106 protein-coding genes and 1 tRNA gene (2 of these 107 cut by a window edge) are annotated in these 112,109 nt (G+C 60.5%); 57 read left to right on the top strand and 50 right to left on the bottom strand.

The features are described 5' to 3' along the window. Both AC0J1C_RS14685 and AC0J1C_RS14680 read left to right on the top strand, forming a co-directional pair. A protein-coding gene (locus AC0J1C_RS14685; protein ID WP_473044516.1) for an efflux RND transporter periplasmic adaptor subunit crosses the window boundary here: on the top strand, nt 1-262 show its 3' end. The gene continues 893 nt to the left of window position 1, outside the view; 262 of the gene's 1,155 nt are visible here — the last part of the coding sequence; its start codon lies beyond the left edge, outside the window; the stop codon is at nt 260-262. Next, on the top strand, nt 262-3,288 hold the full coding sequence (locus AC0J1C_RS14680; protein ID WP_473044515.1) for an efflux RND transporter permease subunit: 3,027 nt from the start codon (nt 262-264) through the stop codon (nt 3,286-3,288). Before AC0J1C_RS14685 ends, AC0J1C_RS14680 begins: the two co-directional genes overlap by 1 nt. Nucleotides 3,289-3,305: 17 nt before the next feature. On the opposite strand, the gene astE is transcribed toward AC0J1C_RS14680, so the two are convergent. The 6 genes from astE to AC0J1C_RS14650 all read right to left on the bottom strand — a co-directional run bounded on the left by astE (nt 3,306) and on the right by AC0J1C_RS14650 (nt 8,636). Further along, complete coding sequence (astE, locus tag AC0J1C_RS14675; RefSeq protein WP_473044514.1) at nt 3,306-4,361, bottom strand: succinylglutamate desuccinylase; 1,056 nt, start codon at nt 4,359-4,361, stop codon at nt 3,306-3,308. A 242-nt stretch (nt 4,362-4,603) separates the two neighbouring features. After that, nucleotides 4,604-5,326, bottom strand: coding sequence for an ABC transporter permease (locus AC0J1C_RS14670; protein WP_091990895.1), 723 nt, complete (start codon nt 5,324-5,326; stop codon nt 4,604-4,606). 15 nt (nt 5,327-5,341) lie between these two features. Next, a complete protein-coding gene (locus tag AC0J1C_RS14665) occupies nt 5,342-6,046 on the bottom strand; it encodes an ABC transporter permease (protein WP_473044513.1) in 705 nt (234 codons plus the stop codon). A 52-nt stretch (nt 6,047-6,098) separates the two neighbouring features. Continuing rightward, the gene (locus AC0J1C_RS14660) at nt 6,099-6,851 is read right to left on the bottom strand and encodes an ABC transporter substrate-binding protein (RefSeq protein ID WP_473044512.1); all 753 of its coding nucleotides are present in this window, start codon (nt 6,849-6,851) and stop codon (nt 6,099-6,101) included. A 101-nt stretch (nt 6,852-6,952) separates the two neighbouring features. Then, complete coding sequence (locus AC0J1C_RS14655; protein ID WP_473044511.1) at nt 6,953-7,723, bottom strand: ABC transporter ATP-binding protein; 771 nt, start codon at nt 7,721-7,723, stop codon at nt 6,953-6,955. 154 nt (nt 7,724-7,877) lie between these two features. After that, nucleotides 7,878-8,636, bottom strand: a complete 759-nt coding sequence (locus tag AC0J1C_RS14650) for an FCD domain-containing protein (protein WP_473044510.1) — start codon at nt 8,634-8,636, stop codon at nt 7,878-7,880. A gap of 373 nt (nt 8,637-9,009) precedes the next feature. Between AC0J1C_RS14650 and dctP the strand changes: the two genes are divergently transcribed. The 8 genes from dctP (at nt 9,010) to AC0J1C_RS14610 (ending at nt 17,231) form a co-directional block, all read left to right on the top strand. Then, a complete protein-coding gene (gene dctP, locus AC0J1C_RS14645) occupies nt 9,010-10,035 on the top strand; it encodes a TRAP transporter substrate-binding protein DctP (RefSeq protein WP_473046562.1) in 1,026 nt (341 codons plus the stop codon). Nucleotides 10,036-10,136: 101 nt separating this feature from the next. Next, entirely contained in the window at nt 10,137-10,847 is a 711-nt protein-coding gene (locus AC0J1C_RS14640) for a TRAP transporter small permease subunit (protein WP_473044509.1), read from the top strand. Next, nucleotides 10,844-12,379 carry a TRAP transporter large permease gene (locus AC0J1C_RS14635; RefSeq protein ID WP_473044508.1) on the top strand — a complete coding sequence of 512 codons (1,536 nt, stop codon included), beginning with the start codon at nt 10,844-10,846 and terminating at the stop codon, nt 12,377-12,379. The genes AC0J1C_RS14640 and AC0J1C_RS14635 overlap by 4 nt, the downstream gene beginning before the upstream one ends. An 18-nt stretch (nt 12,380-12,397) precedes the next feature. After that, complete coding sequence (locus AC0J1C_RS14630) at nt 12,398-12,823, top strand: heme-binding protein (protein WP_375193174.1); 426 nt, start codon at nt 12,398-12,400, stop codon at nt 12,821-12,823. A gap of 107 nt (nt 12,824-12,930) precedes the next feature. Then, nucleotides 12,931-14,403: an FAD-linked oxidase C-terminal domain-containing protein gene (locus AC0J1C_RS14625; protein WP_473044507.1), complete on the top strand. Its 1,473-nt coding sequence runs from the start codon at nt 12,931-12,933 to the stop codon at nt 14,401-14,403. Continuing rightward, nucleotides 14,396-15,463, top strand: a complete 1,068-nt coding sequence (glcE, locus tag AC0J1C_RS14620; RefSeq protein WP_473044506.1) for a glycolate oxidase subunit GlcE — start codon at nt 14,396-14,398, stop codon at nt 15,461-15,463. The genes AC0J1C_RS14625 and glcE overlap by 8 nt, the downstream gene beginning before the upstream one ends. Before the next feature lie 2 nt (nt 15,464-15,465). Continuing rightward, a complete protein-coding gene (glcF, locus tag AC0J1C_RS14615; protein ID WP_473044505.1) occupies nt 15,466-16,674 on the top strand; it encodes a glycolate oxidase subunit GlcF in 1,209 nt (402 codons plus the stop codon). A gap of 143 nt (nt 16,675-16,817) precedes the next feature. Then, the gene (locus tag AC0J1C_RS14610) at nt 16,818-17,231 is read left to right on the top strand and encodes a DUF4124 domain-containing protein (protein ID WP_473044504.1); all 414 of its coding nucleotides are present in this window, start codon (nt 16,818-16,820) and stop codon (nt 17,229-17,231) included. A 21-nt stretch (nt 17,232-17,252) separates the two neighbouring features. On the opposite strand, the gene rhtB is transcribed toward AC0J1C_RS14610, so the two are convergent. The 6 genes from rhtB to AC0J1C_RS14580 form a co-directional block, all read right to left on the bottom strand. Continuing rightward, nucleotides 17,253-17,873, bottom strand: a complete 621-nt coding sequence (gene rhtB / locus AC0J1C_RS14605) for a homoserine/homoserine lactone efflux protein (RefSeq protein WP_473044503.1) — start codon at nt 17,871-17,873, stop codon at nt 17,253-17,255. 3 nt (nt 17,874-17,876) lie between these two features. Next, nucleotides 17,877-18,839 (bottom strand): calcium/sodium antiporter, encoded by a 963-nt coding sequence (locus tag AC0J1C_RS14600; protein ID WP_473044502.1) that lies wholly within the window; start codon nt 18,837-18,839, stop codon nt 17,877-17,879. A gap of 489 nt (nt 18,840-19,328) precedes the next feature. After that, nucleotides 19,329-19,404: transfer RNA gene (locus AC0J1C_RS14595), tRNA-Phe, on the bottom strand. A 131-nt stretch (nt 19,405-19,535) separates the two neighbouring features. Continuing rightward, entirely contained in the window at nt 19,536-19,808 is a 273-nt protein-coding gene (locus tag AC0J1C_RS14590) for an oxidative damage protection protein (RefSeq protein WP_473044500.1), read from the bottom strand. Between the two features lie 72 nt (nt 19,809-19,880). Next, entirely contained in the window at nt 19,881-20,948 is a 1,068-nt protein-coding gene (gene mutY, locus AC0J1C_RS14585; protein WP_473044499.1) for an A/G-specific adenine glycosylase, read from the bottom strand. Next, a complete protein-coding gene (locus AC0J1C_RS14580) occupies nt 20,948-23,131 on the bottom strand; it encodes an AsmA family protein (protein ID WP_473044498.1) in 2,184 nt (727 codons plus the stop codon). The genes mutY and AC0J1C_RS14580 overlap by 1 nt, the downstream gene beginning before the upstream one ends. A 205-nt stretch (nt 23,132-23,336) precedes the next feature. Between AC0J1C_RS14580 and AC0J1C_RS14575 the strand changes: the two genes are divergently transcribed. The 5 genes from AC0J1C_RS14575 to hisF all read left to right on the top strand — a co-directional run bounded on the left by AC0J1C_RS14575 (nt 23,337) and on the right by hisF (nt 26,742). Beyond that, complete coding sequence (locus tag AC0J1C_RS14575; protein ID WP_091987771.1) at nt 23,337-23,798, top strand: SRPBCC family protein; 462 nt, start codon at nt 23,337-23,339, stop codon at nt 23,796-23,798. 125 nt (nt 23,799-23,923) lie between these two features. Continuing rightward, a complete protein-coding gene (hisB, locus tag AC0J1C_RS14570; RefSeq protein WP_091987769.1) occupies nt 23,924-24,517 on the top strand; it encodes an imidazoleglycerol-phosphate dehydratase HisB in 594 nt (197 codons plus the stop codon). Nucleotides 24,518-24,588: 71 nt separating this feature from the next. Beyond that, nucleotides 24,589-25,230, top strand: coding sequence for an imidazole glycerol phosphate synthase subunit HisH (gene hisH, locus AC0J1C_RS14565; RefSeq protein WP_473044496.1), 642 nt, complete (start codon nt 24,589-24,591; stop codon nt 25,228-25,230). Further along, entirely contained in the window at nt 25,224-25,961 is a 738-nt protein-coding gene (gene hisA, locus AC0J1C_RS14560) for a 1-(5-phosphoribosyl)-5-[(5-phosphoribosylamino)methylideneamino]imidazole-4-carboxamide isomerase (RefSeq protein WP_375193185.1), read from the top strand. Before hisH ends, hisA begins: the two co-directional genes overlap by 7 nt. A 7-nt stretch (nt 25,962-25,968) precedes the next feature. Further along, nucleotides 25,969-26,742 (top strand): imidazole glycerol phosphate synthase subunit HisF, encoded by a 774-nt coding sequence (hisF, locus tag AC0J1C_RS14555; protein WP_473044495.1) that lies wholly within the window; start codon nt 25,969-25,971, stop codon nt 26,740-26,742. 2 nt (nt 26,743-26,744) lie between these two features. Here hisF and AC0J1C_RS14550 read toward each other — a convergent pair whose 3' ends face one another. The 4 genes from AC0J1C_RS14550 to gpmM form a co-directional block, all read right to left on the bottom strand. Beyond that, nucleotides 26,745-27,524, bottom strand: a complete 780-nt coding sequence (locus tag AC0J1C_RS14550) for a divergent polysaccharide deacetylase family protein (RefSeq protein WP_375193215.1) — start codon at nt 27,522-27,524, stop codon at nt 26,745-26,747. Nucleotides 27,525-27,556: 32 nt separating this feature from the next. Continuing rightward, on the bottom strand, nt 27,557-28,969 hold the full coding sequence (locus AC0J1C_RS14545; protein ID WP_473044494.1) for a S41 family peptidase: 1,413 nt from the start codon (nt 28,967-28,969) through the stop codon (nt 27,557-27,559). 96 nt (nt 28,970-29,065) lie between these two features. Beyond that, on the bottom strand, nt 29,066-30,199 hold the full coding sequence (locus AC0J1C_RS14540; RefSeq protein WP_473044492.1) for a murein hydrolase activator EnvC family protein: 1,134 nt from the start codon (nt 30,197-30,199) through the stop codon (nt 29,066-29,068). A gap of 20 nt (nt 30,200-30,219) precedes the next feature. Next, nucleotides 30,220-31,767: a 2,3-bisphosphoglycerate-independent phosphoglycerate mutase gene (gene gpmM, locus AC0J1C_RS14535; protein ID WP_473046560.1), complete on the bottom strand. Its 1,548-nt coding sequence runs from the start codon at nt 31,765-31,767 to the stop codon at nt 30,220-30,222. Between the two features lie 148 nt (nt 31,768-31,915). Here gpmM and AC0J1C_RS14530 point away from each other — a divergent pair, with 148 nt between their 5' ends. Next, nucleotides 31,916-32,332, top strand: a complete 417-nt coding sequence (locus tag AC0J1C_RS14530; RefSeq protein ID WP_091987752.1) for a rhodanese-like domain-containing protein — start codon at nt 31,916-31,918, stop codon at nt 32,330-32,332. Between the two features lie 146 nt (nt 32,333-32,478). Next, nucleotides 32,479-32,982 carry a protein-export chaperone SecB gene (secB, locus tag AC0J1C_RS14525; RefSeq protein ID WP_375193189.1) on the top strand — a complete coding sequence of 168 codons (504 nt, stop codon included), beginning with the start codon at nt 32,479-32,481 and terminating at the stop codon, nt 32,980-32,982. A 66-nt stretch (nt 32,983-33,048) separates the two neighbouring features. Here the strand turns inward: secB and trmL are convergent, their stop codons facing one another. The 5 genes from trmL to AC0J1C_RS14500 form a co-directional block, all read right to left on the bottom strand. Next, entirely contained in the window at nt 33,049-33,513 is a 465-nt protein-coding gene (gene trmL / locus AC0J1C_RS14520; RefSeq protein WP_473044491.1) for a tRNA (uridine(34)/cytosine(34)/5-carboxymethylaminomethyluridine(34)-2'-O)-methyltransferase TrmL, read from the bottom strand. 5 nt (nt 33,514-33,518) lie between these two features. Beyond that, entirely contained in the window at nt 33,519-34,697 is a 1,179-nt protein-coding gene (locus AC0J1C_RS14515) for an acetyl-CoA C-acetyltransferase (RefSeq protein WP_375193191.1), read from the bottom strand. Nucleotides 34,698-34,804: 107 nt separating this feature from the next. Continuing rightward, on the bottom strand, nt 34,805-35,551 hold the full coding sequence (locus AC0J1C_RS14510; RefSeq protein WP_473044490.1) for a pteridine reductase: 747 nt from the start codon (nt 35,549-35,551) through the stop codon (nt 34,805-34,807). 9 nt (nt 35,552-35,560) lie between these two features. Then, a complete protein-coding gene (locus tag AC0J1C_RS14505; RefSeq protein WP_473044489.1) occupies nt 35,561-36,682 on the bottom strand; it encodes a tRNA nucleotidyltransferase/poly(A) polymerase-related protein in 1,122 nt (373 codons plus the stop codon). A gap of 82 nt (nt 36,683-36,764) precedes the next feature. Beyond that, entirely contained in the window at nt 36,765-38,024 is a 1,260-nt protein-coding gene (locus AC0J1C_RS14500) for a conjugal transfer protein TraF (RefSeq protein ID WP_473044488.1), read from the bottom strand. A 267-nt stretch (nt 38,025-38,291) separates the two neighbouring features. Here AC0J1C_RS14500 and AC0J1C_RS14495 point away from each other — a divergent pair, with 267 nt between their 5' ends. Together AC0J1C_RS14495 and AC0J1C_RS14490 are read left to right on the top strand one after the other, a co-directional pair. Then, a complete protein-coding gene (locus AC0J1C_RS14495; protein WP_375193195.1) occupies nt 38,292-38,837 on the top strand; it encodes an LPP20 family lipoprotein in 546 nt (181 codons plus the stop codon). A gap of 6 nt (nt 38,838-38,843) precedes the next feature. Then, entirely contained in the window at nt 38,844-40,058 is a 1,215-nt protein-coding gene (locus tag AC0J1C_RS14490; RefSeq protein WP_473044487.1) for a flagellar assembly protein T N-terminal domain-containing protein, read from the top strand. 59 nt (nt 40,059-40,117) lie between these two features. Here the strand turns inward: AC0J1C_RS14490 and AC0J1C_RS14485 are convergent, their stop codons facing one another. The 8 genes from AC0J1C_RS14485 to trhP form a co-directional block, all read right to left on the bottom strand. After that, nucleotides 40,118-40,582: a SufE family protein gene (locus tag AC0J1C_RS14485; RefSeq protein ID WP_473044486.1), complete on the bottom strand. Its 465-nt coding sequence runs from the start codon at nt 40,580-40,582 to the stop codon at nt 40,118-40,120. Then, a complete protein-coding gene (sufT, locus tag AC0J1C_RS14480) occupies nt 40,583-41,125 on the bottom strand; it encodes a putative Fe-S cluster assembly protein SufT (protein ID WP_473044485.1) in 543 nt (180 codons plus the stop codon). Nucleotides 41,126-41,205: 80 nt separating this feature from the next. Further along, a complete protein-coding gene (locus AC0J1C_RS14475; RefSeq protein ID WP_375193199.1) occupies nt 41,206-41,559 on the bottom strand; it encodes a HesB/IscA family protein in 354 nt (117 codons plus the stop codon). Between the two features lie 13 nt (nt 41,560-41,572). Then, nucleotides 41,573-42,826 (bottom strand): aminotransferase class V-fold PLP-dependent enzyme, encoded by a 1,254-nt coding sequence (locus AC0J1C_RS14470; RefSeq protein ID WP_473044484.1) that lies wholly within the window; start codon nt 42,824-42,826, stop codon nt 41,573-41,575. A 6-nt stretch (nt 42,827-42,832) separates the two neighbouring features. Further along, entirely contained in the window at nt 42,833-44,119 is a 1,287-nt protein-coding gene (gene sufD, locus AC0J1C_RS14465) for a Fe-S cluster assembly protein SufD (RefSeq protein ID WP_375193201.1), read from the bottom strand. A gap of 13 nt (nt 44,120-44,132) precedes the next feature. Beyond that, entirely contained in the window at nt 44,133-44,906 is a 774-nt protein-coding gene (sufC, locus tag AC0J1C_RS14460; protein ID WP_375193202.1) for a Fe-S cluster assembly ATPase SufC, read from the bottom strand. A 209-nt stretch (nt 44,907-45,115) separates the two neighbouring features. Further along, nucleotides 45,116-46,564, bottom strand: a complete 1,449-nt coding sequence (gene sufB / locus AC0J1C_RS14455) for a Fe-S cluster assembly protein SufB (RefSeq protein ID WP_375193203.1) — start codon at nt 46,562-46,564, stop codon at nt 45,116-45,118. 492 nt (nt 46,565-47,056) lie between these two features. Next, nucleotides 47,057-48,388 carry a prephenate-dependent tRNA uridine(34) hydroxylase TrhP gene (gene trhP, locus AC0J1C_RS14450; RefSeq protein ID WP_473044482.1) on the bottom strand — a complete coding sequence of 444 codons (1,332 nt, stop codon included), beginning with the start codon at nt 48,386-48,388 and terminating at the stop codon, nt 47,057-47,059. A 184-nt stretch (nt 48,389-48,572) separates the two neighbouring features. On the opposite strand from trhP, the gene AC0J1C_RS14445 reads away from it, so the two are divergent. Then, a complete protein-coding gene (locus tag AC0J1C_RS14445; RefSeq protein ID WP_091987714.1) occupies nt 48,573-48,929 on the top strand; it encodes a helix-turn-helix transcriptional regulator in 357 nt (118 codons plus the stop codon). Between the two features lie 24 nt (nt 48,930-48,953). Here the strand turns inward: AC0J1C_RS14445 and fabB are convergent, their stop codons facing one another. Further along, a complete protein-coding gene (gene fabB, locus AC0J1C_RS14440) occupies nt 48,954-50,165 on the bottom strand; it encodes a beta-ketoacyl-ACP synthase I (protein WP_473044481.1) in 1,212 nt (403 codons plus the stop codon). 11 nt (nt 50,166-50,176) lie between these two features. After that, the gene (fabA, locus tag AC0J1C_RS14435; protein ID WP_473044480.1) at nt 50,177-50,686 is read right to left on the bottom strand and encodes a bifunctional 3-hydroxydecanoyl-ACP dehydratase/trans-2-decenoyl-ACP isomerase; all 510 of its coding nucleotides are present in this window, start codon (nt 50,684-50,686) and stop codon (nt 50,177-50,179) included. Nucleotides 50,687-50,904: 218 nt separating this feature from the next. Between fabA and AC0J1C_RS14430 the strand changes: the two genes are divergently transcribed. Next, nucleotides 50,905-51,420, top strand: coding sequence for an SRPBCC family protein (locus tag AC0J1C_RS14430; RefSeq protein WP_473044479.1), 516 nt, complete (start codon nt 50,905-50,907; stop codon nt 51,418-51,420). A 20-nt stretch (nt 51,421-51,440) separates the two neighbouring features. Here AC0J1C_RS14430 and AC0J1C_RS14425 read toward each other — a convergent pair whose 3' ends face one another. Further along, nucleotides 51,441-52,625: an NnrS family protein gene (locus tag AC0J1C_RS14425; RefSeq protein ID WP_473046559.1), complete on the bottom strand. Its 1,185-nt coding sequence runs from the start codon at nt 52,623-52,625 to the stop codon at nt 51,441-51,443. Between the two features lie 125 nt (nt 52,626-52,750). Here AC0J1C_RS14425 and AC0J1C_RS14420 point away from each other — a divergent pair, with 125 nt between their 5' ends. Continuing rightward, the gene (locus AC0J1C_RS14420; RefSeq protein WP_091987703.1) at nt 52,751-53,128 is read left to right on the top strand and encodes a SirB2 family protein; all 378 of its coding nucleotides are present in this window, start codon (nt 52,751-52,753) and stop codon (nt 53,126-53,128) included. A 57-nt stretch (nt 53,129-53,185) separates the two neighbouring features. On the opposite strand, the gene AC0J1C_RS14415 is transcribed toward AC0J1C_RS14420, so the two are convergent. From AC0J1C_RS14415 to AC0J1C_RS14405, 3 genes are all read right to left on the bottom strand, one after another. Continuing rightward, entirely contained in the window at nt 53,186-54,013 is an 828-nt protein-coding gene (locus tag AC0J1C_RS14415; protein ID WP_473044478.1) for an ion transporter, read from the bottom strand. 54 nt (nt 54,014-54,067) lie between these two features. Continuing rightward, nucleotides 54,068-54,580 carry an EVE domain-containing protein gene (locus AC0J1C_RS14410; RefSeq protein ID WP_473044476.1) on the bottom strand — a complete coding sequence of 171 codons (513 nt, stop codon included), beginning with the start codon at nt 54,578-54,580 and terminating at the stop codon, nt 54,068-54,070. 107 nt (nt 54,581-54,687) lie between these two features. Further along, the gene (locus AC0J1C_RS14405) at nt 54,688-56,046 is read right to left on the bottom strand and encodes an MFS transporter (RefSeq protein ID WP_473044474.1); all 1,359 of its coding nucleotides are present in this window, start codon (nt 56,044-56,046) and stop codon (nt 54,688-54,690) included. A 286-nt stretch (nt 56,047-56,332) separates the two neighbouring features. Here AC0J1C_RS14405 and AC0J1C_RS14400 point away from each other — a divergent pair, with 286 nt between their 5' ends. From AC0J1C_RS14400 to AC0J1C_RS14390, 3 genes are all read left to right on the top strand, one after another. Continuing rightward, nucleotides 56,333-56,794, top strand: coding sequence for a universal stress protein (locus tag AC0J1C_RS14400; RefSeq protein ID WP_473044473.1), 462 nt, complete (start codon nt 56,333-56,335; stop codon nt 56,792-56,794). Nucleotides 56,795-56,841: 47 nt separating this feature from the next. Further along, on the top strand, nt 56,842-58,344 hold the full coding sequence (locus tag AC0J1C_RS14395) for an MFS transporter (RefSeq protein WP_375193213.1): 1,503 nt from the start codon (nt 56,842-56,844) through the stop codon (nt 58,342-58,344). Nucleotides 58,345-58,462: 118 nt separating this feature from the next. Further along, the gene (locus tag AC0J1C_RS14390) at nt 58,463-59,551 is read left to right on the top strand and encodes a hypothetical protein (RefSeq protein ID WP_473044472.1); all 1,089 of its coding nucleotides are present in this window, start codon (nt 58,463-58,465) and stop codon (nt 59,549-59,551) included. Nucleotides 59,552-59,602: 51 nt separating this feature from the next. Here AC0J1C_RS14390 and AC0J1C_RS14385 read toward each other — a convergent pair whose 3' ends face one another. Further along, a complete protein-coding gene (locus AC0J1C_RS14385; RefSeq protein WP_473044471.1) occupies nt 59,603-61,234 on the bottom strand; it encodes an MFS transporter in 1,632 nt (543 codons plus the stop codon). 400 nt (nt 61,235-61,634) lie between these two features. Here AC0J1C_RS14385 and AC0J1C_RS14380 point away from each other — a divergent pair, with 400 nt between their 5' ends. After that, nucleotides 61,635-62,192, top strand: coding sequence for a Yip1 family protein (locus AC0J1C_RS14380; protein ID WP_473044470.1), 558 nt, complete (start codon nt 61,635-61,637; stop codon nt 62,190-62,192). Nucleotides 62,193-62,206: 14 nt separating this feature from the next. Here the strand turns inward: AC0J1C_RS14380 and trhA are convergent, their stop codons facing one another. After that, complete coding sequence (trhA, locus tag AC0J1C_RS14375) at nt 62,207-62,872, bottom strand: PAQR family membrane homeostasis protein TrhA (RefSeq protein ID WP_473044469.1); 666 nt, start codon at nt 62,870-62,872, stop codon at nt 62,207-62,209. Between the two features lie 188 nt (nt 62,873-63,060). On the opposite strand from trhA, the gene wrbA reads away from it, so the two are divergent. Further along, complete coding sequence (wrbA, locus tag AC0J1C_RS14370) at nt 63,061-63,660, top strand: NAD(P)H:quinone oxidoreductase (protein WP_473044468.1); 600 nt, start codon at nt 63,061-63,063, stop codon at nt 63,658-63,660. A gap of 81 nt (nt 63,661-63,741) precedes the next feature. Here wrbA and AC0J1C_RS14365 read toward each other — a convergent pair whose 3' ends face one another. After that, on the bottom strand, nt 63,742-64,455 hold the full coding sequence (locus AC0J1C_RS14365) for a Crp/Fnr family transcriptional regulator (protein ID WP_473044467.1): 714 nt from the start codon (nt 64,453-64,455) through the stop codon (nt 63,742-63,744). Nucleotides 64,456-64,551: 96 nt separating this feature from the next. Here AC0J1C_RS14365 and AC0J1C_RS14360 point away from each other — a divergent pair, with 96 nt between their 5' ends. Beyond that, a complete protein-coding gene (locus AC0J1C_RS14360) occupies nt 64,552-65,469 on the top strand; it encodes an AEC family transporter (protein ID WP_473044466.1) in 918 nt (305 codons plus the stop codon). On the opposite strand, the gene AC0J1C_RS14355 is transcribed toward AC0J1C_RS14360, so the two are convergent. The 4 genes from AC0J1C_RS14355 to AC0J1C_RS14340 form a co-directional block, all read right to left on the bottom strand. Continuing rightward, nucleotides 65,466-66,131 carry a cation efflux transmembrane domain-containing protein gene (locus AC0J1C_RS14355; protein ID WP_473044465.1) on the bottom strand — a complete coding sequence of 222 codons (666 nt, stop codon included), beginning with the start codon at nt 66,129-66,131 and terminating at the stop codon, nt 65,466-65,468. The genes AC0J1C_RS14360 and AC0J1C_RS14355 overlap by 4 nt on opposite strands. 86 nt (nt 66,132-66,217) lie before the next feature. Then, nucleotides 66,218-66,676, bottom strand: a complete 459-nt coding sequence (cadR, locus tag AC0J1C_RS14350) for a Cd(II)/Pb(II)-responsive transcriptional regulator (RefSeq protein ID WP_473044464.1) — start codon at nt 66,674-66,676, stop codon at nt 66,218-66,220. Between the two features lie 6 nt (nt 66,677-66,682). Continuing rightward, on the bottom strand, nt 66,683-68,029 hold the full coding sequence (locus tag AC0J1C_RS14345) for an ATP-binding protein (RefSeq protein WP_473044463.1): 1,347 nt from the start codon (nt 68,027-68,029) through the stop codon (nt 66,683-66,685). Next, nucleotides 68,016-68,681 (bottom strand): response regulator transcription factor, encoded by a 666-nt coding sequence (locus tag AC0J1C_RS14340; RefSeq protein ID WP_473044461.1) that lies wholly within the window; start codon nt 68,679-68,681, stop codon nt 68,016-68,018. The genes AC0J1C_RS14345 and AC0J1C_RS14340 overlap by 14 nt, the downstream gene beginning before the upstream one ends. Before the next feature lie 201 nt (nt 68,682-68,882). Here AC0J1C_RS14340 and AC0J1C_RS14335 point away from each other — a divergent pair, with 201 nt between their 5' ends. From AC0J1C_RS14335 to AC0J1C_RS14305, 7 genes are all read left to right on the top strand, one after another. Then, a complete protein-coding gene (locus AC0J1C_RS14335; RefSeq protein ID WP_473044460.1) occupies nt 68,883-69,431 on the top strand; it encodes a cupredoxin domain-containing protein in 549 nt (182 codons plus the stop codon). Between the two features lie 77 nt (nt 69,432-69,508). Beyond that, a complete protein-coding gene (locus tag AC0J1C_RS14330; protein WP_473044459.1) occupies nt 69,509-71,332 on the top strand; it encodes a copper resistance system multicopper oxidase in 1,824 nt (607 codons plus the stop codon). After that, nucleotides 71,329-72,075: a copper resistance protein B gene (locus AC0J1C_RS14325; RefSeq protein WP_473044458.1), complete on the top strand. Its 747-nt coding sequence runs from the start codon at nt 71,329-71,331 to the stop codon at nt 72,073-72,075. Before AC0J1C_RS14330 ends, AC0J1C_RS14325 begins: the two co-directional genes overlap by 4 nt. 157 nt (nt 72,076-72,232) lie before the next feature. After that, nucleotides 72,233-72,589, top strand: a complete 357-nt coding sequence (locus AC0J1C_RS14320; protein WP_473044457.1) for a hypothetical protein — start codon at nt 72,233-72,235, stop codon at nt 72,587-72,589. Between the two features lie 11 nt (nt 72,590-72,600). Beyond that, the gene (locus AC0J1C_RS14315; protein ID WP_473044456.1) at nt 72,601-73,953 is read left to right on the top strand and encodes an APC family permease; all 1,353 of its coding nucleotides are present in this window, start codon (nt 72,601-72,603) and stop codon (nt 73,951-73,953) included. 27 nt (nt 73,954-73,980) lie between these two features. Next, nucleotides 73,981-74,208 (top strand): hypothetical protein, encoded by a 228-nt coding sequence (locus AC0J1C_RS14310; protein WP_473044455.1) that lies wholly within the window; start codon nt 73,981-73,983, stop codon nt 74,206-74,208. Further along, entirely contained in the window at nt 74,201-76,588 is a 2,388-nt protein-coding gene (locus AC0J1C_RS14305) for a heavy metal translocating P-type ATPase (protein WP_473044454.1), read from the top strand. The genes AC0J1C_RS14310 and AC0J1C_RS14305 overlap by 8 nt, the downstream gene beginning before the upstream one ends. Nucleotides 76,589-76,635: 47 nt before the next feature. Here the strand turns inward: AC0J1C_RS14305 and AC0J1C_RS14300 are convergent, their stop codons facing one another. Then, a complete protein-coding gene (locus tag AC0J1C_RS14300; protein ID WP_473044453.1) occupies nt 76,636-77,712 on the bottom strand; it encodes an ATP-grasp domain-containing protein in 1,077 nt (358 codons plus the stop codon). Between the two features lie 382 nt (nt 77,713-78,094). Here AC0J1C_RS14300 and AC0J1C_RS14295 point away from each other — a divergent pair, with 382 nt between their 5' ends. The 5 genes from AC0J1C_RS14295 (at nt 78,095) to AC0J1C_RS14275 (ending at nt 83,422) form a co-directional block, all read left to right on the top strand. After that, complete coding sequence (locus AC0J1C_RS14295; protein WP_473044452.1) at nt 78,095-78,307, top strand: DUF2933 domain-containing protein; 213 nt, start codon at nt 78,095-78,097, stop codon at nt 78,305-78,307. A gap of 135 nt (nt 78,308-78,442) precedes the next feature. Beyond that, nucleotides 78,443-79,099: an outer membrane lipoprotein-sorting protein gene (locus AC0J1C_RS14290; protein ID WP_473044451.1), complete on the top strand. Its 657-nt coding sequence runs from the start codon at nt 78,443-78,445 to the stop codon at nt 79,097-79,099. Between the two features lie 9 nt (nt 79,100-79,108). Next, nucleotides 79,109-79,795: an ABC transporter ATP-binding protein gene (locus AC0J1C_RS14285; RefSeq protein ID WP_473044450.1), complete on the top strand. Its 687-nt coding sequence runs from the start codon at nt 79,109-79,111 to the stop codon at nt 79,793-79,795. Beyond that, a complete protein-coding gene (locus tag AC0J1C_RS14280; protein ID WP_473044449.1) occupies nt 79,792-82,299 on the top strand; it encodes an ABC transporter permease in 2,508 nt (835 codons plus the stop codon). The genes AC0J1C_RS14285 and AC0J1C_RS14280 overlap by 4 nt, the downstream gene beginning before the upstream one ends. Before the next feature lie 13 nt (nt 82,300-82,312). After that, nucleotides 82,313-83,422 (top strand): hypothetical protein, encoded by a 1,110-nt coding sequence (locus tag AC0J1C_RS14275; protein ID WP_473044448.1) that lies wholly within the window; start codon nt 82,313-82,315, stop codon nt 83,420-83,422. A gap of 157 nt (nt 83,423-83,579) precedes the next feature. Here AC0J1C_RS14275 and AC0J1C_RS14270 read toward each other — a convergent pair whose 3' ends face one another. Next, the gene (locus tag AC0J1C_RS14270; RefSeq protein WP_473044446.1) at nt 83,580-83,804 is read right to left on the bottom strand and encodes a hypothetical protein; all 225 of its coding nucleotides are present in this window, start codon (nt 83,802-83,804) and stop codon (nt 83,580-83,582) included. 146 nt (nt 83,805-83,950) lie between these two features. Further along, complete coding sequence (locus AC0J1C_RS14265) at nt 83,951-84,235, bottom strand: hypothetical protein (RefSeq protein WP_473044445.1); 285 nt, start codon at nt 84,233-84,235, stop codon at nt 83,951-83,953. A gap of 426 nt (nt 84,236-84,661) precedes the next feature. Between AC0J1C_RS14265 and AC0J1C_RS14260 the strand changes: the two genes are divergently transcribed. The 5 genes from AC0J1C_RS14260 (at nt 84,662) to AC0J1C_RS14240 (ending at nt 91,374) form a co-directional block, all read left to right on the top strand. Then, nucleotides 84,662-85,774 (top strand): TolC family protein, encoded by a 1,113-nt coding sequence (locus AC0J1C_RS14260; RefSeq protein ID WP_473044444.1) that lies wholly within the window; start codon nt 84,662-84,664, stop codon nt 85,772-85,774. A gap of 5 nt (nt 85,775-85,779) precedes the next feature. Then, nucleotides 85,780-87,132: an efflux RND transporter periplasmic adaptor subunit gene (locus AC0J1C_RS14255; RefSeq protein WP_473044443.1), complete on the top strand. Its 1,353-nt coding sequence runs from the start codon at nt 85,780-85,782 to the stop codon at nt 87,130-87,132. Next, the gene (locus tag AC0J1C_RS14250) at nt 87,132-90,257 is read left to right on the top strand and encodes an efflux RND transporter permease subunit (RefSeq protein WP_473044441.1); all 3,126 of its coding nucleotides are present in this window, start codon (nt 87,132-87,134) and stop codon (nt 90,255-90,257) included. Before AC0J1C_RS14255 ends, AC0J1C_RS14250 begins: the two co-directional genes overlap by 1 nt. A 76-nt stretch (nt 90,258-90,333) precedes the next feature. Then, nucleotides 90,334-90,684, top strand: a complete 351-nt coding sequence (locus AC0J1C_RS14245; RefSeq protein WP_473044440.1) for a DUF3147 family protein — start codon at nt 90,334-90,336, stop codon at nt 90,682-90,684. Nucleotides 90,685-90,822: 138 nt separating this feature from the next. Next, the gene (locus AC0J1C_RS14240; RefSeq protein ID WP_473044439.1) at nt 90,823-91,374 is read left to right on the top strand and encodes a hypothetical protein; all 552 of its coding nucleotides are present in this window, start codon (nt 90,823-90,825) and stop codon (nt 91,372-91,374) included. 34 nt (nt 91,375-91,408) lie between these two features. On the opposite strand, the gene AC0J1C_RS14235 is transcribed toward AC0J1C_RS14240, so the two are convergent. Together AC0J1C_RS14235 and AC0J1C_RS14230 are read right to left on the bottom strand one after the other, a co-directional pair. Then, complete coding sequence (locus AC0J1C_RS14235; RefSeq protein ID WP_473044438.1) at nt 91,409-92,941, bottom strand: FAD-binding domain-containing protein; 1,533 nt, start codon at nt 92,939-92,941, stop codon at nt 91,409-91,411. Continuing rightward, a complete protein-coding gene (locus tag AC0J1C_RS14230) occupies nt 92,938-93,081 on the bottom strand; it encodes a DUF2256 domain-containing protein (RefSeq protein ID WP_473044437.1) in 144 nt (47 codons plus the stop codon). The genes AC0J1C_RS14235 and AC0J1C_RS14230 overlap by 4 nt, the downstream gene beginning before the upstream one ends. 75 nt (nt 93,082-93,156) lie before the next feature. Between AC0J1C_RS14230 and AC0J1C_RS14225 the strand changes: the two genes are divergently transcribed. Beyond that, nucleotides 93,157-94,845 (top strand): HAD family hydrolase, encoded by a 1,689-nt coding sequence (locus tag AC0J1C_RS14225; protein WP_473044436.1) that lies wholly within the window; start codon nt 93,157-93,159, stop codon nt 94,843-94,845. 22 nt (nt 94,846-94,867) lie between these two features. Here AC0J1C_RS14225 and AC0J1C_RS14220 read toward each other — a convergent pair whose 3' ends face one another. After that, nucleotides 94,868-96,112 (bottom strand): substrate-binding periplasmic protein, encoded by a 1,245-nt coding sequence (locus tag AC0J1C_RS14220; RefSeq protein WP_473044435.1) that lies wholly within the window; start codon nt 96,110-96,112, stop codon nt 94,868-94,870. A gap of 120 nt (nt 96,113-96,232) precedes the next feature. Between AC0J1C_RS14220 and AC0J1C_RS14215 the strand changes: the two genes are divergently transcribed. The 7 genes from AC0J1C_RS14215 to AC0J1C_RS14185 all read left to right on the top strand — a co-directional run bounded on the left by AC0J1C_RS14215 (nt 96,233) and on the right by AC0J1C_RS14185 (nt 104,238). Further along, nucleotides 96,233-96,949 (top strand): response regulator, encoded by a 717-nt coding sequence (locus AC0J1C_RS14215; protein WP_473044434.1) that lies wholly within the window; start codon nt 96,233-96,235, stop codon nt 96,947-96,949. Further along, complete coding sequence (locus AC0J1C_RS14210) at nt 96,936-98,402, top strand: ATP-binding protein (RefSeq protein WP_473044433.1); 1,467 nt, start codon at nt 96,936-96,938, stop codon at nt 98,400-98,402. Before AC0J1C_RS14215 ends, AC0J1C_RS14210 begins: the two co-directional genes overlap by 14 nt. A 119-nt stretch (nt 98,403-98,521) precedes the next feature. Then, entirely contained in the window at nt 98,522-99,964 is a 1,443-nt protein-coding gene (locus AC0J1C_RS14205; protein WP_473044432.1) for a carbohydrate porin, read from the top strand. Between the two features lie 35 nt (nt 99,965-99,999). After that, nucleotides 100,000-101,259, top strand: coding sequence for an ABC transporter substrate-binding protein (locus AC0J1C_RS14200; protein WP_473044431.1), 1,260 nt, complete (start codon nt 100,000-100,002; stop codon nt 101,257-101,259). A gap of 53 nt (nt 101,260-101,312) precedes the next feature. Then, the gene (locus tag AC0J1C_RS14195; protein WP_473044430.1) at nt 101,313-102,239 is read left to right on the top strand and encodes a carbohydrate ABC transporter permease; all 927 of its coding nucleotides are present in this window, start codon (nt 101,313-101,315) and stop codon (nt 102,237-102,239) included. After that, nucleotides 102,232-103,101, top strand: coding sequence for a carbohydrate ABC transporter permease (locus AC0J1C_RS14190; protein WP_375193365.1), 870 nt, complete (start codon nt 102,232-102,234; stop codon nt 103,099-103,101). The genes AC0J1C_RS14195 and AC0J1C_RS14190 overlap by 8 nt, the downstream gene beginning before the upstream one ends. 18 nt (nt 103,102-103,119) lie before the next feature. Beyond that, nucleotides 103,120-104,238, top strand: coding sequence for an ABC transporter ATP-binding protein (locus AC0J1C_RS14185; protein ID WP_473044429.1), 1,119 nt, complete (start codon nt 103,120-103,122; stop codon nt 104,236-104,238). A gap of 24 nt (nt 104,239-104,262) precedes the next feature. Here the strand turns inward: AC0J1C_RS14185 and AC0J1C_RS14180 are convergent, their stop codons facing one another. After that, the gene (locus tag AC0J1C_RS14180) at nt 104,263-105,795 is read right to left on the bottom strand and encodes a cryptochrome/photolyase family protein (RefSeq protein WP_473044428.1); all 1,533 of its coding nucleotides are present in this window, start codon (nt 105,793-105,795) and stop codon (nt 104,263-104,265) included. Between the two features lie 349 nt (nt 105,796-106,144). Between AC0J1C_RS14180 and hemN the strand changes: the two genes are divergently transcribed. After that, nucleotides 106,145-107,563 carry an oxygen-independent coproporphyrinogen III oxidase gene (hemN, locus tag AC0J1C_RS14175; protein ID WP_473044427.1) on the top strand — a complete coding sequence of 473 codons (1,419 nt, stop codon included), beginning with the start codon at nt 106,145-106,147 and terminating at the stop codon, nt 107,561-107,563. Between the two features lie 114 nt (nt 107,564-107,677). Here hemN and AC0J1C_RS14170 read toward each other — a convergent pair whose 3' ends face one another. Next, nucleotides 107,678-109,705 carry a methyl-accepting chemotaxis protein gene (locus AC0J1C_RS14170; protein WP_473044426.1) on the bottom strand — a complete coding sequence of 676 codons (2,028 nt, stop codon included), beginning with the start codon at nt 109,703-109,705 and terminating at the stop codon, nt 107,678-107,680. Nucleotides 109,706-109,990: 285 nt separating this feature from the next. Between AC0J1C_RS14170 and ubiU the strand changes: the two genes are divergently transcribed. The 3 genes from ubiU to AC0J1C_RS14155 form a co-directional block, all read left to right on the top strand. Then, nucleotides 109,991-110,986, top strand: a complete 996-nt coding sequence (gene ubiU / locus AC0J1C_RS14165) for a ubiquinone anaerobic biosynthesis protein UbiU (protein ID WP_473044425.1) — start codon at nt 109,991-109,993, stop codon at nt 110,984-110,986. A gap of 13 nt (nt 110,987-110,999) precedes the next feature. Continuing rightward, nucleotides 111,000-111,893: a U32 family peptidase gene (locus tag AC0J1C_RS14160; protein WP_473044424.1), complete on the top strand. Its 894-nt coding sequence runs from the start codon at nt 111,000-111,002 to the stop codon at nt 111,891-111,893. A gap of 71 nt (nt 111,894-111,964) precedes the next feature. Then, nucleotides 111,965-112,109: the start of a sodium:calcium antiporter gene (locus tag AC0J1C_RS14155; protein ID WP_473044422.1), read on the top strand. Its footprint extends 896 nt past the window's final position; 145 of the gene's 1,041 nt are visible here — the first part of the coding sequence; it begins with the start codon at nt 111,965-111,967; the stop codon falls past the right edge of the window.

Genomic DNA, 112,109 nt, shown 5'->3' with positions numbered 1-112,109 from the left:
GCCCGGCGAGCCCGTTGAGGTGGGCATAACCCCGGTGCGGCCGTCGGGCCTCACGGTACCGCTGTTGTCGGTGGTGCGCCATGCCGATGGCGTCAGTGTCTACCGGGTGCGTGATAATCAGGCCCGGCGGGTGGCTGTTGAGGTGGACCGGGTGGTTGGCGAGCGGGTGGTGATTCGCTCCGGCGAGCTGAGCCCGGGGGATCAGGTGGTCTATGCCGGTATGACGCGTCTCGCGGACGGTGATGCCGTGGAGGTGCGCTGATGACCCGCCGGCTGCTGAACTGCCAGCGCCTTCTGGGCATGGTGGTGACCATGCTCTGCATCCTCGGGGTGGCCGCGTACAGCACCATGCCACGCCAGGAGGACCCGTCCTTTCCCTACCGGGCCGGCCTGATCAGCGTCAATTACCCCGGTGCCAGCGCCGATGCAGTGGAAAGACTGGTGTTGCGCCCCCTGGTGGACGAGCTCCGGCAGGTGGAAGAGGTGGACTTCACCCAGTCCACGGCCCGGACCGGCGTGGCGCTGGTGCGGCTGCGCCTGAACGACGACATCTACGATACCGATCCAGCCTGGGACCGCGTGCGCCAGGCCATGGAGAGGGCCCGGCAGGACTTCCCTGACGACGTCGGGCAGATGGCGCTTGATGACCGCCTGATCGATATTCCAGCCATTGTTCTGGCCGTGGGTGGCTCACCCTCGGTGACCGAGCTGTCCAATGTGGCTGAACGGCTGAAGCAGAATCTCTCGGATTTGCCAGGGGTCTCCCGCATTGAGTTGGAGGGCGACGCCGACGAGCAGATCACCCTGGCCCTGGACGATGCCGCCCTGTACCGGCTGGGCATTTCTCCGGCCCGGGTGCTCGACACCCTGGCCCGCCGCAACCAGACCATTCCCGGGGGCTTTGTGGTGGTGGATGGCCGCCGCCTGTCTGTGCTGCCGAACAGTGAGTTCGCCGACATTGACGCCATTCGCGCCACGCCCATCGAGCTGCCCGATGGCTCCCAGGTGCCGCTGGCTGCAGCGGCCGAGGTCTGGCGTGGCCCGGCGGAACCGCGCCAACCGGAAACCTGGTACAACGGTGAGCGGGTGGTGCTGGTGTCGATCATCATGGAAGAGGGCAATACCGATGCCATCCGGTTCGGGCAACGGGTACGGGAGCGCATGGCGCAGATCCGCCCGGACTTTGCCCCCTACGAGATCCGGGAAATGTTCTTCCAGCCGGACAAGGTCGAGGAGCGCCTGGACAACCTGGCCTGGAGCCTGGTGTTGTCGGTGCTGATTATCGTGGCCGTGGTGTTCACGGGCATGGGCATTCGCATGGGCCTGCTGGTGGCCTCGATCCTGCCCATGGTGGCGCTGATCAGCGTGGGACTGTACGACCTGGGTGGCGGCGTACTGCACCAGATTGCCGTGATCGGCATGGTCATCTCCCTGGGCATCCTGATCGATAACGCCATCGTGATAGTCGAGAACATACAGGGCCATCTTGACGAAGGCGTGCGGCGCCTGGATGCCCTGAAAAAGGCAGTGGGAGAGCTGGCCGGACCGCTTGGCGCCTCCACCGGTACCACGCTGGCAGCCTTCGCTCCCCTGCTGCTGGCCAAGGGCGGGGCGGCTGACTTCACCCGGGGCGTGCCGGTGATGATCATGCTGACCCTCTCCGTCAGTTACCTTCTGGCGATCTCCGCCGTACCTCTGCTCGCTGCCCGATTCCTGAAACCGCGCCGAAAGGCCGGCAGCGACTGGCTGCTCGGGCTGGCCAGGTTTCTAGGGCGACTGGTGTCCCAATACCCTGGCCGCCTGATAGCTGCCGGTGCCTTACTGGTAATCGTCAGCCTGGCCATGACGCCCTTCATGGCCCAGCAGTTTTTCCCCAACGCCGACCGACCCCGGGTCATCGTGGAAGTGTACCTGCCGGAGGGCACGGACCAGGCGCGTACCGCCGAGGCGGCGGAACAGCTGGAGAGAATGATCCGCTCACAGCCGGATGCACTTGAGGTGCACCGGTTCGTTGGCTTCACCGGGCCGTCGTTCTATTACAACCTCCAGCGCGCGCCCCAGGCTCCGAACAGGGCGCGGCTGGTGGTCACCACCCCGACACTGGAAGACACCACCGGCATGATTCGCTGGATCCGGGCCCATGTGAAGGACGAAATGCCCGAGCTGGACGTGACCGTTGGCATACTCGGCCAGGGACCACCCAGGGCAGCACCGGTGGAAGTTCGCGTTTACCACGCAAGCGATGACACCCGCGTTGCGGCGGTGGAACAGATTTACCGCATACTGCGGGATGTCGAGGGTACCGTGGACGTGCGCCACGACCTGGACATCGGAGTGCCCAGTATCGCCATCAACGTGGACGATGCCACCGCCGCCCGCTACGGCCTGACCCGGGCAGACGTTGCCCAGAGCCTCTACGGCCAGAGCTTTGGGGTGGTCGCCGAGCGCTACCGGCAGGAGGACGACCCCATCCCGCTGGTGCTCCGATCCCGGGAAGGTACGTCCCTGTCACTGTCCCGCCTGTTGTCGGTCAACATCTACAACGACCGCGGCGATGCCGTACCGCTCTCGGCGGTGGCCACCGTGGACACCAGCTGGGAGCCGGCGGCCCGTTACCTGCGCGATGGCGTTCGGATGAATACGGTGACCGCCAACCTGGAAACCGGCTACAGCTTCAGCCAGGCCCTGGACGGCCTGTACGCGGGTCTTGAGGAAAACCCCCTGCCGCCGGGCACCCGCCTGGCCATGGGCGGTGACGCCGAAGGCTCCGGCGACGCCAACTCGGCGCTGCTAACTGCTGCACCCATCGGCATGCTGTTGCTGCTGTTCTTCCTGCTGCTTCAGTTCAACTCGTTCCGGCGGGTGGGCATTATCCTGCTGACCGTGCCGCTGGCGACGGTGGGTATCTTCCCGGGCCTGGTGCTGTCGGGGTCGCCGTTCGGGTTCCAGTCGCTGCTGGGCGTGATTGCCCTGGTGGGTATTGTGGTGAACAACGCCATCGTACTGCTGGATGTCATGGATCGGGAACTGGAGGGCGGCAAGGACATCCGGGAGGCAGTGCGCGCGGCCGTGGAACAGCGCACCCGGCCGATTCTGCTGACGACCGCCACCACCGTGGCCGGGCTGCTGCCGCTGGCCTTCTCCAGCTCCACCCTCTGGCCGCCCATGGCCTGGGCCATCATCTCCGGCCTGCTGGCGTCCACCGTACTGACCCTGCTGGTGATTCCGGCGGTCTGCACCCGCCTCATTAAAGTGAGCGTCCCTGAGCCGGAGAACGCTCCGGCCTGAGCGCTCGAATCCCGGGGTCAGATGACGGTGTCATCTGACCCTGTGCTTGCCCGGATCATCAAGCCAACCCTGTGGCCGACGGGCACCTGCGGATTGGGAAACACAATGGCCTCCGGTGAATCACCGATCCGGTACTCGGTAGCGTCATCCTCCCAGATCACCGTGCCGGGTGCGTATTCGGTAAAATTGGCGACATCGTCGGGCACGTGGAAACGGAAGTTCCTGCCGGTGTTCAGAATCTCATGCACCACCTTGAACACCGTCAACTGATCGAACGGGGGCTGAGGCGAGGGCGCCGCCTGCCCCCGCAACCGTCGGCGAAGTGCATCCCGAATGCCTGAAAATCGCTGCAGATCGTTCTGGCCGAATGGCCGCACCTTACCCAGCTCCACGGTAAAACTCTCGGCATTCAGCTGCGACGACGAGAACGACGAAAACGTCGTACCCGCCTTGTGCTGCAGCAGCAGAGTTTCCACCTCCGCCTCCAGCAGAAAATCGCACTGGTCGGCTGGCACAGTACGCCCCTCAACAAACGGATACAGCGCAAACCGCTCCCGATGGGACGGACGAATCGCCGTGTGCAGATCGTAGTGGTACAACGCCTGCCGATTGGCCCCGGCAAACTGTTGGCAAATTTCCTCAAGACACTCCGCACGGGCCGCTTCCATAAGACCTGCATACTCGGTGCGCCGGTGGGCGCCATCGAACAGCCGGTTCAGATTCACCTCCAGAAAGCGCTCCCCGGCCACCATCGACTGCGGATTGCCCAGGATCAGCAGAACCGGGCAGGCCAGCGCCCAGGCTCCGTCAATCAGCTCGGAAACCAGTCCGTTCAACACCTCAATGGGTGCAGTTTCATTGCCATGAACACCGGCGGAGACGATGAGTGCCTCGGAGTTCGGGTTCGCTCGGCCAGTGGGGGGCGTGATGTCCAGAACACCAACGGCCTTGCGGATGATGAGGGTGCCATCGGGGAGATAGGTTTTGGTTTCCGGAAGTCCGGCTACGGCGTTGTTGAGAGTGTGTGAGAGCCAGTCAGAGTGCGTTCCGAAAAGGTCCTGTTTTACCGACATAGAATCCCCGAACCAGGTCTGGGGGCGGGCAGGGTATTGCCTCCCGGGAATGTCTGAAGCCATGGATGGCTTCAGTCAAGCGCACATGGGTGAGGCCGAGCGTTTATGAAGCAAAGCTTCATGCGACAGCCGAACGGCAGCAATCTGTGATTGCTGACTGGACCCGCGTGCGGGTGCTCGTAGCGTTTCCCGGGAGGCAATACCCTGCCTGCCCGGGCACAAGGAAAAGGCTCGTTACAGACTCAGCTGGTAACCGGCCGCTGATGCCGCAACAGGTGGTTTTCCAGCTTGCGGAACGCGAACACCAGAATAAAGGTGAGCGCCATGTAGCAAAGCGCCACGAAGATAAACGCATCAAACGGCGCATAGAACCGCGAATAAATGTTCCGGGCCGCCCCGGTGAGATCCACAATGGTCACCACGCTGGCAATGGCGCTGGCGTGCAGCATGAAGATCACCTCATTGGAATAGGCCTGCACCGCCCGCCGTGCGGCGCTGGGCAGAATGATGCGCCGCATGCGCATCGCCCAGTTCATGCCATAGGCCTTGGCCGCTTCAATTTCACCGTGGGGCGTCGACACGATGGCGCCCCGGATAATCTCGGTAGTGTAGGCGCAGGTATTCAGGGCAAAGGCCAGCAGGGCAGGGTAGAACGGCTCCCGGAAAATCTCCCACCAGAAGGTCTCCTGGATACCGGGAATCTGCGCAATGCCGTAATAGATGATGTACAGCTGGATCAGCAGCGGTGTGCCGCGGAACAGATAGGTGTAAAGCCACACCGGCCCCGAAACCAGCGGATTCTTCACCGTCCGCAGGATCGCCAGCGGAACGGCAAACAACAGCCCGATCACCAGCGACAGGAAAACCAGTTGAACCGTATTCACCAGGCCCTTCCAGTATTCCATGATGGTCATGGCCGTGAAAATTTCGTTCTGGTTCAGCCACTGCACGATAAAATCAGGGATGAATTCCGGCATAACTTATCCTCCCTGAACCACGCCGACGTTGGCCCGCTTATCGAGCCACTTGATAAACAGTTCAGACCCGGCTGTGAGGGCCAGGTAAACAAACGCCACCGGGATGAAGAAATGGAACGGCATGCGCTCGGCCTTGGCCGCTTCCTCGGCCACCCGCACCATGTCTGTCAGGCCGATAATGGAAACCAGAGCGGTGGTTTTCAGCAGAACCTGCCAGTTGTTACCCAGGCCCGGCAGGGCGTGGCGCAGCATCTGGGGCAGCATGATGCGGCGGAACGTATGCAGGCGGGTGAAGCCATAGGCCCGCGCCGCCTCGATCTGTCCGGATTCCACCGCCAGGAAGGCGCCCCGGAAGGTTTCCGTCATGTAGGCGCCGAAAATCAGGCCGATGGTAACCACACCGGAGATGAACGGATCGAACTGGAAAAAGAAATCGATGTCGTAGGTGGCCCACAGGTAATCCGAGAGCATGTTCACAGCCACCTGGCCGCCGTAATAGAACAGCAGCATCATGACCAGATCCGGAACGCCCCGGATCAGGGTGGTGTAAGTGGTTGCAATCCCCTTCGCGACCCGGCTCTGGGACAGTTTGGCAGAAGCGCCGACGAGCCCGAGGGTGACCGACAGGGCAAGCGAGAGAAAAGCCAGTTCAATGGTGACTACCGCGCCGTCCAGCAGGGCCGGGCCATAGCCTTTGAGATCGAGCATGGAAACGTCCGGTCAGAGAGGGCGACCCGCGCCGGGCCGCCCTGACTCAGATTTACATCTTGATGTCGTAATTGAAGTACTTCTTCATGATGGCGTCGTAGGTGCCGTCTTGCTTCAACGTGGCAAGGGCAGCATTCACTTCTTCTGCCAGCTCGGTGTCGCGCTTGCGCATGGCAACGCCAACGCCTTCACCCAGCTTGACTGGCTCGCCCACTTCCTTGAAGCCTTCCTTGGTGAGGATGGTCTGCTCACCCACTGGGTAGTCGACAAAGACCACGTCCAGACGTTCGCCTTCGAGATCCAGCACCATGTCATCGGCGGTGGTGTAGCGCTTGATGGTGACGATGCCGCCCATGTTCTCGGTAACGTAGGTATCCATGGTGGTGCCGCGCTGAACGCCGACAGTCTTACCCTTCATGGCGTCCATGTCGGTGACGTCGGTGCTGAAACCCTCGCGGGCGAACCAGCCGCCGGGGGTGTTGTAGTACGGCTCGGAGAACAGCACCCGCTCGGCGCGCTCCGGGGTGATCGACATGGAGGACATGATCAGATCAAACTTGCGCGCCAGCAGGCCCGGGATCATGCCGTCCCACGCCTGGATGACAAATTCGCAGTTGGCGTTCATTTCCTCACACATGGCTTCGGCCAGCTCCACTTCGAAGCCGATCAGCTCGCCATTTTCATTCTTGTATTCAAACGGCTCGTAAGGCACGTCGAAGGCGATGCGCAGATCGCGCTCCTGGGCCTGGGTCGCGCCTGTCACCAGGGCGAGGGCACAGCTTGCTGCAATAATCAGTTTCTTCATGTGTCACTTCTCCAGTGGTTTGCCTTTTGGGCTTTATTTTCGATGGACACTTTTGGTTCCATCCTTTTTATTTCTTCACCGGTTCAAGATAGCACCGAGTGTCAGAACTTTGGAGCCAGGAACTGTTTCATCCGTTCCGAATCCGGATTTTCGAACACTTTCTGGGGTGTACCCTGTTCCTCGATCACGCCCTGATGCAAAAACAGGACCTGAGTTGACACATCCCTGGCAAATGCCATCTCGTGGGTGACCACGATCATGGTTCGGCCTTCCTCGGCCAGACTCTGCATGACTTTCAGCACCTCGCCCACCAGCTCGGGGTCGAGCGCCGAGGTGGGTTCATCAAACAGCATCACCTCCGGCTCCATAGCCAGGGCGCGGGCAATGGCGGCCCGTTGCTGCTGGCCCCCGGACATCTGCGCCGGGTAGTAGTCCTTGCGCTCGTAAATACCGACCTTGTTCAGGTAGGCCTCTGCGCGCTCAATGGCTTCTTTCTTTGGCACCTTGAGGACGTGAACCGGGGCTTCGATGATGTTTTCCAGGACTGTCATGTGTGACCAGAGGTTAAAACTCTGGAACACCATGGACAGCTTCGCCCTGATCAGTTCCACCTGCCTGTTGTCGGCGGGAATGCGCTGGCCCCTGCGGTTGGTGGTGAACCGTATTGGGTCGCCGTGCACGATAATGTCGCCGGAGGTGGGCGTTTCCAGGAGGTTGATGCAGCGCAGGAAGGTGCTCTTGCCCGAACCCGAGCTGCCGATCAGGGACACGACGTCGCCTTTGCGGGTTTCCAGCGAAATACCTTTGAGTACTTCAAGCTGATCAAAGGTTTTGTGAATATCCCTGCAGATCAACGGCGCTTGGTCCGCCATGGGTGGCTCCTGAGGCTGTCATTCAAAGGCGCATGTTTTACGGACTGTGGCGGCGGAAATCAATACCCCGTGCACGGGGCTCGCCTTCCACCACACCCGTTCGCTGGCTGTCATTGTGTTGCAACAGGTGATCAATGCAAGCAATTTGCCGTTCTCAACTGCCGGCACGGGCCAGCCGGGCGGAGGATTCGTCGGACAGTGGCAGCCGGATCAGCGTACTGCCCTGCTTTTCCATGTCCCTCATGGCCTCGCTGACAAACCGCACGTGGGCCATGGCCACTTTCTGGGCAGCGGCAGGCTTGGCAGAGATCACTGCCTCATAAAGCTGCCGGTGCTGGCGCACGATCTTCTTGCGCATCTCCTCCCGCGGGTTCAGGTTGGCCACGGATGCCTGGACCGTCAGCAGCATCATATTCTTCAGGCTGTTCAGAACATGCACCAGTACCGGGTTGTGGGAGGCCTCGACAATGGCCAGGTGGAAGCCATGGTCCGGTTTGGCGTTGCTCAGCGGGTCGGTCTCCTCGAGGGCCTGGAAGGCCTTGGTGATGCGGTGCCGGTCCATGCGCGTTGCCCGTTGGGCAGCCAGGTAGGCGGCCTGACCCTCCAGCTGTTCGCGAACTTCCAGCAGATCGAACAGGGTGCGCGGGTGGCCTTCGAAAAGATGCATCAAGGGACTTTGTTCGCCAAGCTCGCTGGAGCCCGGAACGATACTCGCCACGAAGGAACCCTTGCCATGGCGGGTCTCGATGACCCCGCGCCCCTGGAGTTCATGCAGGGCTTCTCGAATTACCGCCCGGGACACGCCCAATCGGGTCGCCAACTGGCGTTCCGAAGGGATTTTTTGCTCGGGAGCCAGCCCGCCGTCGAGGATAAGACGCTCAAGCCGATATGAAATTTCCTGGGAAATCGCCATTTGGATGCCTGTCTGTGCTTTGTGGTCTGACCAGTGGGTGGTGTGCTTTCTTGTTGATCCGATTGCCTACAGATTTGCGTCCGAGCCCGTTAAATATGGCCGATTCGGCGGATTTCGTCCATTTTTAATACTTGAAAAACTGGTCAGACCAGTGGCTCCCGAACTGGACTAAAACCGGATTGGCTACGAATATCTGTCTAATGCCGGCTTTGGTCGGCGTTGCTATGTAGCTCATAACAACAAAGCCAACGGAGACGTTTCGATGAATTCGAAGAATAATATCCGGAATAACTGTGACACCGGCGAGACCCCACCTCGCAGGAATTTCCTCAAGACAGCAGCGGTAGGCGCGGCGTTTGCCGGTGCGATGCTGATGGGCGCGGGCCAGGCCCAGGCCGCCACCACCTGGAAGATCCAGTCCGTGTGGGATGCCGGCACCGTCGGCTACGACCTGTTCGAGGAGTGGTGCAACAGCATTGAAGAGAAGTCCAACGGCGAGCTGATCTTCAAGCCGTACCCGGCCAAGGCGGTAGCAGCGGACAACAACGCCCTGTTCGATGCCGTGCGTAACGGCGTACTGCAGGGTATGAACCCGTTCACCCTGTACTGGTCCGGCAAGATCCCGGCCTCCGTGTTCCTGTCTTCCTACCCTGCCGGTCCTGACCAGCCCCACCAGTGGGACACCATGTTCTACTCCATGGGTATGCTGGAAAAGACCCGCGAAATCTACGAAAAGTACGGCCTGTTCTACGTTGGCCCAATCCAGCACGACGCCAACATCATCCACTCCAAGAAGCCGGTAAACAGCCTTGAAGATCTCAAGGGCATGAAGATCCGTGTTCCGGGTGGCATGGTTGCGGAAGTGTTCCAGCAGTTCGGCGTATCCACCGTGAGCCTGCCTGGCTCGGATATTTTCCCGGCGCTGGAAAAGGGCACCATTGACGCAGCCGACTACGTTGGCCCGGCTGTGAACTACGAGCTCGGCTTCTCCCAGGTGACCGACTACATCATCTTCGGACCTCCCGGCGTAATGTCCATCTACCAGCCGGTTGACCTGATGGACCTGACCGTGAACCTGCGGGCCTGGAAAGCTCTGGATCCGAAACTGCAGCAGCTGGTTGAGGACGAAGTGCGCAACTATTCCCAGAAGCACTACCTGACCATCCAGAAGCGCAACATCGAAGCCATGGAGAAGTTCAAGGCCGATGGCGACCAGGTTACCCGCCTGAGCCAGGCTGATCTGGAGGAGTTCCGTCGGGCTGCGATTCCCATCTGGTACAACTGGGCTAACAAGAACGAAGACGCGAAAGCCATCTTCGACATGCAGCTCGAGTACATGATGAACGAAACCGTAGGCTACGTGGACGAGGAAGACCTCAAGGCCGCTGGCGTCAAATAACAGAATTCATCCAACAACAACTCAACAGCGGGGAAGGGCAGGGAGCGCCTTGGGCAAGGCGCTTTCTCCCTTCCCCGCGCTGTGACTGAGGTGAAGACACTATGTCTGATCTGAGCAATTTCGGCTTCGTGCTGCCGCACTGGTTCTACTGGGGCTGGCTGGCCATCATGCCGCTTCTGATGATGGCCTGGGACCGGTGGTCCAGCGGGCGTGGCGTGCAGGCTGTCGACAAGAACGCCGAGGCCAACGAAAAGCTTCAGCAGATTGAAGCTGAGATGTCCAAGAAGATCGAGTCCGACTACGAGAACTGGTTTACCCGCGTCGTCGACTGGATCAGCGAAAAATCCGGGGTGTTCATTTCCTTCTGGACGGTGAATGCCGTGGTGTTCTATTTCTTCGAAGTGGTCATGCGTTACCTCTTCAACATGCCCACCATCTGGGTACATGAGGCCAGCTTCCTGCTGTTTGGCATGCAGTACCTCCTGGCGGGCGCATTCGCCTTCCTGCACGGTGCCCACGTGCGGGTGGATGTGGTCTATAACCTGCTGCCGGTCCGTGGCCGCGTGGGTATGGATATTTTCACATCCATGTTCTTTTTCATCTTCTCGGTGGCGCTGATGATCACCTCCTGGACGTTCTTCCAGAACTCCTACTCCATGGATGAGCGCACCGTGGAAACCTGGGGCATCCAGTACTGGCCGGTTAAGGCCATGATGCTGCTGGGCGCCGTTCTGATCACCCTGGCGGGTCTGTCCAAACTGATCAAGGACATTGCCCTGTTCGTCAGGCTCGGCCGGGAGCAACACGCATGAGTACTACCGTGACCAGTCAAAACTCCTCTAACCTCAAGGGCAAGCTTGGCACCTGGCTGATGATCATCGCCACGGTGGCGCTGGCCTTTGTAATGTGTGTTGAGTTCATCAACATCCTGTTCTACGACCCGTTCAGCGACGAAAAATTCCTGTTCAAGCTGGCGGGTAGTCTGTCTGATGTGAAAATCGGACCGCTGACCTACCTGATGTTCGGATCGCTGCTCATCGCTCTGATGATGGGCTTGCCGCTGGCATTCGTGACCGGTGGCCTCGGGGTCATGTTCATCTATCTCGTGGGTGATTCGCTGATGCTGAACATCATCCCGAGCCGGATCTTCCCGATGATGACCAACTCGGATCTGGCAGCGATTCCGTTGTTCATTTTCATGGCCGCCATGCTCGAACGGGCAGGGCTGATCGAGGAAATGTTCAACGTAGTCTACAAGTGGATGGGTGGTGTTGGCGGTGGCCTGGCCATTGCAACCATCGTCGCCTCCACACTGCTGGCCGCCATGGTCGGCGTTATCGGTGCCGCCGTGGTTACCATGGGTATCATCGCACTGCCGGCGATGCTCAAGCGCAATTACGACCACAAGATTGCCCTCGGCTCAATCATGGCCGGCGGTACCCTGGGTATTCTGATACCGCCCTCGATCCTGGCGATCCTGTACGCGGTTGTGGCCCAGCAGTCGGTGGGTGAGCTCTATCTCGGGTCGGTTATCCCGGGCATCCTGCTGTCGAGCCTGTACGTGTTCTATGTGTGGATGCGCGCGAAGATCAATCCGGATCTGGGACCACCCATTCCCCAGGAAGAGCGTATCGGACTCAAGGACAAGCTCCTGTTGCTCAAGGACCTGATTGCACCGCTGGTACTGGTGTTCCTGGTGCTCGGTCTGCTGTTTGGTGGTATCGCGACGCCGGTTGAGGCTGCAGGCATTGGCTCCTTCGGCGCCATCCTGGTGGCCATGAAACACAAGGTGTTTTCCATCGCCACCCTCCGGGATGCATCCATCACCACCGCCAAGGCGTCGGCCATGGTGCTCTGGATCATGTTCGGGGCGTCGGTATTCGTGGGCTTCTACATCCTTCAGGGTGGTCAGGACTTCATTACCGAATCCATCCTCGGCACTGGCCTGAGTGCCTACGGCATTCTGCTCCTGCTGATGATCCTGCTGGTGGTGCTCGGTATGTTCCTCGACTGGGTCGGTATCCTGCTATTGGCAGTACCCATCTTCATTCCTATTGTCGAGGCGCTGGAATTCCCGGGTCTGTTCGGCCTGCCCGGCGTGGAGGGCGACGATGTGGTGCTCTGGTTCGGGGTGCTGTATCTGGTGAACATGCAGATGTCGTTCCTGAGCCCGCCCTTCGGTTACGCGCTGTTCTACATCCGCGGCGTGTGCCCGCCGGAGATCACCATGGGCACGATCTTCAAGTCGTCCCTGGTATTCCTTGCGATCCAGGCTCTCGGGGTATTCCTCTGCATCCTGTTCCCGGCCATCACCACGTGGCTGCCAAATCTCGCTTACGGTTAATTTTCAGGAGGAAACGCAATGTTGACAATCAATCGGTTGGACCTGGCGGATGCCCGCATCCTTATTGAAGGCGCCGCCGAAAAAGCCCGCGACATCGGTGTGCCCATGTGCATCGCCGTGGTGGACGAATCCGGCAACCTGATCGCCTTCGAACGCATGGATGGTGGCAAGATCACCAGCGTGACCATCGCGCAGGACAAGGCGTTCACGGCGGCGGCCGCGAAGAAGGCCACCCACGACTACAACAAGGTGAACGTGCCTGGCAGCCTGGCGTTCGGTATCCATACCGAAGTGGGCGGGCGCATCAGCTCTGTGGGCGGTGGTCTGCCGGTGATTGTCAACGGCGAGGTTGTAGGTGGTATCGGTATCAGTTCCGGCACGCCGCAGCAGGATATGGACTGCGCGCAGGCCGGACTGGACCACTTTGAAACCAAACGCGGTTAATGGCTGTCACATAGAAGTCATCCAAATCCAGCGTCATTCAGGCCCGAAGCCCGGTCTCCGGGCCTGAACTTCAGCCTGGGCCCCGAGCTCAAAGGTTAGTGAGTGTCATGAATACCAAGCCGAAAGTCAGCAAAGGCGAGCTGGCTGAGCAGTTCCGGGCGTTTATCGACCCGGCCTTTGTCATCACCGATGACGAAACCATGAAGCCCTACGAATGCGATGGCATGTCGATGTACTGCGAGATGCCCTTGCTGGTGGTGCTGCCAGAGACCGTCGAGCAGGTGCAGCGGGTCATGCGCATCTGTAATGAGCACGGGATTCCGGTGGTGGCCCGGGGCGCGGGAACCGGTCTCAGCGCCGGCGCCATGCCCAACAAGGAGGGCGTGGTACTGTCGCTGGCCAAGTTCAATCGCATTGTTGAAATCGACCCGCTGGCCCGCACGGCGCGGCTGCAGCCGGGCGTTCGCAACCTTGCCATCAGCGAGGAGGCGGCCCAGTACGGGCTGTACTACGGGCCAGATCCATCGTCCCAGATCGCCTGCACCATCGGCGGCAACGTGGCGGAAAACTCCGGCGGCGTGCACTGCCTCAAGTACGGCCTGACGGTTCACAACATCCTCAGCGTGGAAATGGTGACTGCCGAGGGTGATGTGGTGACTGTGGGCAGCGATGGCCTGGATAGCTGCGGCATGGATCTTCTGGCTTTGATGACCGGCTCGGAAGGCTTACTGGGCGTGGTCACAGAAGTGAAGGTAAAACTGCTGCCCAAACCGGAAGTGGCCAGGGTGGTCATGGCCGGTTTTGATGATGTCCAGAAAGGCGGTGACGCCGTTGGCGGGATTATCGCCCATGGCATCATTCCGGGTGGTCTGGAGATGATGGACGGCCACGCAATTGTGGCGGCGGATGATTTCGCCCAGGCCGGTTACCCCCGCGATGCCAAGGCCCTGCTGTTGTGCGAGGTGGATGGCACCGAAGAAGAGGTGGATGAGCACATCGCCCAGGCGGAGGAAGTGTTCCGCAAGCTTGGAGCCACCTCGGTACGCACGTCCCGCAGCGAGGAAGAGCGCGCCCTGCTCTGGAAAGGCCGCAAGTCCGCCTTCCCCGCGGTGGGCCGGATCTCTCCCGATTATTACTGCATGGACGGCACCATTCCCCGCCGTGAGATTGCCCATGTGCTCACCGAAATGGAAAAGATGTCGGACGAGTTTGGTCTGCGCGTGGCCAACGTGTTCCATGCCGGCGACGGTAACCTGCACCCGCTGATCCTGTTTGACGCCAACTTACCCGGCGAATTCGAGCGCACCGAAGCGTTCGGGTCCCGGATTCTTGAATTGTGTGTGGAGGTGGGCGGCTGCATCACCGGCGAACACGGTGTGGGCGTGGAGAAGATCCGCCAGATGGCCGTGCAGTTCAACGACGAGGAGCTGCAGCAGTTCCACGACGTGAAAGCGGCGTTTGATCCCGCCGGTATCCTGAACCCCGGCAAGGGCGTACCTGCCCTGCGGTTCTGTCAGGAATACCGTTCCCTTGAGCACAAACAACACACGCACGAGCATACGGAAGCCGCCCATGGCTGATATTTCCCAACAACTCAAGGAGCAGGTGCTCCAGGCCCGGGACAGCGGGCACAAACTGAACATCGTTGGCGGCGGTACCAAGGCCTTCATGGGCCGGGAAGCCGATCCTGATGCCGGAACCCTCAGCGTGGGCGAGCACACCGGCATCGTTGATTATCACCCGGTGGAGCTGGTGCTGACCGTGCGCGCCGGAACGCCACTGAGCGAAATAGAGGCCACCCTGGCGGAAGAAGGCCAGTGCCTGCATTTTGAACCCCCGCATTTTGGTGCGGCTTCCACCATCGGTGGCACCCTGGCCTGTAACCTTTCCGGCCCGGGACGCCCCTGGGCAGGCTCGGTTCGCGACCAGGTGCTGGGCATTCGCCTGCTGAACGGCAAGGGCGAACACCTGCGGTTCGGTGGTCAGGTGATGAAGAACGTGGCCGGTTACGACGTTTCCCGGCTTCAGGCGGGAGCCCTGGGCACCCTTGGTGTCATCACCGAAATCAGTATGAAGGTGATGCCCAGGCCGGCGGCCTCCGTCACCCTGGTCCAGGAGATGGCCATGGATGAGGTGGTTCACTACATGAACAGCCGGGCCGCCGAGCCCAAGCCGATCACTGCGGCCTGCTGGGTGGACGGCAAGGTATACCTGCGGCTTTCCGGTGCAAAGTCAGCGGTGGAGGCCACTGCGGACAAATGGTCCGGCGAAGTAATGGAGAATGGCGACCAGTTCTGGCGTCAGGTTCAGGACCTGCAACACGACTTTTTTGCCGGTAACGACGTGCCCCTCTGGCGTTTCTCGGTGGGCTCAACCGCCCGGACCCCGGACCTCGAGGGCCACTGGTTTATCGACTGGGCCGGCTCACAACGCTGGTTCCGGGGTGCCGGCGAGCTGAAGGACCTGGAGCCCGCGGCGCGGGCGGCGGGCGGCCAGGTGAGCCTGTTCCGGGGCGGAGACCGCTCGGGCGAGGTGATGCACCACCAGCCGGAGGCCCTGAAAGGTATTCAGCGTCGCATCAAGAACGCGTTTGATCCGGACAATATTTTCAATCCCGGACGTTTATACAGCTGGTTGTAATTATGCAAACGAATCTGGTTCAACAATTTGCCAATACCAAGGAAGGGCAGGAGGCCGAGTCGATACTGCGCGCCTGTGTGCACTGCGGTTTCTGCACCGCCACCTGCCCCACCTATCAGGAACTGAACGACGAGCGGGACGGCCCCCGGGGCCGGATCTACCTGATGAAGATGTTCCTGGAAGGCGCCGAAGTGACCGAGAAAACCCGGGAACATCTCGATCGGTGTCTTACCTGCCGCAGCTGTGAGACCACCTGCCCGTCCGGCGTGCAGTACGGCCGGCTGGTGGACATCAGCCGTGGCCTGATCGAGAAAGAACTGCCGCGCAAGCCGAAGGACAAGTGGCTGCGCTGGGGGCTGGCCCGGGTTGTGCCCAACCGTCAGTTGTTTGGCTTCCTGCTGCGCCTCGGCCAGATCTTCCGCCCGGTGCTGCCGGAGAAACTGCGCACAAAGGTGCCGCCCAGAAAGCAGGCCAGCCCCTGGCCTGCCGCCAGTCACAGCCGCGTGGTTCTGGCTCTGGCTGGCTGTGTGCAGCCCTCGGCCACGCCCAACACCAACGCGGCGGCCGCACGGGTTCTGGACCGGCTCGGAATTACCATGGTAGAGGCCCCCGAGGCTGGCTGCTGCGGCGCAGTGAATTATCACCTGTCCGAGCATGAGAAGGGCCTGGAGCGGATGCGCCAGAACATCGATGCCTGGTGGCCGGCGATCGAATCCGGCGCCGAGGCCATCATCATGACGGCCTCCGGCTGTGGTGCCATGGTTCAGGATTACGGGCACCTGCTCAAGGATGACCCGGTGTACGCCGCCAAGGCGCAAAAGGTCAGCGAGCTGTGCATCGACCTGGGCGCCTTCCTGCTCCAGCAGGACCTGGAATCGCTCAAGGTGCGCCAGGATCCGGGCAAGGTGGCGTTCCACTGTCCCTGCACGCTGCAACACGCCATGAAGCAGAATGGCGTGGTGGAGCAGGTGCTGACCCGCGCAGGCGTGAACCTCGCGGCCACAAAGGACAAGCACCTCTGCTGTGGCTCAGCGGGTACCTACTCGGTTACCCAGCCGGAGATGAGCCAGAAACTGCTGAGCAACAAGCTCAAAGCTCTGACCGTCGACAATCCGGACCGCATCGTGACCGCCAATATCGGCTGCCAGATGCACCTGGAGACCAAATCTCCGGTGCCGGTGCAGCACTGGATCGAGCTGCTGGATCAGTAAGGCTCGAACCCGCGGTTTGATAGCGGTTTGATAAAGGGTCAGATGAGTCCATCATCTGACCCTTTTTTTCGTTATACTGCCCGACCCGATAACGCAACCACAGGGAGTGGAACCGTATGCCAAGGATGATGGCGGGTGTTGTTTTGTCTTTTTTACTGGTGCCAGTGGCCTCGGCCGACGTTTACACCTGGATTGACAGCCAGGGCGTGGCGCATTTTTCCGATTACCCGCCGGGTGAGATTCCCCACCGACAGATCCGCGTGAAGCCGCCCACGACGGTACCCATGGCAGAGAACCTGGAGCAGGGCGAACGGATTTCCGATATTCGCAGGGAAGTGGATGGTCTGCTGGCTTCAGGTCGGCCAGACGGTCCAGCCACCGGCGCCCGGGAACGGGCGGAGTCGGAACTCGAGAAAACCTGCGCCGGCTACCGGCGCAAGCTGGAAAGGATTCAGTCAAAGCTCCGGGCCGGCTATAGCAACGACCGGGGCAATACCCTCAGACAGCAGCGCCGCACCTTGAGCCAGAAACTCAGTCGGGAATGCATCCTGCGCTGAGAGGGCCGGGAGGAACCCGGATCAGGCCCGCTTGAAGCTGGCCAGGGCCACGGCGGCAGTCACGAACAGACCACCAAAAACCCGGTTCATCTGGCGCTGGCGTCGTGCCGTGGTCATGAACCGGAACAGCTGGCTGGCGAGCATGGCATAACCCAGCATTACCAGGCAGTCCACCAGGATCAGGGTAACGCCCATGGTCAGCAGCTGTGGCCCGTGCGGGGCGCCCGCCACCAGGAACTGGGGGAACAGGGCGACCAGGAACACGGTGGCCTTGGGGTTGGTCAGATTCACGAATACCGCGTTCCAGAACCGCTTGTGGCCACTCACCGGCTGGCGGTCGTCGTCCATGGATTCCATCACCGGTTCCCGCCACTTGGAGATGCCAAGCCAGACCAGATAGGCGACGCCCAGCCACTTGATGATCGACAGGGCGAGGTTGGAGGAGGCGATGATCGCGCCCAGCCCGGCGCCCACCAGCAGGATCTGGAGGCCAAAGCCTAGCTGCAGGCCCATGATGGCGGGCAGGGAGCGGCGCACGCCATAACGCATGCCGTTACTCATGGTATTGATGGCCCCGGCGCCGGGGGAAACGCTGATCAGCACGGCAGCAACCAAAAACGTGAGCCAGGCGGCAAGGGACATGATTTACGCTCCTGAAAATGCCAAGAGATACACCGTGTAGGCCACGAAGGCAAGCAGCAGGGCGCCGCCCTCAAACCGACTGATCCGGCCCGGACCACGGAAACCGTAGCCCAGTACAAACAGCGCCAGGGTTAAAGCGGCCATGACCGGCAGGTCCCGGGTGAGGACTTCCGGTGCTACTGTCATGGGCGCAATCATTCCGGCAATACCCACCACCGCCAGGGTATTGAACAGGTTGGAGCCGAGAATATTGCCCAGCGCCAGATCGTGTTCGCCTTTACGGGCGGCAATGATTGATGACGCCAGCTCCGGCAGCGACGTGCCCACGGCCACAATCGTCAGCCCGATCACCAGATCGCTGATGCCGAAGGCCGTTGCCAGATCGACGGCACCCCAGACCAGTATCCGGGAACTGACGATCAGCAGTAACAGGCCGAGCCCGAGCCACAGCAGGGCTTTTTTCAGGGGCATGGCGTGGATTTCACCGGCCATGTCTTCAGCCAGGGCATCCCGGGGCTGGCGCATACCCTGATAGATACTCCAGCCAAGCAGGCCGGCGAAAACCACCATCAGGCCAATGGCGTCCATACGGCTCAGGGCACCATCCCACAGCTGCCAGCCGGCAAAGGCCGTCACCAGCATGAGGATGGGGAGCTCCTTGCGCATGACCTGCGAGTGCACCGCCACCGGGGCCATCAGAGCAGTAATACCGAGGATCAGGGCGATGTTGGTAATGTTCGAGCCATAGGCGTTACCCAGGGCCAGTCCGGGGTTACCCTGGGTCGCGGCCAGCGCCGACACCGCCATTTCCGGCGCTGAGGTGCCAAAACCGACTACCACCATGCCAATCAGCAGGGGTGGCATGCCAAAATGATTGGCCGTTGTCGCCGACCCTTCCACAAACTTGTCCGCGCTCCACACCAGTAGAACCAGACCCGCAATGATCGCCCCGATGGCCATCAGCATGTCAGACACTCCTCAAGTCAGTTGCCGTTCCGGCGGGAAAGAATCCACGGTGCCACAGGATGCCACAATAGGTACAAGTGCATCAGCCCGTTTCAGGCTCAATTGCTTGAAGAGCCCGTTTTTTCTCGTTCACCAATGCAGCCACTTTCTGCCATTTTTCATGCATCAAGTCATCAGGATGTCTGCTTCGGCGAGGCTTATTCTGAGGGGGTCAAATCAAGCAGGGGAGATGGCTTATGAAGACGGAAGAGATGATTGATAAGTGGCTCGACAAATGCGATGAGGCAAGGCTCGCCCAACAGCGGTACGAGGATAATCCGAGTCCCACGAATTACTCGGCACTCAGACAGGCGCTACGTGCGCGCCGGCTGATGGAGGAGCGCCTGGACCCAAGGAACAGACTGGCGCAGAGCTTGCCAGCTTGACGCCAGTGAGCGTGCTCCAGAAATAACAAAGCCCGCACAGGGCGGGCTTTGTCTGGAATCTTGATGGTGCCCGGAGGCGGAATCGAACCACCGACACGGGGATTTTCAATCCCCTGCTCTACCAACTGAGCTATCCGGGCTTTGCTTTACACCTTGCAAGGTGTGTCGGCAACGGGGCGCTATTAAACCGGTTTCGATGTATTGAGTCAAGGCTACGCCGGAAAAATTTCGCAATCTTTTCAGGGTTGCTCAGGCTTTGATCAGCGCGGTTTCACTGCTCCGGGGGAACATAGCCTTCGGCCTTGTCGAAGGGCTCGTTGTTGAAGAAATGTTCCATCTGCGCCTGCAGGTATTTACGGGTGTTCGGGTCCATCAGGCTCAGGTGTTTCTCGTTGATCAGCATGGTCTGCTGGGCCTGCCATTCCTCCCAGGCCAGTTTGGACACATTCTCGAAAATGTCCTGGCCTTTGGCGCCGGGCATGGGCGGGAAGTCCAGGCCTTCCATTTCTTTCTGGTATTTGCGGCAGAACACGGTGCGGCTCATGGTGGCTCCTGTAGGCAAATGTTTTGGCGCAGATGATAACAGATCGGAGAGCTGATAGGTGGTGGCCCTGGCTCAGAGCAGGGCCGCCTGCTCGGGCTCGGTCAGTAGTGTGCGGATCGGCGCTGGCAGTCCCAGGCCCAGGGCTTCGTGCCGGTGCAGCCATTTCAGGTTATCCCGGTCGGCCACCGTGTTCCTGCCTCCAGCAACCGTCAGCCGGGCCGGTTGGATGTGCAGATGGTAGTGGGAGAAGGTGTGCCGGAAACCGCTGATCAGCTCCGGCTCGCTGCAATCCAGCCCTAGATGCCGTTCGCAGGCTTCCTGCAGTTCATCCGCTCCGAAGGCCGGGTCCAGCTCCGGAAGGCTCCACAGCCCGCCCCAGATGCCGCTGGGCGGGCGCCGCTCGAGCAGGATTCTGCCGTCGTGGTCTTCGAGGATAACCATCCAGGTGCTTTTTTCCGGTTTCGCCTTTTTCGGTTTGGAGCCCGGATAAAGCGCGGTTTCACCTGCTGCGTAAGCGGTGCAGTCTTGCCGCAGAGGGCAGCTGTCGCAGGCAGGGCGGCTGCGGGTGCAGACCATGGCGCCCAGATCCATAATGGCCTGGGTGTAGTCGCGCACCCTCTGTTCGGGGGTGTGTTCCTCCGCGCGCTCCCAGAGCTGGTGCAGCACCCGGGTCTGGCCTGGCCACCCGGGGATGGCGTGGTATCGTGCCAGCACCCGCTTCACGTTACCGTCCAGAATGGCCGCGCGAATGCCGTAGGCCTGGGCCAGAATGGCCGCAGCGGTGGAGCGGCCGATGCCGGTGAGGGACTCCAGCAGTTCCTGGCTTTGTGGAAACTCGCCACCAAACTCTTCAACCACCGTTTGCGCGGCTTTTTGCAGGTTGCGGGCCCGGGCGTAATAGCCAAGGCCGGACCAGTGGCTGAGCACGTCATCCACCGGCGCCTTGGCGAGCGCCTCAACATCTGGAAAGCGCGCCATGAAGGCTTCGAAATAGGGAATGACCGTGGTTACCTGGGTCTGCTGGAGCATGATCTCCGACACCCAGACCCGATAGGCGTTCCTGTTATGGTGCCACGGCAGGTCGTGCCTGCCGTGACGGTCGTACCAGTGCAACAGCCGGTCGGCAAAGCTGTCCGCCATCAGTTGAACAGCCCCTTGAGCTTGTCGCCCACCTTCTCCTGAATCTTTTCCTGCACCTTCTCTTCTGCCTTGGCCTTGGCCTTGTCGACCTCTTCCTTGACCTTGGCTTTGGCGGCGTTTTCGGCAATGGTTTTCAGGGTATCCCGGAAGCGGGAGCCATCAAACGAGCAGAGTCCGCCCGGGTTTTCGGAGAAGTTACCTCGGCATTCCACGGGGATCACCGCGTTCTTCACATACTCGGTTACCCGGCAGGCGTTGTCCCGGTGGATTTCACCAACCACGCGCAGCCCCAGCTCGTAATCGAGCATGGACTGGGCCATGTCCACGGTGCCGTTACCCTCAAGGCGCATGCCGGCGAGGGCGGCAACCAGGTTGGTGTTGTTGAGGGTGTTGCCATTGATCTCCAGGGTGCCGCTCATGTCGTTGAACGGCGTGGTGGTACCCCAGTCGGACGTGGTCAACTGGTCCTGATTGGCCAGGGCGATGCCCTGGCAGGCCATACGGGTCAGGTTCATCTGACGGAATTCACCCTTGGCCAGGTTGAAGGCGATCTGACCGTCGGCGTTGCTGCGCAGGGCCGAGATCCGGTTGCCCGTGGTGGTGGCATTCACTTTCAGGTTGGCGCCACCGCTGAGCATCTCAAGCTCGGCCAGATCGGTGAGCAGCGGCAGGGTCTGCACGTTGCTCACGTCCGATTTCACTGCCCACTTCGGGTTGTCGCTGCGGGCGTCCAGGGTAACATTCGCGCCGAAGCTGCCTTCGTAAAGCTTGCCGCTGAATTCATCCACCTTCAGCAGTCCGTCCTTGGCCGTTGTGCTGGCCTTGATCTCGTTGATGGTCAGGTTACTGACAATCAGCTGGCCAAGACCGAAATCAACATCCAGCAGCAGGCTGCGCAGGGTCTCAAGGGGCAGCAGGTCGCTCTCGGGGCTGCTGCCGGTAGCCTGCGCGGTACCGGAGGATGCGGTTTCGTTGCCACCGCTGGCGGCTTCTGCTTCAGCCTCCGGGGGCAGGTAACGGTCGGCGTTGAGTTTGTCGCCCTGCAGGTTGAACACGATGCCGCTGTTGGCGAGGCTGTAGCTCCCGGAACCCTTGAAGGTAGTTTCATCCAGGCGGATGTTCAGGTCGCTCAGCTCCACCTTGCCGTCGGGGCCGCCGATGCCTGTTGAAAAGGCAATGGCCTTGAGTACGTCGGGGTCGCGGGTCTCCACCGGTGGCTGGCCGAGATTGTCCAGCAGCTTCTTCAGGGAGAACTCGGCGATTGAAACCTTGCCGTTCAGGGCGGGGGAGTCGCCAAACCCTTTAACGTCCAGATCGGTGTTCAGGGTAAGGTTGGCCAGGGAGGCGGAGAAGCCGCTCAGGCTGGCGGTCTCGTTTTCCAGGTTCGCGCTGGCGGAGCCGCCGAGCTCTGCGGTAACGCTTTTGCCGCCAAACGGCTCACCGGTCATGTCGAACACCGCCTTCAGGCCTGAGACCGCAAACTGGTTCAGCGCCTCGTTGGCGGCCAGGCGGGCACTGATGCTGCCGTCCACCTCAAGGGCTGGTTTCGCGGTGGCTACCCGAAAGCCGATCTCCAGCGGAAATTCGGAGCCGAGGGTAATGCTGCTGGCGTTTAAGGTGAAGTTTTCGAGAGTGACGGACTGGCCGGTGCTCTGGTCCGTGTAGCGCACCTGTGCATTGCCGATCTGGACATTCTCGACGTTGAAATTAAGGGGCTCACCACCGGCCTGTTGATCGTCCTGGGCCTGCTCATCCTGTGTGCCTGCGGTCTGTTCCGAGGCAGTGCCCTCAGCCTTCTCCGGCATGATGCGGGTCCAGTTGCCCTCGCCCTGCTCATTAACAACCAGTCGCGCGTCGAGGCCGTTGAGCACGAAGGTGTTCACCCTCGGCGACATGGCAATGAGTGACCAGAAGTCCACCTGGGCAACCAGTTGCTCCAGGGCCACGAAACGCTCGCCATCCAGATTGGCCTCAACCGCGTTAAGCTCCAGGCCAAGGGGGATGAAAGACCAGCCAATATCGCCTTCCAGAACCAGATCCAGGTTGGTGGCGTCTTCAACGGCCTTCTCAATCTGTGGCTTGTAGTCGTTCGGGTTGATAACGGCCATGGCAATGGCAACCGCAGCCACGGCAAGAACGATCAGCGCAACGATGGCGATCAGCACATAACGGACGGCTTTCATGATTCGGGCTTCCTTCCTCATGTTGGGAGCGTGTAGAGGTTCCGGGAGAACTCTGTTGGTAATAACCCAAAGGATAACGCAGGGTTAACAAATTAACAGCGCAGGAGTATGACAATGCGGTAGTGTTGGGCCAAAATACACGTCCTTAATTTCCGGCTACAGTTGTAGCAGTAAGAGCACCAACAAACATAAAAAGGAGTAGACCGTGGCAATTACCGTTTCGATTGAGCTGAACCGGGAACTCGAAATACCGGGAAGCTACGATGAGGTTTTCGAGCTGCTGGCGGATGTGCCACGCTCTGCCAGCCATTTTCCGAAAGTTCACAAGCTCACTGATCTGGGCGACAACGCTTACCGCTGGGAAATGGAGAAGGTGGGCGTGGACAAGCACGCAATCCAGTCTGTGTACGCCTGCAAGTACCACGCAGACAAAGACGCCGGCAAGATCACCTGGGAGCCGGTAAAAGGCGAGGGCAACGGCGTGGTGCGCGGCTCCTGGACCCTGAAGGCCAAGGGCGACAAGGCCACAGCAGTAAAATTCCAGACCAGCGCCGAGCTGACCGTCCCCCTGCCGAGCCTGCTCAAGCTGGCGATCAGTCCGGTGATCAAGCACGAGTTCAACAGCCTCGTGGATACCTACATGAACAACCTCAAGAAGGCGTTCTGAGCGAGCGCGACTATCGGCGCAATTGAACCGTTTGCGGGACTCCGGCCAACAGAAAAGGTATAATCGTCCGGTAAAATACTTCCGGCGCACTGACGCCCTTTTTTATGGATCGTTACGGAGTCCCCATGGCCGAACGCAAGGCTCGGGTAGAACGAAATACCCTTGAAACCCAGATCACCGTAGAGATTGATCTCGACGGTACCGGCAAGTCCAGTTTCGACACCGGCGTGCCGTTCCTGGAGCACATGATGGACCAGATCGCCCGCCACGGGCTGGTCGACCTGAACATTGTGGCCAAGGGCGACCTGCATATTGACGACCACCACACCGTGGAAGACATCGGCATTACCCTCGGTCAGGCCTTCAAGCAGGCCGTTGGCGACAAGAAGGGCATCCGCCGCTACGGTCACGCCTACGTGCCGCTGGACGAAGCCCTTTCCCGCGTGGTGATCGACCTCTCCGGCCGTCCTGGCCTGATGATGGATGTACCCTACACCCGTGGAGCCGTTGGCGGCTTCGATGTGGATCTGTTCGAGGAGTTCTTCCACGGCTTTGTGAACCACTCCATGGTGACCCTGCACATCGATAACCTGAAGGGCAAGAACACCCATCACCAGATCGAGACCGTGTTCAAGGCCTTCGGCCGTGCATTGCGCATGGCCATTGAAATGGACGAGCGCATGGCGGGCATCACCCCGTCCACCAAGGGTTCACTGTAACCCGCTCGTTCCGGAAAGACTCGCTGTTGCCGGCCATTCCTGGCCGGTCAATCAAGGACACCGCAACAACCATGAAAACCGTTGCCATCATCGACTACGGCATGGGCAACCTTCACTCTGCCAAAAAGGCGGTGGAGCACGTTGCTCCGGATACCACCGTACTGGTCACCGACAACGCCCGGAAAATCCGCGAAGCTGACCGCGTTATCCTCCCGGGCGTGGGCGCCATCCGCGATTGCATGGCCGAAATGCAGCGCCTGGGTGTTGTCGAGCTGGTTCGCGAAGTCTCGCAGGATCGTCCGTTCCTGGGCATCTGCGTTGGCATGCAGGCCCTGATGTCCCGCAGCGAGGAAAACCGGGGCGTTGACTGCATCGGCCTGTTTCCCTCGCAAGTACGCTACTTCGGCGACCACCTGACCGAGAACGGCGAACGACTGAAAGTGCCGCACATGGGCTGGAACCAGGTTTACCAGTCGGTTGATCACCCCCTTTGGCACAACATCCCGGATGGCGACCGCTTCTACTTCGTGCACAGCTATTACGCCGAGGCCGAGGGCAATGCCGACATGGCAGGCCGAACCCATTACGGCGTGGACCTGGCTGCCGCGGTTGCCAGGGACAATATCTTTGCCGTGCAATTCCACCCGGAGAAAAGTGCCCGGGCGGGTTTGCAGCTTCTGAAAAATTTCACAGACTGGACTGGAAAATGCTGATAATTCCCGCGATCGACCTCAAAGACGGCAAATGCGTTCGCTTGCGTCAGGGCCGTATGGACGACTCCACGGTATTTGGCGACGACCCGGTCGACATGGCCACCCGGTGGGTGGAAGCCGGCGCCCGTCGTTTGCACCTGGTTGATCTGAACGGCGCCTTCGCCGGTGAGCCGGTAAACGGCGAGATTGTCCAGGCCATCGCCCGCAAATACCCGGACCTGCCCATCCAGATTGGCGGCGGTATCCGCTCGGCAGAAACCATCGAAGCCTACCTCAAGGCTGGCGTACAGTGGGTCATCATCGGCACCAAAGCCGTGAAGGAGCCCGAGTTCGTGACGGAAATGTGCAGGAAATTCCCGGGCCACATCATTGTTGGTCTCGACGCCAAAGACGGACGCGTTGCCACCGACGGCTGGGCCGAAGTCTCCGAAGTGATGGCCACCGATCTGGCCAAACGCTTTGCCAATGACGGCGTTGAGTCCATCGTCTACACCGACATCAGCCGTGACGGCATGATGCAGGGCGTGAACGTGGAAGCCACAGCGGCACTGGCCGAAGAAGGCGGTATCCCGGTGATTGCCTCCGGTGGGGTGACCAACATGGACGACCTCAAGCGCCTGGCCACCGTCGCCGACAAAGGCATTCTCGGCGCCATCACCGGTCGGGCCATCTACGAGGGCACCCTCGATGTGGCCGAAGCCCAGGCCTTCTGTGACAGCCTGAAGGGGTAAGCAAACCATGGCACTGGCGAAACGCATCATTCCCTGCCTTGATGTCGACAAGGGACGAGTGGTCAAAGGCGTGAATTTCGTGGATATCCGCGATGCCGGCGATCCGGTGGAAGTGGCCCGTCGCTACAACGAGCAGGGCGCCGATGAAATCACCTTCCTGGATATCACCGCCAGCCACGAAAGTCGCGATACCACCTATGAGACCGTCGAACGGATGGCGGCGGAAGTGTTTATCCCGTTGACCGTGGGTGGCGGCGTGCGCACCGTGGACGACATTCGCAAACTGCTGAATGCCGGTGCCGACAAGGTCTCCATCAACACCGCTGCCGTGTTCAACCCGGAGTTCGTGCGGGAAGCGGCAGAGCGTTTCGGGAGCCAGTGCATTGTGGTGGCCATTGATGCCAAGCGGGTCAGTGCCGAGAATGAATCGCCCCGCTGGGAGATTTTCACTCACGGTGGCCGCAAGCCAACCGGCCTGGATGCCGTCGAGTGGGCCCGCAAGATGGTGGACATGGGCGCCGGCGAGTTGCTGCTTACCAGCATGGACCGGGACGGCACCAAGATCGGCTTTGATCTTGGCCTGACCAGGGCCGTGAGCGACGCGGTGATCGTACCGGTGATTGCTTCGGGGGGCGTGGGCGAACTGCAACACCTGGCCGACGGTGTTACCCAGGGAGGGGCCGACGCGGTGCTGGCGGCCTCCATTTTCCATTTCGGCCAGCACACCATTCCGGAAGCCAAGGCCTTCATGAAGGCCCAGGGCATCGAAGTCCGGGACTGATCCTACTTCTTCTGCGCAAGGGCAGGTCGGATGGCCTGCTTTTCGCCCTCTGCAAACATCTCGCGATTGCCATTGCGCATGGCCCACAGCCCGCTGACCGTAGCAATGGCGATGCCCTGGCGGTCCAGTTCTGGCAGGTGCTTTTCCAGATAATCCACGGTGACCTTGTGAGGATGGCCAATGCCAATGGCACTGCCGTTCTCGCGGGCGCGCTTGATCAGCAGCTTGAACTGGCGATCAATGAACTCTTCGGTCTGCTCGTGATCAAGGAAGACATCCCGTGCCAGGGTCGGAATCCGGTAGGCTTCGGCCACATCGCCAGCAACCGTGGAAGCGATGGTGCGGCTGTCGACGAAGTACACCGGGTAACGGAACAGCTCTTTCATGATCCAGTCCATGGGCTGCAGCTGCTGGGTCAGCAGGCTGCCCATGTGGTTGTTGACCCCGCGAACATGGGGAATGGACTGCAGGGCGCGGCGAAGGGTTGTTGCCATGCTTTGTTCGTCCATGTCCGGCGTCAGGCCGCCGGGGCCGAGCCCGAAATTGCGGGTGTTGGCCATGGGCGCGTGGAGCATGATTTCCTTGTTCTGGCGATGGGCGAGTCGGGCCAGGGTGTCGGTATGGCGGCGGTAGGGCAGGAACGCCAGGGTCAGGGGCTGGTCCATCATGGCCAGACGCTCACCCTCGGCCAGGTCATGGCCCATGTCGTCGATGATGATCGCGATGGTGGGTGGCAGCGTCCGGTTGCCGGGTTCCGCGGAAGCCACGCCGGCGCTGGTCATGAGAACCAGCACCAGCAGTGTGACGGCTGCTTTCACTGACTGTTTCCTTTCGTCATGCCCCTGGTCTTCGGGTTGAGGATATGGATCCCTTTGAGCAGGTTCAGGGCCGAGCGAAGCTGGTAGTCGCGCTCTGCCAGCGATACCGAATCAGCCTCTTCAGGCCGGTCGGCTTTCTCCTGTTCCTGTTCCTTCTCGTTCTGTCCTTCCAGGTGCCCGCTCAGGTCGGCCTCGGTAAAGAAGGGTTTGCTGTCCAGCTCCTTCAGCTCAGCCGGGCGCACAACGATGTCGGGCTTGATGCCGGTCGCCTGGATGGAGCGGCCGTCCGGGGTGTAGTACCGGGCGGTGGTCATCTTGATGGCATGGGTTTCATCCAGCGGAATCACGGTTTGAACGCTGCCCTTGCCGAACGACTGGGTGCCCATCACCACGGCTCTTTCGTGGTCCTGCAGCGCGCCTGCCAGAATTTCGGAAGCGGACGCCGAGCCGCCGTTGATCAGAACCACAATCGGGGTGCCTTCCATCACGTCCCCTTCCCGGGCGCTGAAACGCAGGCGCGAGCTCTGGATACGGCCCTCGGTGTAAACAATCAGGCCTTCATCCAGCAGCGCGTCGGCCGATTCCACCGCAGCCTGGAGCACGCCGCCCGGATTGTTTCGCAGGTCGATGATCAGGCCATCCAGGTCCCGGCCCAATTCTTCCTCAAGGGCTACCAGAGCGTCCTTGAACTGGCTGCCGGTGTCGGCCTGGAACTGGGTGATCCGGACATAGCCATAGCCGTTTTCCAGCATGCGGGATTTCACGCTGGTGACCTTGATCACATCGCGCTCAACGTCAATCTCGATCGGCGCGCTCTCTCCCTCACGCATGATGGTCAGGGTGACGATGGTGCCCGGTTTGCCGCGCATCAGTTTGACGGCTTCCTCCAGGCTCATCCCTTTCACCGGATTTTCGTCCAGCTTGATGATCAGGTCGCCGGCCTGTACCCCGGCTTTCTGGGCGGGGGTGTCGTCGATCGGGGCAATGACTTTCACAAAGCCATTTTCCATACCCACTTCGATGCCCAGGCCCCCGAATTCGCCCGAGGTGCTCTCCTCCAGCTCTTCGTAGTCCTTGGGCGCCAGGTAGGTGGAATGCGGGTCCAGGTCCGAGAGCATGCCCTTGATAGCGCTTTCCAGCAGCTTCCGGTCGCTCACTTCCTCAACGTAGGCGTCCTTGATGCGGCTGAACACCTCGGTGAACTTGCGCAGATCCTCCAGGGGAAGCTGTTTCTCCGGGTCGGGCAGGCTGATCTGGACCCGTTCACCGTTCTGGATGCCTTCCAGCAGCTGTTCGGTTTCCGATGCCGGTTCCTGCGCCAGGGCAAGCCCGGAGGCGGTGGCAAAACAGGTAGCGATCACAAGTGTGCGTAAAGGCGTGGCATGGAGTGTACTTCTGACCCGTTTCATTCCCATATCCTGTTTTGATTCCGATAGTTGGACCCGTTCCCCGGCTCCGGACAGTATGGCGCCACCCGGGCCGTTTGTCAGCCCTTGGCGGAGACGTCAGTTTGCCAGCCAGCGGCGGGGATTGTCAGGCTTGCCGTTGTGTCGAACTTCAAAATACAGGGCTGGCGTATCGGTGCCGCCGGTCTGTCCTGCGATGGCGATGGACTCCCCGGCTGTAACCCAGTCGCCGGGGCTGGTGAAGAGGCTGCTGCTGTGGCCATAGAGTGTCATGTAGCCATCGCCGTGATCAATGATGGTGATCAGGCCAAAGCCCCGCAGCCAGTTGGCGAAAACCACACGGCCGTGGTGTATGGCGCGGATTTCCGCTTCTTCCCCGGTTCGGATCAGCAGGCCGGTGCGGCGCAGCTTGCCGTCGGCGTAGCGATCGCCAAAGCCACTCAGGACCTGGCCCTGTACCGGCCAGGGCAGCCGGTTGCGAAGTGAGGCAAAGGGCTTGGATTCGTTCGGGGACGGAATGTTATTGATGGCCTGCTGGACTTCTTCCAGCAATTTTTCAAGGCGCTTGCGGTCTGATTCCAGCTCCTGGCGTTCGCTGCGGCGGTTCTGAATGTCGGCATTTAGGGAGGCGAGGGTCTGTTGCCGTTCCTGTCGCGACTGCGCCAACGCCTGCTGACGCTGGGCCAGACCTTTTTCGGTGTTGGCCAGCTCAACCCGGGTGGCCTCAACCGCGGCCTGAGTGGTCCGGAGCTCCTCCAGGCTTGCGCGGAAGGCTTCAAGCCGGGTGACTGTGTGTTTGCTCAGGTACTCGTAGTAGGTGAGGGTGCGGGCAATCCGGTCCGGATCAATCTCATTGAGCAGCACCTTGACCGCCGGCGCATCCCCTTCCATCCAGGCGGCGCGAATCTGGCTCTTGAGGCTTTCCCGCTGGCGGTCGAGGGTGCGGGACAACTCCCTTTCCTCGTTTTCAAGTTGGGCCAGCCGCTGCTTCTGTTGCTCGGCCTGCTCGCGCAGGGACCGACGTTCACGGGTCAGGCGGCTGATGGTTTTTTCAGTTTCGGCCAGTTGCCGCTCCAGGGCAGAGCGGTCTTCTTCGGCGTCGGCCAGCCACTCATCGATATCCTCAATCTGTTCCTTGAGTTCCTCGATCTGGGCTGGTGTCACGTCCTGCTGGGCGAGAACCGGCGCTGCGCCCAGGCCAAGGGCGAGCGCCAGCAGTGCGGCTGATCGCACGGCGAATATCCGCTGTCTGATCAACCGAGCTCAACCAGGCTGTGCCCGGTCATTTCCTTCGGTTGTTCCAGTCCCATCAGGGCGAGGAGAGTGGGCGCGACATCGCTCAAGCTGCCGTCGTCCCGGAGGTTCACCTGGCGATGGCCGGTGTAGACCAGCGGTACCGGGCCGATGGTGTGCGCGGTGTGGACCTGCCCGGAGTTGGGATCGGTCATCTGCTCGCAGTTGCCGTGATCGGCGGTGATCAGGGCTTCGCCGCCCACCTCGTCGAGGGCTTCCACAACGCGCTTCACACACTCGTCGAGGCATTCCGCAGCCTTGATGGCGGCGTCCAGTTTGCCGGTGTGGCCGACCATGTCGCCGTTGGCGTAGTTGCAGACCACCAGGTCGTACTTGCCGCTCTTGATGGCTTCAACCAGCTTGTCGGTGACCTCGGGGGCGCTCATCTCCGGCTGAAGGTCGTAGGTGGCGACCTTGGGGGAGGGCACCAGGATGCGATCCTCGCCGTCGAACGGCGTTTCCAGGCCGCCGTTAAAGAAGAAGGTCACGTGCGCGTACTTCTCGGTTTCGGCAATGCGCAGCTGGGTCTTGCCCTGCTTGGCCATGTACTCGCCGAGCCCGTTGGTCAGCTGTTCCGGCGGGTAGGCGCAGGAGGTTTTGATGTCGGCCGCGTACTCGGTCAGCATCACAAAATCCGCCAGTTCCGGATATTTCTGGCGCTGGAAGCCATCGAAATCCTTCTCCACGAAGGTGCGGGTCATTTCCCGGGCGCGGTCGGCCCGGAAGTTCATGAACAGAACGCTGTCGCCGTCATTGATGGTGCCTTCGGACTCGCCGGGCGCCTGGATCCGGGTGGGGGATACGAACTCGTCGTTCTCACCGCGCTCGTAGGCTTGCTCCAGGCCGGAGACCGGGTCCTTGGCAACAAATTCGGCGGTGCCCTGGGTCATCAGGTTGTAGGCGGCCTCGATGCGATCCCAGCGGTTGTCGCGGTCCATGGCGTAGTAGCGGCCAACCAGGGAGGCTACCCGGCCAACCCCGAGGCTTTTCAGTTTGGCAGCGGCTTTTTCCAGCGAGGCCTTGGCGCTGCGGGGCGGCATGTCGCGGCCGTCGAGAAACGCATGTACGTAAACTTCCTTCGCTCCGCGGGCGGCAGCCAGTTCGGCGGCGGCCAGAATGTGATCTTCGTGGCTGTGTACGCCACCGGGGGACATAAGGCCCATCAGGTGTACCGCGCGGCCGCTCTGTACGGCCTTGTCGATGGCGGCACACAGCACCGGGTTTTCCTGGAAGGTGCCGTCTTCAAGGTCTTTGTCGATGCGGGTCAGGCTCTGGTACACCACGCGGCCAGCGCCGAGGTTCATGTGGCCGACTTCGGAGTTGCCCATCTGCCCCTGTGGCAGGCCCACAAACATGCCCGAGGTGTTGATCAGGGTCTTGGGCTGATTTTGCCAGAGCTTGTCCCAGAAAGGGGTATTGGCGTTGCTGATGGCGTTGTCCTCGGCCGGGTCGCGGTGGCCCCAGCCGTCCAGAATAATCAGTGCGGTCGGCTTGCGCATTGCAGTCATCATTCAGTCCGAAAGTAAAAATGTTAGTAAATTTACTAAAACGAAAATGCAGTTTATCTATTTTCGCATTTACTGACCAGTTTCGTCACCTTCTGTCCGGCAACCAGGCTGTGTATAATCCGGCCAAACTCACTATCAGGGTAAGTGCATGGACCGGTTGTTTGAATTTGTCGTTAACCACTACATTCTGGTGTCGCTGTTTGTGGCATTTCTGGTGGCGATCCTTATTCTGGAGTCCCGTCGCGGTGGTGCCAAGATCTCGGCCCAGGGCGCGGTCAACCTCATCAATAAAGACGAAGCCGTGGTGGTGGACATCCGGGACCGCAAGGAGTTTGGTGAGGGCCGTATTACCGGTTCCATCAACATTCCGCTGAACAGCTTGAAAAGCCGGGTCAACGAGCTGAGTAAATTCAAGGACAAGCAGATCATTGTGGCCGACAAGATGGGCCAGCATTCAGCCATGGCGGTAAAACAGCTGAATGCCGAGGGCTTCAGCAACGTGTCGCGGCTCAATGGGGGTATCGCTGACTGGAAAGCCAGCAATCTGCCGCTGGTGAAGAAATAGAGCCGGCCTTGATCTGAAACCCAATCTGCCGCACTGTTTCACATTAGCCGGCCGGGCGCCGACGTAGAATGCTTCGGCAGCAGACCAGATAACACCCCACAATAAAGGGGCTCCGTGCCCCACGATTGAGAACGAAAGGATTGAACATGGCTGAGAACCAGCAAGCCGCCGCAGGCGGTGACAACCAGAACCAACCGCAGTTTGCCCTTCAGCGCATCTATGTGAAGGACCTGTCTTTCGAATCACCCAACTCTCCGCTGGTTTTTCAGGAGCAGTGGAAGCCGCAGGTGAACCTGGACCTGAACACCTCCCACAACAAGGTCAGTGACAACCAGTACGAGGTTGTACTTTCCCTGACCGTCACCGCGAAGGTGGGAGAGAAAGTCGCCTACATCGTTGAGATTCAGCAGGGCGGCGTGTTCCTGGTGCAGGGTATTGAAGGTCAGCAGCTGGGCCAGATGCTTGGCGCCTACTGCCCGACCATTCTGTTCCCCTATGCCCGCGAAGCCATTGATGGCGTGGTCAACAAGGGCAGCTTCCCGGCCCTGATGCTGGCGCCGGTGAACTTCGATGCCATCTACGCCCAGGCCCTCAAGCGCAAGCAGGAAGAGGCCGCTGGCGAGGCGAAGGAAGAGCAGCAGGCGCACTGATCGCCGCTCTCTGGAAAAGAAAAAACCGGCCCTGGCCGGTTTTTTTGTGCCTGCACGGTTTCTGGTCTAGACCGCACCCTGGAAGCCCAGTTGCCGCCAGGCCTCGTAAACCACCAGCGCGGCGGTATTGGAGAGATTCAGGCTCCGGCTCTCTGGGCGCATGGGTACCCGCAGTCGCCGCTCTGGCGGCAGGGATTCCCGGATCTCCACGGGCAGGCCCCGGGTTTCCGGACCGAACATCAGGTAGTCGCCGTCCTGAAAACTCACCTGATGGTAATGGGTGTGGCCTTTGGTGGTCAGCCCGAACAGGCGTTCAGGCTGCTCGCTGGCCAGGAACTCGTGATAGTTCTTGTGGACTTTGACCGAGGCGTATTCGCTGTAATCGAGGCCGGCCCGCCGCATCTGCTTGTCCTCCAGGTTAAAACCCAGCGGTTCGATCAGATGCAGCTGACAGCCGGTGTTGGCGCACAGCCGGATGATGTTACCGGTATTCGGCGGTATCTCCGGCTCGTACAGCACCACGTGGAGCATACAGCTCAGCGCTCAACCGCCAGGGCCACGCCCATGCCACCGCCGATGCACAGGGTCGCCAGGCCCTTGTGGGCATCGCGGCGAACCATCTCATGCAGCAGGGAGACGAGAATCCGGCAGCCAGAGGCGCCGATGGGGTGGCCCAGGGCAATGGCGCCGCCGTTCACGTTTACCTTGCTGGTGTCCCAGCCCATGTCCCGGTTCACCGAAATGGCCTGAGCGGCGAAGGCCTCGTTGGCCTCTACCAGGTCGAGCTCGTCGACGCTCCAGCCGGCCCGCTGCAGGCAGCGCTGGCTGGCGGGAATCGGGCCGGTGCCCATGATGGTGGGGTCTACGCCGGCGTTGGCGTGGGCCTTGATGGTGGCCAGCGGCGTCAGCCCCAGCTCCCTGGCTTTCTCGGCGCTGCACACCATAACGGCAGCGGCGCCGTCGTTCAGCGAGGAGGCGTTGCCTGCGGTTACCGTGCCGTCCTTCTTGAAGGCGGCACGCAGGTTGGCCAGGCCTTCGGCGGTAACGCCGTCACGGGGGCCTTCGTCGCGGTCGACCACGATGGGGTCGCCTTTGCGCTGGGGAATGGTGACCGGCACGATCTGGTCATCGAAATAACCGGCGGCACGTGCCGCGGCGGCTTTCTGCTGGGAAGCGGCAGCGAATTCGTCCTGCTCCTGCCGGCTGATGCCGTATTTCTCGACGATGTTCTCGGCAGTGATGCCCATGTGGTAGTCGTTGAAGGCGTCCCAGAGGCCGTCCTTGATCATGGTATCGACCAGGTTCCAGTCGCCCATGCGCTGGCCATTACGGCTGTTGGGCAGAACGTGAGGGGCCTGGCTCATGCTCTCCTGGCCACCGGCAATCATCAGCTCGGCGTCGCCACAGCGAATGGCCTGCACCGCCATGTGCACCGCCTTCAGGCCCGAGCCACAGACCTTGTTGATGGTCATGGCGGGCACGGAAGCCGGGATGCCGGCGTTGATGGCCGACTGGCGAGCCGGGTTCTGGCCGCAGCCGGCGGTCAGTACCTGGCCCAGTACCACTTCGTTCACCTGGTCTCCTGGCACGCCGGTTTGCTCCAGGATCGCCTTGATGACGGCGGTGCCGAGCTGGTCGGCACGCAGGCTGGAGAGACCTCCGCCAAAGGTTCCGATGGCGGTACGACGGGCGGCAACAATAACGACATCTCTCATGGGGATTCTCCGGATCGTAGGGACGCCCGGGGCGCAGCCCGGGACACGCAGGATTGAAAGCTGCCGGCATTGTATCCGGAAAGCCGCCCTTGGCCAAAGCCGGCAGGCTACATGTTCAGGCTTCGACCGCCGTCCACGGCCAGTATCTGCCCGGTAATGAAGGGGGCGTCGCAGATCAGGAAAGCAATGGTGCCGGCGATGTCGTCCGGGTCACCGGTACGTGCCAGCGGGGTCTTGTCCAGAATGGCCTGCTGCGCCGATTCGCCCATGGCAGCCTCGCCTTCCGGCCAGAGAATGGCGCCTGGCGACACGCCGTTCACCCGCACCTCGGGCGCGAGGTCATTCGCCCAGGAGCGGGTCAGGGCGGCAAGGCCGGCCTTACTGGCGCAGTAAAGTGGGTGGTCGGCGATGGGCTTTTCGCTGTAGATGTCGATCATGTTCACCACTGAGCCCCGGGATGCCTTCAGGGCGGGAAGGCAGGCCTGCAACAGAAAGAAAGGCGCCCGCAGATTGGCGCTCATGATGGTGTCCCAGTCGTCTCCGGTGGCCCGGGCGGTGGGCGTGGGATAGAACACGGAGGCGTTGTTGACCAGTGCGTCCAGCCGTCCCCAGCGGGCAATGGTGTCGCCGGCCAGCCGGTTGATGTCTTCATCCCGGGCGAGGTCGGCCTGCAGCGCGCAGGCGGAATCCGTACGCTGCCGGTTCAGGTCGTACACCAGAGCCTGGGCCTCGTCTTCCCGGCCCCGGTAATGAATCACAAGGTTCCAGCCCCGGCGGTGGAGGGTTCGGGCGGTGTGGGCTCCAAGACGATGGGCCGAGCCGGTTACCAGGGCTACGGGGGTGTTGTCAGACATCGGAACTCCCTATGGTTGGTGGGTGGCAATCGCCAGGTCGATTCGCCGTTGTCGCTCCTTGCGGATGGCCTCGCCCAGGGCCTTGCCCTTGTAACCTTGGTCCAGCAGCTCGGCCGGATCAACCCCGCTGGCGGCCCGGGACGCCCGGCGCAGCAGATCAACAGCCCGGGCTGCGTCGGGCAGCGCGCAGTCGAGCACCCGCAGCAGCTGTTCGAAGCGTTCGGATCGGCGCCACAGGTCGGCTCTGTCCAGAAGATCCAGCAGAACAGCGCTGTCCGGGGCCGATGGGTCAAGTGCGGTAAGTTCCGTTTTCAGTGCGGTGCCCAGACGCGCCAGATTCTGGCTGTCCCTGGGGGCCTTGAGGGCGCGGGCCCTGTCGAGTGCCTGCGCTTCGGAAAGGGGCGACAGGATTGCAGCGAAACGCTCTTCGGTGGCGGTGTCGGGTATGCCATGAATGCAGCGAAGAGCCGCCATCGCTGCCTCGAACGATGCCTGAGGATCGAGTTCCGGAATCAGTACCGCCAGCGCCCCACAGCTCCGCAACACGGAGAAAAACGTCTCCGGTGACCGTTCGTGGAGGGCTCGCTGCAGTTCCTGCCAGACTCGTTCTGGCACCAGGTGTTCTACTTCGCCGTCGCGCACCATGTGTTGCATGAGTGCCTGGGTCTGGTCGCAGACGGTAAACCCCAGGGGCTGGAAACGCGCAGCGAATCGGGCGGTGCGCAGGATTCGAAGGGGATCTTCGGCAAAGGCTTCCGATACGTGGCGAAGGGTGCGATTGCGGATATCGGCCCGGCCCTGGAAGGGATCCACCAGCTCGCCATCCTCGGTTTTCGCCATGGCGTTGATGGTGAGGTCGCGGCGCTGGAGGTCCTGCTCGAGGGTAACATCCGGCGCGCTGTATACGGTAAAGCCGTGGTAACCGCGACCCTGCTTGCGCTCGGTCCTGGCAAGGGCATATTCCTCCCGGGTTGCCGGGTGCAGGAACACCGGAAAGTCCGCGCCCACCTGCTTGAACCCCTTGGCCAGCATGTCTTCCGGGGTGGCGCCCACCACCACCCAGTCCCGGTCTTTAACCTCAAGACCGAGCAGTTCGTCGCGAACAGCACCACCCACCAGATAGGCTTGCATCACATGTCTGATTCTTTTCAGGGAATGTGTGCCGGATTATCCGGTGAGCGGGTGCTGTTCGCAAATCAGAGGCGGAGGCCGGTCAGAAGGCCGCACCCACTTCGATGGCCGCGCCCACATCGGCATCGCTGACCAGACCCGCCAGATCGACGCGGGCACCCAGAATGTTCAGCCCCAGGCCAGCGGTGAACTGGGTCTTCTCTTCAATGCCGTCGTTGTCGTCGTTGCTCGCCAGGTTCTGCCGGGCACCGATGCGAAGCTGGGCGTAACGGAAGGCATCAAACTCGGCGCCTACCGCCAGCCACTGGGTATCGTCCTCGTAGCCAAAGGCTTTCTTCTTGGTCAGGTCCAGCTCGGCGGTAATCACGTGATAATCGCCCCGGTGCGCCAGGCCCACGGTTACCATGGGGTCGAGTTCCAGGGTGCGAACTTCCTCGCCCAGCAGCGGACGGCTGGCGGCGGAATCGAGTTCCATGGGAATCAGGTTCCGCACGGACGCGCCGGCGTTCCACTGCTGCTCTGAGCCAAAGGCATAGGCAGCACCGAGGTCTAGGTTGAAGCCGCTCTTGTCAGTCTGGTATTGCTCGCCGTCGAAGTCGTCGTCTTCAAAGCCGGAAACGGTCTCGGTGTACTGGAAGGTTTGCAGATTCACGTACTTGGGAGACAGCCCCAACTGCAGCCGTTGGCCGTTGCTCAGCTCGATGGCGCGGGCGAAGGTCACCCCCAGCTCGGCAACGGCGGAGGCGAGAATCTTGCCCCGGGATTCCAGGCCGTCGGTGACGCCAGAGGTTGCCGGCACAGAGCCGTTTTCCAGGCCGGCCAGCAGCGCGTCATCGCTGGCGGCATACTCGCCGCGCACCGTGGCGGTCAGGTTGCCATTGGTAAAGACACCCACGGACAATCCCTGCGAAGGTACCGCCAATCCCAGGCCCAGGCCGATGTTGGCGCGCATCGTGTCGCGATCAAAGGTCTGGAGCTGGTCCCGCAGGATACCGGCCTGGTTCTGGGCTTCGGTCTGGTTCAGGTTGTCCACTGCCTGTTCCAGATTATCGATGGTGTCCTGGATGCGGTCGATCTGGTCGATGGTGTCTTCTTCGTCGGCCAGCCGTGCGTTCACTGAAATCAGCTGCAGACCGAAGTCGTCATTCCAGCTGTGATGGTCAGCGGCCAGCATGGCCGGGTTGGCCACCAGGGCATCGGCGGGGGTCGCGACGGCCACGCCGGTTCCAGCCATGGCGAAGGAGCGGGCAGACTTGAATGATTGGGGGCTGGCGAGGGTGGCGGTGGTGGCCAGTGACAGCCCGACGGCCAGGGCAAGTCGGGTCATACGGTATTCGGTCATAGTGGATCTCGTTGGCAGTAAACTGGTTGTTAAAAGGCAAAGCAGATATGCGATCCTCAGAGGGTAATGCAGAAGCCGGCGGTGGACACGACGCTTGGGGTAACCGTTTGTTCCAGAACTGTAAACGGAGGCAGAATTTTGCCGCTTCACCGCCGATTACCCGGCGCTGCCCGTGCCTTTGCTCGAAATATCAGTAGCCTGGAAAAACTGGCGCACTTTTTTCATGGGGCATGGCAAACCTGTCAGGACGTACTTTGGAGAACTGCAATGATCCTTCGCTGGATACTCATCCCTGTGCTGGCCTTCGGCCTTGCCGCCTGCGCCCCTACCGGCGGCTTCCGCGGCGACGGTGACCAGTCCCTGCGGGATACCGATCTGGAGCCTATCACCGTGCGTGTCAGCGGTCTGGGTACCTACGCCGACGCCGCCTCCGACCGAACGGACAGCCGCAAACGCTTGCTGGCGCGCCGCGCCTCACAGCTGGACGCCTACCGCAATCTGGTGGAGCGGGTATACGGCACGGTGGTTTATGGAAGCTCCACGGTGAACGACTTCGTGCTGCGCAATGACATGTTCCGGACGTACGTGGACAGTTACATCCGGGGTGCCAAGCTGGTGGCGGTAAACGAACACAGCGATGGGGTTTTCGAGACGGTCATGGAGCTGAAGCTCGAGCCCAGGTTCCGGGCCTGTGTCGCCAAGGTCGCCGACGACCAGGTGCAGGATCTTTGCCCGATTCCCATGCCCCAGGACAACGACAGTATTGGCGACGTTCAGAGCAGGGGCGTTGATTCCCTGTACTACCTCGAGTAGCTGGCCATGATGAGATGTTCGACCCGTTCCGTTGCAACCTGGCTGATGCTGCTGGCGTTGACCTTTGCCGCCGGTGCACGGGCCGTGGTGCTGGAAGGTGTGGGCCATGCCAACATCCATAACGGGGATCTGGAAGCCGCCCGGGCAGAAGCCCGCAAAGCTGCGATGCGCGATCTCTCGCTGCAGTATGAGGCCAGGGTAAGCACCCGCGATACCATGGAAAACGGGGTGCTCACGGAATCCCGTACCCAGCTGGCCTCGGCGGTGAACGCGCGTAATGTGCGCATCATTGACGAATACCGCAATGGCAACCTGTTGCGAGTGACGGTTCAGGGGGATGTCAGCGCTGGCGCCGGCCAGTGTGCCGCCGGCGACGCCGGGAGATTGAGAAAGCGGGTGGCCATCACCGGTTTTCCCCTGCTGTACCCGGACCAGGCCCGGGTGGGCCGCCTGGACGACGCCGGCGAAATCTTGCCGCAACAGCTCCAGCGGCGACTGGTGGAGCGGGGCGGCCTTCAGGTTTTTGCCGCCACCACCTCACGGCTGTTCGGTGACCTGCTGAATGCGCCCACCGTGCAGGCGGGCGACAATAGGTTGAGCAACATGTCCCAGCTGGCGCGGGAACTGGACGCCCAGTTTGTGGTAACCGGTGTCATCCGCGACCTGGGGGTTGCTGATCCCTCAGCCTGGGGCACATCCGTACTCGATGGGCTGCAGCGTGGATTGGGCACCGTTGACCAGAGCCGGAGGTTTGCGGTCGATCTGGTGGTGTTTGACGGTTTCAGTGGCGCGCCGGTGTACCAGCAGCGGTTTGAAACTGCCGCAGAATGGAATGCCGGCCCCGGAAGCTCGACAGGCTTCGGCTCCGCCGGCTTCCAGAAAACGGCTTACGGCCAGTCTGTGCAGGCGCTGATCGGCGAGATGGCGGGCGCGGTGTCCGAGGCTCTGGCCTGCCAGCCTTTCATGACACGGGTGGCGAGAGTCGACGGCCACGGGGTGACCCTGGAGTCCGGCTCAACAGCGGGACTTCGGCCCGGGGATGAGCTGAAACTCTACCGGAGCAAAAGGTACCTGGAGGCGCCAGAGGCTACCCCTGAACTCCACGATGCCGGGGTTTCGGTCACCATTGATCGGGTCCAGCCAAGGGAAAGCCGGGGTACCATGCCCCAGCCGGGGGTGATGGTGAACATCCAGAGGGACGACATCGCCATTCTCTGGTGATGAAGGCGGGGCTGGCCACGACGGTGGCAGCCCCGTGAGAATCTTGAGGGCAGTGCGCCTCAGGCGCTGGCGGCTTCGGCGGCGGCGATGTCGCGGATCTTGCCGACCATGGCGCGCAGGCCGTTGCCGCGAGTCGGGGAGATGTGGCGGAACAGATCCAGCTGTTCGAACAGCTCGTCGATATCGGTGGCCAGCAGGTCTCTCGGGGTCTTTCCGTTCAGTGCCACCAGAATGATGGCGGCCAGGCCGCGCACGATCATGGCGTCGGAATCAATCAGCAGGTAGAGCCGACCGGTGGTGTCATCGTAATGATGGATCAGCCAGACCTGGCTCTGGCAGCCGTGCACGTAGTTTTCTTCCACCCGGGCATCTTCCGGAAACGCCGGAAGCTGCTTGCCCAGGTCGATGATGAACGCGTAGCGCTCTTCCCAGTCGTCCAGCAGTTCGAAGCCATCCAGCACATCGTCCAGGGTGGTGTCTTTACCCAGAGGGTTGTTCAGAAAGTCCTGTTCGCTGGCGGTCATTTACAGCATCCCCAGTTCAAGCTTGGCTTCGTCGGTGAGCATGTCGTTGCTCCAGGGCGGATCGAAGGTCAGCTCAACGGTTACCTTGTCCACGTTGGGTACGTGCTCGAGTTTTGTCTTCACATCCTCGGTAATCACCGGGCCCATACCGCAGCCGGCGGCGGTCAGCGTCATCAGAACGTAAACGTGGTTGCCGTCCTCGGTGCCATTCTCGATCTTGCAGTCGTAAATCAGGCCCAGATCCACCACGTTTACCGGGATTTCCGGGTCGTAGCAGTTGCGCATGGCTTCCCAGACCTGATTTTCATTGACGGTGCCGTCTGCCGGCGTTTCAAAACTGCTTTCCAGGGGCTTTTTGCCGAGTGCATCGGCGTTGTGGCCTTCAACCCGGGCGAGGTTTCCATTCACCGTGACGGTGAAGGTGCCACCGAGCGACTGCGTGATGGTCACAAAGGTGTCCGACGGAATCATGATTTCGGTTCCGGAGGGGACAAGGCGGGCTTCCACCTCGCGTTTTGTCAGGACCACTTCGCGTTCTTGCATGCCGGTTCGGGCCTCGCTTTTTTCCAATCTTTGGTGTCGGATTACGCTTTGCTAATCCGACCTACACGTTCAGTGAGGGGTTACGCGACGGTGAAGCTCTCGCCGCAACCGCACTCGGCGGTGGCGTTCGGGTTGCGGAACTGGAACATGGAGTTCACGCCTTCCGTCACGAAATCAATCTCGATGCCGTTCACCAGTGGCAGATGCTCTTCCTTCACGAACACATCCACGCCGTCGATGTGAAACACCTTGTCGTCGGTGGCAGCTTCCTCCACCCACTGGGTTTCGTACTTGAAGCCGGAGCAGCCACTTTTCTTGATGGCCAGCCGGATACCGCGTGCGTCGGGCTTCTTGTCAAGCTGCTTGCGCACGTGCTTGACCGCGCTCGGGGTCATGGTGACGGCGACGCTCGGGGTGAAGACTTCAGCTGTCATGATTCCACCTCCATCAGGCAAACAGGCGCTGGACTTTCTGCAGGGCGGTAAAGAATGTTTCCACCTCGTCCAGTGTATTGTAGAACGCAAAGGAGGCCCGGGCAGTACCGGGAACTCCATAGAAATCCATCAGCGGCATGGCACAGTGGTGGCCGGTGCGGATCGCAATACCCTGCTGGTCCAGCAGCGTGCCTATATCACTGGGGTGTAAACCGGCAATTTTAAAGGACATCACCGGCACTTTCTGTTTCGCCGTACCGATGATTTCCATGCCGGGCACGGTTTCCACCAGCTGGTTGGCGCGGGCCAGCAGCGCAGCTTCTGCCGCTTCCATCGCCGTGCGGTCCAGGCCGTTCAGGTAATCAATGGCGGCGGCCAGGCCCACGGCCTCGGCAATCGGAGGGGTACCTGCCTCAAACTTGTAGGGCAGGGTATTCCAGGTGGTGCGCTCGAACGACACCCGCTCGATCATCTCGCCGCCACCCTGGTAGGGCGGTATTTCCTCCAGCAGCTGGGTCTTGCCATAGAGCACACCGATGCCGGTGGGGCCGAACAGCTTGTGGGAGGAGAACACGTAGAAATCGCAGCCCAGCGCCTGCACGTCCGGCTGGAAGTGGGGCACCGCCTGGGCGCCATCCAGCAGGGTGATGATACCGTGGGCCTTGGCCTGCTCAACCAGTGCCGCTACCGGGTTCACGGTGCCAAGCACGTTGGATACGTGGGTAAGCGCCAGCACTCGGGTCTTCTCATTGAGCAGGCTGGTGAACGAATCCAGATCCAGCTCGCCGTCTGGTGTGACCTGTACCGGCACCACTTTCGCACCGGTGCGTTCGGCCACCATCTGCCAGGGCACGATGTTGGCGTGGTGCTCCATATGGCTGACCAGAATCTCGTCGCCGGGCTTGAGGCGGGCTGCCAGACCGTTGGCCACCAGGTTGATGGCCTCGGTGGTGCCCCGGGTCCAGATGATCTCCCGGGTGCTTGCGGCGTTGAGGAAGGCACGCACGGTCTCCCGCGCGCCTTCAAAGGCGGCGGTTGCCCGGTCACCGAGGGTGTGGGCGCCCCGGTGTACGTTGGAGTGCATTTCCCGGTAATAACGATCCATGGCGCCCAGCACCGCTTCCGGCTTCTGCGCGGAGGCGCCGTTGTCCAGATACACCAGGGGTTTGCCGTTCACCTGTTGGGACAGGATCGGGAAGTCCCGGCGTATGGCCTCCACGTTGAAGGTGGGGCGATTGGCGGTCTGTGCCACGGAGAGATCGGTCATGACCGGTTATGCCTCCTGGAATGTCTCTTCAAAGAAGTGGTTCAGGCGGCCCTGGGCCGTTTCCCGCACCGCTTCTACCGGAATCTGTTCCACCAGCTCGTTGATAAAGGCCATGGTCAGCAGCACGTTCGCTTCGCGCCGGCCGATGCCCCGGGAAACCAGGTAGAACAGGGAAATCTCGTCGAGCTGACCAATAGTAGCGCCGTGGGCGCACTTGACGTCATCGGCGTAAATTTCCAGCTCCGGCTTGGTGTCTATCTCTGCCCCGTTGGACAGCAACAGGTTCTTGTTGTTCATATCCGCGTTGGACTTCTGGGCGTCCTGGTGGATATGAATGCGGCCGTTGAAGATGGCGTGGGACTGGTCTGCCGCGATGTTGCGGTAGGTCTCCTCGCTGTTGCAGTGGGCCGCTACATGCTCGATGGTGGTGTGGTTGTCGTAGTGCTGTTTGCCCTGGGTAACCACCACACCGTTGAGTTTGCATTCGGCGCCTTCGCCTTCCAGCCGCACCTGAAGGTCGTGCCGGCGCAGCGGGCCGCCGAAGCCGACGCAGTGGCTTTCGAAGCGGGAACTGCGCTGCTGGCGCACACCGGTGGCGCCGATGTGCTGCACGTTATCGCCTTCCATATTGAGGCGCACGCTGGTGACGTTGGCGCCCTCGGCCAGGGCGAATTCAGTGACGGTGTTGACCATCACCGGTTCAGAACCGCTGGAGATGTATTCCTCAACAAGCGTGATCTGGCTGTTGGCACCGGCGTCTACGTAGATTCTGGGGTAGGCCGAGCCGCTCGCATCAGCGCTCACTTCGTGCACGATGAACAGCGGCTGGTCTAGCACCGCGCCGGGCTTCAGACGCACCAGCAGGCCGTCTTCAAAGCGGGCCGAGTTCAGCCGCGCCATCTGCACAGCCTTGTTATCGAGGGTGCTGTCGAGCCGGTCAGCCAGGGCCGCAGCCTCGTCGTTGTCCATGTCATCGAAGCTCTGGATGCGGATGCCGTCCAGATCCGGATATTCGCTGGCCTCGGGGATCAATACCCCGTTCAGGAACACCACCTTGTAGCCCGGAACGGCCAGGCTGCTGCCAGTCTTGCCTTCCGCCGGCAGCGACAGGGCCATTTCGTCGGTCAGCTTGAGATACTTGCTGGAGTACTTCCAGTTCTCGGTTTTCCGGGTCGGCAGGGGCATGTCCACCAGGGCCGTGCCGCGCTGCTTGCGCAGGGCCTGGAAGGGCTCCGGCAGGGATTGACCAGTGGGATGCAGGAAAGCCGTCGAAAGCGTTGGTGCTGGTTTCATTCCGCGACCTCCCTTAGTTGCCCGCGCTCTCGGCCGGTTCCTCATCCTTGATGCCAAGCCAGCCGTAACCGCGCTCTTCCAGTTCCAGGGCCAGTTCGCGGCCGCCGGACTTGATGATTTTGCCGCCTGCGAGCACGTGCACGTGATCCGGCACAATGTGGTTCAGCAGGCGCTGGTAGTGGGTCACCATGAGGATGGCACGGTCTTCGGAACGCAGGGCGTTCACGCCATCGGACACGACTTTCAGGGCGTCTATGTCGAGGCCGGAGTCGGTTTCGTCGAGAATGGCCAGCTTCGGCTGGAGCAACAGGGCCTGCAGGATCTCGTTGCGCTTCTTCTCACCACCGGAGAAGCCTTCGTTCACGCCACGCTTGAGGAAGGACGGGTCCAGGTCGACCTGCTTGGACACTTCCCGTGCCAGCTTCATGAATTCGGCCGCGTTCATTTCTTCCTCGCCGCGGTGGTGACGCATGGCGTTAACGGCGGTGCGCAGGAACTGCAGGTTGCTGACGCCGGGAATCTCTACCGGGTACTGGAACGCCAGGAAAATGCCTTCACGGGCACGCTCTTCGGTTTCCAGTTCCAGCAGGTTCTCGCCGTTCAGGCTGATTTCGCCTTCGGTCACTTCAAATGCCTCGTTGCCTGCCAGCACCTGGGACAGGGTGCTCTTGCCAGAGCCGTTGGGGCCCATGATGGCGTGAACTTCCCCGGCCTTGATTTCCAGGTTGATGCCCTTGAGGATTTCTTTGCCCTCAACGGAGGCGTGCAGGTTCTTGATGCTCAGCATTTGTCGCTTCTCTCTCGTTTAACCGTTGAATTCTGATGTTCACCCTGGCCTTGCTGACCGCTTGATCGGGTGAGTCAGCCGCCGGGCAGGCCCTTTCGGGATACGCTGTGAATACATCCCTGTACGCTCGACGAAATCATCCCTGATTTCGACGATCCCGGAAGGGCCTGCCCGGCGGCTTCCGCTATGCTTTTGCGCTTGCCGTTCTGTTAACCAACGGACCCTTCGAGGCTGACCTCGAGCAGTTTGCCGGCCTCGACCGCGAACTCCATGGGCAGCTCCTTGAACACTTCCTTACAGAAGCCGTTCACGATCATGGAAACCGCCTGTTCCGGGTCGATACCGCGCTGACGGCAGAGGAACATCTGCTCGTCGCTGACCTTGGAGGTAGTTGCTTCGTGCTCGACGATGGCCGACTTGTTCTTGCTCTCGATGTACGGGAAGGTGTGCGCGCCACAGCGGTCGCCGATCAGCAGCGAATCGCACTGGGTAAAATTACGCGCGCCTTCCGCGCCGGGACCGAACTTCACCAGGCCCCGGTAGGCGTTGGAGCTCTTTCCGGCGGAAATACCCTTGGAGATGATCGTGCTGGAGGTGTTCTTGCCCAGGTGGATCATCTTGGTGCCGGTGTCGGCCTGCTGGAAGTTGTTGGTCAGCGCCACTGAGTAAAACTCACCCACGCTGTTCTCGCCCCGCAGCACACAGCTGGGGTACTTCCAGGTAACCGCAGAGCCGGTCTCGACCTGGGTCCAGGAGATCTTGGAGTTCTTGCCAATGGCAGCGCCACGCTTGGTGACGAAGTTGAAGATGCCGCCTTTGCCTTCCTCATCGCCCGGGTACCAGTTCTGTACCGTGGAGTACTTGATCTGGGCGTCGTCCAGGGCCACCAGCTCAACCACCGCTGCGTGCAGCTGGTTTTCGTCGCGCATCGGGGCGGTGCAGCCCTCGAGGTAGCTAACGTAGCTGCCTTCGTCGGCGATGATCAGGGTGCGCTCGAACTGGCCAGTGTTGGCCGCGTTGATGCGGAAGTAGGTGGACAGCTCCATGGGGCAGCGCACGCCCTTCGGCACGTAAACAAAGGTGCCGTCGGAGAACACCGCGGAGTTCAGGCCGGCGAAGAAATTGTCGCCGTGGGGAACCACGGAGCCCAGGTACTTCTGTACCAGTTCCGGGTAATCGCGGATGGCCTCGGAAATGGAGCAGAAAATCACGCCGGCCTTGGCCAGCGGCTCCTTGAAGGTGGTAGCCACAGACACGGAGTCGAACACGGCATCAACGGCCACGCCGGCAAGCTTTTCACGCTCGTGCAGGGGGATGCCCAGCTTCTCATAGGTTTTCAGCAGCTCCGGATCCACTTCATCCAGGCTCTGGGGCATGTCTTCCTTGCGCTTGGGCGCGGAATAGTAGGAAATCGAGTTGTAGTCGATTTTTGGGTAGCCCACGTGGGCCCAGTCCGGCTCTTCCATCTCGAGCCAGCGACGGTAGGCTTTCAGGCGCCACTCCAGCATCCATTCCGGTTCTTTCTTGATGCCGGACAGGCGGGCGATAACGTCTTCATTCAGGCCGGGCTCGAACGTATCGGATTCGATGTTGGTCACGAATCCGTGCTCGTATTCCCGTTTGATCAGCTCGTTCACCTCTTTATCGGTGGTCGCCATGATCGTCGCTCCGTATTCTCTCATCGCGGGCCCTGGGCCCTTGGTTTCGCCGGCTGCCTCGCCACGTTTGGGACGGGCGCCGGTCGGATATCAGCTGTTCGGGTGTTGCAGTGGTCGCTCGTCCGGTGAGTACGCCCTGCAATCGCTTTTTGGATGACGGAAGCCGCTGGCTTTCGATAATAAATACAGCCGGTCCGTCTGCTTCTGGCGAGCGATTATACAATACCAGAGTATTTTAGTCAGGTATTAATTTGCGCGTGGGCTGATTATACCTTAATCGGTCCATGGGGCACTAAGGGGCTGGCAATGGTGCTGATAGCTTTGTTCTGCAGAAATTTTCGCCCGGGCGAAGCATGCAGGGCAGGGGGATTCTCCCAAAACACGCCGTAAACCCATCCCTGGGGGCTCCGTCTTGCCATCCCTGGCAAGACAGGGTTTTGGGAGAATCCCCCTGCCCTACATGCCCAACCTCCGGCTATTCGCGACCAAGGTCTAAGCCAGGCTGCGGGGCTCTTCGGAATCGATTCGGGTCAGATAACTGAAATCGAGAGACTCGGGCAGGCGCTCCGGCTTCGGTATACGGACAACATGTCCGCTGCCAGGCGCATACGCCATGGCCTGGCCGTTTCGGTTTTCCATGACACTGGCCGAGAACCGGAGGTTGCCGGTCGGGGTGATCAGTTCCAGGGAATCGCCAGGGGCGAACCGGTTTTTGACCTCGATGGTCAGCCAGCGGTCGTCGGCGTCCGCAATGGTGCCCACCACCTGCTGGGTGCCCAGGAAGGACGTGCCCTGTTCGTAGCTCTGGTATTCCTTCGGGGGGTGGCGGCGCAGGAAGCCCTCGGTGTAGCCGCGGTTGGAGAGCGCTTCCAGTTCGTCCATCAGGGCCATGTTGAACGGTTTGCCCTGTACGGCTTCGTCGATGGCGCGGCGGTAAACCTGGGTGGTTCGGGCCACGTAGTAGGTGCTCTTCGTACGACCTTCGATTTTCAGGGAGTGCACGCCGATTTTTGCCAGTTCGGCGACATGCTGCACCGCTCGCAGGTCTTTCGAGTTCATGATGTAGGTGCCGTGCTCATCCTCGTAGGCGGGAATGAAGCCACCGGGGCGATTGGGTTCTTGCAGCAGGATTTCTTTCGGTACGATTTCCTGTGCTTCACCGCCGCCGGTGGTGGCAATGAGGTCGCCGGTCTGGTCCTGCTGGTGCGCCACGGGCTGGTAGTTCCACCGGCAGGCGTTGGTGCAGGCGCCCTGGTTGGCGTCTCGGTGGTTCATGTAGCCGGACAGCAGGCAGCGGCCGGAATAGGCCATGCAGAGGGCGCCGTGGACGAACACTTCCAGCTCCATGGCCGGCACCCGGTCACGGATGTCGCGGATTTCCTCGAGGGCCAGTTCCCGGGAGAGGATCACTCGCTGGATGCCTTGTCGACGCCAGAATTCAACCGTGGCCCAGTTCACCGCGTTGGCCTGCACCGACAGGTGGATGGGTTGATCCGGCCAGCGCTCGCGCACCAGCATGATCAGGCCGGGATCGGACATGATCAGCGCATCGGGCCTGTGCTCAACAATAGGCGCGAGATCCCTGAGGTAGCTTTTCACCTTGTCGTTGTGCGGGGCGATGTTGGACACCAGGTAAAACCGCTTGCCCAACTGATGGGCCCTGGCGATGCCCGCGCCAAGGGCTGCAACGTCTTTGAAACTGTTGTTTCTTACTCTCAGTGAATACCGGGGCTGGCCTGCGTAGACGGCATCGGCGCCGTAGGCGAATGCGGTTTCAAGGTGTTCGGGGGTGCCGGCTGGGGCGAGGAGTTCCGGTGGATTCATGGGGCTCCGTGGCAGTCTGAGGGCCTTCAGGTTCTAGGGTGGAAAAAACTCTGGCAAGTCTGCCGTAATCCGAAACCGATTCCCTTGATCCTGCTCAAAGGTCGTATTGATTGTTTTCGGCTAACATGTGTACGCTCGCAACCGTGGCCTGATCGGCCATTGAATTCGAGAGGAGGAATCGCAGATGGCAGCAAGGCCTCTGAAACCAGAGGTGGCACGGGCATCACTGAGTGCCAGGGTCAGTTCCCTGATCAGTGTGCAGCTGGCCCGTGGCAAGGTGGGTGTTGAGGTGGTGGCATCGCAGCTGCACATGAGCCGCTACACCCTGCACAAAAAGCTCCGGCGGGAAGGGCTGACCTTTGCCCGGTTGCTGGAGGACGTCCGTCGTCGGCAGGCGCTGACCTACATGCAGGATAAAACCAAGCCGCTGGTGGAAATTGCCGAGCAGCTTGGCTTTTCCGAGTTAAGCGCCTTTAGCCGGGCGTTCAAGCGCTGGATGGGAACGTCCCCGGCTGAGTATCGGTCGGTCAGGCTGTCTTGAACCGAGCGGCGCTTTCTCGACGAGTCACACCTTCTTGAAGATCAGGGTGGCGTTGGTGCCACCAAATCCGAAGCTGTTGCTCATCACCAGATCCAGTGTCTGGTTGTCCATGCGCTCCCGAACAATCGGGTAGCCCTCGGCACCTTCATCCAGAGTCTGGATGTTGGCGGAGGGCGCAATGAAGCCTTCCCGCTGCATGATCAGGCTGTAGATGGCCTCATGTACGCCGGCCGCACCCAGTGCATGGCCACACAAGGGCTTGGTGGAGCTCAGGGGCGGAATCTTGTCGCCAAAGGTTTCCTTCAGAGCTTTCAGCTCGGTCACGTCCCCGGCCGGCGTGCTGGTGCCGTGGGTGTTGACGTAGCTGATCTCGCCATCGAGGTTTTTCATCGCCTGCTTCATGCAGCGAACGGCCCCTTCGCCGCTCGGCGCGACCATGTCGGCACCGTCGGAGGTGGCACCGAAACCCACCAGTTCGGCCAGGATGTTGGCGCCACGGGCCTCGGCGTGCTCCAGGGCCTCAAGGGCAAGAACGCCGCCACCGCCGGAAATCACAAATCCGTCACGGTTGGCATCGTAGGTGCGCGAGGCCAGCTCGGGCGTGTCGTTGTACTTGGTGGACAGGGCGCCCATGGCGTCGAACAGCAGGCTCAGAGTCCAGTGGATGTCCTCGCCGCCGCCGGCGAACATCACGTCCTGGCGGCCCAGGGCGATCAGGTCGGCAGCATGGCCGATGGAATGCGCGCTGGTGGCACAGGCCGAGGTAATGCCGTAGTTGATGCCGCGAATGCCAAAGCCGGTGGCAATAGACGCGTTGATGGCGCTGCCCATGGTACGGGGCACGCGATACGGCCCGACGCGACGGATGCCGCGGTCCCGGTGGGTATCGATGGAATCCAGCAGCTCGACGGTGGAGGCGCCGCCCTGACCGAAGATGATCCCGGTGGTGTCGGCTTTGATCTGTTTCTCCGTCAGGCCCGCCTGCTCGATGGCTTCGAGCATGGCCAGGTAGGTGTACCCCGAGGCCGGACACATGAAGCGCCACAGCTTGCGGTCAATCAGTTCCGGCAGGTTCAGGTTGATCTGGCCACACACGTGGCTGCGCAGACCGTTGTCCCGGGCCTCCTCGCTGAAGCCGATGCCGGAGCGGGATTCCTTGAGTGACTGGGCCACTTCCTTCTGGTTGGTACCAAGGCTGGAAACAATGCCCATACCGGTAATTACAACGCGACGCATTCTGCTAACTCCTAAAAGTCATCAGTCGAGGTAAACATGCCAACCCGGAGGTCTTTGGCGGTGTAGATCTCCCGGCCGTCCACTTCCATGCGGCCATCGGCGATGGCCATGGTCAGTTTCCGCCGGATCACGCGCTTCAGATCCAGGTGGTAGGTGACCTTCTTGGCCGTGGGCAATACCTGGCCGGTGAATTTCACCTCGCCGGCAGCCAGGGCGCGGCCTTTGCCTTCGCCGCCACCCCAGGCCAGGAAAAAGCCCACCAGCTGCCACATGGCATCCAGGCCCAGGCAGCCCGGCATCACCGGATCATCCACAAAGTGCACGTTGAAGAACCACAGGTCCGGGTTGATGTCGAGTTCCGCCACCAGGCTGCCCTTGCCGAACAAACCGTCGTTATCGGCAATGTGAGTAATGCGGTCGAACATCAGCATTTCATCAATAGGCAGGCGCATGGAGCCGGGGAACAGCTTGCCGTGGCCGCACTTGATCAGGTCTTCTTTGTCAAAACGATCTGCAGTCATAGTGCCAGTGTCTCTATTACAAAATGATTTCTTAATACTTTAGCTCGAATTTGACGAGGGGCTATTGACCATTAGTGGATGTTTGCGGGTGGATAGTTCCTCCTGTGGCCATTCCCGCTGGCGTTGATGGTCATCAAGGCGGGCTGAAAAGGCGCTCCCTACACTGGTCGGCATACGTGTGCGATGACCTCGCAGCGCCTGTCTGGTAAGGAGGAGTCATGTCCGGGGACGAAGCAATCATCAGTGGTCAGGTTCGGTGCGAAGCCGGGCGGGTGAGGGTGCAGCTGGAGCGGGAGATCGACCATCCGCCGGAGGCGGTCTGGCGCATGCTCACCGATTCTGTCTGCCTGGCCGACTGGCTGGCACCGGGCACCCTGGAGGCCCGTAACGGCGGGCGGGTGCAGCTGGACTTTGGCAACAGTGGCATGCCCATAGATTGCCGGATCACCGAATGCCGGCCTAACCGCAGGCTTGCCTATTCCTGGAGTTCCGGCGATGCGCCGGAGCGGCCGCTGATCTGGGAGCTTGCGTCGGAAGACACTGGCACCCGCCTGTCACTGACCCTGCTGCTGCCCCAGGACGAGCTGGTGCCCATTGCCTGCGCCGGGTGGGATGCCCATCTGGAAATGCTGCTGGCGGCGCTCGAAGGCATCCGGATCCATTTTCCGGCGAGCCGGTTCCGTCAGGCTCGGGAGGTCTTTCAGGGGTTGCTGGAAGAGGAACTGGCGGCCTGAGCCGCCAGTGATCGGGACGCTCAGCCCTCGCGACCGTCCGGGCGGGGGCTGGCAAGAATGCCGGTGTACCGGTACAGGAACAGCCCGAAGGCTACCAGCCACAGCAGAGTGCTGGTGCCGATACCCGGATGCCACGGAATCACCCCGAAAGCCGTCAATACCCGTATCAGAGCGGCCAGATGGATGGCACAGAACGCCAGCACCATGCCGTTCGGAAGTATCAGCGGTCGGCCGGTATGGCCCAGGGCCACCCGGGCAATCACACCGAGAATGAGGCAGGCTACGGCGCCGGTGCCCGCGGCGTGAGTCCAGGCACTTGAGGGCCAGCTAGCCAGCAGCGAACCGGCCAGCAGGATCAGGGCGACGGGCACCCAGAGTATGGACAGGTGCAGTATCCAGAGCAGAGGTTCTTGCCGGACCAGCCAGCCCTTCCAGCCCGCCAGACGCACCAGCATCAGGCCTGCCGAGATGACCGCCAGAACGCCGGTACCGGTCTGCCAGCCCGAGACCAGAGCGGCCATCAGTGCAATCAGCGTGAAGACGGTTGCCATGTCCAGGGCCGGTACCGTTGTCACTGCCGAGGCATCCAGCCCCCGCTGACGCAGCCAGCCGCCGGTGAAGGCCGGGGTAATCCGGCCACCAATGATGCTGATCAGCGCCATGGCCATGATCAGGGCGCCATAACTGAAGGTCATGTCCAGCCGCGTGACAAACCCGATCTGCATCATCCAGAGCAGTCCGAGTACCACCAGGATAAGCAGTTGCCGTTTCTGGCGGGCTTTCCAGATACGCCAGCCGGCGTCCATCATCACCAGGGGCAGGAAGGCCAGGTTGACGCCCTGTACCAGCCACTCTGGCAGGGCGGCTCCGGTGGCCAGCAGCACACGCCCTGCCAGCCACACGGCCCAGAGCAGCAGCAGAGCGAGACCATGGAGCCGGTTGGTCTGGGTCCAGACACACACGGCGGTCAGCAGAAAGCCGGCAATGGCGGCCGACAGGAAGCCGAACAGCATCTCATGCTGGTGCCAGAGCAGGCCCGGCATGGCCAGAGGCAGCTGGATAACGCCGGTAATCTGCATCACCCACGCGGGGATGGCCAGCAGCGCCAGAAGAGTCATCGACAGGAAGAATATCCGGAACGGGTAGCTGAACAGCTGGCCAACGCTGGCAGCTCCGGATTTATGGACGGAAGGAATGGCCTGCATGGCGGTCTCCGCATATAGATTCATTTAATAAGAATCTTATATGCGGTGACCGTGATTGACCATACCCGGTTCGGGGTATGTGTGCGTACAATGGGCCCATCGTTTTGATTCACAAAGGAATGACAATGAGCGCCTATCTGATACTCAAGCACCTGCACATGACCACGGCCTACCTTACCGTGGTGCTGTTTGCGCTGCGATTACTGCTCGATGCCGTGGGCAGACCCGGTTGGCGGACCACGCCGCTGCGCTGGATCCCCCACGCCAACGATACCATCCTGCTGACGGCGGCCATCGGCCTGCTGTTCGTCACGCCCTGGGTGCCGCTGGTTCACGGCTGGCTGACGGCCAAGATCTTCCTGCTGATCGGTTACATCATTGCCGGTATCTTCGCGCTCAAGCCCTCCCTGGGCATTCCTACCCGGGTAACGGCGGCTGTGGTTGCGCTGGGGCTGGTAACCGGCATTTTCCATCTGGCGATATACAAACCGGTGTTCTGGTAGCCCGGTGTTCTGATAACCCGGTGTTCTGATAACCCGGTGTTCTGATAACCAGGGGCGTCAGTCCCGACGCCCGTTACTCATCTGTTCCGTCAGCGCTGCCAGCTGGTTCTGAACGGCCTGCAGCTGGCGGGCAATCTCGTCCCGCTCATCGTGGGCCTTCTGGGCCTGCTTGGCATTCTGCTCCTCGCTCATCACCTCCAGAATGGCGCCGATCATCATGTTCAGGAAGACGAACGCCGTCAGGAAAATAAAGGTGATGTAGAACAGCCAGCTCAGTGGGTACTGTTCCATGGTGGCGTACATCACGTCCGTCCAGTCCTCGAAGGTCGCCACCCGGAACAGGGTGAGCATGGCAATGGCAACGTCACCCCAGAGCTCCTCGTCCACGCTGGCAAAAAACATGGAGCCCATGGCGGCGTAGATGTAGAAGATGATGAACATCAGCAGGGCAATGTAGCCCATACGCGGGATGGCCTTGAGCAGGGAATTGATCAGGAACCGCAGCTCCGGCACCACCGACACCAGCCGCAGAACCCGGAACACGCGCAATAGCCGGCCCAGCAGCACGGCTTCCGAGTTGTCGAGGGGAATCAGGCTGCCAATCACCACCAGCGTATCGAACAGGTTCCAGCCATCGAACAGGAAGCGTTTCTTGTCGGCGCACACCCCGAAGCGGAACAGGATTTCCACCAGAAAGAAGAGCGTGATCGCGTTGTCCAGCACAATCAGAGACTGCTCCACCAGGGGCGGTACGTCATAGGTCTTGGCACCAATGGTCAGCGCCGAGAGGATGATGATGGCAATCACCACGCCCTGGAACAGTTTGCTGGATTCAATCAGGCGCAGTCTCTCGAAACTGGAGGCTGGGTTCAGTTGGGACGACATGACAGCTTACGACCTCGGATCAATCAGGGAGGCGGCAATTCTAAAACGCCCTCATTACGAAGGATAGCGGTAGGCCAGATTCTCACGGGCACCGGAAGTATCTCCGGGCAAGGCGACCAGACCCAGGATTGCCTGCCACTCCTGCTCGCTCACCGGCATCACCGACAGCCGTGAGCCTTTCTTTACCAGCGGCAAATCCGCCAATGCCGGCAGCGTTTTCAGCTCGGTCAGCGGAATGACTCGGGGCAGCTTCCTGACATGGCGCATGCCAACGGCGGTCCACCTGGGATTGTCGCGGCGGCTCTTGCCGTCGTGGTAGGGAGAGTCCGGGTCAAACTGGGCAGGGTCCGGGTACGGGCCCTGTACCACGCGCACGATGCCGGCCACGCCAATGTGCCTGCAGCTGGAGTGGTACAGCAACACCTCATCACCCTCGGCCATCTGTCTCAGAAAGTTCCGGGCCTGGTAGTTGCGTACGCCGTCCCAGGGGATCACTGCCTGCGGATCGGAGGCAAAATCGTCAATGCCACACTCGTCCGGTTCGGATTTAACAAGCCATTTTGCCATTCTGGTTCCCCGGGGTCTGGTTGGATAGCGCAACGTTGCCTGCGATTATACGAAAAAAGCCCCGGCATGCGGGGCAGTGAGGCGCAATCAAAGGGATTGAGGCGTTGTCAGTGCCCGGCGTCGGCTGGCGATGCCAGGGGATCGGCGGTTTTTTTCCGGTTCAGCGGGTAGAACAGGTGGGGCGAGGACAACTCCGGCAGATCGGTACGCTCCTCGTTGGCAGCCCATTCCTCACGCTCGGCAGACCGGATGGCGTAATGCATCCAGGCCAGCGCAGCGGCGACAATCACGAACATCAGCATGAAGCAGCTCTGCCAGATGCCGGTCAGGTCGTTGAGGGCACCAAAGGTCAACGGCAGGATGAAGCCACCAAGCCCGCCGATCATGCCAACCACCCCACCTACGGCACCCACGTGTTTGGGGTAGTACACCGGGATGTGCTTGTACACCGCGGCCTTGCCGAGCGACATGAAAAAGCCAAGGATGAAAATCAGGGCCACGAACATCGGCAGATTCATGGCCAGGGTGAAGCGGATGTCGCCATCAATGCCCTGCACCACGTAGTCGGTGGGCGGATAGCTGAGCAGGAAGGTGCACACCACCGAGGCTCCGAACGTCCAGTACATCACCCGACGGGCGCCGAAACGGTCTGACAGCCAGCCGCCGAGAATCCGGAACAGGGAGGCGGGAATGGTGTAAAGGGCGGCGATGATGCCGGCCGTCTTGATATCCAGGCCGTACACGCCGATCAGGAAATGCGGCAGCCACAGTGCCAGGGCCACAAAGGCCCCGAACACGAAAAAGTAGTAGAGGGCAAACCGCCAGACCCTCAGCTCCCGCAACGGTTCCATCTGCTCCATGAAGGATTTGGATCGGGCACCGGCCCGCTCCGCCGCCAGCGGATCTTCCTTCGCCAGCAGGATGAACACCAGCCCCATGACGGCCAATACCGTTGCATAGATCTGCGCCGTGCTTTCCCAGCCAAAGGCGACCAGCAGGAACGGCGCCCCGAAGTTGGTGACCGCCGCCCCCACGTTGCCCGCACCGAAGATACCCAACGCCGTGCCCTGTTGCTGGGGCTCGAACCAGGCGGCGGTGTAGGCCACACCCACGATGAAAGCGCCGCCAGCCAGGCCCACGCCGAGGGCGCCCACCAGCAGCATGAGGTAGGTGGTGGCAAAGGTCAGCAGGTAAACGCAGGTTGCGGTGGTGAGCATCAGAATGCCGAACACCCAGCGCCCGCCGTAGCGATCGGTCCAGATGCCCAGAAACAGTCGGCTGATGGAGCCGGTGAGGATCGGGGTGGCCATCAGCAGCCCCAGCTGGGTATCGGACAATCCCAGATCCTCACTGATGCGGATGCCGATGATCGAGAAAATCGTCCACACCGCAAAGCAGAGAGTAAAGGCAAACGTGGACAGGCCGAGGGCTCGGTGTTGCTCGGTTTTCGACGGGCTGGTGGCCATGTTTCCCCTCCTTCCGGAAATCGGTTGGGCGCTGTGTGACACCGCCTCTTTACGCTACCAAATCCGACGCCCGGCGGTGCGGGGCATTGGAGGTACCTCCTGCAGGGGGCAAGGGTGGTAGGTGCCTGGCCAGGTTTGGTGGGTAGGGGATAGATGGTTGATTTCTCTGGTGGGGTAGGCGTCACCAGGGTTGATTTACGTCAATTATGGGCCGCACCGGAGTGTGGGCTAATGCTGACGGATATCAATCGAACGGGCGCTGGGAGCGCCCCCGGAGAACCCACCCATGAAAATCATGATTGCCTACGATGGTTCGCGCAATGCCAGGCTGGCCCTGGCCCAGACCCTCACCATGTTCCGTGATCTCACGCCGGTGATCACCCTGGTGGCCGTGGCTGAGAACCCCCGGGACATTACCGCCGGCAACGAAGACCTGTTCCAGCAGGAAGTGAGCGAGCTTAAACAGTTTCTCGCCGAGGCCCTGGAAGTTTGCCAGCAGGAGAACGTCTCCGCCGAGACCATGCTGCTGGAGGGTGATGCCCGCAAGATGCTGCTGTTCGCGGCCGAGAAGAAGATCCACCCGGACATGCTGGTGATTGCCCGCCACAGCCACGAGCCGGACGGCGGCTTTATTGCCCGCTCACTGACCCATTTTGTGGACGAACTGGATTACATGACCTTCGGCAGCGTGAGCTCCTTCCTCGCCCGCCGGATCCAGTGTCCGCTCCTGATTCTGCCCAGCCGCTGAGCCCGGGCATCACCTGTTTCTGTATCTGATAGCCCAGGGAGGCTGACATGAAAGTCGCTGACGTTTTCCACGTCCGTAATCCGGAGATCAGGGCGTTGCACCTGACCTGGATTGCATTCTTCATTACCTTCTACGTGTGGTTCAACATGGCGCCGCTCGCCTCGAGCATGCTCAAGAGCGTCGACTGGCTGACCGCCGATGACCTGCGCCTGTTTGCAATCAGCAACGTGGCGCTGACTATCCCCGCGCGCATCATTGTGGGCATGGCCCTGGACCGTTTCGGCCCGCGTCGGGTGTTCTCGGTACTGATGGTGCTGATGGCCATTCCGGCCCTGGTGTTTGCCTTCGGCAATACCATGACCCAGCTGCTGGTCAGCCGCCTGGTGCTCAGCTCCATTGGCGCCAGCTTCGTGGTCGGCATCCACATGACTGCCATGTGGTTCAAACCCAAGGACATCGGCTTCGCCGAGGGTTTCTACGCCGGCTGGGGCAACTTCGGTTCCGCCGCAGCGGCCATAACCCTGCCCACCATCGCCCTGCACATGTACGGTGGGGAAGACGGCTGGCGCTGGGCCATTGCCCAGAGTGCGATTGTGATGGCCGCCTACGGGGTGTACTACTGGTTTGCCATTACCGACGGCCCTGCCGGTACCGTGCACCGCAAGCCGCGTAAGGCAGTGGCGCTGGAAGTGAGCAGCTGGGGCGACATGATCAAGCTGATCCTGTGGACCATTCCGCTGGTGGGCGTGCTGGCGATCCTGGTGTGGCGTATCGAGAACATGGGCTACCTGAGCCCCACCGGCGCCGCGCTCTGCTACGCAGTCATCGTGGCCATAGTGACCTACCAGATCATCCAGATCCTGCGGGTGAATGTGCCCATCCTCAAGAAGGGCGTGCCGGAAGATGACAAGTACCCGTTCAACAGCGTAGCGGCGCTCAACAGCACCTACTTTGCCAACTTTGGTGCCGAGCTGGCGGTGGTATCCATGCTGCCCATGTTCTTCGAGGAAACCTGGAGTCTGAGTGCCACCGCCGCCGGCCTTATTGCCGCTTCCTTTGCCTTCGTGAACCTGGTGGCACGGCCCATGGGCGGGCTGGTATCCGACCGCCTGGGCAACCGCCGGTTCGTGATGCTCAGCTACATGTTCGGCATTGCCGTGGGCTTCGGATTGATGGGGCTGCTTAACTCCAACTGGCCGTTGATCATCGCAGTGGCCATCACCGTGTTCACTTCCTTCTTCGTGCAGGGAGCCGAGGGCGCCACTTTCGGCATCATCCCCTCCATCAAGCGGCGCCTCACCGGCCAGATTTCCGGCATGGCCGGCGCCTACGGCAACGTGGGTGCGGTGGTGTACCTGACCATCTTCACCTTCGTTACCCCCAACCAGTTCTTCTATATCATCGCCGGCGGCGCCTTCGTCAGCTGGTTGCTGTGTATCCTGTGGCTGAAAGAGCCCGAGAGCGGATTCTCCGAGGAATACCATGTGTCTTCGGTGGATCTGCAGATCGAGGAAGAGGAACGCCGCCGGCAGGCCGCTGCAACCGCCTGAACCCATACTGCAAGAGTGCCCGCCCGGAGCGATCCGCGCGGGCTTTTTTGTGGGCGGGACAAACACTGGTCCCCATGGCACTATCCTCCTGAAATAGTGGCAGGAAGAGGGAACAGGGATGGCACGGATACATGTGTCTAAAAAGGAACGCCGGGTAATCAGTCGGGCGATTGATGAGTGGCAGGCCCAGGGGCTCTTAAACTCGGCCGAGGCCGATAGCCTGGGAGGCTCGCTGGAGGTTCAGGTCCTGGACTGGCGGCGTGTGGCCCGTTACGCGCTGTGGGTAGCGATCGCATGCACGCTGGTGTCGATCTCGGCCGTTCTGGCCGATGAGTGGCTGGTTGGTCTTTTTGAACGCATCTTCTCGGCTTCCGCCTGGGTCAAGTGCCTTCTTTTCGTGACCATTGCTGCCCTGTGTTTCGGTGGTGGGCTGAAGCGAAAGCATCGGCGGCCTGAACGAACCTTCACCAACGAGGCCCTGTTCTTTTTCGGCGTGGTCGCCACCGCCGCCGCCATTGCTTTCCTGGGTGAGGCCATCAGTACCGGATCGGATCACTTCTCACTGCTGTTGCTTCTGGCAGCGGTGCTGTATGGACTGCTGGGGCTCTGGTTCCCCTCCACCCTGGTGTGGGTATTCTCCCTGCTGTCACTGGGCAGCTGGTTCGGCGCCGAAACGGGCTATCTCTCGGGCTGGGGCGCTTACTACCTGGGCATGAACATGCCACTGCGTTTTGTGTTCTTCGGTCTTGCCCTGTTGCTTGCGGGCAGCTGGCTGTTCACCCGTTGGCGGGAGCGTCGGTCGTTCCTGGCACCCACCAGGGCCATCGGTCTGCTGTATCTGTTTATCGCTCTGTGGATCATGTCGATTTTCGGCAACTACGGCGATCTTGAAAGTTGGGAACGCGCTGGACATCTGGTGCTGTTGCACTGGTCGGTACTGTTCGGGCTGGCTGCCATTGCCGCCATCTATCACGGATTGCGGTACGACGATGGCATGACCCGCGGGTTCGGTCTCACTTTTCTGTTCATCAACCTTTACACCCGCTTCTTCGAGTATTTCTGGGATGAAACCCACAAGGCTATCTTCTTTGGCATTCTGGCGGTGAGCTTCTGGTATCTGAGCAGTCGTGCAGAGAGGATATGGAGGCTGGAGCTCCTGGCCCGTCGTGAGGTCGGAACCGGGAATAAAAGCCGGTCAGAGGTGTAAAAAGGCCTCCCGGAGGAGGCCTTGTTGAGGTTTGCGGTCGACTATCCAGGATCAGGGGTTTTTGATGTATGCGTTCCGACGCAGGTAGAACCACCAGTTCACCAGCAGGCACACCGCGTAGAACACCGCAAATCCATACATGGCCACTTCCGGTGTGCCGGCCTGGATTTCCTGGCCCATCACCCTGGGTGCAATGAAGGCGCCGTAGGCGGCCACTGCGGAGGTCCAGCCCAGCACCGGGCCTTTCTGCTGCTGGTCGAAGATCACGCCTATGCTGCGGAAGGTGGAGCCGTTGCCAATGCCGCTGGCGGCAAACATCACGATGAACAGGATCAGGAACAGCGCAAAGTAGCTGTTCGGGTCGGTTGAGTTGTAGGCCAGCATCATCACGTAGCCGGTGGCCACGGAAGCACCGACCATCACCAGTGAGATAATCTGGGTCACGATAGAGCCACCGAGCTTGTCGGAGATCCAGCCGCCCACCGGGCGAATCAGTGCGCCCACGAACGGCCCCATCCAGGCCCAGGTCAGGGCACTCGGGGCATCCGGATTGACCACACGAGTCATCGCGCCATCCGCACCCACTTCCATCATGTTGCCGAAGATGACGCTGATGGACAGTGGCAGGGCGGCGGAGAAGCCGATGAACGAGCCGAAGGTGAGGATGTACAGCACGGTCATGGACCAGGTGTGCTTGTTGCTGAAAATGGCAAACTGCTTCTGGATGTTTGGTTTGATATCACCCGGAATCAGGCGCAGCAGCACCAGGGTGAGGATGATGGTTAGCGGCAGTGCCAGCCACATGTTCATTACGCTGAGCGCCCACACGCCAGCCAGGGAAGTCAGCAGGCCAACCCCGTAGAGTCCCAGGATCTTGGCGAATGCAGAGGCCGGATTGCCCGGATTGGGAGTCACCACTTTCAGGTTGTTCATGCCGAACCAGCCGGCAAAGGCCAGGGGAATCAGGAACACCAGCCAGATGAAACCGGCATTCTGGATCCAGGTGTCGGTGCCGGCCTCAATGCGGCCGATCAGGGTGCCGCTGGGGCTTTGAAGTTGCATCGGATCCCCGGCCAGGGCGCCGAAGATACCCACCGTCATCACCAGCGGGATCAGGATCTGCATGGTGGTTACGCCGAAGTTGCCGAGCCCGGCGTTCATGCCCAGGCCATAACCCTGTTTGCTCTTCGGATAGAAAGCACTGATGTTACTCATGGAGCAGGCAAAGTTGCCGCCGCCAATGCCGGACAGCAGGGCGAGGGCCTGGAACACGATAAACGGCGTATCCGGGTTCATCAGGGCAATACCGGTGCCGGCCGCGGGTATCATCAGCAGGGCGGTGGTCAGGAAAACGGTGTTGCGCCCGCCGGCAATCTTGATCATGAAGGATGCCGGGATCCGCAGGGTGGCACCGGACAGACCGGCGATGGCAGAGAGCGTGAACAGCTGCTCGATGCTGAACGGAAAGCCCAGATTTTTCATCTGGGTGGTGATCATCCCCCACATCAGCCAGATGGCAAAGCCCATCAGCAGGCTGGGTATGGAGATCCACAGGTTGCGGGAGGCAATGCGCTTACCCTCCCGTTGCCAGAAGTCTTCGCTTTCGACATCCCAGTGTTCGATGTCGGCGTTTATCCTTGTTTTGTCGCCGACGGGTGCGGCGCTCGCGGTACTGTTGGCCATGATGTGTGCTCCTCAGTTTGCCTGGCCCCGGCACCCGGATGAGGGGTGTGAGGCTTTGCGCCATTGTGCAAAGCAGTAACGGGGAGCATGCTTGATATTTCTCAAGGACAGAATCCTGGCGCACGGGTCGCAGTTTCCAGTTCCCGTCAAACCTTGGGTTTGGCCTTGTAAAGCTGTTTAAAATCAGATGGATGCGTTCGAGATAATCCGAAGTGGGTAGTCGGGAGGGGCGTTGGCGCAGTGGAGGTAGCCAATCATTTCCGGGGTTCGCCCGCCCGCTTGCTCAAGGTCATGCCGGTTTCTTGACCGGTCCGGGGCGGAGGGCTATCACTGACAATAACGTTGGTTCCACTGTGTCAGTGGACCGTGGATGTCGGATGATGCGAGGTGGATTATGAATATGAACCAGTTGGCCCGTTTACCGTTTTCCGGGAACGGTGCCTGGTCTGAGCTTCGGCGCCTGAACCTGTCCATCCCCTTCCTGGCATGGGTGGTCGTTGTGCCCCTGTCGTTCCTGCCGCCGGTGCTGCTGTACTACGCCGGCACCCACTACGGTGATGCGTTTATCGACGGTTTCGGCGACAAGCAGTGGCGCTTTATCACCACCATCCTGTTCCTGGCCGAGTTACTCACCTTCTTTGTGATGGGGTGGCTGATTCACGCGGTCATGGACAGCCACAATCTGGAGGTCAGTTACCAGGACAGTTACCTGCTGGCGGCCATCGCTCCGCTGCCGTTGTGGCTGTCGTCTCTGGCCCTGCTGGTGCCGTATCTGGCGGTCAGCGTGGTGGCGGTTTTCGCCGGGCTGTTCCTGTCCTGCGCGCTGGTGTACCAGGGCTTGCGATCCATCTGCAAGCGCAGGGACAACGACATTGAAGTCATGTCTGCCACCTACACCATCATGGCGGCTGCACTGTTGGCCTGGGGGTTGTTGATGGCGACGGTCTGGGCGTTCTGAGCGACGCTGCCCGGTCAGGCGGTGTAGGGCAGAACCCCGAAATAGATGGCGCTGAAGTGGCAGGCGCTGCCGCCGATCACGAACAGGTGCCAGACGGCGTGCATGTAGGGAATGCGGTCGGCCAGGTAGAACGCCACTCCGGCGGTGTACACAACGCCACCGGCAATGGTGAGGTTCAGGGCGGTTTCGCTCAGGCTTGCGACCAGATCCGAAGAAGCAAAGGTGATCAGCCAGCCCATGGCGATGTAGATGCCCACCCGTGCGAGCTTGAATCGGTTCTTGAAAATCACCTTCAGCACCACGCCGGTAATGGCCAGCGACCAGATCACGGCGAACAGCGTCCAGCCCACGGTTCCGCGCATGTTCACAAGCAGAAACGGGGTGTAGGTACCGGCGATCAGCAGGAAAATGGCGCAATGGTCCAGGGTCTTGAATGCGCGTTTGAGCTCTGGCCGCCTGGCTCCGTGATAAAGGGCTGAGGCCAGATACAGCAACACGAGGGAAGCCCCGAAAATACTGAAGCTGACAATCTTCCAGACGTCGCCAACTTCACTGGCGCCAACGATCAGCGCCACCGTGCCGATGACGCTCAGCACAGCGCCGAGCCCGTGGGTGGCACTGTTCAACCACTCCTCAATTCGGTGGTGAACGGTCTGCGCCTGGGCCTCTGATGCGGTCATTGGGTTGGTCTGCGTATTGGACATGCCGCTAACATACTTGAGCGTACACGTGTACGCAACAGCTCTGCATGAACATCCTGTGATCCCGTTCAGAAAAACTGAATGACCTGTCTGAAAACTTCCGATTTCACACCGGTCCGGTGCCGGTTAGCATGCGTAATACCACACAGACAAAGGAGGTTTACCCCATGGCAAAAGTACTCGTGCTTTATTACTCCATGTATGGCCACATCGAAACCATGGCCAATACCGTTGCCGAGGGCGCCAAGGCAGTTGCCGGCGCCGAAGTAACCGTCAAGCGTGTACCCGAAACCATGGCGGACCAGGCGCTCCTGAATGCCGGTGGCAAGGCCGATCAGCAGGCGCCCGTGGCAGACCCGAAGGAACTGGCCGACTACGATGCCGTCATTTTTGGCACCCCGACTCGATTCGGCAATATGGCTGGGCAGATGCGGACCTTCCTGGACCAGACCGGAGGGCTGTGGGCCGAAGGCAAGCTGCACGGAAAGGTGGCCAGTGTGTTCACCTCTACCGGCACCGGCGGTGGCCAGGAGCACACCATCAGTTCCTTCTGGACTACTCTGGCCCATCACGGCATGGTGCTTGTGCCCCTGGGCTACGGCATTCCGGAATTCTTCGATATTTCGGAGGTAAATGGCGGTACGCCCTACGGTGCCTCTACCATCGCTGGTGGGGACGGTTCACGCCAGCCCAGCGAGAAGGAGCTGGCAATTGCCCGTTACCAGGGCCGGCATGTGGCGGAGCTGGCTGTGAAGCTGCACGGCTGAGAGCCGCGGCAGGCAGATTTTGATTAAGCGTTGAGCGTTTTGGGCAGCAGGTTTGTACCTGCTGCCCTTTTTTATGGCGGTTCAGGCGCCGGGTTTGCGGTTCTGCGCAGCGCTTTTCAGGCGCGAGAAGGTGGCCGGAACCACGCCCAGCCAGGAGGCAAGCTGGTTGTCCGGTACCCGCTTTACCAGCTCCGGGTATTCCTCCAGCAGCAGTCGGTATCGCTCCCGGGCGGGCATGGTGTGCTTGCGGAATTCCCGCATGCTGGTGAGTTCAGCCAGCTCCTCGGTGAGCACCAGGGCAAAGCTCGGCCACAGTCCCTCGCCGTGGGACTGGATCGCGGAGCGAAAGGCGGAAAAATCGGCCACCCAGACGGTAACCGGTGTTGTGCTGGTCAGGCACAGGGTATTGCGCACGGTGCGGGTACGGCCAAACACGGGCCAGACCATATCCCCTTCGGAAAAGAAATGGTGGATTGATATCTTGCCGCCCGGTGATTCCCGGTACAGGCGCATGATGCCGTACTGGATCAGGTATACGCTGGCCCAGGGAGTGTCGTGTTTCTCCAGGGTAACCTCGGGCTCCACGCGACGCTGATGGAACAGGCGGGTCAGGTCCGCCAGGAATCGGGCGTCGGGCTCATTTTCATGGCCGGACAGGCGAATGCCGAAAATCCGGCTCAGCCCGTTCAGCAGAGCCGTCGATTGCGGGGCCGCATCCTGCGTCACGATGTCCTCGCGCTTCTCTCCGAGCATGCAGGGCGCGGAGGAGACGTCTGGCCGGAGGATGCTGTTCATGGCGTAACCCCTGTTATGAGTATCCGCGTGATTATGGTATTAATCACGCATCTTTTGAAATGACTTAAATCATTAAGGGTTTTCCACTCCTTCGATATGGCCGCCGCACTCGCACTTTTCTTCAAGCTGATTCCCCTCTACATCACGGTGGCCCTCGGGTGGGTGGCCGGTCGCTATCTGCAGGCCAGTGGTCGCCACATCGCCGGCATCATGCTGTACATCGTGACACCCTCGGTGGTGTTTTCCGGTGTTATGGCGGCGCCGCTGTCGCCAGAGGTCATCGTCCTGCCATTCCTGGTATTCGGCCTCTCCTCGCTTCTTGGGTATGTCCAGCTGAAGCTGGCCAGGCGGGTTCTGCATGATGGCAGCGCCAACATCATTCCTCTCTGTGTCGGCTCTGGCAATACCGGCTACTTTGGTGTGCCGGTCGCGCTGTTGCTGTTCGGTGAAGAGGGCCTGGGCCTGTACATCGTGTGCATGCTGGGCACCACATTGTTCGAGAATTCCGTGGGGTTTTACCTCGCGGCCCGGGGCCGCTACAGCATCAAGGATGCGCTCTGGCGGGTGCTGAAACTGCCGTCGGTGTACGCGTTCCTGGCCGCGGTAGCCCTGAATCTCGCCGGAATCGGCATTCCGGACATCTTTGTGCCGCTGTTCGAGAATCTCCGGGGCGCCTACAGCGTACTCGGCATGATGATCATCGGCATGAGCATCACCAGCTTTCGCGGGCTGGCGGGCAACGTCCGCTTCACCGCCCTGGCCTTTTTCGGCAAGTTTGTGGTCTGGCCCCTCGTAGCCATTGTGTTCTGGTGGCTCGATGCCAACCTGCTGGGCATCTACGAGCCCGCGGTGCACAAGGCCATGTTCCTGATTGCCATCACCCCCATCGCCGCCAATACGGTGGTCATTGCCACCCTGCTGGATACCTCACCAAGGCAGGCAGCGGGCACGGTTTTGCTCACCACGCTGTTCGCCCTGGCGTTTATTCCGGTCATGATCTCGGTGGCTTTCTAGCGGGTACGGGGAGCCGCTGGCTCCGTCCCCCCGGTCGCTTCAACGGCAGCGTTGCGTGCTTCGGCGATGTCAGTGCGGGCATGGCGCACCACGCTCACGCCGGCGGTAATGGCCAGGGTGCCCATGACAGCGGCAACGGCCAGGTCCGGCCAGGCGGTGCCGGTGCCAAATACGCCAAGTGCTGCTGCCATCACGGCCAGATTGCCGATGGCATCGTTGCGGCTGCACAGCCAGACCGAACGCATGTCTGAGTCCCCGCTCCGGAAACGGAACAGCATGATGGCTACGCCCACGTTCGCCAGCAGCGCCACGAGGCCAACCACGCCCATGGTCATCGGCTCGGGCGTGGTGCCGGATTCAAGCACATAAAGGGCACGGGCCCAGACCACCACACCAAATGCTGCCATGGTCAGGCCCTTCACCATGGCTGCGCGGCCACGCCACAGCATGCCCATGGAGAGCACGGCCAGGGACAGGATGTAGTTGGCACTGTCGCCGAAAAAATCGATGGCGTCGGCCATCAGCGACACTGAGCCCGAGGACAGGCTGGCAATTCCTTCCACCAGGAACATGGCCAGATTGATCCACAGGGCAAACCAGAGCGCCCGGCGAAACTCCGGGGCGGGGGATTTGGGTTCGGGGGCGGAGCAGCTGCACGCCATAGACACCTCCTTCAAACTGGATGGCTCTATTAAAAACCCTGTAGTTACTACAGGGTCAACCCGTTTGAAACGGAGTTGACTCGGGTTCAGCCCTGGCCGGGCCCGTGGGTGCCAGGTACGTGGTTGTGATGATCGTCGGTGCGGGGCGTTTCGAACTCGGTGCTGAGACCGTCAAGAATGCCGCATTCCCTGACCGTGCCGGCATCGGAGCAGGCTGCCTGGAGCCGTACCAGGGTCTCCTCAAGGCTTGCCAGCTCCTTGAGCCGCTCGCGCACGTGTACAAGATGGCGGGCCAGAAGGGCATCCACTTCGCTGCAGTCGGCCTCCGGCTGTTCGGCCAGGCGAATCAGTTCCCGGATCTCCTCCTGGGCCATATCCAGGTTGCGGCAGCGTTTGATAAACAGCAGCCGGTCGAGGTGGGGCTGGCGGTAGGCGCGATAACCGCTGGTGTCCCGGTCTGGTTCCGGCAGCAAACCAATCTTCTCGTAATAGCGGATGGTTTCGACCGGAATGGCCGTCGCTTTTCCAAGTTCGCCGATTTTCACTGGCTCTTACCCCCCAGAGTTTCCGGGAAAATGGACCCTGGCCTTGAGGCCTCCGATGGCACCAGAGGTGAACTCCAGCGTACCACCATATCGCTCGGTGATCTCCCGGGCGATGGCCAGGCCCAGGCCGTGTCCCGGTGTCTGCTCGTCCAGGCGCACCCCCCGGGTACCCAGGGTGGGCAGCAATTCCCGGGGTGCCCCGGGGCCATCGTCTGCCACCGTGATGGTCAGCCCGTCAGCATCCTCCTTCAGGCCCAGTTCGACCACCGTGTTGGACCATTTGCCGGCATTGTCCAGGAGGTTGCCCATCACTTCGTTCAGGTCGTGCTCCTCGATCGGCCAGCGCCGTTCTTCGGTGAGCAGGGTGGACATTTCAAAGGATTTGGCCGGGTACAGCCGGCCCAGCATCCACAGGAGATCGCGAGCCTGTTTGAGCGGGTAGGCGCTTTTGCCGACCTGCGGCCCGGCGAACCGGCTTCGGCGCATTTCAGCCTCAAGCTGCCTGTCGATGTCGCTGAGCCGGGCCGCCATTTGCTGCCTCAGGTCGTGGGTCAGAGGTCGGTCGTCGTCTTCCAGTATCTGGCGAACGGCGGCAATGGGCGTTTTGACGCTGTGGGAAAGGTTGGCCAGCGCATCCCGTGAACGCTCCAGGCGCTGGTCCAGCGAATCCAGCAACTGGTTGAGCTGAACCACCAGCGGGTGGAATTCCTCCGGTGCCTGGACATCAATGCGCGAAACCTCGCCGTCCTGCAGCCGTTTCAGGGTGGCTTTCAGGGACACCACGGGGCGCATCGACAGTGAGATACCAAGCCAGAGCACGCCGACCAGCAGCAGAATCAGTAGCAGGGAGACAATCGCGGTCCAGAGGTGGAGCTCCGCCTGGCTACGCTGCAGGGCGTCCAGGTCTTCGGACACGACCACCACAATCGGAATGCCGTCCACCGTAAAGGAGTCGCGATAGGCCAGGATGTCCGAGGGCAGGTTGTCCCCGCCAGGGCCGCTGACATGCACGGAACCGTCCGAGCCGGATGCGACCAGGGGCATCAGCAGCGGCGCCCAGCTTTCAGGCGACATCAGGGTGCGGGAGGGCGAATGGATCGCGAAGGCGTGGTGAAACACTTCCTGAAAGTAGTCGCCGGTCTGGAGTGTGTCCAGCTGGCCGCCGGAGTCGCGGATCTGGTGTTCGAGAAAGGCGACCTCGTCTTTCAGTCGGGTTTCCACGAAGGCCCGGGACATTCGGTCGAGAAGAAGGCCATGGACCAGCCAGGCAATGGCCATGAGGGTAATGCCCGCCGGCAGGAGCAGGGCCAGCAATGTGCCCTTGATGGATACCGGTTTGCTAAACCACGTCATTGAACAGATAACCCTGGCCGCGCCGCGTTGAAATGGTGTCGCTGCCAACGAGTTTACGGAGTCTGCGGATGTAGGCCTCGATAACGTTGTCGCTGGGCGTTTCGTTCAGGTTGTACAGCTGCTCCATGAGCTGTTCTTTGGAGAACACCTGGCCGGGCCGGCTCATCAGGCACCGCAACAGTCGGAACTCGGTGCCGGTCAGGCTGTGTTCTGTGCCGTCGGCCAGTTTCAGGCTCTGGCGATTTTCATCCAGTTCCAGGTCGCCGGCCCGGACCACGGCCTGCACCCGCCCCTCGCTCCGCCGGACAATGGCGTTGAGGCGGGCAATCAGTTCCTCCGACTGGAAGGGTTTGGCGAGGTAATCGTCGGCACCGGCTTTCAGGCCGTTTACCTTGTCTTGCCAGTCACCCCGGGCCGTGAGAATGAGCACCGGAAAGTCGATGCCGTTGGCCCGCCACTTCCGGAGCAGATCCAGCCCGTTGCCGTCTGGCAGTCCGAGGTCCAGGACAATGGCGCGATATTCCTCCTGTTCGGCCAGTGCCAGGGCCTGCTTCACTGTTCGGGTTGAATCCACGCTGAAGCCGGCTTTCTCCAGCTGGCCGGCCAGGCCATCTGCCAGCAGTCGGTCGTCTTCTACAAGCAGTAAGCGCATATGGGCATCCTTCCTGATTGACGTAACGCGGGCGCCATTGTGACGCTGGTACCTGAAACCAGCCTGAACCTTAAAAATTTCGTCATTTTCAGAAAGGATTCAGGTTGGTGGGTAATCGTAACCGTCGATTCTGGATATTGCTCAAGTTTTCGAGCATGCCGTCATTGTGTTCCAAGCCATTATCCCACAGGAGGATACAGGATGAAGCGATTAACAGTTGTAGCAGCGGCAGCGGCCATGACTCTCTCGGCAAACGTGTTTGCGGCCGGTGCCCACAGCGGCGGCCACGGTCATGGTGCCGCCATTGGTGAGCCAGGCAAGGCCTCCCAGGCCAGCCGCACCATCTCCGTTGAGATGCACGACAACTACTACGAGCCAGAAACCATCGAGGTGCAGCCGGGAGAGACCGTGCGCTTCGTGGTGGAAAACAAAGGCAACCTGGTGCATGAGTTCAACCTCGGTACCCCCGAGATGCATGAGGCCCATCAGGAAGAAATGATGATGATGGTCGAGCATGGCGTGATTCAGGGCGGCAAGCTCAATCACGACATGATGAATATGGAGATGGATGGTCACTCCATGAAGCACGACGACCCCAACAGCGTGCTGCTGGAACCGGGCCAGAGCAAGGAAATCGTCTGGAAGTTTACTGAAAAGGCCAACCTTGAATTTGCCTGCAACGTGCCGGGGCATTACCAGGCGGGCATGTACGGCGAAGTGAAATTCAACCAGGCCGTCGCTGAAAAGTAGGGCAGTGGATTCGCGCTGTCGTTTGCGTATCAGAAGAGCGAGTTTCCAGACAAAGGCGTAATCAAGAGTAGTCAATCATGAAGAAAACACTTCTGGCGGGCCTTGCGGCCATGCTGTTGCCGGCCCTTGGCCTGGCAGGCGAGTATAACCTTACGGTCGATCGGGTCACCATCGACACCGGAGAGTTCGTCAAGGAAGGCATCGGATACAACGGGGCCTCGCCCGGCCCCGTGCTGAGGTTCAAGGAAGGCGAAGAGGTGGCCATCAACGTCACCAACAACCTCGACGAGATGACATCCATCCACTGGCACGGCCTCATTCTGCCGTACCAGCAGGATGGCGTTCCAGGCATCAGCTTTCCCGGCATCAAGCCAGGCGAAACCTTTACCTACCGGTTTCCAATCCAGCAGGCTGGTACCTACTGGTTCCACAGCCACTCTGGCTTTCAGGAGCCGGACGGGGCCTACGGTGCCATTGTGATTGAACCCGAGGGTCGGGAGCCTTTCCGGTATAACCGCGAGTACGTCATTCAGCTGACCGACAAGCACCCGCACTCCGGCGATCGCATCATGCGTAACCTGAAGATGATGCCGGACTACTACAACCGCCAGCAGCAGACCGTTGGCGAGTTTTTCTCCGATGCCTCCGAGCACGGTTTCATGAATACCCTGAAGGACCGCCTGGCCTGGGGCGACATGCGCATGATGAAAGCGGATGTGGAAGACCTCCAGGGCTTCACCGGGCTGATCAACGGCAAAGGGCCGGAGCAGAACTGGACGGGCCTGTTCGAGCCGGGTGAGCGCATTCGCCTGCGCTTCATCAACTCCTCTGCCATGACCTATTTCGACATCCGCATTCCCGGCCTCGATATGACCGTGGTACAGGCCGATGGCAACAACGTGCAGCCGGTTACCGTGGACGAGTTCCGCATCGGCGTGGCGGAAACCTACGACGTGATCGTGCGTCCGAAAGACGCACAGGCCTACACTATCTTTGCCGAATCCATGGGCCGTTCGGGTTTTGCCCGGGCAACGCTGGCGCCTGAGGAAGGTATGGCAGGGGTCGTTCCGCCGCTGCGCGAACCGTCACGGCTGACCATGGCAGACATGGGCGGCATGCACGGCATGGACCACGGCGGTATGCACGGTATGGATCACGGCGATATGGCCGGTATGGACCACTCCGGAATGGAAGGTATGGATCACTCGAACATGGCCAGCATGGATCATTCCAACATGAAGGGGATGGATCATTCGAATATGAAGGGAATGGACCACTCCAGCATGAAGGGTATGGATCACTCGAATATGGAAGGCATGGATCACTCCGGCATGGCGGGAATGGATCATGGTGCCATGGGACAGAAGGCGCCCAGCGATCCCTTCTATGCCAAGGGCAGTGGCCTGGTGCCAGTCGCAGCCAACGGTGGCAAGTTCCTTTCATACGCCGATCTGCGTGCCCAGAGCCCGCTTTATGAGGACCGTGAGCCGACCCGGGAGATTGAGCTGCGCCTGACCGGCAACATGGAACGCTACACCTGGAGTATCAACGGTGTGAAGTACGAGGATGCTGATCCGATTCGTCTCCAGTATGGCGAGCGGGTGCGCTTCAAGTTTGTCAACGAAACCATGATGACTCACCCCATGCACCTGCATGGCATGTGGTCCATCCTGGATGTTGGCGCAGGCCAGTTCAATCCGGTCAAACACACGATCAGTGTGCAGCCCGGTACCACGGTGTACATGGAAACCGAGGTGGACGAACCCGGCCAGTGGGCATTCCATTGCCACCTTTCCTACCATGCGGCTGCGGGCATGTTCCGGAAAGTGATTGTCGAGGGCGGCCCTGACACCCAGCAGGCCAACAACGATCCGGTCGAGGAAGAAGGGGGAGAGGCATGAGGTATTGTCGATTCCTGACGCTCGGGCTGGTCGGCTCCCTGCTGTTGCCAACGGCAGTGGCAGCCCAGGAAATGATCGAAGACACCACGGCGCGCAAGCAGCCCCTCGCCACCTGGGGTGTTCAGTTCGAAGAACTGGAGTATCGCTACAGCGATTCGGATGAGGAGTTGGGTGTCTGGAAGTCCGATGTCTTTTACGGCACCGACGAGCTGAAATTCCGCTGGCTCAGCAAAGGCGAATACGCCATCGAGGAGCAGGCCTACGAGGGCCTGGAAAACCAGCTGGTGTTGCAAACGCCCATCTCTGACTTTTTCGATGCCAAGGCGGGCGTGCGGTTCGATACACCTGAAGGGCCGGACCGTACCTATGCCGTGCTGGGTGTAACCGGCCTGGCCCCCCAGTGGTTCGAGGTGGACGCAAACCTGTACGTCAGTGATGAAGGTGACGCTTCGGCGGAGCTGGACGCCGAGTACGAACTGCTGCTCACCAACCACTGGATCCTGTCCGCCGCCCTGGATGCCACCGTGGCCTTCAGCGAGGATCGGGAAATCGGGCTGGGTAAAGGCCTGAGCTCCACGGAAGCAGGGCTTCGGCTGAGCTACGACCTGATCGACCGTGCCGTGTCTCCCTACATCGGCGTGGTGCATGAGCGCAAATACGGTGATACCGCCGATTTTGCGGAAGCAGAGGGCGGTAGCACGGAAGACTGGTTCGCGGTGATTGGCGCCCGGATCGCATTCTGAGCGTCGTGTTGAAGAACCCGGGCATAATCGCCCGGGTTTTTTTATTGAATATTTGATTCACCTCAAATCTGTATGGTTCTGGCGGTCGTTTTCAGCCGCAATTCAGGAAGTGATGATGTAATGGCTCTGAAGTCACCCAACGGCGAGGTGAAATCAGATGGCCAAAGTACACAAAGCAAGTATTTCAGGTGCCTTTCTTCAGCGCCGGACCCTGCCCCTCGAGGGGTTGCCGGAATCCGCATGGGACGACCTTCTGGAAGATCTGAATCATCATCCGTGCGTGGATCATGCGGAACGCAAGTCGGCAGACCGCTTGCAGGTCGCCTATGACGCGAGTCACTGGTCCACCGACGAATTGTTGGTGTTTGTTGCCGAGCGGGGCGGTCGGCTGAAGAACAGCTGGTGGGTCAGGCGTAAGCTGGCCTGGTACCGCTTCACCGATGACAACGTGCGAGCGAATGCCCAGCATCAGCCTTTCTGCTGTTCCAAGATACCACCCATGAAACGGAAGTAACGGGAGACTGGATGTCGCAAACACAGGACAGAACGACGCACTACCAGCAAGGGAGCCTCTCGCTGCCGGGGACCGTGATGCTTGGCACAGGCGTGATGATCGGCGCGGGCATTTTTGCCCTGACCGGACAGATGGCGCAGATGACAGGAGCGCTGTTTCCACTTGCGTTCCTGGCGGCTGCGCTCATTGTAGGATTCAGTGCCTATTCCTACATCAAGATATCCAACACCTGGCCTTCTGCCGGGGGCATCGGCATGTACCTGCACAAGGCCTACGGCAACCGCCTGCCGACTGCCTTTAACGCATTGCTGATGTACTTTTCAATGGTGATTGCGCAGAGTTTTCTCGCCCGCACCTTCGGCTCCTACACCATGCAGCTGTTCGGAGGTGACGACAGTGGTCGAATGGTTCCGGTTCTCGGCGTATCGCTGATTCTCGCAGCGTTCCTGGTGAATCTGATGGGCAACCGGTTGATCCAGGGGGTTGCTTCCTTTATCGGGGTCCTCAAGATCGGCGGTATCCTGGTCTTCGGCCTGGTGGGCGTCTGGATCGCCGACAGTCTGGCGGTGAACTTCTCCAGCGCCGGAGACGCTGGCAGCTTCGGCAACTTTCTGGGCGCCACGGCACTGGGCATACTCGCATTCAAGGGCTTTACCACCATTACCAACAGCGGTTCTGAAGTAAAGGATCCAAAGCGCAACGTTGGCCGCGCCATCATCATATCCATCGTCTCCTGCGTGGTGATCTACACACTGGTGGGCTTTGCGGTGGCCAGTAACCTGTCCCTCGCCGAAATCATCGAAACGAGGGATTACTCGCTGGCGGCTGCAGCAAGGCCCGCGCTGGGCGACTATGGCGTATGGTTCACGGTAGCGATCGCCATGATGGCGACCGCGGGCGGGATACTCGCCAGCATTTTTGCAGTATCCCGCATGCTGGCGATGCTCACTGAAATGAAACTGGTCCCGCATCGCCACTTTGGAATGCCGGGTACGATCCAGAAGCACACGCTGGTCTACACTGTGGTTCTGGGGCTGGTGTTGACGGCTTTCTTCGATCTTTCCCGTATCGCCGCACTCGGTATTGTTTTTTACCTCATTATGGATATTGCGATTCACTGGGGCGTGGTTCGTTACCTGCGTGAGAAGGTAAACGCAAACCTGTGGGTGCCGGTTACCGCTATTCTTCTGGACCTGCTGGTTCTGGGTGGCTTTGTCTGGGTCAAGCTCCACACAGATCCGTTTGTCATTGGGGTCGCCGTGGCAGCCATGAGTGTCATTGCCCTCGCGGAGATGGCCTTTCTTCGGGGAACCGCAGGGGCAACACACTCGGCGGACGAGAAAACCAGCGCGCACCACCATTGACCGGAATTCTTCAGGGAGGTTTTTAACATGATGGACACCGATATGTTCGGAAATACCATGTGGGCGGGACACTGGCTGTGGATGCTGGTGATGGCGATTGTGGTGGTTGTTCCGGTCTGGCGCATCTGCCAGCGCACGGGTTACCCGGGCTGGCTGGGGCTGCTGATCCTGGTACCCCTGATCAATCTTGGTCTACTGTATTTCATAGCCTTTTCCGATTGGCCCGCAGACAGGAAGGAGCGCCAGGATGGCTGAGCATCGGCACGCTCATCACCACAATGATCACGACCACAGTCACCATAACCACGACCACGGCCAGACAGGCGCTGATGCGCACGCCGTGAAGGATCCGGTGTGCGGTATGTCGGTGGACCCGCACAGCGCAGAACATCGCAGCCAGCATGCAGGTCGTACCTGGTATTTCTGCTCGGCGGGCTGTCAGTCGAAGTTCGAGCAGGATCCGGACCGCTACCTTGGGGACAACAACCGCGAGGAAGAGCCGGTTGCGCCAGGCACCATGTACACCTGCCCCATGCACCCGGAAATCCGGCAACAGGGCCCGGGCGACTGTCCGATCTGCGGGATGGCCCTGGAACCTGAGCAGGTCAGCCTGGACGATGGGCCCTCGGAAGAACTCCGGGATATGACGCGCCGGTTCTGGATCGGGCTGGTTCTGACGCTGCCTGTTCTCGTTCTCGAGATGGGTGGGCACCTCACCGGGTTGGATCACATCGTACCGCCGCAAATGTCCAACTGGATCCAGTTGGTGCTGGCAACGCCCGTCGTCCTGTGGTGTGGCTGGCCCTTTTTCGTGCGCGGCTGGAAATCGGTGGTTAGCCGTAACCTGAACATGTTCACGCTCATTGCCATCGGTACCGGTGTTGCCTTGATATACAGCCTGGTGGCAACCCTGGCCCCCCAGATATTCCCGGGCGCGTTTCGCCAGGAAGACGGTTCGGTGGCGGTCTATTTCGAGGCAGCGGCGGTTATCGTGGTGCTGGTGCTCCTCGGCCAGGTTCTTGAATTGCGGGCACGGGAGAAAACCTCCGGTGCCATCAAGGCCCTGCTGGATCTGGCCCCTGCTACGGCCAGGAAATTGGGCGATGACGGCAGTGAGTCCGATGTCTCGCTGGACCAGGTCAAGGTTGGGGATCGTCTGCGGGTGCGGCCGGGCGACAAGGTACCCCTCGACGGTGAGGTGCTTGAAGGCAGTTCCAACATTGATGAATCCATGGTCACCGGCGAACCGCTGGCGGTCAGCAAGAAAGCTGGAGATCTGGTGATTGGCGGCAGCATCAATCAGCAGGGCAGTTTCATCATGCGGGCCGATAAGGTGGGCCGCGATACCATGCTGTCCCAGATTGTACAGATGGTGGCCAGCGCGCAACGCAGTCGAGCTCCAATTCAGGGGCTGGCAGACAAGGTTGCCGGTTACTTTGTGCCAGCAGTCATCGTGATTGCGATCACCGCCTTTATCGCATGGTCTGTTTTTGGGCCCACGCCGCCTATGGCCTTCGGCCTGATTGCCGCCGTGAGCGTTCTGATCATTGCCTGCCCCTGCGCACTGGGCCTGGCAACCCCCATGTCCATCATGGTTGGCGTTGGGCGCGGTGCCCAGAGTGGTGTGCTGATTCGTGATGCTGAAGCCCTGGAGCGCATGGAGAAGGTGGACACCGTGGTGGTGGATAAAACCGGTACCCTGACCGAAGGCAAACCACAGGTCACTCAGTTGGTGACCGCCGAGGGCTTCAGCGACAGCGATCTGATGCGTTATGCCGGCGGTCTGGAAAAGGGCAGTGAACATCCACTGGCGCACGCCATCCTTGAAAAGGCGAAGGGTATGGAGCTTACCCTGCCGGATGCGGAGGACTTTGATTCACCCAATGGCAAGGGCGTGACCGGCCACATTGGCGCCAAACGAGTGCTGCTTGGCAACCGGCTGCTGATGGAGGCTGAGGGCGTTGACACCCGCGCGTTTGATGAGCGGGCCGAACAGCTCCGCAGTGATGGCGCAACGGTCATTTTCGCGGCCGTGGAGGGGAAGGTGGCCGGCCTGCTGGCCATTGCCGACCCCGTAAAGGAAACCACCGAGGCCGCCATTTCGGCCTTGCAGAAAGACGGCATCCGGGTGGTGATGCTCACCGGTGATAACCGCACCTCGGCCCAAGCGGTTGCCCGCAAGCTGCACATCGACGAGGTAGAAGCCGAGGTGTTGCCGGAGGACAAGGGTAAGATTGTTCAGCGCCTCAAGGATGAAGGCCGCATCGTGGTGATGGCCGGCGATGGCGTGAACGATGCTCCTGCTCTGGCAACCGCAGACGTGGGCGTAGCCATGGGCACAGGCACCGATGTGGCCATCGAGAGTGCCGGAATTACGCTGCTGCGAGGCGACCTGATGGGTATTGTCGAGGCGCGTCGGTTGTCGTTGGCAACCATGCGCAACATCCGCCAGAACCTGTTTTTCGCCTTTGTCTACAACTCGGCGGGTGTTCCGATTGCGGCGGGGGTGCTGTACCCGGTATTCGGCATCCTGCTGTCACCCATTTTTGCGGCAGCGGCCATGTCGCTGTCCTCGGTCAGCGTGATCGTGAATGCGCTGCGCTTGAGGGTAGTGAAGCTTGGGGCGAAGCAGTGAGCGTCTGAACCAATGGCGGGTCGCTGTGCCCGCCTGAGGGTAAAGTCCTACACCTGAAAAACCGGCGCGAAGCCACCGCCCGGGGTGCGAAAATTGGTGGCCTGGCCCTGGTAAACCCGGGCAGCGGCAAGCAGCAGCTGTCCGGCGTAGGTGTACAGGCGGATATCGACTTTGCGGGTGGTGACCTCGCCATCGATTCTAAGCGTGCGCTCTCCGGCGGGAACGAAGTTCTGCGCGATGTAGTCCCCCTTCAGAATATCCTCGAAAACGCGGTGGGTGAGCTTTTCGCCCCGGTAGACGCCCTTGCTGCCATGCCCCGCCACCGGTTTGAAAAACAGTCGGCGTCGGTTGCTCCACAGCATTTCCGCGTCCTCTGCTGAAACCAGTCGTGTCTCTGGCACCGCTTTCCCCAGATACCCCGCCTCGACTTCATTCAGCCCCCAGTCGCGTAGTGTCCCGACATCGGACAGCAGAATCAGGTTGCGTTTGTCGGCCATCAGCGCGTGCGCCCGGGGGTTGGGAGTTACCACCACGGCATTGTCCAGATAAGCGTGTCTCAGGGCCCGATGATTGGGGGCCTCCAGGGCGAAATCCACCAGCCGGTTGTACACCATATCGATGGGCTGGCCCCGGGCGGTCAGGACGCCATTGGTGTAGTCAAACTCCGATGGGTCGAGGATCACGGTTTCGATTCCTCCGGCATCAAGCATTTGTTGCGCCAGCTCGAATTCCGGGAACATGAACTGGGACTGCGGGTCGTCATCCACGATGGCCAGGCGCGCAGGCACTGAATCACGGCCTTGCCTTTGCCACTCCTGCTGAAACATGGCAAGCACCGCCCCTTCAAATCCATCCAGCAAACCGTTTGTGCTGGCATCCTGCAATCGTGGAGTACAGCATCGATGTTGCGCACGGGCCAGAACCGCATTCAGAAATGCGCCACCGGCGTTGGTGTTGATTTCGATCAGCTGGGGGCCGTCGGGAGTCAGGTGAAAGTCATAGCCCATGAAGGCCCCGATCGGGCCAGGATCAAAACCGGCAATCTCCGGTGCCCAGGAAAGCGCTCGTTCTTTGAAGGGCGCAAGCCCTGCGGCGGCTTCGATCGCCTGAACAACCCGTTCCATCGCTGTGATTTCTGTCTGGGGAACAAAGACCGGCGTGCTTGAAAAGAAAGTTTGGAGATCAGGAGATTCAGGCGCCCCATTGCCAGTGTCCGAAAATTGCCTCTGGAGGCTCTCGGAGAGGGCTTTTCTGTCGAGAGTAATGCAGAAACACTGCCGGTTGAGTCGATCGGCATGGGATTGACTTGTTCCCGGGTTTTCCGGCGGTACGTCTTGCATCGGACATCCATCGTCAGGTTTGAGCGTTGTAAATTGATTCTGGTCAATCGGATGCATGTTTCGCAACCATTTTCAGACTTGTTTCAGCTTGGCGTGCTGCACTGATGGATATTGAGCATGCCGTAAAGTTTGGTGTGACTCCGCTTTTCCAGAAAAGGAACGACTCATGGATCGACGCTACAAAATTACCCTGGCAATTTTTGCTGTTTTCGCGCTGGTTCTGCTCTGGGGCGAGCACAGGGAACACCTGCTTGGTGCGTTGCCCTGGCTGATACTCCTTGCTTGCCCGCTGATGCACCTGTTTATGCACAGGGGGCATGGAAGGAGCCATGTTCATAGCGAGTCCTCAGGAAAGAGGGGAGCCAAGGGTGAGGAATAAAGGACTCTGATGTTACCGGTCAAGACGATTCATTCAGAGGGGCGCATGCAATACCGGGCCGTGATTGCTGTTCTCATTGTGTTCCCCGGCATTGCGTTGGCCGCTCCGCCTTCGGGAGCATCCTTGATTCAAGGCATGGAGGACACCCTTTGGTCCGACAGCAACCACGGCCGCTTCACCATGCGCATTGAAACCGAATACTGGACCCGGGAACTGGACCTGGAAGCCTGGATGGATCGGCCGGAGAAGACGCTGATTCGCATTCATGCCCCCAAAAAAGAAGCAGGCATCGGTTCACTGCGTATTGGCGATGCCATGTGGAACTACCTGCCCAAGGTGGACCGCACCCTCAAGATCCCGCCCTCGATGATGCTGCAACCCTGGATGGGGTCAAACTTCAGCAACGACGATCTGGTCAAGGAAAGCTCGTTTGTTGATGATTACACCCACGAAGTGACAAGCAGCGAAGAGCAGGGTGGGACGACAGTCTATCGTGTGGTCTCCACCCCGAGGCCTGACGCTCCGGTGGTCTGGAGCCGCCTGGAGTTCTCGATCCGTGAGGATTACATCCCCCTTGTTATGACCTATTTTGGTGAGCGGGACCAGGCGGTGAAGACCATGACATACAGCGACGTCGATATCCGTGGCGGACGTCAAATCCCCACCCGCTGGACCATGGTGGATGCGGACAAACCCCAGTCCCGCACGGTGATTGAAATCCACACCATCGAGTTTGATGTCGCGCTGGACGACGAGCTGTTTACCCTGCGCCGCTTGCGCAATCCACAGTGAGGCTTGCCCATGGCGCTTGTGAATGTTGAACACGTCTCCCGCATTTACCGGCAGGATAGCATTGCCGTAAAAGCCCTGGACGACGTGTCGATGACCATCGAGGCCGGGGAGTTTACCACGCTGGTCGGGCCGTCCGGTTCGGGCAAGACCACGCTGTTGAACCAGATCGGCGCACTGGACGAGCCGTCTGCTGGCAGGATCCAGATCGATGGTCAGGAAATCACCGGTCTGACCCGCAGGAAACGAACCGATCTGCGGCTGTGGAAGATCGGTTTCGTGTTCCAGGAATACAACCTGATCGGCGTGCTCTCGGCCCAGGAAAACGTGGAATACGTGCTCATGTTACGGGGCGTGCCCTTTCGCGAGCGTCGTCAGCGAGCCCGGGCGATCCTGGCTGATGTGGGGCTGGAGGGTCTGGAAACCCGGCTGCCCAATGAACTGTCAGGCGGCCAGCAGCAGCGGGTAGCGGTGGCCCGGGCCATCGTCAGCAAGCCGGCCATCGTACTGGCGGACGAGCCCACGGCCAATCTCGACTCCAGAACCGGTGCCGCTCTGCTGGACATGATGCGCCGGCTGAACGACGAGCACGGCATCACATTCGTCTTCTCCACCCACGATCCCATGGTGATGGAGCGGGCCCGGCGGGTAGTGCACCTCAAGGATGGCCAGATCGACCACGAGGAACGCCGGCCATGATGGCCTGGCTGCGGCTGGCCCTGGGTAACCTGAGGGCGAACCGACGCCGCACGGGGATTACCCTGCTGTCGCTGACCGTGGGTGTGGCGGGCCTCGTGTTTCTTTGGGCGTTCATCGACGGCATCAACGCCCAGATGATCAACAACATGACCGGCTATCTCACCGGTGATCTGAAGGTTCACGCGCGCGGCTTCCACGACGAGCGGGAAATGAACATCGCGCTGCCCGAGCAGTGGAATCTGCCACCGGGAGTGGCTGATACCGAAGGCGTGGCGGCTGCGGCACCACGGCTGACCGGCCACGCTCTGGTGAGCCTGGCGGAGAAATCCCGCGCGATGCAGGTTACCGGTGTTGATCCCGCCGGCGAGAAAACGGTAACCCGCCTCGACCACTCCCTGGTGGCGGGCCGCTATTTGCAGTCCGGAAATGAAATCCTGCTCGGCGCCGGTGCGGCTCTGGCTCTGGAAGCCGAAGTGGGCGACGAACTGGCTCTGGTGGTGCAGACCGCCGATGGCTCGATCGGTGCTGATCGGTTCACCGTGGTGGGTTTGTTCGAAACCGGTGTGAAACGCATTGACGGCCAGGTTGCTCAGATTCCCCTGATTTCGGCTCAGGAGCTTTATGCACTCTGGGGCCGCGTCACTGAAGTGGCTGCCCGGGTGGATGACCCCGATCAGTTGCCATTGGTGATTGATCGCCTGCAACGGCAATTACGGGCGCGCCCGGTGGAAGTGCTGGGTTGGCCGGAGCTGATGCCATCCCTGGTGCAGATGATGGACTTTCACAATGCTGTGGCCTACATCGTCATCTTTGTGGTGTTCGTGGTGGTGGCCGCGGGAATCGCCAACACCATCCTGATGTCGGTCATGGAGCGAGGACGGGAGTTCGGTGTCATGATGGCGGTGGGCACCTCGGGCTCGCGCATCGTGCAGTTGGTTCTGCTGGAAACGTCTTTGATGGCCCTGGCAGGTTACGCTCTCGGTCTGGTCCTTGGGTTGGCCGTGACCGCCTACTTTGCCAGCAGCGGCCTGGACTTCACGGCCTACATCAAAGCCATGGATACCATGCCGGGCCTGAGCGGTATCGTCTATCCCACCACCAGTCCGGATCGCTGGGCGATCATCGGCGTGGTGGTCATTGTGGTCGCCCTGCTGGCGGCGGTCGTTCCCGCCTGGATTGCCAGCCGTCATACGCCCCTGGAGGCCATGGAGGCGCACCGCAGTGCCACCAACCGGTTGCGCCGCATCCACACTGAGGTTACCTCCGATCGCAGGGTTCTGATCTTTGCCCATATGGCCCTGCGCTCGCTCTTCCGGAACCCCCGCCGCTCAATGATTACCGCCTCGGCCACGGCTTTCGGTCTGGCTGCCTACCTGTTTCTCTACGGCTTTGCCGACGGCTTCTTCGAGCAGATGGTCCGCAATTCTACCCAGCAGCTCAGCGGCCATGTTCAGGTGATGGCGAAGGGGCACGATGTGGATCTGGCGCCGAATTTGCGCATCGACGATGTAAGCGAGCGATTGAAAACTCTGGCGGATGAACCCGACGTGCAGGCCGCCGCCCCGCGTATCCTGCTCAAAGGCATGGTGGCCAACCCCAAAACCAGCCAGCCCGTGGAACTGGTGGGTGTGGCGCCGGAACAGGAACGGCAGGTTACCGAACTTGCCCGCTACATGGTGGAGGGCCGGTACGTTCAGGACGATGGTAAAGGCATTGTCATCGGTCGCAAGCTGGCGGACGAACTGGATGCCCGCCTGAACAACAAACTGGTGGTGACTGTGCAGCAAGCCAGTGGTGATCTGACCTCCAGTGCTTATCCCATAACGGGCATCTACCGCACTGGCAGCGACCTGTTCGATAGCGAATATGTGTTCGTGAACATCACTCAGGCCCGCCAACTCGCCGGCTTCGCGCCGGATCAGGCCTCGCGCATCGCACTGAAGTTGCAGGACCGCTCGCAGAGCACGCCGCTGGCCGAACGCCTAAATCGCGAACTCACCGATACCCAACTGGTAGCCCAGGACTGGGAAACCCTGTTGCCAGTGGTGATGCAAATGATCGAGATGACCCAGATCGACTTTTACCTGATCCTGTCCGTGGTGTTCGTTGTGGTGGCCATCGGGGTGATGAACACCATGGTGATGTCAGTGATGGAACGCACCCGGGAACTGGGCGTCATGCTTGCCCTGGGGACCCGGGGCAGCCAACTGGTGCTGACGATCCTCTTCGAGGCTCTGTTCCTGGCGCTGTTGGGCGTGGTTGCGGGCACCGTGCTGGGCGGGCTGATCGTCGCCTGGCTGAATCGCAGTGGCATCGACCTCTCTGCCATTGCGGGCTCCTTCGAGGCGATCCCGGGCATTACCGACAAGGTGTACCCGGTGCTTATTCTTGACCACGTCTGGTTGCCCAGTGTGCTGCTGTTCGCCTGCTCCGTGCTGGTGGCGCTGTACCCTGCGAAAAGGGCGGCCCGCCTCGACCCGGTGGAGGCCATTCGACATGGTTAGGCCGGGGCGCCTAATGGTCTGGCTGGTGGCAACCCTGTCAACTGCCGGTATCCAGGCGGATTTCAGCCATTCCGGCTATCTCAAGAACCAGACAGCGGGTTCACGCTCGTTGGTGAACGGTGATCCTTACCTCTCAAACCTGACCCGATTGCGCTTGAAGCCGCGCTACCGCGAGGGCGACTGGACTATCGAGGCTGCGTATGACCTGGAGCTGCTCACGGGCAACTTTCTGGATTCATCGGAATTTGCATTGCTCAATGGCGCGCCGGACCCGCGTTACTGGACCCTGCAAGACGAGTTTTATGAGTCCGGTGATCTTGTAGCTCGCCACCAACTCTATCGGGGGACCGTGCAGTGGCGGTCACCGATGGGCGACTTCCGGTTGGGGCGTCAGCAGGTGAACTGGTCTACCGCTCTGATCTGGAACCCCATGGACATCCTCAACCCGGTCAGCCCCTTGCAGTTGGAACCGGACGAACGCATCGGAGTTGACGCGATACTGTGGGACCAAGCGTGGGGGGCGCTAGGGCGGATCAGTGCGGTGCATGCACCGCAACACGATGACGACGATGCAAGTACGGCGGCGCGGGTAAAGCGCTACATCGCCGGTGTCGACGCAGGGCTGATGGCGGGCGAATTTGAAGATGTCATGAAGCTGGGGTTCGACGGTAGTGGCTCAGTGATGGAAACCGGTTGGCGAACCGAATGGGTATGGAGCGATCCGGATGTCAGTGACAGTTACTGGCAGGGAGTCGTCGATCTGAACTGGTCGTTCCGGAACGGGCTGACGCTGGCGTTGGAGTACTTCTACAACGGTCGTCCCGTTCCGGTCAGCGCGATTGGCCCCGAAACGCTGGTTTCCGCTCAGCCGATCTACGCTGGTCGCCACTACACCGGGCTACTGATGCGCCACGACATTAACCCGTTCTGGCAGTATGAGGTGGTTGCGCTACGCAATGCCGATGATGCGAGTTGGGTTGTTTATCCACGGTCTCGCTGGATCCCTCCTCTCAGTCAGGAAATCTACCTCACCGTCGGTGCCCAATGGTTTGGAGGAGGTGACAGCAGCGAATACGGGCGATTGAAAGCACTGATGTTTCTTGAGGCACAATGGTATTTTTGAAACCCGTTTATTTGGCAGTCGGCCGATACTTATTGGTTTGGATAATCGACATTATGGTTTTGTAGTATTAATAGCAAATGTCAGGGCCAGGTGAGCTTCATAAATCCTGGCCCTGATTTGATGGTCATTATAAGTAATGTTTATTTAAATGCTGCGTTTAGCATTTTCCGATTTCTTTATGGGGTTTTTCGCTTACTCCAAGTTGGCTCATTTTCGAATGCAGCTTTTTATGTTCCATGCAAAGCATTTGCGAATCTGGGGTTTCAACCTCCTTGTTCGGCAAAGTGCGAGCCTCGTTGATCCGGTCCGCCAAACCGGAATTGGCGTTGACCGCTGTAGAGAACAGAGTTGTGAGTGCTGCTGCTATAATTAATTTTTTCATATAGGACTCCCTTTCTTGCTTTCAGGAAGCTGAGTTATTCAGCTCAGTTTCAGGTTTGTGTGTTTTAATTCGCCTGTTCTAGCTCTGGCTGTTGCCCATTTGGCGGCCGGAGCGAGCGTCTTTGAGAGTTAGCGTTGCCGCAGGCCTTACCCTGCGGCATTTTTTCGCCGTTGCTCCAGGGCTTCGTGATAAGCGCGGCCTTCTTTAGTCATCATGTCCAGGCGGGCTTCCATACCACCTTCAGATGCTGCATCACGCGTCATCCGCTTGTGGAGACGTTGCATCTTTTCGTTCTGGAGGATGTTTTCAGCAATACGCTCATCTTTCATCTCATTAACCGTGGGCTTCACTTCATTATTTGATGACATGTTGCCTGCAAATGCAGGTGCTGAAAGGGTGACGGTTGCTGCTAATACAAATAATATTTTCATGATTACACCTCCTGATTGGTTGGTTTTTATATGTAATCACTCGATCCTGAAATGATCCTGAAACCGAAGCATAAAAAAATTAAATATTTTTGATATTTGTCACTATTTTAAATAATTGAGCCAGATCAATAGATCATTCGTTAAAAAATAATTTCAGTTTCGGTTCAGATTAACTCCATAAGATTGCTCGCGAGTAATCATTCAAGTGGAGATTTCACGTTGCCCGCCCTTTCCCTTTTTATAAGATCGGCCTGCGTCGGTGTGTCAGTTCTGGCGAGCTTGCCGGGTTTGGCCGAGCCCAGGCTAGAGCTGTCTCATGCGATAGACGTCGCTACCACGAATGACCCCTGGTTTGGACAGAGCCTCAAGGTTGAGGATGCTCTGCAGCAGGAGGCAATTGCCGCTGGCGCTCTTCCGGATCCAAGGATGACCATTGGCGCTGCCAATGTACCCATGGATACCCTCGACACCAGCCAGGAGGCAATGACTCAGGCCACCATCGGCGTTACGCAGCGAATCCCTCGGGGAAACAGTCGCCAGCTGGCAAGCGTGAAGAAAAAAGAAATGGCCGGGGTTCAGCCGTTCCTGCGAGAGAATCGTCGGGCACAGGTTGAAGAAACGGTGACACGCCTCTGGCTGGACGTCTGGCGATCCGAGCGAAGTATTCAGCTGATAGAAAGTAACCGAGGGTTGTTTGAGCAACTGGAAGATGTTGCTGCCGCCGGTTACACATCCGCCACCATGGGTTCGCGACAGCAGGATGTTATCCGGGCTTCGCTGGAATTGACCCGGCTCGAGGACCGGCTGACAGCCCTGCATGTGCAAGAGGCATCGGATCGCGAAGCGCTGGCCGAGTGGGTTGGCCTGGATCAGGGATACCTGGCTGTCACCGACAATATTCCCCGCGAACTGCTGGAGGAACTCCCTTCTGCCTGGGTTGAATCCGCCACGGACTCACTGACCCGGCATCCGGCAGTGCGCGCCACAGATCAGTTGATTGAGGTTCAGAGTGTTGACGTTGACCTGGCCCGCCAGTCCTACAAACCGGAATGGTCGGTATCGGCCCAGTACGGATACCGGGACCGGGCTCCGAACGGTCAGGGCCGAGCCGACCTGTTTTCAGTGGGTATTGGCTTTGATCTTCCGATTTTCACTGGCAATCGTCAGGACCGGGCACTCAGCGCGTCTATGGCTCGACTGGAAGCGGCAAAAATCGAGCGCCTTCTTCAGCTTCGTGGGCTTCGAGCCAAAGCCCGTGCTGCCGTTGCCAGAATTCAGCGCCTGGATGAACGCATAGCGCTGTATGAAAAGACCCTGCTGCCACAGATGGAAGCGCAGGCAAGTGCTGCACTGACTGCCTACAACAACGATGACGGGGACTTTGCCGAGGCAGTACGAGCACGAATTGCAGAGCTTAATGCCGAGGTAGAACTGATTCAGATGAAAGCCGAACGGGCCAGGAATCTGGCGAGCTTCCGCTACCTGACGGCTGACACTTCCAAGATTCCTCGTTTTTCAATGACCCGTTATCAGGACTGATCATCATGGCTAGCTTTGTTCGCCCTCTGGGCTTTGTGTTGCTCGGCGGTCTCGCCGGCGCTGTTGCCACCTACTGGCTTGAAACTGAAACCCACGCGATATCTTCTGATGAACAGGCCAGTACCGACTCGAAAGAGCCGCTGTACTGGGTCGCTCCCATGGACCCCAATTTCAAAAGTGACAAACCCGGAAAATCGCCCATGGGTATGGATTTGATCCCGGTGTATGAGGATGGAGGCTCGGCAGACGACGCGGCGGGCACGGTTCGGATCTCACCGACGGTCGTCAATAATCTTGGGGTTCGAACAGAGCCGGTGATTCAAGGGCGGCTGCCCAACGACATCACCACCGTGGGCTATGTGGCATACAACGAAGACCAGATGGTGCACGTCCATCCCCGCGTTGATGGCTGGATAGAAACGCTGTTTGTCAAAGCCGAGGGTGAGCCCGTTGAACAGGGCAAGCCGCTGTACACGTTGTATTCACCCACTCTGGTGAATGCCCAGGAAGAGCTGTTGTTGGCGATGAACCGGGGCAGTCAGAAACTGGTGGAGGCTGCTACAGAGCGGCTGGCGGCGCTGAATGTGCCGGCCAGTCTGATCAAGCGGTTACGCCAGAGCCGCGATATTCAGAGAACCATGACCGTTTACGCCCCCCGTTCCGGTGTGATTGAGAGCCTGAATGTGCGCGAGGGTATGTTCATCAAGCCCGGAGACCGGGTTCTGTCGATTGCAGCGCTCGATGAAGTCTGGGTGATCGGTGAGGTGTTCGAAAGCCAGCTATCAGCGGTTGAGGCTGGCAATCGCGTGCAGATGACCCTCGATTATATGCCCGGCCGCCAGTGGCGGGGCAGCGTGGATTACGTTTACCCGGAGGTGAATTCGAAAACCCGGACGGCGCAAGTACGGATGCGGTTTGATAACGAGGATGGTGTCCTGATGCCAGGTATGTTTGCCCGGCTGGAGGTTCAGGGCGACCGCGGAGAGCGGCAGTTTCTGGTGCCCCGGGAGTCGGTTATCCGTACCGGCCAGAGTGATCGCCTCGTTCTGGCTCTGGAAGAGGGCGCCTTCAAGTCGATAAACGTAAGCGTTGGGCGCGTGGGGGACAAGTATGCGGAAATACTCGATGGCCTGATGCCGGGTGACACAGTTGTCACATCGGCCCAGTTCCTTATCGACTCAGAATCGAGCAAGAGTTCGGATTTCCAGCGGATGTCGGCACCTCAGGCCCAAGATGATGGGGGCATGAATCACGAAGGCATGGATCACGGCGCTATGAACCACAGCACGATGAGTCAGTATGCCATGGAGCAAGACACCAAGGATCACAGCACCATGAACCATGGCGGAGGCGAGTGATGATTGCTGCCATTATTCGCTGGTCGGTTGGTAACCGCTTCCTGGTGTTGCTAGCCACATTGCTGATCACGGGTCTCGGCCTGTATTCCCTGAAACAAACGCCGGTGGATGCCTTACCGGATCTGTCGGATGTCCAGGTTATTATCAAAACCAGCTTTCCGGGACAGGCCCCGCAGGTGGTGGAGGATCAGGTGACCTATCCGATGACCACCGCCATGCTTTCGGTACCGGGTGCGAAAACGGTGAGGGGCTACTCATTCTTCGGGGATTCCTACGTTTACGTGATCTTTGATGAAGACACTGACATGTATTGGGCCCGTTCGCGGGTACTCGAATATCTCTCCCAGGTAGCGCCCAGCCTGCCGGACTCGGCCCGCCCGCAGCTGGGGCCCGATGCCACCGGCGTTGGCTGGGTATACCTTTACGCCCTGGTGGATCGCACCGGTAATCACGACCTGAGCGAACTGCGCAGCCTGCAGGACTGGTTCCTGAAATACGAGCTGCAAACGGTGCCCGGTGTGTCCGAGGTGGCCGCCCTGGGCGGCATGGTGAAACAGTACCAGGTCAAGGTCAGCCCGGAAAAACTCCGCGCCCTGGGGATCCCGCTGGCCCATATCCAGAACGCCATCAAGCGGGGTAACCAGGAAGTGGGTGCGTCGGTGATCGAGAGGGCCGAAGCGGAATACATGGTGCGCACCTCAGGCTATATCCAGTCCCGTAATGATCTGCTGTCGATACCGCTGGGGCTGGATAACAATGGCACGCCGCTGCTGCTCAAGGACGTAGCAACCGTGGAGGTTGGGCCCCAGATGCGACGTGGCGTTGCCGAGCTGAATGGCGAGGGCGAGACCGTTGGTGGAGTGGTGGTCATGCGCTTTGGTGAGAACGCTCAGGCGACCATCAATGGCATTAAAGACAAACTGGAAGACCTGAAGTCCAGCCTGCCCGAGGGCGTCGACGTTGTGACCGTCTATGATCGCTCCGGTCTGATTGAACGGGCCGTCAATAACCTGGGCTTCAAGCTGCTGGAAGAGTTCCTTGTGGTGGGCCTGGTGTGCATTGTCTTCCTGTTCCACGTGCGGTCATCACTGGTTGCCATTCTCAGCCTGCCGGTGGGCATTCTGGCGGCCTTTATTGTCATGCACTGGCAGGGCATCAACGCCAACATCATGTCGCTCGGCGGTATTGCCATTGCGATCGGGGCGATGATCGACGGCGCCATCGTGATGATCGAGAACATGCACAAACACATGGAACGGACGCCGTTAACACCTGAGAACCGATGGGAAGTGGTAACCCGATCTGCCTCCGAGGTGGGGCCAGCGCTGTTCTTCTCCCTGCTGATCATCACCGTCAGCTTTGTGCCTGTGTTTGCGTTGGAAGCTCAGGAGGGTCGGATGTTTGCCCCACTGGCCTTCACCAAGACATACGCCATGGCAGCCAGCGCGGCGCTGGCGGTGACCCTGGTGCCTGTGCTCATGGGCTATTTCATCCGGGGCAAGGTGCTGCCGGAGCACAAGAACCCCGTGAACCGGTTGCTGGTCGGTGCCTACATGCCGGCCCTCAAGCTGGTACTTCGCTTCCCGAAAACAACCGTTCTGGCCGCGGTGCTGGCACTGGTTGTTGGTGTCTGGCCCGCCACCAGAATCGGTAGCGAATTCATCCCGCCGCTGGATGAGGGCGATCTTATGTACATGCCCACCACCTATCCGGGTATCTCCATCGGTAAGGCGCGGGAGCTGCTGCAGCAGACAGACAAGCTGATTGCCACGGTACCCGAGGTTAAAACGGTCTTCGGCAAAGTGGGCCGGGCGGATACCGCCACCGATCCAGCTCCGCTGACGATGATCGAGACCTTTATCCAGCTCAAGCCCAGGGAAGAATGGCGGGAAGGCATGACCACGGAAAAACTGAAGCAGGAGCTCAACAACCTGATTCGTTTCCCCGGTGTGACCAACGCCTGGGTGATGCCGATCATCACTCGCATCGATATGCTGGCAACTGGGATCAAGACGCCTGTAGGCATCAAGGTGGCCGGGCCTGACCTGGCCACGATTCAGGGTATTGGCAAACGCCTCGAGGAAATCATGGTGGACATCCCCGGCACAGCGTCGGTTTACTCCGAGCGGGTCGCCGGGGGGCGCTACATCAAGGTCGATATTGATCGCGAACGCGCCGCACGTTACGGACTGAATATTGCGGATGTGCAGCAGGTGGTGGCGTCGGCAATCGGCGGTATCAATGTTTCCCGGACTATCGAAGGGTTGGAGCGCTACCCAGTGAATCTCCGTTACCCGGAGGATTACCGGGATTCACCGGAAAAACTGGAGCAATTGCCCATTGTAACCGCCTCAGGACAACGCATCGCACTTGCCGATGTTGCCGACATCCGGGTCGAGGATGGCCCGCCGGCGATCAAGAGTGAGAACGCCCGGCTGAACGGCTGGACCTTTGTGGATATTGAGGGGGTTGATGTCGGCAGCTACGTGGAACAAGCCATGGCCACGGTGAACGAAGAGCTTGATCTGCCCGCAGGTTACTCGGTGACCTGGTCCGGCCAATACGAGTACATGCTGCGAGCCAAGGAAAAACTCACCTATGTGGTGCCCTTGACCCTGGCGATCATTGTGATCCTGCTGTTCCTGAACTTCCGGCGCTTCGCGGAGGTCGGGATCATCATGGGTACGCTGCCATTTGCCATGATCGGCGCTATCTGGCTGATGTATCTGCTGGGTTATAACTTTTCGGTGGCCGTGGGGGTCGGGTTTATTGCACTCGCGGGCGTGGCCGTGGAGATTGGTGTGATCATGCTGGTGTATCTGAATCAGTCCTTCGAGGCCATGGTGGAAACCTGTCAGTCGAAGGGACTCAGCCCACGACGCGAAACCCTTCGTCATGCGGTGCTGCACGGTGCCGGTCTGCGGGTACGTCCGATCATGATGACAGCCGCCGCCATAATTGGCGGCTTGGTACCCATAATGGTTGGTACCGGCACAGGTTCTGAGGTAATGGGGCGTATAGCGGCGCCAATGGTCGGGGGAATGATCAGTGCGGTGATCCTGGCACTGTTGGTTATTCCGGTGCTCTTTTATCTGTGGAAACGGGGAAGTATCGAGGATTTCTAGGCTTGGCTGGCACTGGCCTCTGGGCGAGAATGCTACGCTAGAACCGATAGATCTTTCTCATTCAGAAGGCAGTTCCATGGTCTGGTTAATCACCAAATATGCGATAACAGCGGCGTTGATTGTCCTCGTCTCAGAGGTAGCCAAAAGAAGCGACAAACTTGGTGCGCTGATTGCGGCTCTGCCTTTTGTAACGATCCTTGCCATGGTCTGGCTATACGTGGAACAACAGCCAGACGAAAAAATCAGCAACCATGCCTGGTACACCTTCTGGTATGTATTGCCGACTTTGCCGATGTTTCTGGTGTTTCCCTTCCTGATGTCGAGGTTCGGCTTTTGGCCTTCCCTTGGCATCAGCGCTTTGTTGACCATGGCGTGTTTTGGCCTCCTGGCGCTGGCGGTAAAGCGGTTCGGAATTGTTCTTCTCTGAGGGCTGTCAGTCTGGAACTGACCCAGATCAAACTTGCTGCCTTCTGGTGCACTTCGCCACGGTTTTTTCAGCCCGGATTCAGATTCATGGGCTTTACTGAAAAGGACGCATGAAGCCGCTACCCATAAGGAGGGAGCCATGAACCGAATCAGTCGATTTGCCATTTACTCTGTTATTACTGCCTTGCCCGCTCTCGCCTTTTCCCACGGCAACGGCGACCAGATGCCCCACGATGGCATGATGAACCAGCAACAAATGCAGCAGATGCACGACAACATGTCGCGAATGCAGGAGATGATGCAGCAGATGCGCAACGCCGACTCCAACGCTGAGCGCGAGCGTCTGAGGGAGCAGCACATGGAAGCCATGCACGAGCAGATGGAGATGATGCGTGGCGGCATGATGGGTCCCGGAACGATGGGGCAGGGCATGATGGGCGACGGCGGCATGGGCCAGGGCGGCATGAAAGGCAGCCAGGGCGCCATGGGGAATCAGCAGGGCATGATGAATAACCAGGCTCAGGGCAAGAACCAGGGCAAGAAACAGCCAGGCAGTGCCCAGGGTAACCAATCGAGTGGGCCCGGAATGGACAGCGAACACCGTATGGACCGGATGGAAAACCGGATGAATCAGATGCAGCTGATGATGGAGCAGATGCTCGAACACCAGCGCCAGATGTACCGCAACTGAGTCGGCTGTGCGGGCCTTCCCCTGGGCAGGGAGGTTAGTCAAAGAGTGACAGCTGGTCGCTTTGCCCGTCTTCTTTTCGGGGGCTGGAAGGAACGCCGGGGCGCTTCTGTACCGGTCCCTTCCGGCTGCCATGACGTTTCAGGACGCGGTCGGTTTCGGCCCGGCTAACCGACCGTTTTCTAAAATCTCCTATCGCTTTGCGCGCCACCCGGGCCGCCTGCTCGTGATTGCACACCGGGGCAATATAGGTATTGCCGCCGTAACGGGCTTTCTGGGGTGGCGTCATCAGCCAGGGTGTGTGGATCATCTCTCTGGGCACGCCGGCCAGTTCCGGAATCCAGCGGCGGATGAACTCACCGTCCGGGTCCAGCTTCTGGCTTTGCAGTACGGGGTTGTAGATGCGCAGGGCATTGATGCCGGTCAGGCCCGACTGCATCTGGGTCTGGGAGTAATGGATGCCGGGCTCGAAATCGGTGAACAGCCGGGCCAGATGCAGAGCGGGATCACGCCAGTGCAGCCATAGCTGGTAGCTGGCCACTGCCATCAACATGGCTCGCATCCGGAAGTTGATCCAGCCGGTGTGGTTGAGCGCACGCATGCTCGCATCCACCAGCGGCCAGCCGGTCTGGCCTTCCTGCCAGCGCTGCAGGCGTTCGGAATTGTTAGGCCCGGTTTTCAGCACTTCCATTTCCCGGTGCATCGCCCGGAATTCCAGTTCCGGCTCGTCTTCCAGTTTCTGGATGAAGTGGCAGTGCCAGTGCAGCCGGGAGCGGAAGCTGGTGAGGCTCTTTTTCTTCCGGGGCAGGGTGTTGCGGTGTTGCCCGGCCGCTTTCGCCTGCTGGTAGATTTCCCGCAGGCTGACGGTGCCGTAGGCAATGTGGGGGCTCAGGCGCGAGCAGGCCCGGAACGCGGTATTGGGGCTGGAGATGTTGTACTGATAACCCACGCAACGGCGATCCAGGAACGACGAGAGCAGCTTTTCGCCGCGGGCGCTGCCACCGGCCTGACGGTCCGGGCAATCATCGGCAAGGCCCAGCGTCCGGGGCGCCAGTTGCCAGTCCATCGTCGGGCCGCCCTCAGCGGCCGGGATTCTTTCCGGAGCGGCCAGCGTGTTGCCCCGCATCAGATCCGTCCAGGCGTTGTCCCACAGGTCCCGGTCGGCCAGTCGCCGAACCACACCGAACTGGCGCCACTCCTGAAACTCGACGCCATTCTCCGCGCACCACTGGATGACGGACTTGTCCCGGTCAAAGGTCCACTGACCGCCGGTTTCCTGGTGGCAGAAAATGCGCTGGATGCCGTGGCTGGCCTGAAGCTGTTTGAAGGCATCGAGCACCGTTCCGCGCAGCACCCACAACCGGCTGCCCGCGGCGCGTAGCTGCTGGTCCAGATCGGTTAGGGAATCCCGGATAAACTGCCACTGGCGGCCACTGGTATCCGGCAACTGCCAGTAGTCGTCTTCGATCACATACAGCGGTATCACTGGCTCGCCGAGAGCGGCCGATGCCACCAGCGGGGCGTGATCGTGGGTGCGCAGGTCCCGTTTGAACCAGACCACCGTAGTCATTCGGCTTTGCTCCTGGCCCGCCGACAGCGTTCGCTGCAGTAGCGCACGTTGTCCCAGTCCTTCGCCCACTTTTTGCGCCAGGCGAACGGGCGACTGCAAACCGGGCAGATTTTCTCGGGAAGATGGGGTTTTTTGTGCATCCGGATAAAATGGTTTTTACTGACAGTTTAGGAAGTTATTGACTTGTACGTTCCTGAAACCCCGAAGGATTGTCCATGGCCCGATTCAGCGATCACCTGCCGGCACCCGGTGTTCTGATCTTCGATTGGCACGGCACGCTGGTCGACACCCACGACGCCATGTTCAGCGCCATGGAAGACATGCTACCGCAACTGGAAGAGCTGGGCCTGGTGGACCGGCTGTTGCCGGAGGACCAGTGCCGCACGGCAGACGATGCCCGGCTGGTGCGCTATATCCGTATCTTCCGGCGCCTGCACCCACGCATACTGGCAGAGCGGCGGGTGTCCCGAACGGATATCTTCAACGCCATTTTCGGCGATGACAAAGACGCCAAGCTGATTGCCCACAAGGCATACAACGCGGCCTATCGTCGCTACTTCGGACAGGTCAAACCTTTCCAGCCCGGTGCGTACGAGTACCTGAGTGCGTTGAGGGCCATGGGCATTCGCCTGGCCGTCTCCACAAACCGCAACCGCGAGTTCCTCGACAAAGAGCTGCGCACAGTGGACGAAGGCCGCTGGCAGAACCTGTTCGACGCCACCGTCTGCGCCGACGATGTGACCGAATACAAACCGGACCCGGAAGTGATACTCAAGGCGCTGGAGAAACTCGGGCTGCCCGCCGATGAGCGAGCCTGGTACGTGGGCGACAGCTACATCGACATGCTCACCGCCAACAAGGCCGGGGTGTCCGGCGTGTTCTACAACGGTGCCTGCTGGGAGTCCGGCCGGATTGACAGCTGGTTCTCTTACCGGGATGCGCCGGCGGCGATTCTTGACAGCTTTGAAGACCTGATGGACCTGCTGGCCTTGCTGGAACGCGGGCAGCCAGAGGCCTTCCAGCGAGCGCCGGCGGAAGTTCGGCCACGGCCTTTCCCGCCGCCTGAACGGCCACAGCCCCGGATCGAGCCCGACTGGCACCCGGCAGTGGTGAAGCTGATTCGCCCGGCGGTGATCCTGTTCGACTGGCACGCCACCCTGGTGGACACCCTGGATGCCATGTACCACGCGGTGGACGACATGCTGCCGGATTTTCACAAGCTCAGGCTCATGGACCGAATGGTGGCGCCGGAAGACAGCAAAACCCCGGAAGACGTCAAGCTGGTGGCCTACGTCCGGGAGTTTGCGAAGCTCCATCCGAAGGTGAAGGCCGACCGGAAGATCTCCCGCACGGACATTTTCGAGGTGCTGTTCGGGGAGGATCAGGAGGCCAAGCAGATCGCCCACAAGGCCTTCAACTACCATTACCGCAAACACTACGGCACCGTGAAGGCCTTTGAGCCAAAAGTACGGGAAGTGCTGGAAGGCCTTCGCCGATTGGGTATCCAGGTGGGCGTGATCACCAACCGCGATCGTGAGTTCTTCGAGCACGAACTGGCCGCGGTGGAGGACACTGGCTGGACCGAGCTGTTCGATGTGGACGTCTGTGGCGACGACACGCCGCTTCGCAAACCCCACCCGGACCAGCTGCTGCTGGCGGTGCAGAAACTGGACTATCCGCCGGACCCTTCTGTCTGGTACGTGGGCGACAGCACCACCGACGTGATTGCCGCCAAGCGAGCGGGCATGACGGCGGTGTTCTTCAACGGCGCCCAGTGGGACCTGCCGTGGCTCAACAAGATCTTCCCGGGCACCCACAAGCATCCGGACAAGCCGGATGTCGTGGTGAACGATTTCTCGGAGTTCTGGGCGCTGGTGCTGGCCTGTGAGGTGGGTCCGCCTTAGGATCGGGCCACTATAAGGAACCTCACTGACGCTCGTATTCGCTCAGGGCGTCCTCGATACCCAAGCCAATGACAATGACCCCCTCGGCGGTTTCGCCATCATCGGACGGTACCGCCGTGCTGACGGTAACCTGAAACCGTGCTGCCGAGGTGTCGTAACGAATGGGTGAGATGAACAGGGATTGTCCAGAGGTGGCGCTCGCTCCGGACACGCCCATGACTTTCTGGAATTTTGGCTCGTCACCCTGCCAGTAGTCTGAGGTGAGCTGGCTGATGGCGGCCAGCGTGCCCATGTCGTTCACCACCATGACCTCGGTGATCAGCCCCGGGTGAGACTGCTGCCAGGCATGCAGGGCCCTGGAGCCTGGCAGTGCCAGGATTTCGTCGGCCAGATCCGGTGTCTGGAACGGCGACATGGCCTGCCACTGGCTGTCGATAGTCATCACGTCGGTAAAGCTTTCCTGCCGGGGTCCCGCCTCAATGATCTGCCGAATATCCAGGATACTGTTCAGCTCCCTGAACAGGCGCTCAGAGAGTTTGGTAATACGCCGCTCTTCCTCCTCGGACAGCGCGAGTTGGCCAGCCATGCACTTGGTGAGGGTTCGATTGAACGTACCCAGGAATTCCGGATGATCCGAGGTGAAGGTCTCGCTCAGGTACAGGTACAGGGGCGCATAGCGAACGAAGTGGGGGCTCAGTTGCGGGTCATTGAAATCGTTGGTCTGGCGCAGGCGGTTCATGACCCGCTCATCCATCAGCGCGGTATCGATCCGGTCGCGCTTGAGCAGAGCGAGCAGTTGGGCCGGCGAGGACACGCTCAGGAAGATCCGGTAATCATTGGCTTCCAGCCAGGCTTCCTCGTTGCTACCGGAGACCACCCCGATACGAAGATCCCGGCTGAACGGCCGCTCGCCCCGAGTGAAGAAATACCATTTCTCCAGCGCCACCGGGTCGCTGCGTTTTGCTATGGTGTCGAGCTCTGAAGACGGATCAATGGCAAAGTAGCCATCAATCATTTTGCGCTCAAGTGAGTGGATGGCCCGATTCTGTGGGGCAATCCGGATGCGTGTGGCCCAGCCCGCACGGTTGGCGGCACAGGCCACGGTATTGGCGGTTTCGCCAACCACCAGGCTGGAGCCATCAGCGCCCGGCCCCGCCATCTGGTAGGGTGGGCTTTCGAAGGTCAGCAGCTTCAGTGTTGGTGTCTGGGCCTGGCATACGGAATAGACCAGCGCCGTGGTGAGGCCCAATGCCAGTCTAAGTGTCATAGAGGGGACCGCGTCCGTGTTGTCGACAATCCTGAATTGAGGCTAGCACCAATTCGGGGCTTTTTCCTCACAACTTTTGGACATATTCTTTGGGCCATCAAAAACAAAAAGGGCCATGCTGTGAACGACAGGAAAGCATCGATCCTGGTGGTGGACGACGATGCCGCCATCCTTGAGCTGCTCGAGGAACACCTCTCCCGGGTTGGCTATGATGTCAGGACCGCCGGCGATGGCGAACAGATGTGGCGGCAACTGGACGCGGCGCATATTGATCTGATTGTGCTGGATGTGATGCTGCCCGGTGACGATGGCTTCACCCTGTGCCGGCAGATCCGTGAGCACAGTCGCGTGCCAATCATCATGTTGACGGCCAGCTCGGATGAAACCGACCGGGTGGTTGGCCTGGAGCTGGGGGCCGACGACTATCTGGCCAAGCCCTTCAGTGCCCGGGAATTGCAGGCCCGGGTCAAGGCGCTGCTGCGCAGGGCCAGCTTTTCCCGGTCGGATAATCCGCGCTACGTGGTGTTCGATCGCTGGCGCCTGGATACCCTGGCCCACGAGCTGATCGACGAGAACCAGCAGAGCACGGCGCTCTCGGGTGCCGATTTCGCACTGCTCCAGCTGTTCCTTAGCCACCCCAACGAAGTACTGGATCGTGACACCATCTCCGATGTGACCCGTGGCCGCGAATCTATGCCGCTGGATCGGGTGGTCGACGTGGCTGTCAGCCGGCTCCGGCAGCGGCTGGGCGACCAGGGGCGCAACCCCAGGCTGATCAAGACCGTGCGGGGCGCCGGTTATCTGCTGGCGGCAACGGTGAGCCATGTATCTGAATAACCGGGGAGAGTCCGCAGGATCCGGTCGGCGCTGGTTTCCCTCGTCACTGCTGGGGCGGGTGCTGCTGCTGACCCTGCTGGCCATGGCCAGCGCCCAGATCATTTCCAGTGTCGCCTGGATTGCCACCTTCCGGGCCCAGCAGGTGCAGGGGCTGGTCGCGACAACCCGCAACCTGGCCCAGTCCGCCGCGGCCACCGCGCAGTTTTTCAATTCGTTGCCTCTGGAGTACCGGCATATTGTCCTGGACCAGCTCCGCGATATGGGCGGCACCCGCTTTTTTGTTTCACTCAACGACCGGCGTATCAACATGACGCCCCTGCCGGATACCGAGCGAAAGCGGCTGGTTACGGAAGAGGTGGAGTCGGTTTTGCGCCGGCGACTCGGTAACCGGATCAATCTGCATGTGGATTTCGTGGATCCCGCCAATCTGCGCATTCTCAACAGTGAGATGCCGCTGGATGCCCTGCCGCAGTCCTGGGCTCACTACGCACTCACCCTGGAGCCGCTGAATCCGCCCGTTCTGGTCACTCAGGTTGAGGTGACAGAAGACGAATGGCTGTACCTCGCGGCCGCGTTGCCGGCCCCATACGTGTCCCTGGAGGATGAGGGTATACCCGGCCAGCAGATCCTGTTTCTGGTGGTGATGATCGCCATTCTCTTTCCGGTACTGGCCTGGCTGATCCGGCAGCAGACGCGCCCGCTGCGCAGGCTGGCCCGGGCGGCGCGGGATCTGCCCCTGGAGGACAATCAGCCGCCGCTGGTGGAGAAGGGGAGCGCGGAAATCGTGGCGGTGACCCGAAGTTTCAATACCATGCGTCGGCGCCTGCAGAGCTACATCAGCGATCGAAACCAGTTGTTCCGCGCCATCTCCCACGATCTGAAAACGCCGATTACCCGGCTGCGGCTGCGGGTCGATCTGATCGAGGACGACGCCATGCGCGAACGTCTGGAGGCCGATCTTCGGGAACTGGAGCTGCTGGCGAAGAACGCGCTCCAGTCCATCAAGGACAGCGACATTCACGAGAATGCCGAGCCGGTGGATGTGGAGCGGATGCTGCGGGGCATGGCCGAGGCTTACCAGGGTGATGGCCCGGGGCAGGTGACCGTGCAGGGCCATTGCCGGGCTTACCGGGGCAAGCCACTGGCGTTGAAGCGGTGTTTTGGCAACCTGGTGGACAACGCCGTCAAGTACGGGAACAGGGCGCTGGTGCGAATCGAGGACTCGGACGGTGAACTGAGAATCCATGTGGAGGACGAGGGGCCCGGCGTCTCAGAAGACCAACTGGCCCGTATCTTCGAGCCGTACTACCGGCTGGACAAGAACCAGCACCAGGGGTTTGGCCTGGGCCTCGGGATTGCACGCAACATTGCCCAGAGCCACGGCGGTGAGCTGGAAATCAGCAATCGGCCCACCGGCGGCCTGCACGTTACCCTGACCCTGCCACGCCACTGATCGCCCATGTAGCCATGTAACAAGGTTGTTACATGGGCATTTCCCTTTGATACGTAGTGCTGTCGCTTCCTGCCATAGACTCCGATGTTGCCAATACAACAAAAACAAGGAGTCTGAAAATGTCCAACATTGCGTATGGCACCCAATCTGTAAAAACACTTCCGAAAAGCCGTCTGTTGTCCGTTGCCGTCAGCCTGATTTCGCTGGGCCTGGCTGCCGGGCAGGCTCAGGCTCAGGATAGCCAGAGCGTGGAAGAACGCCTGGCGGCCCTCGAGGCGAAGCTGGCGGAAGTGGAGCCCCAGGCTACCGGGGAAGAAGGCTTTTCCTTCAACACCTATGCCCGTTCAGGTTTGCTGTTGGGCGGTGACCTGCAAAGTGTCCCTGGCGGCCCCTACCTGACCCCCGCCGGTTCCGTGGGTGGCGCGGTGGGACGTCTCGGCAATGAGCCGGACACCTACCTTGAGGCCATCCTCAACTACCGCCAGGTGGCCGAGAACGGTACCCAATCCCTTTACCAGTTGATGATTGCCGATTCCACCACCTCCTCGAACGACTGGACCGCCGGGGATGGCGCGGTGAACGTACGCCAGGCGTATGTAGAGTTCAGCAACCTCGCCAGCTTTACCGGTATTTTCGCAGACGCGTCGATCTGGGCCGGCAAGCGCTTCGACCGGGACCTGAACTTTGATATCCACTGGCTGGACAGCGATATCATTTTCCTCGGGGGCCTCGGCGCGGGTATCTATGACGTCAAGTTCGCCGATAACGTACACTCCAACTTTTCCTTGTACGGTCGAAGCTTTCTCGAGTTTCCCTCCGACATCCAGGATCAGGACATCACCTCCGACACGGATAACCTGATCGTCACCGCCGACAACTATTTCGGCAAGGTGCAGTGGACCCTCAGCGGAATGAAAGCGCAGGAGAACGACGAGCGCGTTGTGGGTGGTGTCCAGCAGGCCGCTGAGACCGGTGCCCATACCATGCTGGCCTACCACGGTGACAGCTTCTTCGGACTTTCCGATGGAAACTTCAAGGTGGCGGTATTGCACGGCCAGGGCCTGGGCGCCGAAACCAAGAACATTGGCGCCGATGGCGATCTTCACGAAGATGCTGTGAGCACTCGTGTGGCTGTCTACGGCACTACCTATCTGAGCGAAAACTGGCGATTGGCGCCGGCGCTTCTGGCCGAGACCAGTGAGGACCGTTACATCAAGGGCGACGATTACCAGTGGCTGACCGTCAATGCCCGGCTGGCCCAGGAGCTGACCACGAACTTCGAGATGCAGTACGAGGCGTCCTGGCAGGCCATGGATCTCACCACGCTTGGTTACCAGGGCCGCAGTGACGTGGAGGGCGACTACAGCCGCTTTACCGTGGCGCCCACCTTCAAGCCCCAGGTCGGCGGGTTCTGGAACCGCCCGGAGATCCGTTTATTCGTCAGCTATTCCACCTGGGATGACGAGCTGGAAGGCTATGCCTCCGGCGATGCCCTGGGCGCCGACAGCGATTTTGAAAGCGGTCAATGGACCTTTGGTACCCAGATGGAAGTCTGGTTCTGAACCTGATCAAGACAACAATACAGGAAGGAATGACCATGAAACTGTTCAAGAAAACCCTAGCTGCCGCCGCGGTAACGGCGGCCCTGCTGCCGGCCCAGGCGCTCCAGGCCGGTGAAGTGGAAGTGCTGCACTGGTGGACAGCCGGTGGTGAAGCTCGCGCCGCCGCCGCATTGAAGGAGATGATGGAAGAGCAGGGCCACACCTGGAAAGACTTCGCGGTGGCCGGTGGTGGCGGTGAAGCGGCCATGACCGTGCTCAAGACCCGGGCGGTTTCCGGCAACCCGCCGGCGGCCGCGCAGATCAAGGGGCTGGACATCCGCGAATGGGCCAAGCTCGGCTTTCTCACCAGCCTGGATGATGTGGCCGAAGCCAATAACTGGAACCAGCTGATTCCACCGGTGATTGCCGATGTCATGAAGTACGAGGGCAACTACGTGGCGGTGCCGGTGAACGTGCATCGGGTGAACTGGCTCTGGGCCAATCCGGATGTGCTGGAGAAGGCGGGCGTGAAAGTGCCGACCACCCTCGATGAGTTCCACGCTGCCGCCGAAAAACTCGAAGCCGCAGGTGTGATTCCTCTGGCCCACGGTGGCCAGCCCTGGCAGGACGCCACGGTATTCGAAGCGGTGGCCCTCGCGGTTATGGGTCCCGAGGACTTTGCCCGCGCCTTCGTGGAGCATGACATGGAGGTGATCAACAGCGCGAAGATGGAGGAGGTGTTCTCCGAATTTGCCAAAGTGATGAGCTACGTGGACGACAACGCCGCCGGGCGCGACTGGAATACCTCCACTGGCATGGTGATCCGGGGCGAGGCGGCCATGCAGATCATGGGCGACTGGGCCAAGGGCGAGTTCACCGCTGCGGGCCTGACCCCGGGTGAGGACTACATCTGCGCACCGGCGCCAGGCACCACCGGAGAGTTCACGTTCAACGTGGATTCCTTTGCCATGTTCAGCCTGAGTGACGAGGCCAACACCGAGGCCCAGAAAGACCTGGCCCGCACCATCCTGGAGCCCGAGTTCCAGACGGTGTTCAACAAGGCCAAGGGCTCCATTCCGGTGCGTACCGATATGGATATGTCTGGCTTCGACACCTGCGCGCAGGCGTCCATGGACACCTTCAAGAGCAGTGCCGACACCGGCGGACTGGTACCCAGTTTTGCCCACGGGCTGGCGACCACCAGCTACGTGCAGGGCCAGATCTTCGATGTGGTGACCAACTTCGTGAACTCCGATAACAAGGATCCGGCCAGGGCCACCGACCAGCTGGCGGCAGCCATTCAGGCGGCACTCTGATCCGGTGGGGCTGCCCGGCCAGGGTGGCCCCCGATCCCTTCGGGAGACTCATCATGGAACACACTCAACGTTACCCCGGCCGGGTGGCCCGGGCGCCGTCGCGCCTGCTTGATGCCCTGCAGCGCTGGCTGCCGAAGCTGGTGGTGGCACCCACCTTCGTACTGATCGGGGTTGGCATCTACGGCTACATGCTCTGGACCGGCGTGCTGTCGTTCACCAGCTCCAGCTTTCTGCCGGTGTACGACTTTGTCGGCTTTGAGCAATACGCCAAGCTGATGGCCAACGACCGCTGGCTGACGGCCTCCGCCAACCTGGGGATCTTTGGCGGCCTGTTCATTCTCAGTTGTCTGGTGATTGGCGTGGTACTGGCCATTTTCCTGGACCAGAAAATCCGCCAGGAAGGCGCCATCCGCACCATCTATCTGTACCCCATGGCACTGTCGATGATTGTCACCGGCACCGTCTGGAAGTGGATTCTCAACCCGAGCCTCGGCCTGGAAAAACTCATGCACGACTGGGGCTGGACCTCGTTCAGCTTCGACTGGCTGGTGAACTCCGACATGGCCATCTACACCATTGTGATGGCCGCGGTCTGGCAGGCCTCCGGTTTTGTCATGGCGCTGTTTCTTGCGGGGCTTCGTGGCGTCGATTCCTCCATCATCCGGGCGGCCCGGGTGGATGGTGCCAGTCTGCCGCTGATCTACTGGAAAATCATCCTGCCCTCCCTGCGGCCGGTGTTTTTCAGTGCGGTGATGGTGCTCGCCCACATTGCCATCAAGAGCTTCGACCTGGTAATGGCGATGACCGCCGGTGGTCCGGGCTACTCCACCGATCTACCCGCGGTGTTCATGTATGCCCACACCTTCACGCGGGGCCAGATGGGACTGGGCTCGGCCAGCGCCATGCTGATGCTGGGGGCGATTCTGGCGCTTCTGGTGCCTTACCTGTATTCCGAACTGAGGGAGAAGCGCCATGACTGATGTGGTTCGTACCGGCTTTCGTCCCAGTCGCGTAGCCATTTACGGCGTTCTGCTGCTGGCTGCGCTGGTGTACCTGATTCCGCTGTTCATCATGCTGGTGACCAGCTTCAAAACCCCGATGGACATCCGTACCGGCAACCTGATGGCCCTGCCCACGGACTGGACCACCATCGGCTGGACCAAGGCCTGGTCCGAGGCCTGCACCGGCGTTCAGTGCGAGGGCATCCGCGGCTATTTCTGGAACTCCTTCAAGATGACCGTGCCGGCCGTGTTGATCTCCACCTTGCTGGGGGCCTTCAACGGTTACGTGCTGTCGAAGTGGAAGTTCAAGGGCTCCGACCTGTTTTTCGGCATGCTGCTGTTCGGCTGCTTCGTGCCCTTCCAGGTGGTGTTGCTGCCCATGGCCGCCACACTGGGCAAGCTCGGGCTCGCCAACACCACCACCGGCCTGGTGCTGGTGCATGTGATCTACGGGGTGGCCTTTACCACGTTGTTCTTCAGAAACTACTACGTGGCCATTCCCGATGCGCTGATCAAGGCGGCGAGGCTGGATGGCGCCGGTTTCTTCACTATCTTCTTCCGCATCCTGCTGCCCATGTCCACGCCCATTTTCATGGTGTCCCTGATCTGGCAGTTCACCCAGATCTGGAACGACTTCCTGTTTGGCGTGGTGTTCGCCAGCGGCGACAGCCAGCCCATCACCGTGGCCCTGAACAACCTGGTGAATACCAGCACCGGGGTGAAGGAATACAACGTTGACATGGCGGCGGCCATGATTGCCGCCCTGCCCACGCTGGTGGTCTACATCGTCGCCGGCAAATATTTTATCCGGGGCCTCACCGCCGGCTCCGTGAAAGGTTGATCAGAGAGGATAACAACAATGTCTCAACTGGAGCTTCGGAGCATCCGCAAAACCTACCCGGGCGTTGCCGAGGAGACCCTCAAGGGCATCGACATCGACATCGCCTCCGGGGAATTCCTGATCCTGGTGGGCCCATCCGGCTGTGGCAAGTCCACCCTGATGAACACCATCGCCGGCCTGGAAACCATTACCGACGGATCTATTGTGCTGGAGGGCAAGGACATCTCCACCATGGAGCCGAAGGACCGTGACATCGCCATGGTGTTCCAGTCCTACGCCCTGTACCCCACCATGAGCGTGCGCGAGAACATCGCCTTCGGTCTCAAGATCCGTGGGCTTCCCAAGCACGAGATTGACCAGGAAGTGGAGCGGGTGGCGGATCTGTTGCAGATCTCCCAGCTGCTCAACAAAAAGCCGGCGAACCTGTCCGGCGGTCAGCAGCAGCGGGTGGCCATGGGCCGGGCCCTGGCTCGCCGGCCGCGCATCTACCTGTTTGATGAACCGCTGTCGAACCTCGACGCCAAGCTTCGGGTGGAAATGCGCACGGAGATCAAGAAGCTGCACCAGCGCCTTAAAACCACCATCGTGTACGTGACCCACGACCAGATCGAGGCCATGACCCTGGCCGACCGGATTGCCGTACTCAAGGACGGCGAGCTGCAGCAGCTGGGCACGCCGAAAGAGGTCTACAACACCCCGGCCAACCTCTTTGTGGCCGGCTTCATGGGGTCACCGGCCATGAGTTTTGTGCCAGTGACCGTAGCCCGGGGCGAACAGGGGTTGTACGCGGAAGTGCGCGGCAACAACGGCAACACACTGAGGTTGCCGGTACCGGATTACCTGGCCGACCGGGTGGGAGGCCAGGTGATTCTGGGCATTCGCCCGGAACACATCACCCAGCCCCAGGATCAGAAGAACGATCAGAGCCTGGTCACCAAGGGGGAGTTCACCATCGAGGTGACCGAACCCACCGGCCCGGACGTGATCGCGCTGATCCAGCTCAACGACACCAACGTGCACTGCCGGATTGACCCCGAGCATCCGGTTACGTGGGGCGAAACCGCCGAGCTGATGTTCGACATGAAGAAAGTGGTGTTCTTCGATCCGGAGACGGAAAAGCGGATCGCCCCTCACTGACACCATCGGCGCCATCCCAGGGCGTCAGAGCTGCTCCAGGTTCGCCAGCAGGTGCTCGGCGCGCCGGAGCAGCGCCTCTCGCTTGTCCGGCTTCTGCTTGTCCCAGTTCCGGTACATCATCCCCATGCGGGGATTGTTCGCGAAGTCGTCCCGGTGCCGGTCGATGAAGTGCCAGTACAGGGCATTGAACGGACAGGCGTCGTCCTCGGTGGCCTTGTTCACCTTGTAATGACAGTTGGCGCAGTGGTCGGACATGCGCTGGATGTACTTGCCGCTGGCGGCGTAGGGTTTCGAACCCAGGTAGCCGCCATCGGCGTGCATCACCATGCCCAGAACGTTGGGCAGCTCCACCCAGTCGTAGGCATCGGCGTAGACCGCCAGGTACCAGTCGCAGATCTCCTCGGGTTTGATGCCCGCCAGCAGGGCAAAGTTGCCGGTGACCATCAGCCGCTGGATGTGATGCGCATAGGCGTTGCGGCGGGTGGCATCGATGGCCTTGTGCATGCAGCGCATCTTCGTCTCGCCGGTCCAGTAGAACCAGGGCAGGGCGCGATTGTTGCCGAGCCGGTTTTCCTGCGCATAGTGCGGCATGTTCATCCAGTAAATCCCCCGCACGAATTCGCGCCAGCCCAGGATCTGACGGATAAACCCCTCCACCGCATTGATCGGCGCCCGCCCCGAATACCAGGCCTGCGCCGCCGCCTCGCACACCGCGAGCGGATCCAGAAGGCCGCAGTTGATGTAGGGCGACAGAATCGAGTGGAACAGCCAGTCTTCGGAATCGGAAATCGCATCCTGGTAATCGCCAAAGCAGGGCAGGGCAAAGTCGATGAAATGTTCCAGCGCCGCCTCGGCATCCCCGGGCGTTACGGCAAAGTGAAAGTCCTCGGTGGTACCGAAGTGATCGGCAAAATGCTCGTCCACCAGGGCAATCACCTCGCCGGTGATGGCGTCCGGCTCCACCCGGAAGGGCGCCGGTGCCGGCGGCTTGCCGGTCCACTTCTTGCGGTTGTCGGCATCAAAATTCCACTGCCCGCCCTCCGGCCCGCCGGCGCCCGTCATCAGTAGGCCCGTCTTGCGCCGCATCTCCCGGTAGAAGAACTCCATCCGCAGTTGCTTGCGCCCCTCGGCCCAGTCGGTAAATTCCTGTTTTGTGGCAATAAACCGTGAATCTGGCCGAATCTCCACCGGCACCCCAAGCCGCTCATGCCAGCCACTGATCTGCTCATGCAGCCGCCATTCACCGCACTCGGTGGTAATGACCTTCTCCACGTTTGTTCGCTTCAACTGCTCGCCAACCACCGCCTCCAGACTCTGGTGTTCGTTTTCCGGATGATAGGCCTGGTAATGCACCTGCCAGCCATCGCTCTCCAGTTGCCGGGCAAAGTGACGCATGGCACTGAACAGCAGCACGATCTTTTTCTTGTGGTGATTGGTGTAGCTGGCCTCATCTTGAACTTCGGCCATCACCACCAGATCCCGATCCCTGTCGGCGCTATCGAGGGCACTGATGTTTCTCGTTAATTGGTCTCCGAGAATCAGGATCACGTTCGGCATAGTGGACGCTTCACTCCAATTTTCTGATGGCAGGCCAGCGATGATGTGAGGTATGCAGAGGGGGTGCCCTGACAGAATCGTGCGGAGCCATGGATGGCGGAGCCGAGCGTACAGGGACGTATCTACAGCGTATTCTGGCAGGGCACCCCCTCTGCATACCGGGCGCCAGTCACCAGAGCTCCTCATTAAGAGGTACAGGAAGTACGCCAACAGCCCAAGGGCGGTTCATAAACCCCGCTGGTAAACTGAAACCATCACTCAGCTGACCCGCATCAAAACGGCACCGCACCCGTTGCTGCACAATGCGGACCAATCCCCAAGACCGCCGATAGACGCCAGAGCACCGACCATGACCGCCACCGCCGCACCCCAGCCCCGAACAGCCACACTGCCTGAATTCCAGTGGGACGACGCCCTGATCCGCCGCTACGACCTCAGTGGCCCCAGGTATACCTCCTATCCCACCGCAGTCGAGTTCAACCAGAACTACCCGGTGGAAGAAATGGTCAAGGCCGCCGCCCGCAGCAAGGCCAGCGGCCGGCCCCTGTCGCTTTATACTCACCTGCCGTTCTGCGCGCACCTGTGCTACTACTGCGCCTGCAACAAGGTGATCACCAAAAAGCGCGACAAGGCCATGCCTTACGTGGAGCGGGTGCTGAAAGAAGCGGCGCTTCAGTCAAAGTTGTTCGGCGCCGACCGGCCGGTCACCCAGCTGCACTGGGGCGGTGGCACGCCCACCTTCCTGCCCAGGGATGTTATGCAGCACCTGATGGAAGGCTACGGAGAGCTGTTCAACCTGCAAAGCGGGGCAGAGCGAGACTACAGCGTGGAGATTGATCCGCGCGAGGTGGATCAGGACACCCTGCCAACCCTCTGGGAACTGGGCTTTAACCGCATCAGCCTGGGCGTTCAGGACGTCAACCCGCAGGTACAAAAGGCGGTGAACCGCATCCAGCCCCGGGCCATGACCGAGGCGGTACTCAACGAGGCGCGCCGTATCGGTTTCCGGTCGATCAACCTCGATCTCATCTACGGCCTGCCGTACCAGACCCCGGAAAGCTTCGCGGAGACTCTGGAGGCGGTGATCGAGATGTCGCCGGACCGGCTTTCCGTGTTCAGCTACGCCCATCTGCCAGACCGCTTCTACCCGCAAACCCGCATTCAGGCCGACACCCTGCCCAGCCCGCAGCAGAAGCTGACGATCCTGCACAACACCATCAACCGGTTGCTGGAAGCCGGCTACGAGTACATCGGCATGGACCACTTCGCCAAGCCTGACGACAGCCTGGCCGTGGCCCAGCGGGAAGGTCGACTGCACAGGAACTTCCAGGGTTATACCACCCACTCCGAGTGTGACCTGGTGTCCCTGGGCGTGTCCGCGATAGGGCAGACCGACGACGCCTACTTCCAGAACAACCACGACCTTCCCTCCTGGGAAACGGCCATTGATGCCGGCCAACTGGCCATCACCAAGGGTGTGAACCTCACGCGCGATGACCGCATCCGCCGCTGGGTGATCGGCCAGCTGATCTGCCAGTTCCGGCTGGATCGCCAGCGGTTCTCTGCGGTGTGGCAGGAAGATCTGGACCGATACTTCGCCGATGAGCTCGGGCGCCTCAAGCCCATGGTTCAGGATGAATTGATCGCTGATGATGGCCAGGCACTCCAGGTTCAGCCTGCCGGCCGGTTGCTGATCCGGGCCATCTGCCAGATCTTCGACCTGTATCGTAAGGAAGGTGCCAGCCAGAGGTTCTCCCGGATTATCTGATCTGGGGGGAAACGCCCAAGGGCCGTATGACTCTGGTCATCCGGCCCTTTTTGGTATCGGGCGCAAGAAAAAGGGCCGCCCGCTTCCGGACAGCCCTTTTGCCTGCAGCAGGTATCAGCCGTAGGCGGGCACCTTGAACTCGTTGGCCAGATCCTGAAGCACTCGGGCCAGCCGGGCCTGCTCTCCAGTCACCTGGGTGATTTCCTGGGAACCGGTCAGGGTCAGGATTGCCGCTTCGCTTACCGACTCCATGCTGCCGGCCAGTTCCCGGGTTACCGCCACCTGCTCTTCCGAGGCGGTCGCAATCTGGCTGGCCATGTCGGAAATGCTGTTCACATCGGTGAGGATGTCCGCAAAGGTCTGTTCCAACTCGGAGGCTTGCTCGCTGGTGGCGTTCGCCAGCTTGTGGCTCTCCAGGATGGAGCGACTGGCGTTTTCGGTAATGTCCTTGAACCCGTTGATGATGTCTTCGATCTGCGTCGTGGACTGGTGAGTCTGCTGGGCCAGGGTGCGCACTTCGTCGGCCACCACTGCAAAGCCGCGACCATGCTCGCCGGCACGGGCAGCTTCAATGGCAGCGTTCAGGGCCAGCAGGTTGGTCTGGTCGGCCACCTTGCGGATCACATCCACCACATCGCTGATGGTGGCGCTCCGGCTTTCCAGCTCTTCGATCACCTCGTTCACCTTCTGAACGGAACGCGCCAGTGAACGGATGCTCTGTACGCTGCCGTGCAGGACCTGTTCACCACTCCGGCTCTTGTCCATGGCGCTGCGAGCAGCGTCAGCCACCTGCTGGGTGTTGCGGGAAATTTCCTCGGAGGTGGCGGACATTTCCTCGGTGGCCGCGGCCACCTGTTCAATCTGTTGCTGCTGGTTCTTCACCTGGCTGGAATTCTGTCCGGCGGTGGAGCTGGTCTGTTCGGTCGCGGCCGCCAGCTGGACGCTGGACTTGTCGATCTGCAGCAGGGCATTGCCGAAACGCCCGAACAGCTCGTTGATGGCCTTGCCGATGGTGCCCACCTCGTCGCGACTGGCAACGTGGATATTGCGGGTCAGGTCTTTGTTGTCCATGGCGAAGCGCACGCCATCAAGCAGCCGACCGACCTGAAGATTGATGGCCCGGATGATAATCAGAACGAGGGTCAGCACGCCCAGGATCGCGGCGCCCGCTATCGCAGAGGCGGTGATCAGATCCTGGCGGGCGTCGGCCACGGCGATGTCGGCCAATTGCTTTATTTCGGTCAGCAAGTCCTGGCGCAGGGTATTGAGAGCGCGGATGCGGTCGGTAGCGGTAGCGAACCAGTCGGAAGCATCCAGGGCGTACATGCCGGAGGGGCTGCTGAACAAAGTGCCCCGCTGCTCATCGAGGGCACGGCTTTCGGCGGAGCCGGGCATGGCCGTCAGTGCGATCCTGTGACTGTCGTTCGAGGCCAGCATCGCCAGGGCGTTGTCCAGGTAGGCCTGTTGCTGTCCGGCCAGGCCGGCAATTCGCTGGAGCGTGGGCAGATCAAACTCGCCACTGCGAATCAGCGCGGCGCCAGCTGCGCGCTCACGGCCTGCCCTTTCCGCGAGTTCCGCCATGGCCCGGTAGGCGTTGATCTGCCGGGTCAGGTCGGCATCGCTGGTGCGGCGAACAATCAGGCCAATGCGGTCAGTCAGCGATGTGATCGTGCCGGTGTAATAAGACGCAGCCTCGAACGCGGTGATTGCCCGACCGTCGATGGAACGTCGGATCTGGGCAAGGCTCGCCAGGCTCCGTTCGACGGACTGGATGCTTTCAGCAACCGTGGCATCGAATTCGGATCTCGCCGTGAGTGCCTGGATGCTCTGGCGATAGACGCTGATCCGGCTGTCGGTTTCCTGGCGCTGGCTGGCCAGATCGCGCCCTGCCAGCAGTGCGCCTTCGCTGTCCGGCCTTGCGGCCAGCAGGACAGCAGAGCGGCCCCGTTCTTTCTGCAGCGATTCTGTGAGCGGGTCACCAATTTCGGCCAGTTCCACGGCGGCACGCAGCTGCTGCATGTTCTCACGCTCGCTGTAGTTCAGTGCGATGCTGTCCAGGGCGAAATACAGGATTACCAGCAATGCCGGCACCACCAGGGTCATCAGTTTGCCCCGCATGGAGAGGTTGTTGATCAGTTTCATCGTGTTGCCTTTCTCGGATTGGAAATTGGGGCAATTATCCCGACTCAACCTGCCCCCGGACCATCGTCGTGAGTGGGTACTTGATGGGGTAGGTGTCTCTCGGTGAGACTGGGTAAGTGTTTGTTATCTGATTGATATTTATAAAGAAAACAGAAGGTCGAAAATTGCCGGGAGGGTATCTCCATCGGGGTAGGCGGTGTCGTCCCGTAGCCGTGCTGACAATCATCAAGGCGATACGATGCTGCCGTGGGTAGGGTGCGCCCAGACCCAGCAGCGGAGACAATCATGGAACTTGTGTGCCCGGCCGGCAGCCTGCCGGCACTGAAAACCGCGGTGGATAATGGTGCCAACGCGGTGTATTTCGGTTTCAGGGACAGCACCAACGCCCGCCAGTTTGCCGGCCTGAACTTCAATGAACAGCGAGCGGCCGAGGGTATCGAGTATGCCCGGCTGCGGGGCGTCAGGGTGTTCTGTGCGATCAACACCTACCCCCAGCCAGACGGCTGGGCGCATTGGAAGGGTGCGGTGGACCGCGCCGCCGGCCTCGGGGTGGACGCCATCATCCTGGCGGATATGGGACTGCTCGACTACGCCGCCAACCGCTACCCCCACATCCCCCGTCACCTGTCGGTACAGGGCTCCGCCACCAGCCACGAGGCGCTTTCCTTCTACAAGGACAATTTCGATATTCGCCGGGCGGTTCTGCCGCGGGTATTGTCGCTGGACCAGGTTCGCGGAGTTGCCGCGCGCAGTCCCGTCGAGCTGGAAGTCTTTGCCTTCGGCAGCCTGTGCATCATGGCGGAAGGGCGCTGTTATCTGTCCTCCTATCTTACCGACGAGTCCCCCAATACCCGTGGCGCCTGCTCGCCGGCCAAGGCGGTGCGCTGGCAGGAAACCCCGCAGGGTCTGGAATCCCGGCTGAACGACGTCCTCATAGACCGCTACGGTCCCGGTGAGTCGGCGGGCTACCCGACTCTCTGCAAGGGCCGTTTTGAAGTGGAGGGCAGTGTTTATCACGCCATTGAGGAGCCGGTGAGCCTGAACACCCTGGACCTGTTGCCGGAGCTTGCGGCCCTGGGCATTCGCGCAGTGAAGATTGAGGGCCGGCAACGCAGCCCTGCCTACATTGCTGAGGTGGCACGTACCTGGCGCCATGCCCTGGACAACCTGGCCGCGGGTGCCGATCACTTTACGGTGGAGCCTCAGTGGCAGAAATCCCTGGCGGGCTTGTCCGAGGGCGGTCTGACCACCCTCGGTGCCTACCACCGAAAATGGAAATAGGGGGTATTGTCTGATGTTGAACCTGTCCCTGGGGCCGATCCTGTGGTTCTGGTCCCGACAGACGGTTTTCGAGTTCTACGCCCGTGCCGCCGAATGGCCGGTGGATACCGTGTACCTGGGCGAGGTGGTGTGCTCCCGGCGCCGGGAGCTGAAACCCGATGACTGGCTGGGCCTGGCCCGGGATCTCAAGGCCTGCGGAAAGAACGTTGTGCTCTCCACGCTCACACTGATTGAATCCGATGCCGACCTGCGCCGGCTTCGCCGGTTCTGCGAGCAGGGCGAGTTCATGGTGGAAGCCAACGACCAGAGCGCTGTGCAGGTGGCCATCCGCAACGGCTTGCCGTTTGTCACCGGTCCGTCCATGAATATCTACAACGTTGCCACCCTGAAGCTACTGGCCAGGCAGGGTCTGCAGGGCTGGAGCCTGCCAGTGGAGCTGGGCCGGGAAACCTTGGGCCACCTTCTGCAGGGACTTGAGCGCGAGGGCCTCGCCCTGCCGGCGGAAGTGTTTGCGTGGGGCTTCCTGCCCCTGGCCTGGTCGTCCCGTTGCTTTACAGCCCGACACTACAACCTGCCCAAGGACAACTGCCAGTTCCGCTGCATCGAGCACCCGGACGGCCTGGAGCTGCGTTCCCGGGAGTCGCAGGAACTGTTCCGGATCAACGGCATTTCCACGCTGTCTGGCGCGCGCTACGACCTGATGCGGCAACTGCCACTGATGGCGGACATGGGCGTCTCAACGGTGCGGCTCAGCCCCGAGCACCAGGGTATGGAAGAGGTGGTTCACCGATTTGATCAGGTGCGCCGCGGGGAGATGCCAACCGTCGATCCGCTGCAACTGGTGGAGGCACCGCCCTGCAATGGCTACTGGTACGGTCAGCCTGGTATGGCACAGGTGATGGAGTAGTGGCACCCCGAGGTTGAAAAAATGCAGGGTGCCCGCAACACTTCCGTTACCAACGTTTCACCACAGAAGGGGTGCTTATTCTCGAGTTGCTGATCTGGGTGGCGGTTGCTGCGGTTGGTACCGCTGTCGTCTGGAAGGGAAGTGGTCTCCTTGAGGCCGCCAGTGAACGTCTGGCCCTGTATTACCGTTTGCCGGAGATCGTGCAGGGCGCCATTG

Source organism: Marinobacter sp. E2, from assembly GCF_055755345.1.
This window is presented reverse-complemented; position numbering and strand designations above follow the sequence as displayed.

Bases quoted from the DNA above. Each gene is read 5' to 3' on its own strand.
- AC0J1C_RS14275 (WP_473044448.1), top strand. From the start codon at position 82,313: ATGGTCTGGCTGGTGGCAACCCTGTCAACTGCCGGTATCCAGGCGGAT.
- AC0J1C_RS14180 (WP_473044428.1), bottom strand. From the start codon at position 105,795: ATGCCGAACGTGATCCTGATTCTCGGAGACCAATTAACGAGAAACATC.
- AC0J1C_RS14170 (WP_473044426.1), bottom strand. From the start codon at position 109,705: ATGAAACTGATCAACAACCTCTCCATGCGGGGCAAACTGATGACCCTG.
- hisA (WP_375193185.1), top strand. From the start codon at position 25,224: ATGCTGATAATTCCCGCGATCGACCTCAAAGACGGCAAATGCGTTCGC.
- AC0J1C_RS14235 (WP_473044438.1), bottom strand. From the start codon at position 92,941: ATGACTACGGTGGTCTGGTTCAAACGGGACCTGCGCACCCACGATCAC.
- AC0J1C_RS14500 (WP_473044488.1), bottom strand. From the start codon at position 38,024: ATGACCGAATACCGTATGACCCGACTTGCCCTGGCCGTCGGGCTGTCA.
- AC0J1C_RS14630 (WP_375193174.1), top strand. From the start codon at position 12,398: ATGTTGACAATCAATCGGTTGGACCTGGCGGATGCCCGCATCCTTATT.
- wrbA (WP_473044468.1), top strand. From the start codon at position 63,061: ATGGCAAAAGTACTCGTGCTTTATTACTCCATGTATGGCCACATCGAA.
- mutY (WP_473044499.1), bottom strand. From the start codon at position 20,948: ATGGCGGACAGCTTTGCCGACCGGCTGTTGCACTGGTACGACCGTCAC.
- AC0J1C_RS14550 (WP_375193215.1), bottom strand. From the start codon at position 27,524: ATGACCAGCGCCGGCGTGGCTTCCGCGGAACCCGGCAACCGGACGCTG.
- AC0J1C_RS14505 (WP_473044489.1), bottom strand. From the start codon at position 36,682: ATGCAAGCCTATCTGGTGGGTGGTGCTGTTCGCGACGAACTGCTCGGT.
- AC0J1C_RS14330 (WP_473044459.1), top strand. From the start codon at position 69,509: ATGAAGAAAACACTTCTGGCGGGCCTTGCGGCCATGCTGTTGCCGGCC.
- AC0J1C_RS14655 (WP_473044511.1), bottom strand. From the start codon at position 7,723: ATGGCGGACCAAGCGCCGTTGATCTGCAGGGATATTCACAAAACCTTT.
- trmL (WP_473044491.1), bottom strand. From the start codon at position 33,513: ATGCTCCACGTGGTGCTGTACGAGCCGGAGATACCGCCGAATACCGGT.
- trhP (WP_473044482.1), bottom strand. From the start codon at position 48,388: ATGAATCCACCGGAACTCCTCGCCCCAGCCGGCACCCCCGAACACCTT.
- sufB (WP_375193203.1), bottom strand. From the start codon at position 46,564: ATGGCGACCACCGATAAAGAGGTGAACGAGCTGATCAAACGGGAATAC.
- AC0J1C_RS14490 (WP_473044487.1), top strand. From the start codon at position 38,844: ATGATGAGATGTTCGACCCGTTCCGTTGCAACCTGGCTGATGCTGCTG.
- AC0J1C_RS14495 (WP_375193195.1), top strand. From the start codon at position 38,292: ATGATCCTTCGCTGGATACTCATCCCTGTGCTGGCCTTCGGCCTTGCC.
- hisF (WP_473044495.1), top strand. From the start codon at position 25,969: ATGGCACTGGCGAAACGCATCATTCCCTGCCTTGATGTCGACAAGGGA.
- AC0J1C_RS14160 (WP_473044424.1), top strand. From the start codon at position 111,000: ATGTTGAACCTGTCCCTGGGGCCGATCCTGTGGTTCTGGTCCCGACAG.
- AC0J1C_RS14680 (WP_473044515.1), top strand. From the start codon at position 262: ATGACCCGCCGGCTGCTGAACTGCCAGCGCCTTCTGGGCATGGTGGTG.
- AC0J1C_RS14270 (WP_473044446.1), bottom strand. From the start codon at position 83,804: ATGAAAAAATTAATTATAGCAGCAGCACTCACAACTCTGTTCTCTACA.
- AC0J1C_RS14205 (WP_473044432.1), top strand. From the start codon at position 98,522: ATGTCCAACATTGCGTATGGCACCCAATCTGTAAAAACACTTCCGAAA.
- AC0J1C_RS14290 (WP_473044451.1), top strand. From the start codon at position 78,443: ATGGAGGACACCCTTTGGTCCGACAGCAACCACGGCCGCTTCACCATG.
- AC0J1C_RS14255 (WP_473044443.1), top strand. From the start codon at position 85,780: ATGGCTAGCTTTGTTCGCCCTCTGGGCTTTGTGTTGCTCGGCGGTCTC.
- AC0J1C_RS14315 (WP_473044456.1), top strand. From the start codon at position 72,601: ATGTCGCAAACACAGGACAGAACGACGCACTACCAGCAAGGGAGCCTC.
- AC0J1C_RS14345 (WP_473044463.1), bottom strand. From the start codon at position 68,029: ATGACGTGGTTTAGCAAACCGGTATCCATCAAGGGCACATTGCTGGCC.
- AC0J1C_RS14390 (WP_473044472.1), top strand. From the start codon at position 58,463: ATGGCACGGATACATGTGTCTAAAAAGGAACGCCGGGTAATCAGTCGG.
- AC0J1C_RS14355 (WP_473044465.1), bottom strand. From the start codon at position 66,131: ATGGCGTGCAGCTGCTCCGCCCCCGAACCCAAATCCCCCGCCCCGGAG.
- dctP (WP_473046562.1), top strand. From the start codon at position 9,010: ATGGGCGCGGGCCAGGCCCAGGCCGCCACCACCTGGAAGATCCAGTCC.
- AC0J1C_RS14195 (WP_473044430.1), top strand. From the start codon at position 101,313: ATGGAACACACTCAACGTTACCCCGGCCGGGTGGCCCGGGCGCCGTCG.
- AC0J1C_RS14190 (WP_375193365.1), top strand. From the start codon at position 102,232: ATGACTGATGTGGTTCGTACCGGCTTTCGTCCCAGTCGCGTAGCCATT.
- fabA (WP_473044480.1), bottom strand. From the start codon at position 50,686: ATGACTGCAGATCGTTTTGACAAAGAAGACCTGATCAAGTGCGGCCAC.
- hemN (WP_473044427.1), top strand. From the start codon at position 106,145: ATGACCGCCACCGCCGCACCCCAGCCCCGAACAGCCACACTGCCTGAA.
- AC0J1C_RS14510 (WP_473044490.1), bottom strand. From the start codon at position 35,551: ATGTCTGACAACACCCCCGTAGCCCTGGTAACCGGCTCGGCCCATCGT.
- AC0J1C_RS14600 (WP_473044502.1), bottom strand. From the start codon at position 18,839: ATGCTGATGGCCATCGGGGCGATCATTGCGGGTCTGGTTCTACTGGTG.
- AC0J1C_RS14470 (WP_473044484.1), bottom strand. From the start codon at position 42,826: ATGACCGATCTCTCCGTGGCACAGACCGCCAATCGCCCCACCTTCAAC.
- AC0J1C_RS14295 (WP_473044452.1), top strand. From the start codon at position 78,095: ATGGATCGACGCTACAAAATTACCCTGGCAATTTTTGCTGTTTTCGCG.
- glcF (WP_473044505.1), top strand. From the start codon at position 15,466: ATGCAAACGAATCTGGTTCAACAATTTGCCAATACCAAGGAAGGGCAG.
- hisB (WP_091987769.1), top strand. From the start codon at position 23,924: ATGGCCGAACGCAAGGCTCGGGTAGAACGAAATACCCTTGAAACCCAG.
- sufD (WP_375193201.1), bottom strand. From the start codon at position 44,119: ATGAAACCAGCACCAACGCTTTCGACGGCTTTCCTGCATCCCACTGGT.
- AC0J1C_RS14305 (WP_473044454.1), top strand. From the start codon at position 74,201: ATGGCTGAGCATCGGCACGCTCATCACCACAATGATCACGACCACAGT.
- AC0J1C_RS14580 (WP_473044498.1), bottom strand. From the start codon at position 23,131: ATGAAAGCCGTCCGTTATGTGCTGATCGCCATCGTTGCGCTGATCGTT.
- AC0J1C_RS14185 (WP_473044429.1), top strand. From the start codon at position 103,120: ATGTCTCAACTGGAGCTTCGGAGCATCCGCAAAACCTACCCGGGCGTT.
- AC0J1C_RS14420 (WP_091987703.1), top strand. From the start codon at position 52,751: ATGAGCGCCTATCTGATACTCAAGCACCTGCACATGACCACGGCCTAC.
- hisH (WP_473044496.1), top strand. From the start codon at position 24,589: ATGAAAACCGTTGCCATCATCGACTACGGCATGGGCAACCTTCACTCT.
- AC0J1C_RS14650 (WP_473044510.1), bottom strand. From the start codon at position 8,636: ATGGCGATTTCCCAGGAAATTTCATATCGGCTTGAGCGTCTTATCCTC.
- AC0J1C_RS14415 (WP_473044478.1), bottom strand. From the start codon at position 54,013: ATGTCGTCCCAACTGAACCCAGCCTCCAGTTTCGAGAGACTGCGCCTG.
- AC0J1C_RS14230 (WP_473044437.1), bottom strand. From the start codon at position 93,081: ATGCACAAAAAACCCCATCTTCCCGAGAAAATCTGCCCGGTTTGCAGT.
- ubiU (WP_473044425.1), top strand. From the start codon at position 109,991: ATGGAACTTGTGTGCCCGGCCGGCAGCCTGCCGGCACTGAAAACCGCG.
- AC0J1C_RS14530 (WP_091987752.1), top strand. From the start codon at position 31,916: ATGGACCGGTTGTTTGAATTTGTCGTTAACCACTACATTCTGGTGTCG.
- AC0J1C_RS14245 (WP_473044440.1), top strand. From the start codon at position 90,334: ATGGTCTGGTTAATCACCAAATATGCGATAACAGCGGCGTTGATTGTC.
- sufC (WP_375193202.1), bottom strand. From the start codon at position 44,906: ATGCTGAGCATCAAGAACCTGCACGCCTCCGTTGAGGGCAAAGAAATC.
- rhtB (WP_473044503.1), bottom strand. From the start codon at position 17,873: ATGTCCCTTGCCGCCTGGCTCACGTTTTTGGTTGCTGCCGTGCTGATC.
- AC0J1C_RS14410 (WP_473044476.1), bottom strand. From the start codon at position 54,580: ATGGCAAAATGGCTTGTTAAATCCGAACCGGACGAGTGTGGCATTGAC.
- AC0J1C_RS14325 (WP_473044458.1), top strand. From the start codon at position 71,329: ATGAGGTATTGTCGATTCCTGACGCTCGGGCTGGTCGGCTCCCTGCTG.
- AC0J1C_RS14300 (WP_473044453.1), bottom strand. From the start codon at position 77,712: ATGGAACGGGTTGTTCAGGCGATCGAAGCCGCCGCAGGGCTTGCGCCC.
- astE (WP_473044514.1), bottom strand. From the start codon at position 4,361: ATGTCGGTAAAACAGGACCTTTTCGGAACGCACTCTGACTGGCTCTCA.
- AC0J1C_RS14250 (WP_473044441.1), top strand. From the start codon at position 87,132: ATGATTGCTGCCATTATTCGCTGGTCGGTTGGTAACCGCTTCCTGGTG.
- sufT (WP_473044485.1), bottom strand. From the start codon at position 41,125: ATGCAAGAACGCGAAGTGGTCCTGACAAAACGCGAGGTGGAAGCCCGC.
- AC0J1C_RS14660 (WP_473044512.1), bottom strand. From the start codon at position 6,851: ATGAAGAAACTGATTATTGCAGCAAGCTGTGCCCTCGCCCTGGTGACA.
- AC0J1C_RS14340 (WP_473044461.1), bottom strand. From the start codon at position 68,681: ATGCGCTTACTGCTTGTAGAAGACGACCGACTGCTGGCAGATGGCCTG.
- AC0J1C_RS14640 (WP_473044509.1), top strand. From the start codon at position 10,137: ATGTCTGATCTGAGCAATTTCGGCTTCGTGCTGCCGCACTGGTTCTAC.
- AC0J1C_RS14405 (WP_473044474.1), bottom strand. From the start codon at position 56,046: ATGGCCACCAGCCCGTCGAAAACCGAGCAACACCGAGCCCTCGGCCTG.
- AC0J1C_RS14545 (WP_473044494.1), bottom strand. From the start codon at position 28,969: ATGAAACGGGTCAGAAGTACACTCCATGCCACGCCTTTACGCACACTT.
- AC0J1C_RS14430 (WP_473044479.1), top strand. From the start codon at position 50,905: ATGTCCGGGGACGAAGCAATCATCAGTGGTCAGGTTCGGTGCGAAGCC.
- AC0J1C_RS14400 (WP_473044473.1), top strand. From the start codon at position 56,333: ATGAAAATCATGATTGCCTACGATGGTTCGCGCAATGCCAGGCTGGCC.
- AC0J1C_RS14360 (WP_473044466.1), top strand. From the start codon at position 64,552: ATGGCCGCCGCACTCGCACTTTTCTTCAAGCTGATTCCCCTCTACATC.
- AC0J1C_RS14280 (WP_473044449.1), top strand. From the start codon at position 79,792: ATGATGGCCTGGCTGCGGCTGGCCCTGGGTAACCTGAGGGCGAACCGA.
- AC0J1C_RS14380 (WP_473044470.1), top strand. From the start codon at position 61,635: ATGAACCAGTTGGCCCGTTTACCGTTTTCCGGGAACGGTGCCTGGTCT.
- AC0J1C_RS14220 (WP_473044435.1), bottom strand. From the start codon at position 96,112: ATGACACTTAGACTGGCATTGGGCCTCACCACGGCGCTGGTCTATTCC.
- AC0J1C_RS14265 (WP_473044445.1), bottom strand. From the start codon at position 84,235: ATGAAAATATTATTTGTATTAGCAGCAACCGTCACCCTTTCAGCACCT.
- AC0J1C_RS14260 (WP_473044444.1), top strand. From the start codon at position 84,662: ATGACCATTGGCGCTGCCAATGTACCCATGGATACCCTCGACACCAGC.
- AC0J1C_RS14665 (WP_473044513.1), bottom strand. From the start codon at position 6,046: ATGCTCGATCTCAAAGGCTATGGCCCGGCCCTGCTGGACGGCGCGGTA.
- AC0J1C_RS14635 (WP_473044508.1), top strand. From the start codon at position 10,844: ATGAGTACTACCGTGACCAGTCAAAACTCCTCTAACCTCAAGGGCAAG.
- AC0J1C_RS14590 (WP_473044500.1), bottom strand. From the start codon at position 19,808: ATGAGCCGCACCGTGTTCTGCCGCAAATACCAGAAAGAAATGGAAGGC.
- fabB (WP_473044481.1), bottom strand. From the start codon at position 50,165: ATGCGTCGCGTTGTAATTACCGGTATGGGCATTGTTTCCAGCCTTGGT.
- AC0J1C_RS14210 (WP_473044433.1), top strand. From the start codon at position 96,936: ATGTATCTGAATAACCGGGGAGAGTCCGCAGGATCCGGTCGGCGCTGG.
- AC0J1C_RS14335 (WP_473044460.1), top strand. From the start codon at position 68,883: ATGAAGCGATTAACAGTTGTAGCAGCGGCAGCGGCCATGACTCTCTCG.
- AC0J1C_RS14240 (WP_473044439.1), top strand. From the start codon at position 90,823: ATGAACCGAATCAGTCGATTTGCCATTTACTCTGTTATTACTGCCTTG.
- AC0J1C_RS14395 (WP_375193213.1), top strand. From the start codon at position 56,842: ATGAAAGTCGCTGACGTTTTCCACGTCCGTAATCCGGAGATCAGGGCG.
- AC0J1C_RS14200 (WP_473044431.1), top strand. From the start codon at position 100,000: ATGAAACTGTTCAAGAAAACCCTAGCTGCCGCCGCGGTAACGGCGGCC.
- gpmM (WP_473046560.1), bottom strand. From the start codon at position 31,767: ATGACTGCAATGCGCAAGCCGACCGCACTGATTATTCTGGACGGCTGG.
- secB (WP_375193189.1), top strand. From the start codon at position 32,479: ATGGCTGAGAACCAGCAAGCCGCCGCAGGCGGTGACAACCAGAACCAA.
- AC0J1C_RS14285 (WP_473044450.1), top strand. From the start codon at position 79,109: ATGGCGCTTGTGAATGTTGAACACGTCTCCCGCATTTACCGGCAGGAT.
- AC0J1C_RS14310 (WP_473044455.1), top strand. From the start codon at position 73,981: ATGATGGACACCGATATGTTCGGAAATACCATGTGGGCGGGACACTGG.
- AC0J1C_RS14225 (WP_473044436.1), top strand. From the start codon at position 93,157: ATGGCCCGATTCAGCGATCACCTGCCGGCACCCGGTGTTCTGATCTTC.
- AC0J1C_RS14445 (WP_091987714.1), top strand. From the start codon at position 48,573: ATGGCAGCAAGGCCTCTGAAACCAGAGGTGGCACGGGCATCACTGAGT.
- AC0J1C_RS14485 (WP_473044486.1), bottom strand. From the start codon at position 40,582: ATGACCGCCAGCGAACAGGACTTTCTGAACAACCCTCTGGGTAAAGAC.
- AC0J1C_RS14385 (WP_473044471.1), bottom strand. From the start codon at position 61,234: ATGGCCAACAGTACCGCGAGCGCCGCACCCGTCGGCGACAAAACAAGG.
- glcE (WP_473044506.1), top strand. From the start codon at position 14,396: ATGGCTGATATTTCCCAACAACTCAAGGAGCAGGTGCTCCAGGCCCGG.
- AC0J1C_RS14425 (WP_473046559.1), bottom strand. From the start codon at position 52,625: ATGCAGGCCATTCCTTCCGTCCATAAATCCGGAGCTGCCAGCGTTGGC.
- AC0J1C_RS14515 (WP_375193191.1), bottom strand. From the start codon at position 34,697: ATGAGAGATGTCGTTATTGTTGCCGCCCGTCGTACCGCCATCGGAACC.
- AC0J1C_RS14475 (WP_375193199.1), bottom strand. From the start codon at position 41,559: ATGACAGCTGAAGTCTTCACCCCGAGCGTCGCCGTCACCATGACCCCG.
- AC0J1C_RS14365 (WP_473044467.1), bottom strand. From the start codon at position 64,455: ATGAACAGCATCCTCCGGCCAGACGTCTCCTCCGCGCCCTGCATGCTC.
- trhA (WP_473044469.1), bottom strand. From the start codon at position 62,872: ATGACCGCATCAGAGGCCCAGGCGCAGACCGTTCACCACCGAATTGAG.
- AC0J1C_RS14625 (WP_473044507.1), top strand. From the start codon at position 12,931: ATGAATACCAAGCCGAAAGTCAGCAAAGGCGAGCTGGCTGAGCAGTTC.
- AC0J1C_RS14320 (WP_473044457.1), top strand. From the start codon at position 72,233: ATGGCCAAAGTACACAAAGCAAGTATTTCAGGTGCCTTTCTTCAGCGC.